General features: G+C 37.0%; 120 protein-coding genes and 1 riboswitch (2 of these 121 cut by a window edge). Of the genes, 100 read left to right on the top strand and 20 right to left on the bottom strand.

Going from position 1 to position 115,343, the window contains the following annotated elements; genetic code table 11:
* The 5 genes from AAG068_RS26650 to pyrG all read left to right on the top strand — a co-directional run.
* Positions 1-42, top strand: the end of a protein-coding gene (locus AAG068_RS26650) for an acyl-CoA dehydrogenase (RefSeq protein ID WP_342716447.1). It extends 1,089 nt beyond the left edge of the window; 42 of the gene's 1,131 nt are visible here — the last part of the coding sequence; the start codon falls outside the window, past its left edge; it ends in the stop codon at positions 40-42.
* A 21-nt stretch (positions 43-63) separates the two neighbouring features.
* The gene (gene acdA / locus AAG068_RS26645; RefSeq protein WP_342716446.1) at positions 64-1,203 is read left to right on the top strand and encodes an acyl-CoA dehydrogenase AcdA; all 1,140 of its coding nucleotides are present in this window, start codon (positions 64-66) and stop codon (positions 1,201-1,203) included.
* Between the two features lie 64 nt (positions 1,204-1,267).
* The gene (locus AAG068_RS26640) at positions 1,268-1,897 is read left to right on the top strand and encodes a TetR/AcrR family transcriptional regulator (RefSeq protein ID WP_000238605.1); all 630 of its coding nucleotides are present in this window, start codon (positions 1,268-1,270) and stop codon (positions 1,895-1,897) included.
* A gap of 153 nt (positions 1,898-2,050) precedes the next feature.
* The gene (gene rpoE / locus AAG068_RS26635; RefSeq protein WP_342716445.1) at positions 2,051-2,578 is read left to right on the top strand and encodes a DNA-directed RNA polymerase subunit delta; all 528 of its coding nucleotides are present in this window, start codon (positions 2,051-2,053) and stop codon (positions 2,576-2,578) included.
* A gap of 257 nt (positions 2,579-2,835) precedes the next feature.
* Complete coding sequence (gene pyrG, locus AAG068_RS26630) at positions 2,836-4,443, top strand: CTP synthase (RefSeq protein WP_098254505.1); 1,608 nt, start codon at positions 2,836-2,838, stop codon at positions 4,441-4,443.
* A 31-nt stretch (positions 4,444-4,474) separates the two neighbouring features.
* On the opposite strand, the gene AAG068_RS26625 is transcribed toward pyrG, so the two are convergent.
* Entirely contained in the window at positions 4,475-4,999 is a 525-nt protein-coding gene (locus tag AAG068_RS26625; protein WP_342716444.1) for a DUF2529 domain-containing protein, read from the bottom strand.
* 202 nt (positions 5,000-5,201) lie between these two features.
* Between AAG068_RS26625 and spo0F the strand changes: the two genes are divergently transcribed.
* The 15 genes from spo0F (at position 5,202) to AAG068_RS26550 (ending at position 18,063) form a co-directional block, all read left to right on the top strand.
* The gene (spo0F, locus tag AAG068_RS26620) at positions 5,202-5,570 is read left to right on the top strand and encodes a sporulation initiation phosphotransferase Spo0F (RefSeq protein WP_000398594.1); all 369 of its coding nucleotides are present in this window, start codon (positions 5,202-5,204) and stop codon (positions 5,568-5,570) included.
* A gap of 210 nt (positions 5,571-5,780) precedes the next feature.
* Positions 5,781-6,638: a class II fructose-bisphosphate aldolase gene (locus AAG068_RS26615; RefSeq protein WP_342716443.1), complete on the top strand. Its 858-nt coding sequence runs from the start codon at positions 5,781-5,783 to the stop codon at positions 6,636-6,638.
* A 328-nt stretch (positions 6,639-6,966) separates the two neighbouring features.
* Positions 6,967-8,256, top strand: a complete 1,290-nt coding sequence (gene murA / locus AAG068_RS26610; RefSeq protein WP_342716442.1) for a UDP-N-acetylglucosamine 1-carboxyvinyltransferase — start codon at positions 6,967-6,969, stop codon at positions 8,254-8,256.
* 116 nt (positions 8,257-8,372) lie between these two features.
* Complete coding sequence (gene glpX / locus AAG068_RS26605) at positions 8,373-9,338, top strand: class II fructose-bisphosphatase (protein WP_000442336.1); 966 nt, start codon at positions 8,373-8,375, stop codon at positions 9,336-9,338.
* Positions 9,339-9,630: 292 nt separating this feature from the next.
* Positions 9,631-10,902: a transcription termination factor Rho gene (rho, locus tag AAG068_RS26600; protein WP_001053898.1), complete on the top strand. Its 1,272-nt coding sequence runs from the start codon at positions 9,631-9,633 to the stop codon at positions 10,900-10,902.
* Between the two features lie 388 nt (positions 10,903-11,290).
* Complete coding sequence (locus tag AAG068_RS26595; RefSeq protein WP_000643433.1) at positions 11,291-11,536, top strand: type B 50S ribosomal protein L31; 246 nt, start codon at positions 11,291-11,293, stop codon at positions 11,534-11,536.
* 108 nt (positions 11,537-11,644) lie between these two features.
* Entirely contained in the window at positions 11,645-12,232 is a 588-nt protein-coding gene (locus AAG068_RS26590) for a thymidine kinase (RefSeq protein ID WP_000280862.1), read from the top strand.
* A gap of 143 nt (positions 12,233-12,375) precedes the next feature.
* On the top strand, positions 12,376-13,443 hold the full coding sequence (gene prfA / locus AAG068_RS26585) for a peptide chain release factor 1 (RefSeq protein WP_029441082.1): 1,068 nt from the start codon (positions 12,376-12,378) through the stop codon (positions 13,441-13,443).
* Complete coding sequence (gene prmC / locus AAG068_RS26580; protein ID WP_342716440.1) at positions 13,443-14,294, top strand: peptide chain release factor N(5)-glutamine methyltransferase; 852 nt, start codon at positions 13,443-13,445, stop codon at positions 14,292-14,294. Before prfA ends, prmC begins: the two co-directional genes overlap by 1 nt.
* Positions 14,295-14,405: 111 nt before the next feature.
* Positions 14,406-15,269: a stage II sporulation protein R gene (gene spoIIR, locus AAG068_RS26575; RefSeq protein WP_342716439.1), complete on the top strand. Its 864-nt coding sequence runs from the start codon at positions 14,406-14,408 to the stop codon at positions 15,267-15,269.
* Between the two features lie 49 nt (positions 15,270-15,318).
* A complete protein-coding gene (locus AAG068_RS26570) occupies positions 15,319-15,777 on the top strand; it encodes a mechanosensitive ion channel protein (protein WP_000758435.1) in 459 nt (152 codons plus the stop codon).
* 108 nt (positions 15,778-15,885) lie between these two features.
* On the top strand, positions 15,886-16,926 hold the full coding sequence (locus tag AAG068_RS26565; RefSeq protein WP_098670889.1) for an L-threonylcarbamoyladenylate synthase: 1,041 nt from the start codon (positions 15,886-15,888) through the stop codon (positions 16,924-16,926).
* A gap of 77 nt (positions 16,927-17,003) precedes the next feature.
* Positions 17,004-17,552, top strand: coding sequence for a manganese efflux pump MntP family protein (locus AAG068_RS26560; protein ID WP_342716438.1), 549 nt, complete (start codon positions 17,004-17,006; stop codon positions 17,550-17,552).
* 19 nt (positions 17,553-17,571) lie between these two features.
* A complete protein-coding gene (locus AAG068_RS26555) occupies positions 17,572-17,700 on the top strand; it encodes a hypothetical protein (protein WP_342716437.1) in 129 nt (42 codons plus the stop codon).
* An 84-nt stretch (positions 17,701-17,784) separates the two neighbouring features.
* Positions 17,785-18,063 carry a DUF3935 domain-containing protein gene (locus AAG068_RS26550; protein ID WP_087959172.1) on the top strand — a complete coding sequence of 93 codons (279 nt, stop codon included), beginning with the start codon at positions 17,785-17,787 and terminating at the stop codon, positions 18,061-18,063.
* 187 nt (positions 18,064-18,250) lie between these two features.
* On the opposite strand, the gene AAG068_RS26545 is transcribed toward AAG068_RS26550, so the two are convergent.
* Complete coding sequence (locus tag AAG068_RS26545) at positions 18,251-18,862, bottom strand: flavin reductase family protein (RefSeq protein ID WP_048528044.1); 612 nt, start codon at positions 18,860-18,862, stop codon at positions 18,251-18,253.
* A 311-nt stretch (positions 18,863-19,173) separates the two neighbouring features.
* On the bottom strand, positions 19,174-19,560 hold the full coding sequence (locus tag AAG068_RS26540; RefSeq protein WP_342716435.1) for a DoxX family protein: 387 nt from the start codon (positions 19,558-19,560) through the stop codon (positions 19,174-19,176).
* A 537-nt stretch (positions 19,561-20,097) separates the two neighbouring features.
* Between AAG068_RS26540 and AAG068_RS26535 the strand changes: the two genes are divergently transcribed.
* The 19 genes from AAG068_RS26535 to AAG068_RS26445 all read left to right on the top strand — a co-directional run bounded on the left by AAG068_RS26535 (position 20,098) and on the right by AAG068_RS26445 (position 34,459).
* Positions 20,098-20,595, top strand: a complete 498-nt coding sequence (locus AAG068_RS26535; RefSeq protein ID WP_000473666.1) for a PTS sugar transporter subunit IIA — start codon at positions 20,098-20,100, stop codon at positions 20,593-20,595.
* 249 nt (positions 20,596-20,844) lie between these two features.
* Entirely contained in the window at positions 20,845-21,285 is a 441-nt protein-coding gene (locus AAG068_RS26530) for a low molecular weight protein arginine phosphatase (RefSeq protein WP_098670013.1), read from the top strand.
* 96 nt (positions 21,286-21,381) lie between these two features.
* Positions 21,382-21,825, top strand: coding sequence for a ribose 5-phosphate isomerase B (rpiB, locus tag AAG068_RS26525; RefSeq protein ID WP_000869919.1), 444 nt, complete (start codon positions 21,382-21,384; stop codon positions 21,823-21,825).
* A gap of 66 nt (positions 21,826-21,891) precedes the next feature.
* The gene (locus tag AAG068_RS26520; protein WP_342716433.1) at positions 21,892-22,464 is read left to right on the top strand and encodes a TIGR01440 family protein; all 573 of its coding nucleotides are present in this window, start codon (positions 21,892-21,894) and stop codon (positions 22,462-22,464) included.
* 216 nt (positions 22,465-22,680) lie between these two features.
* Positions 22,681-23,922 carry a serine hydroxymethyltransferase gene (gene glyA, locus AAG068_RS26515; RefSeq protein WP_000349817.1) on the top strand — a complete coding sequence of 414 codons (1,242 nt, stop codon included), beginning with the start codon at positions 22,681-22,683 and terminating at the stop codon, positions 23,920-23,922.
* 272 nt (positions 23,923-24,194) lie between these two features.
* Positions 24,195-24,824, top strand: a complete 630-nt coding sequence (upp, locus tag AAG068_RS26510; protein WP_000517539.1) for a uracil phosphoribosyltransferase — start codon at positions 24,195-24,197, stop codon at positions 24,822-24,824.
* 371 nt (positions 24,825-25,195) lie between these two features.
* On the top strand, positions 25,196-25,309 hold the full coding sequence (locus AAG068_RS26505) for a DUF4024 domain-containing protein (RefSeq protein WP_000232962.1): 114 nt from the start codon (positions 25,196-25,198) through the stop codon (positions 25,307-25,309).
* Between the two features lie 26 nt (positions 25,310-25,335).
* Entirely contained in the window at positions 25,336-25,560 is a 225-nt protein-coding gene (locus tag AAG068_RS26500; protein ID WP_001171223.1) for an AtpZ/AtpI family protein, read from the top strand.
* Positions 25,560-25,952, top strand: a complete 393-nt coding sequence (locus tag AAG068_RS26495) for an ATP synthase subunit I (RefSeq protein ID WP_342716432.1) — start codon at positions 25,560-25,562, stop codon at positions 25,950-25,952. The genes AAG068_RS26500 and AAG068_RS26495 overlap by 1 nt, the downstream gene beginning before the upstream one ends.
* Positions 25,953-25,959: 7 nt before the next feature.
* Positions 25,960-26,679 (top strand): F0F1 ATP synthase subunit A, encoded by a 720-nt coding sequence (atpB, locus tag AAG068_RS26490; RefSeq protein WP_086392762.1) that lies wholly within the window; start codon positions 25,960-25,962, stop codon positions 26,677-26,679.
* Positions 26,680-26,735: 56 nt separating this feature from the next.
* Positions 26,736-26,954 carry a F0F1 ATP synthase subunit C gene (atpE, locus tag AAG068_RS26485; protein ID WP_000052064.1) on the top strand — a complete coding sequence of 73 codons (219 nt, stop codon included), beginning with the start codon at positions 26,736-26,738 and terminating at the stop codon, positions 26,952-26,954.
* 129 nt (positions 26,955-27,083) lie between these two features.
* Positions 27,084-27,590 (top strand): F0F1 ATP synthase subunit B, encoded by a 507-nt coding sequence (atpF, locus tag AAG068_RS26480; RefSeq protein WP_001142618.1) that lies wholly within the window; start codon positions 27,084-27,086, stop codon positions 27,588-27,590.
* A complete protein-coding gene (gene atpH / locus AAG068_RS26475; RefSeq protein ID WP_000064683.1) occupies positions 27,587-28,129 on the top strand; it encodes a F0F1 ATP synthase subunit delta in 543 nt (180 codons plus the stop codon). The genes atpF and atpH overlap by 4 nt, the downstream gene beginning before the upstream one ends.
* A gap of 11 nt (positions 28,130-28,140) precedes the next feature.
* Complete coding sequence (gene atpA, locus AAG068_RS26470; RefSeq protein WP_000027521.1) at positions 28,141-29,649, top strand: F0F1 ATP synthase subunit alpha; 1,509 nt, start codon at positions 28,141-28,143, stop codon at positions 29,647-29,649.
* Between the two features lie 264 nt (positions 29,650-29,913).
* Positions 29,914-30,774 (top strand): F0F1 ATP synthase subunit gamma, encoded by an 861-nt coding sequence (gene atpG / locus AAG068_RS26465; protein ID WP_000157696.1) that lies wholly within the window; start codon positions 29,914-29,916, stop codon positions 30,772-30,774.
* Positions 30,775-31,015: 241 nt separating this feature from the next.
* A complete protein-coding gene (atpD, locus tag AAG068_RS26460; RefSeq protein ID WP_001032593.1) occupies positions 31,016-32,422 on the top strand; it encodes a F0F1 ATP synthase subunit beta in 1,407 nt (468 codons plus the stop codon).
* Between the two features lie 20 nt (positions 32,423-32,442).
* The gene (gene atpC, locus AAG068_RS26455; protein ID WP_000847211.1) at positions 32,443-32,844 is read left to right on the top strand and encodes a F0F1 ATP synthase subunit epsilon; all 402 of its coding nucleotides are present in this window, start codon (positions 32,443-32,445) and stop codon (positions 32,842-32,844) included.
* 131 nt (positions 32,845-32,975) lie between these two features.
* Complete coding sequence (locus AAG068_RS26450) at positions 32,976-33,758, top strand: DUF975 family protein (protein WP_342716427.1); 783 nt, start codon at positions 32,976-32,978, stop codon at positions 33,756-33,758.
* Between the two features lie 47 nt (positions 33,759-33,805).
* Positions 33,806-34,459 (top strand): DUF975 family protein, encoded by a 654-nt coding sequence (locus AAG068_RS26445; protein ID WP_342716426.1) that lies wholly within the window; start codon positions 33,806-33,808, stop codon positions 34,457-34,459.
* Between the two features lie 51 nt (positions 34,460-34,510).
* Here the strand turns inward: AAG068_RS26445 and AAG068_RS26440 are convergent, their stop codons facing one another.
* Entirely contained in the window at positions 34,511-37,240 is a 2,730-nt protein-coding gene (locus AAG068_RS26440; protein WP_342716425.1) for a putative bifunctional diguanylate cyclase/phosphodiesterase, read from the bottom strand.
* Positions 37,241-37,529: 289 nt separating this feature from the next.
* Here AAG068_RS26440 and nuoA point away from each other — a divergent pair, with 289 nt between their 5' ends.
* From nuoA to AAG068_RS26215, 45 genes are all read left to right on the top strand, one after another.
* Positions 37,530-37,898 carry an NADH-quinone oxidoreductase subunit NuoA gene (nuoA, locus tag AAG068_RS26435; protein WP_000179273.1) on the top strand — a complete coding sequence of 123 codons (369 nt, stop codon included), beginning with the start codon at positions 37,530-37,532 and terminating at the stop codon, positions 37,896-37,898.
* Positions 37,889-38,407, top strand: a complete 519-nt coding sequence (nuoB, locus tag AAG068_RS26430) for an NADH-quinone oxidoreductase subunit NuoB (RefSeq protein WP_342716423.1) — start codon at positions 37,889-37,891, stop codon at positions 38,405-38,407. Before nuoA ends, nuoB begins: the two co-directional genes overlap by 10 nt.
* Positions 38,404-39,771, top strand: coding sequence for an NADH-quinone oxidoreductase subunit C (locus tag AAG068_RS26425; protein WP_342716422.1), 1,368 nt, complete (start codon positions 38,404-38,406; stop codon positions 39,769-39,771). The genes nuoB and AAG068_RS26425 overlap by 4 nt, the downstream gene beginning before the upstream one ends.
* A gap of 4 nt (positions 39,772-39,775) precedes the next feature.
* A complete protein-coding gene (nuoD, locus tag AAG068_RS26420) occupies positions 39,776-40,876 on the top strand; it encodes an NADH-quinone oxidoreductase subunit NuoD (protein WP_342716421.1) in 1,101 nt (366 codons plus the stop codon).
* The gene (gene nuoH / locus AAG068_RS26415; RefSeq protein WP_342716420.1) at positions 40,876-41,877 is read left to right on the top strand and encodes an NADH-quinone oxidoreductase subunit NuoH; all 1,002 of its coding nucleotides are present in this window, start codon (positions 40,876-40,878) and stop codon (positions 41,875-41,877) included. Before nuoD ends, nuoH begins: the two co-directional genes overlap by 1 nt.
* A 25-nt stretch (positions 41,878-41,902) precedes the next feature.
* On the top strand, positions 41,903-42,322 hold the full coding sequence (gene nuoI / locus AAG068_RS26410; protein WP_000677191.1) for an NADH-quinone oxidoreductase subunit NuoI: 420 nt from the start codon (positions 41,903-41,905) through the stop codon (positions 42,320-42,322).
* Positions 42,319-42,843 carry an NADH-quinone oxidoreductase subunit J gene (locus AAG068_RS26405; RefSeq protein WP_042876099.1) on the top strand — a complete coding sequence of 175 codons (525 nt, stop codon included), beginning with the start codon at positions 42,319-42,321 and terminating at the stop codon, positions 42,841-42,843. The genes nuoI and AAG068_RS26405 overlap by 4 nt, the downstream gene beginning before the upstream one ends.
* Positions 42,836-43,150 carry an NADH-quinone oxidoreductase subunit NuoK gene (nuoK, locus tag AAG068_RS26400; protein WP_000100078.1) on the top strand — a complete coding sequence of 105 codons (315 nt, stop codon included), beginning with the start codon at positions 42,836-42,838 and terminating at the stop codon, positions 43,148-43,150. Before AAG068_RS26405 ends, nuoK begins: the two co-directional genes overlap by 8 nt.
* A 29-nt stretch (positions 43,151-43,179) precedes the next feature.
* A complete protein-coding gene (gene nuoL / locus AAG068_RS26395) occupies positions 43,180-45,042 on the top strand; it encodes an NADH-quinone oxidoreductase subunit L (RefSeq protein WP_342716419.1) in 1,863 nt (620 codons plus the stop codon).
* Positions 45,039-46,541, top strand: a complete 1,503-nt coding sequence (locus AAG068_RS26390; RefSeq protein WP_342716418.1) for an NADH-quinone oxidoreductase subunit M — start codon at positions 45,039-45,041, stop codon at positions 46,539-46,541. The genes nuoL and AAG068_RS26390 overlap by 4 nt, the downstream gene beginning before the upstream one ends.
* A gap of 7 nt (positions 46,542-46,548) precedes the next feature.
* Positions 46,549-48,063: an NADH-quinone oxidoreductase subunit NuoN gene (gene nuoN, locus AAG068_RS26385; protein WP_342719821.1), complete on the top strand. Its 1,515-nt coding sequence runs from the start codon at positions 46,549-46,551 to the stop codon at positions 48,061-48,063.
* A 212-nt stretch (positions 48,064-48,275) separates the two neighbouring features.
* Positions 48,276-48,512: a DUF1146 family protein gene (locus AAG068_RS26380; RefSeq protein ID WP_229134070.1), complete on the top strand. Its 237-nt coding sequence runs from the start codon at positions 48,276-48,278 to the stop codon at positions 48,510-48,512.
* A gap of 51 nt (positions 48,513-48,563) precedes the next feature.
* Positions 48,564-49,268: a YwmB family TATA-box binding protein gene (locus AAG068_RS26375; RefSeq protein ID WP_428845979.1), complete on the top strand. Its 705-nt coding sequence runs from the start codon at positions 48,564-48,566 to the stop codon at positions 49,266-49,268.
* A gap of 39 nt (positions 49,269-49,307) precedes the next feature.
* Positions 49,308-50,612, top strand: a complete 1,305-nt coding sequence (gene murA, locus AAG068_RS26370) for a UDP-N-acetylglucosamine 1-carboxyvinyltransferase (RefSeq protein ID WP_000411264.1) — start codon at positions 49,308-49,310, stop codon at positions 50,610-50,612.
* A 359-nt stretch (positions 50,613-50,971) separates the two neighbouring features.
* Positions 50,972-51,991, top strand: a complete 1,020-nt coding sequence (gene spoIID, locus AAG068_RS26365) for a stage II sporulation protein D (protein WP_342716416.1) — start codon at positions 50,972-50,974, stop codon at positions 51,989-51,991.
* 279 nt (positions 51,992-52,270) lie between these two features.
* Complete coding sequence (locus AAG068_RS26360) at positions 52,271-53,278, top strand: LytTR family transcriptional regulator DNA-binding domain-containing protein (protein ID WP_342716415.1); 1,008 nt, start codon at positions 52,271-52,273, stop codon at positions 53,276-53,278.
* A gap of 180 nt (positions 53,279-53,458) precedes the next feature.
* Entirely contained in the window at positions 53,459-54,301 is an 843-nt protein-coding gene (locus tag AAG068_RS26355) for an ABC transporter ATP-binding protein (protein ID WP_342716414.1), read from the top strand.
* Positions 54,301-55,005, top strand: coding sequence for an ABC transporter permease (locus tag AAG068_RS26350; protein WP_061680835.1), 705 nt, complete (start codon positions 54,301-54,303; stop codon positions 55,003-55,005). The genes AAG068_RS26355 and AAG068_RS26350 overlap by 1 nt, the downstream gene beginning before the upstream one ends.
* A 161-nt stretch (positions 55,006-55,166) precedes the next feature.
* Positions 55,167-56,072, top strand: coding sequence for a M23 family metallopeptidase (locus AAG068_RS26345; RefSeq protein ID WP_342716413.1), 906 nt, complete (start codon positions 55,167-55,169; stop codon positions 56,070-56,072).
* 141 nt (positions 56,073-56,213) lie between these two features.
* Complete coding sequence (locus AAG068_RS26340; RefSeq protein WP_000008905.1) at positions 56,214-56,348, top strand: hypothetical protein; 135 nt, start codon at positions 56,214-56,216, stop codon at positions 56,346-56,348.
* A gap of 306 nt (positions 56,349-56,654) precedes the next feature.
* On the top strand, positions 56,655-56,927 hold the full coding sequence (gene spoIIID / locus AAG068_RS26335) for a sporulation transcriptional regulator SpoIIID (RefSeq protein WP_000544012.1): 273 nt from the start codon (positions 56,655-56,657) through the stop codon (positions 56,925-56,927).
* A 161-nt stretch (positions 56,928-57,088) separates the two neighbouring features.
* Entirely contained in the window at positions 57,089-58,090 is a 1,002-nt protein-coding gene (locus AAG068_RS26330) for a rod shape-determining protein (RefSeq protein ID WP_000457984.1), read from the top strand.
* 422 nt (positions 58,091-58,512) lie between these two features.
* Complete coding sequence (fabZ, locus tag AAG068_RS26325; protein WP_000931959.1) at positions 58,513-58,947, top strand: 3-hydroxyacyl-ACP dehydratase FabZ; 435 nt, start codon at positions 58,513-58,515, stop codon at positions 58,945-58,947.
* A gap of 336 nt (positions 58,948-59,283) precedes the next feature.
* A complete protein-coding gene (locus AAG068_RS26320) occupies positions 59,284-59,991 on the top strand; it encodes a CpsD/CapB family tyrosine-protein kinase (RefSeq protein WP_428846009.1) in 708 nt (235 codons plus the stop codon).
* Between the two features lie 273 nt (positions 59,992-60,264).
* Positions 60,265-61,008 carry a YveK family protein gene (locus AAG068_RS26315; RefSeq protein ID WP_342716406.1) on the top strand — a complete coding sequence of 248 codons (744 nt, stop codon included), beginning with the start codon at positions 60,265-60,267 and terminating at the stop codon, positions 61,006-61,008.
* Complete coding sequence (locus AAG068_RS26310) at positions 60,998-61,699, top strand: CpsD/CapB family tyrosine-protein kinase (protein WP_342716405.1); 702 nt, start codon at positions 60,998-61,000, stop codon at positions 61,697-61,699. The genes AAG068_RS26315 and AAG068_RS26310 overlap by 11 nt, the downstream gene beginning before the upstream one ends.
* 107 nt (positions 61,700-61,806) lie before the next feature.
* Positions 61,807-62,574, top strand: a complete 768-nt coding sequence (locus tag AAG068_RS26305) for a tyrosine-protein phosphatase (protein ID WP_342716404.1) — start codon at positions 61,807-61,809, stop codon at positions 62,572-62,574.
* Between the two features lie 241 nt (positions 62,575-62,815).
* Positions 62,816-63,697, top strand: a complete 882-nt coding sequence (bpsC, locus tag AAG068_RS26300; protein ID WP_342716403.1) for a UTP--glucose-1-phosphate uridylyltransferase BpsC — start codon at positions 62,816-62,818, stop codon at positions 63,695-63,697.
* 61 nt (positions 63,698-63,758) lie between these two features.
* Entirely contained in the window at positions 63,759-64,394 is a 636-nt protein-coding gene (locus AAG068_RS26295) for a sugar transferase (protein ID WP_428846008.1), read from the top strand.
* A gap of 34 nt (positions 64,395-64,428) precedes the next feature.
* The gene (locus tag AAG068_RS26290) at positions 64,429-65,166 is read left to right on the top strand and encodes a PHP domain-containing protein (protein ID WP_342716401.1); all 738 of its coding nucleotides are present in this window, start codon (positions 64,429-64,431) and stop codon (positions 65,164-65,166) included.
* On the top strand, positions 65,105-65,713 hold the full coding sequence (locus AAG068_RS26285) for a phosphoribosyltransferase (protein ID WP_342716400.1): 609 nt from the start codon (positions 65,105-65,107) through the stop codon (positions 65,711-65,713). Before AAG068_RS26290 ends, AAG068_RS26285 begins: the two co-directional genes overlap by 62 nt.
* Positions 65,700-66,650 (top strand): glycosyltransferase family 2 protein, encoded by a 951-nt coding sequence (locus AAG068_RS26280; protein ID WP_342716399.1) that lies wholly within the window; start codon positions 65,700-65,702, stop codon positions 66,648-66,650. The genes AAG068_RS26285 and AAG068_RS26280 overlap by 14 nt, the downstream gene beginning before the upstream one ends.
* Position 66,651: 1 nt before the next feature.
* The gene (locus AAG068_RS26275) at positions 66,652-67,692 is read left to right on the top strand and encodes an EpsG family protein (RefSeq protein WP_342716398.1); all 1,041 of its coding nucleotides are present in this window, start codon (positions 66,652-66,654) and stop codon (positions 67,690-67,692) included.
* Between the two features lie 99 nt (positions 67,693-67,791).
* Positions 67,792-68,535 (top strand): glycosyltransferase family 32 protein, encoded by a 744-nt coding sequence (locus tag AAG068_RS26270; protein WP_342716397.1) that lies wholly within the window; start codon positions 67,792-67,794, stop codon positions 68,533-68,535.
* Between the two features lie 58 nt (positions 68,536-68,593).
* A complete protein-coding gene (locus AAG068_RS26265) occupies positions 68,594-69,721 on the top strand; it encodes a CDP-glycerol glycerophosphotransferase family protein (RefSeq protein ID WP_342716396.1) in 1,128 nt (375 codons plus the stop codon).
* A 33-nt stretch (positions 69,722-69,754) separates the two neighbouring features.
* Positions 69,755-71,182 (top strand): oligosaccharide flippase family protein, encoded by a 1,428-nt coding sequence (locus AAG068_RS26260; protein WP_342716395.1) that lies wholly within the window; start codon positions 69,755-69,757, stop codon positions 71,180-71,182.
* Positions 71,183-71,209: 27 nt separating this feature from the next.
* Entirely contained in the window at positions 71,210-71,602 is a 393-nt protein-coding gene (gene tagD / locus AAG068_RS26255; protein ID WP_000821945.1) for a glycerol-3-phosphate cytidylyltransferase, read from the top strand.
* Between the two features lie 99 nt (positions 71,603-71,701).
* Entirely contained in the window at positions 71,702-72,616 is a 915-nt protein-coding gene (locus tag AAG068_RS26250) for a LytR family transcriptional regulator (RefSeq protein WP_342716394.1), read from the top strand.
* A 98-nt stretch (positions 72,617-72,714) separates the two neighbouring features.
* On the top strand, positions 72,715-73,533 hold the full coding sequence (locus AAG068_RS26245) for an SGNH/GDSL hydrolase family protein (protein ID WP_342716393.1): 819 nt from the start codon (positions 72,715-72,717) through the stop codon (positions 73,531-73,533).
* Positions 73,534-73,620: 87 nt separating this feature from the next.
* A complete protein-coding gene (gene galE / locus AAG068_RS26240) occupies positions 73,621-74,613 on the top strand; it encodes a UDP-glucose 4-epimerase GalE (protein WP_342716392.1) in 993 nt (330 codons plus the stop codon).
* A gap of 122 nt (positions 74,614-74,735) precedes the next feature.
* The gene (locus AAG068_RS26235; RefSeq protein ID WP_342716391.1) at positions 74,736-75,407 is read left to right on the top strand and encodes a response regulator transcription factor; all 672 of its coding nucleotides are present in this window, start codon (positions 74,736-74,738) and stop codon (positions 75,405-75,407) included.
* An 11-nt stretch (positions 75,408-75,418) separates the two neighbouring features.
* Positions 75,419-76,849, top strand: coding sequence for a HAMP domain-containing sensor histidine kinase (locus tag AAG068_RS26230; RefSeq protein WP_342716390.1), 1,431 nt, complete (start codon positions 75,419-75,421; stop codon positions 76,847-76,849).
* 66 nt (positions 76,850-76,915) lie between these two features.
* A complete protein-coding gene (locus AAG068_RS26225) occupies positions 76,916-77,698 on the top strand; it encodes a DUF3919 family protein (RefSeq protein ID WP_342716389.1) in 783 nt (260 codons plus the stop codon).
* Positions 77,695-78,729 carry an ABC transporter substrate-binding protein gene (locus AAG068_RS26220; RefSeq protein ID WP_342716388.1) on the top strand — a complete coding sequence of 345 codons (1,035 nt, stop codon included), beginning with the start codon at positions 77,695-77,697 and terminating at the stop codon, positions 78,727-78,729. The genes AAG068_RS26225 and AAG068_RS26220 overlap by 4 nt, the downstream gene beginning before the upstream one ends.
* 19 nt (positions 78,730-78,748) lie before the next feature.
* Positions 78,749-80,083, top strand: a complete 1,335-nt coding sequence (locus tag AAG068_RS26215; RefSeq protein WP_342716387.1) for an MFS transporter — start codon at positions 78,749-78,751, stop codon at positions 80,081-80,083.
* A 128-nt stretch (positions 80,084-80,211) separates the two neighbouring features.
* Here the strand turns inward: AAG068_RS26215 and AAG068_RS26210 are convergent, their stop codons facing one another.
* Both AAG068_RS26210 and AAG068_RS26205 read right to left on the bottom strand, forming a co-directional pair.
* Positions 80,212-80,724: a DUF3278 domain-containing protein gene (locus AAG068_RS26210; protein WP_342716386.1), complete on the bottom strand. Its 513-nt coding sequence runs from the start codon at positions 80,722-80,724 to the stop codon at positions 80,212-80,214.
* The gene (locus AAG068_RS26205; protein WP_048560328.1) at positions 80,725-80,916 is read right to left on the bottom strand and encodes a helix-turn-helix transcriptional regulator; all 192 of its coding nucleotides are present in this window, start codon (positions 80,914-80,916) and stop codon (positions 80,725-80,727) included.
* Between the two features lie 374 nt (positions 80,917-81,290).
* Here AAG068_RS26205 and AAG068_RS26200 point away from each other — a divergent pair, with 374 nt between their 5' ends.
* From AAG068_RS26200 to AAG068_RS26180, 5 genes are all read left to right on the top strand, one after another.
* Positions 81,291-82,484: an efflux RND transporter periplasmic adaptor subunit gene (locus AAG068_RS26200; protein WP_342716385.1), complete on the top strand. Its 1,194-nt coding sequence runs from the start codon at positions 81,291-81,293 to the stop codon at positions 82,482-82,484.
* Positions 82,481-83,161: an ABC transporter ATP-binding protein gene (locus AAG068_RS26195; protein WP_342716384.1), complete on the top strand. Its 681-nt coding sequence runs from the start codon at positions 82,481-82,483 to the stop codon at positions 83,159-83,161. Before AAG068_RS26200 ends, AAG068_RS26195 begins: the two co-directional genes overlap by 4 nt.
* The gene (locus AAG068_RS26190; RefSeq protein ID WP_342716383.1) at positions 83,158-84,360 is read left to right on the top strand and encodes an ABC transporter permease; all 1,203 of its coding nucleotides are present in this window, start codon (positions 83,158-83,160) and stop codon (positions 84,358-84,360) included. The genes AAG068_RS26195 and AAG068_RS26190 overlap by 4 nt, the downstream gene beginning before the upstream one ends.
* A 127-nt stretch (positions 84,361-84,487) precedes the next feature.
* Positions 84,488-85,168 carry a Yip1 family protein gene (locus tag AAG068_RS26185; protein WP_342716382.1) on the top strand — a complete coding sequence of 227 codons (681 nt, stop codon included), beginning with the start codon at positions 84,488-84,490 and terminating at the stop codon, positions 85,166-85,168.
* 216 nt (positions 85,169-85,384) lie between these two features.
* Complete coding sequence (locus tag AAG068_RS26180; RefSeq protein ID WP_342716381.1) at positions 85,385-85,855, top strand: sigma-70 family RNA polymerase sigma factor; 471 nt, start codon at positions 85,385-85,387, stop codon at positions 85,853-85,855.
* Positions 85,856-85,909: 54 nt separating this feature from the next.
* Here the strand turns inward: AAG068_RS26180 and AAG068_RS26175 are convergent, their stop codons facing one another.
* Positions 85,910-86,416 carry a competence protein ComK gene (locus AAG068_RS26175; RefSeq protein WP_342716380.1) on the bottom strand — a complete coding sequence of 169 codons (507 nt, stop codon included), beginning with the start codon at positions 86,414-86,416 and terminating at the stop codon, positions 85,910-85,912.
* Positions 86,417-86,607: 191 nt separating this feature from the next.
* Here AAG068_RS26175 and AAG068_RS26170 point away from each other — a divergent pair, with 191 nt between their 5' ends.
* Positions 86,608-87,006, top strand: a complete 399-nt coding sequence (locus AAG068_RS26170) for a DUF4359 domain-containing protein (protein WP_029441035.1) — start codon at positions 86,608-86,610, stop codon at positions 87,004-87,006.
* Between the two features lie 95 nt (positions 87,007-87,101).
* Here the strand turns inward: AAG068_RS26170 and AAG068_RS26165 are convergent, their stop codons facing one another.
* Together AAG068_RS26165 and AAG068_RS26160 are read right to left on the bottom strand one after the other, a co-directional pair.
* Positions 87,102-87,317 carry a DUF2922 domain-containing protein gene (locus AAG068_RS26165; protein ID WP_306186479.1) on the bottom strand — a complete coding sequence of 72 codons (216 nt, stop codon included), beginning with the start codon at positions 87,315-87,317 and terminating at the stop codon, positions 87,102-87,104.
* 67 nt (positions 87,318-87,384) lie between these two features.
* Complete coding sequence (locus tag AAG068_RS26160) at positions 87,385-87,609, bottom strand: DUF1659 domain-containing protein (protein ID WP_306186480.1); 225 nt, start codon at positions 87,607-87,609, stop codon at positions 87,385-87,387.
* A 110-nt stretch (positions 87,610-87,719) separates the two neighbouring features.
* On the opposite strand from AAG068_RS26160, the gene AAG068_RS26155 reads away from it, so the two are divergent.
* Positions 87,720-88,205, top strand: coding sequence for a VanZ family protein (locus AAG068_RS26155; RefSeq protein WP_342716379.1), 486 nt, complete (start codon positions 87,720-87,722; stop codon positions 88,203-88,205).
* 133 nt (positions 88,206-88,338) lie between these two features.
* On the opposite strand, the gene AAG068_RS26150 is transcribed toward AAG068_RS26155, so the two are convergent.
* Positions 88,339-91,095, bottom strand: coding sequence for a DEAD/DEAH box helicase (locus AAG068_RS26150; RefSeq protein ID WP_342716378.1), 2,757 nt, complete (start codon positions 91,093-91,095; stop codon positions 88,339-88,341).
* Positions 91,079-92,698, bottom strand: a complete 1,620-nt coding sequence (locus AAG068_RS26145) for an SWIM zinc finger family protein (RefSeq protein ID WP_342716377.1) — start codon at positions 92,696-92,698, stop codon at positions 91,079-91,081. Before AAG068_RS26145 ends, AAG068_RS26150 begins: the two co-directional genes overlap by 17 nt.
* 171 nt (positions 92,699-92,869) lie before the next feature.
* On the opposite strand from AAG068_RS26145, the gene AAG068_RS26140 reads away from it, so the two are divergent.
* From AAG068_RS26140 to AAG068_RS26130, 3 genes are read left to right on the top strand one after another with little or no spacing between them, the layout of a single operon-like run.
* Positions 92,870-93,358 (top strand): zinc ribbon domain-containing protein, encoded by a 489-nt coding sequence (locus tag AAG068_RS26140; RefSeq protein ID WP_342716376.1) that lies wholly within the window; start codon positions 92,870-92,872, stop codon positions 93,356-93,358.
* Positions 93,359-93,363: 5 nt separating this feature from the next.
* On the top strand, positions 93,364-94,917 hold the full coding sequence (locus AAG068_RS26135) for a hypothetical protein (RefSeq protein ID WP_342716374.1): 1,554 nt from the start codon (positions 93,364-93,366) through the stop codon (positions 94,915-94,917).
* Positions 94,918-94,930: 13 nt separating this feature from the next.
* On the top strand, positions 94,931-96,310 hold the full coding sequence (locus AAG068_RS26130; RefSeq protein ID WP_342716373.1) for a zinc ribbon domain-containing protein: 1,380 nt from the start codon (positions 94,931-94,933) through the stop codon (positions 96,308-96,310).
* 131 nt (positions 96,311-96,441) lie between these two features.
* Here the strand turns inward: AAG068_RS26130 and AAG068_RS26125 are convergent, their stop codons facing one another.
* Positions 96,442-96,744: a DUF3910 family protein gene (locus tag AAG068_RS26125; protein WP_342716372.1), complete on the bottom strand. Its 303-nt coding sequence runs from the start codon at positions 96,742-96,744 to the stop codon at positions 96,442-96,444.
* Positions 96,745-96,824: 80 nt separating this feature from the next.
* Positions 96,825-97,697 (bottom strand): cell wall-binding protein EntA, encoded by an 873-nt coding sequence (locus tag AAG068_RS26120; protein ID WP_342716371.1) that lies wholly within the window; start codon positions 97,695-97,697, stop codon positions 96,825-96,827.
* 664 nt (positions 97,698-98,361) lie between these two features.
* Between AAG068_RS26120 and opuD the strand changes: the two genes are divergently transcribed.
* Together opuD and AAG068_RS26110 are read left to right on the top strand one after the other, a co-directional pair.
* Entirely contained in the window at positions 98,362-99,879 is a 1,518-nt protein-coding gene (opuD, locus tag AAG068_RS26115; RefSeq protein WP_342716370.1) for a glycine betaine transporter OpuD, read from the top strand.
* Between the two features lie 402 nt (positions 99,880-100,281).
* Positions 100,282-100,416, top strand: a complete 135-nt coding sequence (locus AAG068_RS26110; protein WP_000833067.1) for a hypothetical protein — start codon at positions 100,282-100,284, stop codon at positions 100,414-100,416.
* A gap of 144 nt (positions 100,417-100,560) precedes the next feature.
* Here AAG068_RS26110 and AAG068_RS26105 read toward each other — a convergent pair whose 3' ends face one another.
* The 6 genes from AAG068_RS26105 to AAG068_RS26080 all read right to left on the bottom strand — a co-directional run bounded on the left by AAG068_RS26105 (position 100,561) and on the right by AAG068_RS26080 (position 109,722).
* Positions 100,561-101,862, bottom strand: coding sequence for a glycosyltransferase family 2 protein (locus tag AAG068_RS26105; RefSeq protein WP_342716367.1), 1,302 nt, complete (start codon positions 101,860-101,862; stop codon positions 100,561-100,563).
* The gene (locus AAG068_RS26100) at positions 101,859-102,614 is read right to left on the bottom strand and encodes a GGDEF domain-containing protein (protein ID WP_342716366.1); all 756 of its coding nucleotides are present in this window, start codon (positions 102,612-102,614) and stop codon (positions 101,859-101,861) included. The genes AAG068_RS26105 and AAG068_RS26100 overlap by 4 nt, the downstream gene beginning before the upstream one ends.
* Positions 102,615-102,887: 273 nt before the next feature.
* Entirely contained in the window at positions 102,888-104,099 is a 1,212-nt protein-coding gene (locus AAG068_RS26095; protein WP_342716365.1) for a NupC/NupG family nucleoside CNT transporter, read from the bottom strand.
* A gap of 346 nt (positions 104,100-104,445) precedes the next feature.
* The gene (locus AAG068_RS26090; RefSeq protein ID WP_342716364.1) at positions 104,446-106,188 is read right to left on the bottom strand and encodes an SH3 domain-containing protein; all 1,743 of its coding nucleotides are present in this window, start codon (positions 106,186-106,188) and stop codon (positions 104,446-104,448) included.
* Between the two features lie 209 nt (positions 106,189-106,397).
* Positions 106,398-107,282 carry a D-amino-acid transaminase gene (locus tag AAG068_RS26085; RefSeq protein WP_342716363.1) on the bottom strand — a complete coding sequence of 295 codons (885 nt, stop codon included), beginning with the start codon at positions 107,280-107,282 and terminating at the stop codon, positions 106,398-106,400.
* A gap of 511 nt (positions 107,283-107,793) precedes the next feature.
* Positions 107,794-109,722 (bottom strand): LTA synthase family protein, encoded by a 1,929-nt coding sequence (locus AAG068_RS26080; RefSeq protein WP_342716362.1) that lies wholly within the window; start codon positions 109,720-109,722, stop codon positions 107,794-107,796.
* 545 nt (positions 109,723-110,267) lie between these two features.
* On the opposite strand from AAG068_RS26080, the gene AAG068_RS26075 reads away from it, so the two are divergent.
* Positions 110,268-110,633: a YkvA family protein gene (locus AAG068_RS26075; protein ID WP_000435504.1), complete on the top strand. Its 366-nt coding sequence runs from the start codon at positions 110,268-110,270 to the stop codon at positions 110,631-110,633.
* A 50-nt stretch (positions 110,634-110,683) separates the two neighbouring features.
* Positions 110,684-111,175 (top strand): metal-binding protein, encoded by a 492-nt coding sequence (locus AAG068_RS26070; RefSeq protein WP_098669959.1) that lies wholly within the window; start codon positions 110,684-110,686, stop codon positions 111,173-111,175.
* Positions 111,176-111,266: 91 nt separating this feature from the next.
* Here AAG068_RS26070 and AAG068_RS26065 read toward each other — a convergent pair whose 3' ends face one another.
* The gene (locus tag AAG068_RS26065) at positions 111,267-111,584 is read right to left on the bottom strand and encodes a DUF4870 domain-containing protein (protein WP_098669958.1); all 318 of its coding nucleotides are present in this window, start codon (positions 111,582-111,584) and stop codon (positions 111,267-111,269) included.
* Positions 111,585-111,867: 283 nt separating this feature from the next.
* On the opposite strand from AAG068_RS26065, the gene lldP reads away from it, so the two are divergent.
* A complete protein-coding gene (gene lldP / locus AAG068_RS26060; RefSeq protein ID WP_342716361.1) occupies positions 111,868-113,529 on the top strand; it encodes an L-lactate permease in 1,662 nt (553 codons plus the stop codon).
* A gap of 71 nt (positions 113,530-113,600) precedes the next feature.
* Positions 113,601-113,716: riboswitch (TPP riboswitch) on the top strand.
* Between the two features lie 112 nt (positions 113,717-113,828).
* On the top strand, positions 113,829-115,343 hold the 5' portion of the coding sequence (gene thiC / locus AAG068_RS26055) for a phosphomethylpyrimidine synthase ThiC (protein WP_306186511.1). The gene runs 246 nt beyond the window's last position; only the first 1,515 of its 1,761 coding nucleotides appear in the window; it begins with the start codon at positions 113,829-113,831; the stop codon falls past the right edge of the window.

Raw genomic sequence — 115,343 nt, 5'->3', positions numbered from 1 at the left:
ACGAGCGAAATACAGAAACTTGTTATTAGCCGAGCTTTATAAAAGCACAAGGGGGAGACGGGCATGCATTTTAAACTATCAGAAGAACATGAAATGATAAGAAAAATGGTTCGAGACTTTGCTAAAAACGAAGTAGCACCGACGGCAGCTGAGCGTGATGAAGAAGAGAGATTTGATCGTGCAATATTTGATCAAATGGCCGAGCTTGGTTTAACTGGTATTCCGTGGCCTGAAGAATACGGCGGAATTGGAAGCGATTACTTGGCATATGTAATTGCCATTGAAGAATTATCGCGCGTATGTGCTTCTACAGGTGTAACATTGTCTGCACATACTTCGCTTGCTGGTTGGCCAATTTTTAAATTTGGAACAGAAGAGCAAAAGCAAACGTTTTTGCGACCGATGGCTGAAGGGAAGAAAATTGGCGCGTACGGCTTAACAGAGCCGGGATCTGGATCGGATGCTGGTGGAATGAAGACGATTGCTAAAAGAGATGGAGACCATTATGTATTAAATGGATCAAAAATCTTTATCACAAATGGTGGTATTGCTGATATTTACGTTGTCTTTGCGTTAACTGATCCCGAATCGAAGCAGCGTGGCACGAGTGCATTTATAGTGGAAAGTGATACACCAGGATTTTCAGTTGGGAAGAAGGAGAGTAAGTTAGGGATTCGTTCTTCACCAACAACTGAAATTATGTTTGAAGATTGCCGTATTCCTGTAGAGAATTTAATAGGGGAAGAAGGACAAGGGTTTAAGATAGCGATGCAAACATTAGATGGTGGCCGTAATGGTATTGCGGCGCAAGCGGTTGGTATTGCACAAGGGGCTTTAGATGCTTCCGTAGAATATGCGAGAGAGCGTCATCAGTTTGGAAAGCCGATTGCGGCGCAGCAGGGGATTGGCTTTAAACTTGCAGATATGGCAACGGATGTGGAGGCGGCGCGCCTTCTAACATACCAGGCGGCTTGGCTTGAATCGGAAGGGCTTCCGTATGGGAAAGAGTCAGCGATGTCAAAAGTATTTGCAGGTGATGCAGCGATGAAGGTGACGACTGAAGCGGTACAAGTATTTGGTGGTTACGGTTATACGAAAGATTATCCAGTAGAGCGTTACATGCGAGATGCAAAAATTACACAGATATATGAAGGAACACAAGAGATTCAAAGGCTTGTAATTTCTCGTATGTTAACGAAGTAGGATCAAAGGCGTAGGTATTTTCCTACGCTTTTTCCTTCCAAAAAATAATAGAGAGGTGAAGGGGATGGTTAAACATAATGTGCATGCATCAGTGAAAGATGAAAAATTAGTCGCGTTAAGGCGTGAGCAAATGATTAAAGGTGCAGTGCAATTGTTTAAACAAAAAGGATTTCCGCGTACAACAACGAGAGAGATCGCAAAGGCAGCTGGATTTAGTATTGGAACACTTTATGAATACATTCGTACAAAAGACGATGTTTTGTATTTAGTTTGTGATAGTATTTATGAACATGTAAAAGAAAGATTAGAGGAAGTAGTTTGTACAGAAAAAGGAAGTGTAGAAAGTTTAAAGATAGCAATAACGAATTATTTTAAAGTGATGGACGAATTGCAGGAAGAAGTATTAATAATGTATCAAGAGGTACGCTTTTTACCCAAAGAATCACTCCCGTACGTATTAGAAAAGGAGTTTCAAATGGTAGGAATGTTTGAGAATATTTTAGAACAGTGTACGGAAAATGGAACATTTACATTAAACAAAAAAGAAATACAGCTTCTTGCGCATAATATTTTTATACAAGGACAGATGTGGGGATTTAGACGTTGGGCGCTACAAAAACTATATACGCTCGAAGAATATACAGAAATGCAAATTAGGTACGTACTGCAAGGAGCCCATATGCTCCCGAAATAAGGAATGGACAAATTATAATTTTATTGCTATATAAAGTTTCCCGTTTTTTTTGTAGCATATTTGTGCGACTTTTGTTTATAATGAATAGTATGGATTTTTTTAAGCAGGCCGTTATATATAAGGTTATATTTGATGAAAGGAAGTGCCGCATAAGTGGATTTTAAGCAATATTCACCAGAAGAGCTAAAAGAATGTTCAATGATTGAAGTTGTACATAGCGTTTTAGGGGATAAAAGACAAGCAACGACATTCAATGAGTTGGTTCAAGAAATCGCTCAAGTGCTGGGACTATCTCAAGAGCAAGTTAATGCGAAACTCGCACAATTTTATACAGACTTAAACATCGATGGACGTTTCATTAATTTAGGAGAAAATCGTTGGGGGCTACGCAGCTGGTACCCATACGAGCAAATTGATGAAGAAATCTTGCCTCAACCAAAACCGAAGAAAAAACGTAAAGTTGAAGAAGACGGTTTTGACGACTACATTGAAGAAGATGAAGACTTCGACGATGCAGACGTAACTGAAGACGAAGATGATGATGTAGAAGATTTGGACAAGGTTCTTGAAGATGAAGACGGAGATGACGATGATCTTGATGATTTAGATGAAGATGAAGACGACTTCGCCGAAGAAGAACTTGAGTATGATGAAACTGAAGAAGAAGAGGAAGAACTGTAGTTCTTGACTTTTCATTATCGTCCATGTAGAATCATTTTTGGGCTCTTTAAAAAAGGACGATAATACTTTTAAAGTGTAAATATAAAAGAAAATTGCTCCCTACTTGTTACTTTTTGTGATGAGGGGAGCAATTTTCTTTTTTGTTTTTTGTTTAGAAAATAAAAAGAGTCTAACAATAAGATGGATACAGTGTTATCTACATACGTTGCGCTTTGCAACGGTGATTATATAACAGCAAAGTAGAAGGGAGCTTTTTCATGACTAAGTATATTTTTGTAACAGGCGGTGTAGTATCGTCTTTAGGAAAAGGTATTACAGCAGCATCTCTAGGAAGACTTTTAAAAAATCGTGGTTTAAACGTAACGATTCAAAAGTTTGATCCATACATTAACGTAGACCCAGGGACTATGAGCCCATACCAACATGGTGAGGTATTCGTAACAGATGATGGTGCAGAAACTGACTTAGACCTTGGTCACTATGAGCGTTTCATCGACATCAACTTAAACAAATACAGCAACGTAACAACAGGTAAAATTTACTCTTCAGTTCTTCAAAAAGAGCGTCGTGGTGAATACCTAGGAGGAACAGTTCAAGTTATTCCTCACATTACTAACGAAATTAAAGAGCGCGTATACCGTTCTGGTCGCGAAACAAACGCGGATGTTGTTATTACAGAAATTGGTGGAACTGTTGGTGACATCGAGTCTCTACCATTCTTAGAAGCAATCCGTCAAATTAAGAGCGACATCGGTCGTGACAATGTAATGTACATTCACTGTACGTTAATCCCGTACTTAAAAGCAGCGGGTGAAATGAAAACAAAACCAACGCAACATAGCGTTAAAGAGCTTCGCAGCTTAGGTATTCAACCAAATATTATCGTTGTTCGTACAGAAATGCCTGTTTCTCAAGATATGAAAGACAAGCTTGCATTATTCTGTGACATCGATACAAAAGCAGTTATCGAAGCACGCGATGCAGATACTTTATATGCAGTTCCATTATCTCTTCAAGAGCAAAATATGGACCAGATCGTTTGCGATCACTTAAAATTAGACAATCCGGCTGCAGATATGACAGAGTGGACTGCGCTAGTTGAAAAAGTACGTAACCTTTCTAAGAAAACAAAAATCGCTCTTGTTGGTAAATACGTAGAGCTTCAAGATGCATACATTTCTGTTGTAGAAGCACTTCGTCATGCAGGTTACTCTTTCGATACAGATGTAGAAGTGAAATGGGTAAATGCTGAGCACGTAACACCAGAGAACGTACAAGAATTAGTAGGAGACACAGATGGTATCCTTGTACCAGGTGGCTTCGGCGATCGTGGTGTAGAAGGTAAAATCGTTGCAATTCAATATGCTCGTGAAAACAAAGTTCCATTCTTAGGAATTTGCTTAGGTATGCAACTTGCATCAATCGAATTTGCACGTAACGTATTAGGATTAGAAGGAGCTAACTCTTCTGAAATTAATCCTGACACACCTTACGCAATCATCGACCTATTACCAGAACAAAAAGATGTAGAAGACTTAGGGGGTACACTTCGTCTTGGTCTATACCCATGTAAGCTTGCTGAAGAAACAAATGCATACAATGCTTACAATGAGCCGGTTGTATATGAGCGTCATCGTCATCGTTATGAGTTCAACAATCAATTCCGTCCGGATATGGAAAAAGAAGGATTTGTGTTCTCTGGTACAAGCCCAGATGGCCGTCTAGTTGAAATCATTGAATTAAAAGATCACCCTTGGTTCGTGGCAGCACAGTTCCACCCAGAACTAGTTTCTCGTCCAAACCGTCCACAACCATTGTTCCATGACTTCGTAAGAGCTTCTATTACGAATAAAGAGAGCAAGTAATAAAAAAAGCGCCTGAAATAGGGCGCTTTTTTTAATATTCATTTAACATTTCATCGATTGTAAATTTGATTCCGTGATACGCAAATAAAGCTACAATTAAGCTTGGGAATCCGTAGCGATTACCTTCATCGTCTGGAATAAGCCCTTTTAACAGCTTTGTATCAATATGTACATCTGTATATTGTTCTAGTGATTCAGTACCTTCTTGAATAGCAGAGATGCCGACAATAGAATGTCCATCTGCTTGCAGTTTTTTTGCTATTGCTACAACTTCTTCATCTGTTGAAAAACGGCTAATAAGAAGTACACGATCTGCAGAAGTTACTTCTACTTCTTTACCATTTTCAACTAATCGTTTTGCTTGTTTCATCGGTTCAGCACCAAATAGTGCTTCAGCAACAACACCCTCCATTTCATTTGTACCATGTAAATAAATGAAACCTTCACCAACTAATGCTTGAGCAAGTAGGCGGGCGCTATCTTCTATATTCATTTCCTCTTTTTGAGAAACCCTGGAAAAATAACCACTTAATTGAGTTGAAAAAATCTTTAACATAATATAACTCCTTTCGTACGTGTTTGCCGGCTTTCATTATAGTTTATTTTAGTGGAAAGGTGAAATCATAGGGTAGCATAACAAAATAGGAAACGGTAAAATAAGAAAGAAATAGGAAGGAATTTGGTAAAGAATAGCGAAAATTAATCGTTAAGATATAAGAAGCTTTAAATCTTGTACTTACACAGAAAGGTTGGGAGTTATGGAAGGGAAAATTTTAATTGTTGATGATCAATATGGAATTCGTGTGTTATTACATGAAGTGTTCCAAAAAGAAGGTTATCAGACATTCCAAGCAGCGAATGGATTTCAAGCTTTAGATATCGTGAAAAAAGATAATCCAGATTTAGTTGTGTTAGATATGAAAATTCCAGGTATGGATGGTATAGAGATTTTAAAGCATGTAAAAGAAATTGATGAGAGTATTAAAGTAATTTTAATGACTGCTTATGGGGAGCTTGATATGATCCAAGAAGCAAAAGATTTAGGAGCTTTAATGCACTTTGCTAAACCATTTGACATTGATGAAATTCGTCAAGCTGTGAGAAATGAGCTCGCTGTAGAGGCGTAAAAATGAATTTTTTATAAAAAATATGGAAAAAAGCGTTTACATGGACTAATGTGCAGGTGAATACGGTTGAGTTTTTGAGTACAAGTTGTTATCCTATTGAGTGTAGAAAAAAGTCCGGTATGTAGATATACATATTTTACCTTATTCTGGTCATACTACCAGCGATAAGAACTTATCGGATACAAAAAACGTTTTTTAGGAGGATTCACCATGCCTTTAGTTTCTATGAAAGAAATGCTAAACAAAGCACTAGAAGGAAAATACGCAGTTGGTCAATTCAACATGAACAACTTAGAGTGGACTCAAGCTATCTTAGCTGCTGCGGAAGAAGAAAAATCTCCTGTAATCCTAGGTGTATCTGAGGGTGCAGCTCGTCATATGACTGGTTTCAAAACAGTTGTAGCTATGGTTAAAGCTTTAATCGAAGAAATGAACATCACTGTTCCTGTAGCGATTCACCTTGACCATGGTTCAAGCTTCGAAAAATGTAAAGAAGCAATCGATGCAGGTTTCACATCTGTAATGATCGACGCTTCTCACCACCCATTCGAAGAAAACGTAGAAACTACTAAAAAAGTAGTAGAATACGCACACGCTCGTAACGTATCTGTTGAAGCTGAGCTTGGAACAGTTGGCGGACAAGAAGACGACGTAATCGCTGAAGGCGTAATTTACGCTGACCCAGCAGAGTGTAAGCAACTTGTTGAAGCAACAGGTATTGATTGCCTAGCTCCAGCTTTAGGTTCTGTACACGGTCCTTACAAAGGTGAGCCTAACTTAGGATTCGCTGAAATGGAACAAGTTCGTGACTTCACTGGCGTACCTTTAGTATTACACGGTGGTACTGGTATCCCAACTGCTGATATCGAAAAAGCTATCTCTTTAGGTACTTCAAAAATCAACGTAAACACTGAGAACCAAATTGAGTTTACAAAAGCTGTTCGTGAAGTATTAAACAAAGACCAAGAAGTTTACGATCCTCGTAAATTTATCGGACCTGGCCGCGACGCTATCAAAGCAACTGTTATTGGTAAAATGCGCGAATTCGGTTCTAACGGTAAAGCGTAAGAATAAAATTCCGTTTTGGAAACCGTCTACTCTTTTAGACGGTTTCCTTTCGTTGTATAATGAAAGCGTGAACAAGTCTAAAGATTTTATCATTTTTTTGAAATAGAAAATAATGTGCATAGTCCTATTAATAAATGTGATAACGTATCTAAGTTGATAAAGTAAATTCGATGAATAGTTAATCTTTATCTTTTTGTATTACAGGAGAAATGAAGATAATGGTTTCCTATTTATTGAGTGTTAGGGTGGAAAGAGTGATTGAGATTCTTAAGGGGAGCTTTCTATAAAAATATAGAAAGTAAATACATTCACAAGAAGGGAGCTCAATATGGAAAAATTGCTAATTGAAGGCGGAAGAGCTTTAAATGGAACAATTCGCGTGAGTGGTGCAAAGAACAGCGCCGTTGCACTAATTCCAGCGACAATTTTAGCTGATACTCCAGTAACTATTGGTGGTGTCCCTAATATTTCGGACGTGAAAATGTTAGGAGACTTACTAGAGGAAATTGGAGGAAGGGTAACTTATGGACAGGAGGAAGAAATGGTAGTTGATCCTTCTAACATGGTTGCAATGCCTTTACCAAATGGAAAAGTGAAAAAATTGCGTGCTTCTTATTATTTAATGGGTGCGATGCTTGGCCGTTTTAAAAAAGCTGTTATTGGGCTTCCAGGTGGATGTCATTTAGGACCGAGGCCGATTGATCAACATATTAAAGGGTTTGAAGCGTTAGGTGCACATGTTACGAATGAGCAAGGTGCTATCTATTTAAGAGCAGATGAATTACGCGGGGCTCGTATATATTTAGATGTTGTTAGTGTAGGAGCTACGATTAATATTATGCTAGCAGCTGTGCGAGCGAAAGGTAGAACTGTTATTGAAAACGCAGCGAAAGAACCAGAGATTATTGATGTAGCTACATTGTTAACTAGCATGGGAGCACGTATTAAAGGTGCTGGTACAGATGTAATCCGAATTGATGGTGTGGATTCTCTGCATGGTTGTCATCATACAATTATTCCAGATCGTATTGAGGCGGGTACGTATATGATTTTAGGTGCTGCGTCAGGAGGAGAAGTGACAGTTGATAATGTTATTCCTCAGCATTTAGAGTCAGTTACGGCGAAGCTCAGAGAAGCTGGTGTCCAAGTTGGAACGAATGATGACCAAATTACAGTGAATGGTAATAGAAGATTAAAAGTAGTTGATATAAAAACACTTGTATATCCAGGATTCCCAACAGACTTACAACAGCCGTTTACAACACTTTTAACAAAGGCGCATGGAACGGGTGTTGTAACGGATACAATTTATGGTGCGCGTTTTAAACATATTGATGAATTACGTCGTATGAATGCACAAATTAAAGTAGAAGGTCGTTCAGCAATTGTAACTGGTCCTGTTTTATTGCAAGGTGCAAAAGTGAAAGCAAGTGATTTGCGAGCTGGAGCAGCCCTTGTTATTGCAGGATTAATGGCGGACGGAATTACAGAAGTAACCGGACTTGAGCATATCGATCGAGGTTATGAAAATATAGTAGACAAGCTTAAAGGGCTTGGCGCGAACATTTGGCGCGAACAAATGACAAAGCAAGAAATTGAAGAGATGAAGAACGCATAAGTGATACTTCCGCGAGGGGGAAGCGAAGCATCACTACTTGCGGAAGTACACTTTATAGAAAAACAAGGTTCACAAAATACGGCAGAAATATAAAGGCTTAAAGGAGAGGGATTATCGTGGAAAGAAGTTTATCTATGGAGTTAGTACGTGTAACAGAGGCTGCAGCTTTATCATCAGCGCGTTGGATGGGACGCGGGAAAAAGGATGAGGCAGACGGTGCAGCAACATCAGCTATGCGTGATGTATTTGATACAATTCCGATGAAAGGGACAGTTGTAATTGGTGAAGGTGAAATGGATGAAGCACCAATGCTATATATCGGAGAAAAATTAGGTACAGGATATGGTCCACGTGTAGACGTTGCAGTTGATCCTTTAGAAGGAACAAACATCGTGGCAGCTGGTGGATGGAATGCTCTTGCTGTTATTGCAATTGCAGATCACGGCAATTTGTTACATGCTCCTGACATGTACATGGATAAAATCGCGGTTGGCCCAGAAGCAGTTGGGGCGGTCGATATTGATGCGCCTATCATCGATAACTTACGTGCAGTTGCGAAAGCGAAAAATAAAGATATTGAAGATGTTGTAGCGACAGTTTTAAACCGTCCACGTCATCAAGCAATTATCGAAGAAATTCGTAAAGCTGGTGCGCGTATTAAATTGATTAATGATGGAGACGTAGCTGGCGCAATTAACACTGCATTTGATCGTACAGGTGTAGATATTTTATTCGGCTCTGGTGGTGCGCCTGAGGGTGTATTAGCAGCGGTTGCATTAAAATGTTTAGGCGGCGAGATTCACGGGAAACTATTACCGCAAAACGAAGCTGAATTGGCGCGTTGCAAAAAGATGGGCATAGAAGACATCAACCGCATCCTTCGCATGGAGGACTTAGTAAAAGGTGACGATGCAATCTTCGCAGCAACAGGTGTAACAGATGGAGAACTATTACGCGGCGTTCAATTTAAAGGTAGCGTAGGAACAACACAATCTCTTGTTATGCGTGCGAAATCAGGCACAGTACGCTTCGTAGACGGACGTCACAGCTTGAATAAAAAACCGAACTTGGTTATTAAGTAAAAAGCGGAGCTGGATTGAGTAAAAAGCGTAAGCAGCTCGTTCGGAATGGGAAAATCGAAGCTCTCGACTATCCTAGCTGCTGAAACTAGATTAAATAAAAAGCGAAGACAAATTTTCTTGTCTTCGCTTCTTGTATTTGTGTTCCAACGTATTGATTAAAACTAGATAAAAGGGTTACAATAGTGAATATTACCCTACTTGAACTTATTGCCTTTCATTATTAATTATTTGCCTTCCGTATTTTTCCCTTTACCCATGTGAAAAGAGAATAATGTTAAAGTGTGGTGTCTGAATGAATTTGTCAATTGCAGCATTAGAAAACATGAAATTAAAAGAGTTATACGAGCTTGCGAAGGAATTTAAGATTTCGTATTATAGCAAATTAACGAAAAAAGAGTTAATCTTCGCCATTTTAAAAGCTCGAGCAGAAAAAGAAGGCTTCTTCTTCATGGAAGGCGTATTAGAAATTATTCAATCAGAAGGATTTGGATTCCTACGTCCTATCAACTACTCTCCAAGCTCAGAAGATATTTATATCTCAGCTTCGCAAATTCGTCGTTTCGATTTACGTAATGGAGACAAGGTTTCTGGTAAAGTACGACCTCCGAAAGAAAATGAACGCTATTTTGGATTATTACAAGTTGAAGCTGTAAACGGAGATGATCCAGAGTCAGCAAAAGAGCGTGTGCATTTCCCTGCATTAACACCATTATACCCAGATCGCCAAATGAAATTGGAAACGGAACCGAAAAAGTTACCGACACGCATCATGGATTTAATCGCACCAGTTGGATTTGGACAACGTGGTTTAATTGTCGCGCCTCCAAAGGCTGGTAAAACGAGTCTATTAAAAGAAATCGCACACAGTGTTACAACAAATCATCCGGAAGCTGAATTAATTGTACTTTTAATTGATGAGCGTCCAGAGGAAGTAACAGACATTGAACGTTCTGTTAAAGGAGATGTTGTAAGCTCTACTTTTGATGAAGTACCAGAAAATCATATTAAAGTAGCGGAACTTGTGTTAGAACGTGCAATGCGTCTTGTAGAGCACAAGAAAGATGTTATCATTTTAATGGATAGTATTACCCGTTTAGCGCGAGCTTACAACCTTGTTATTCCACCAAGTGGTAGAACATTATCGGGTGGTATCGACCCAGCTGCCTTCCATAGACCGAAGCGTTTCTTTGGAGCTGCTCGTAATATTGAAGAAGGCGGTAGCTTAACGATTTTAGCAACAGCGCTTGTGGATACAGGATCTCGTATGGACGATGTAATTTACGAAGAATTTAAAGGAACTGGAAATATGGAACTTCACTTAGATCGTTCATTAGCTGAGCGTCGTATCTTCCCGGCAATTGATATTCGTCGTTCTGGTACACGTAAAGAAGATCTATTAATTCCGAAAGAACATTTAGACAAGCTATGGGGTATTCGTAAAACAATGCGCGATACACCAGACTTTGTTGAAGGTTTCTTACGTAAACTTCGTCAAACAAAGACAAATGAAGAATTTTTACAAAACATTGTTGCAGATTCGAAAAGATATGTAACAACGAAGTAAAGGGAAAAGATTGGGACTCGCTTATTTTATGGTAAGCGAGTTTTTTATATTTTTTAGGTGATGTTAAAGAGAAATGAGTAGAAGGGCATTAGTTGGTTCTAGTCGGATGAGTTGGCTCTGATTTAAGTTGATGGCGGCTAAAATCTCCGGTCATTTCACTCTCTCGCTCGAAGCAAAGAGCGCTTCAAGGTCGAGAGCTCCAATGCCCTGCGATTTTGAACGAGCCACTTGCGCTTTTAAAATTAAAAAGACAAAAACAGGTAGTTGCAAAATGAAGTTAGCCTTGTTATAATTTCATCATATGTGTTTCATCAATATAGTTGTGTATGCAGCTGAAGATGAAAAACTCTGTTTCGAAAATGATTCAGGGCGGAAGGAGATGAAAAGAATGAAAGCAGGAATTCACCCAGATTACAAGAAAGTTGTATTCATGGACACAAACACAGGCTTCAAATTCTTAAGCGGATCTACTAAAGGATCTAACGAAACTGTTGAGTGGGAAGATGGTAACACTTATCCATTACTAAAAGTTGAGATCAGTTCTGATTCTCACCCATTCTACACTGGACGTCAGAAGTTTGCTACTGCAGACGGACGCGTTGACCGCTTCAATAAGAAATACGGTCTTAAGTAATAAAAACATAAAACAGGCAAGTGTATCTATTCGCTTGTCTGTTTTTTTTGCGAAAATATTATACCTTTACCCTACTTTTAACGAAAAAGTAGATGAAAGGAGAGCTTCATGTACTTAATAAATCAGAACGGTTGGATTGAAGTGATTTGCGGTAGTATGTTTTCTGGTAAATCAGAAGAGCTTATCCGCCGTGTGCGTCGTACGCAATTTGCGAAACAACATGCAATTGTATTTAAACCATGTATTGATAATCGCTATAGTGAAGAAGACGTTGTATCACATAACGGACTAAAGGTTAAAGCAGTTCCTGTTTCAGCTTCAAAAGATATATTTGAACATATCACTGAAGAAATGGATGTAATTGCAATCGATGAGGTGCAATTCTTTGATGGGGACATTGTGGAAGTGGTGCAAGTATTGGCAAATCGTGGCTATCGTGTCATTGTAGCTGGTTTAGACCAAGATTTCCGTGGTCTACCATTTGGACAAGTTCCTCAGCTGATGGCGATTGCTGAACATGTAACAAAACTACAAGCAGTATGTTCTGCATGTGGATCTCCAGCGAGTCGTACACAACGATTAATTGATGGAGAACCAGCAGCATTTGATGATCCGATTATTTTAGTTGGGGCTTCAGAATCGTATGAACCACGCTGTCGTCATTGTCATGCAGTGCCTACAAACAAAGATAAGTAAAACTCGCTGCGCAAGGCGGGTTTTTTTCAGAATAGAGAGTTTGAGCGGTGTAAGCCGCTTGTGCTTTTAAATATAATTTGCGTTTTTTTGAGTAAGTACCATATACTATTTGTATTAGATACTAGGATGTAGAGGTGAATGATGTGTTAGATCGTTTGCAAGCTGTAGAAAATCGTTATGAGAAGTTAAATGAATTGTTAAGTGACCCAGAGGTTATTAGCGATACAAATAAACTTCGTGAATATTCAAAGGAACAGTCTGATATACAGGAAACGGTAGAGGTGTATCGTGAGTATAAGGATGTTCGTGAGCAATTAAAAGATGCGAAAGCGATGTTAGAAGATAAGTTAGACGCAGAAATGCGTGAAATGGTAAAAGAAGAGGTTTCTGAGTTAGAATCACAAGAAAAAACATTATCAGAGCGTCTGAAAATTTTACTTGTACCAAAAGACCCTAACGATGATAAGAACGTTATCGTTGAGGTTCGTGGAGCTGCTGGTGGCGACGAGGCCGCTTTATTTGCTGGTGACTTATACCGTATGTATAGCCGTTATGCTGAGGTACAAGGTTGGAAAACGGAGATTATTGAGGCTAGCTATACAGAGTTAGGTGGATATAAAGAGATTATCTTTATGATTAACGGTAAAGGTGCTTTCGCGAAGCTGAAATTCGAGAACGGCGCTCACCGTGTACAACGTGTTCCTGAAACGGAATCTGGTGGACGTATCCATACATCTACAGCAACTGTTGCTGTATTACCAGAGGCAGAAGAAGTAGAAATTGATATTCATGAGAAAGATGTTCGTGTTGATACATTCGCTTCTAGTGGACCTGGTGGACAGAGCGTTAATACAACGATGTCAGCGGTACGTTTAACGCATTTACCGACTGGTGTAGTTGTATCATGTCAGGATGAGAAATCACAAATTAAGAATAAAGAAAAAGCGATGAAAGTATTACGCGCACGTGTTTATGATAAGTTTAGACAAGAAGCACAAGCTGAATATGATCAAAACCGTAAACAAGCTGTTGGTACGGGCGATCGTTCAGAGCGTATTCGTACGTATAACTTCCCGCAAAACCGTGTTACAGACCATCGAATCGGTTTAACGATTCAAAAGCTAGATCAAATCTTACAAGGTAAGTTAGATGATTTCATCAATGCCTTAGTGATGGAAGATCAGGCTCAAAGGATGGAGGCAGCTGAGTAATGCGTGTCTATGAAGCCCTGAAATGGGCTTCTTCTTTTTTACAGGAGAATGGACGAGATGAAAATGCGGGAGAAATTGTCCTTTGTCATGTATTAAAGACGAATAGAACAGGATTATTGATGAATATGCGTGAAGAAATAACTGCGGAACAAGAAACAAGTTTTACAGAGTTTATCCACAAGCATGTAGAAGGTATTCCTATTCAATATATGATTGGTCATGAAATGTTTTATGGAAGATCGTTCTTTGTGAATGAAGAAGTATTAATACCAAGACCGGAAACGGAAGAGCTTATAGTGGGAGTGTTAGAAAGAATCGAGCGCCATTTTGGTGATGAGAAACTACATGTAGCAGATATCGGTACAGGTAGTGGAGCGATTTCGATTACGCTTGCTTTAGAAAATAAAAATCTTCATGTGTATACGGTAGATATTGCGCAGGAGTCGATTGAAGTTGCAAAAGAAAATGCAAAAACTTTGGGCGCAGAAGTAACGTTCTATCACGGTGATTTATTATCGCCATTTTATGAAATGGGTCAAAAGTTAGATGTTGTTGTTTCAAATCCTCCATATATACCAGAAGAGGATTGGCGTGGTCTTTCTCCTGTGGTGAAAGAGCATGAGCCAAAGAGAGCACTTGTTGGTGGTGAAGACGGATTAGATTTCTATCGCCGTTTTATGGAAGAGTTGCCGAATGTGTTACAGAAGAAAGCAATTGTAGCATTTGAAATTGGAGTAGGGCAAGGTGAGGACGTGAAAGAGCTGTTACAACAAGCTTTTCCATATGCTCATGTTGAGGTTGTTTTTGATATTAACGGAAAAGATCGTATGGTATTTGCAGAGATGGAGTAAGGTTCACGCCTTACTCTATTTTTTATGGAGAAAATTATATAGATTTTAAATTTAATAGTTTAGAAACATGAAAGTCTGTCCACACTGTTTGTAGAAGGGACGGTGGAGGAAATGAAAAAACAAGTTATTGCTTATCTTCTTCTATTATTAATTGGTGCACAGTTACTTGTGCAGTTTGGATATATGAAAGCTGATGCGAAAGGGTCTTCAGTTATTCCGAAAGAGGCCGTTCGATTACGAATTTTAGCAAATAGCGATTCAGATAAAGATCAGGCGTTAAAGCGTAAAGTACGTGATGAAGTAAAAGCACAGATTGATGGATGGGTAGCGGATTTAACTTCATTTGAAGAGGCGCGTAAAGTTATTCAAAGTCATATTCCAGAAATCGAAAAAACAGTGGCAAATACGTTAAAGAAAGAAGGAAGTAAAGATTCATTTCAAGTGAAATTCAGTAAAAATGTAAAGTTTCCTACAAAGGTATATGGGAATTTTATTTATCCGGCAGGGGAATATGAAGCAGTTTTAATTACAATTGGGGAAGGTGAAGGGGCAAACTGGTGGTGTGTACTATTTCCACCGATGTGTTTCTTAGATTTTTCAAGTGGTACAGCTGTAAGGAAAGAAGAACATGTTGTGAAGGCTGAATCTCCTGAAGAGGAGGAAGTAAAACAAATAGATGATGAAGAAGTAAATGCAGAAGAGAAAAAAGAGGATGAGGTGAAAGAAAAGAAAGCTGTAAAGCAGGAAGTCGCAAAAAAAGTAACAGCTTCTGAAAAGAAAGTAGTAAAAAATGAAACAAAAGTAGAAGAACAACCTGTAAGTAAAGAGGAAACAAAAACTGTGGAAAAAGTGGAGAAACCTGTGGAACAAAAACAAGAAAAACAAAATGAGTACGTAAAAGTAGAGGAGGAAGAAGAAAAGCCAGAAGTTAAGTTATTTATTGTAGAAGCTTTTACATCTTTATTCTCTAAATAGTACTATTCGTAAATCCCTTCTCATATATAAAAAAGAGGAGGGATTTATTATGAAGAAGGTATATTTTGCGACGAAAGCAGATGTGGAAAGATTGCATTCTTTTTTCGGACAAGCTAATAAAAAAGATGATAAAATAAATGAGTTGTACGCGCAATTTATGATTTTGGAAGAGGCGGAAGAAATACGGGCTGTCATCGGATATGAACAAAGTGAAGAAAACGCACTTATTCGTTCTTGTTTATTCACACCTAATGTGGATAAACAGACTTTCTTATATTTTTTCGAAATGTTTTTGCAGTATATGAAAGAAAAAAATATTCGACAATTGTACTTATTAACAAATCATCCACAATCTATAACAATCTTTCAGTTTTTTGACTTTGTTACTATAGAGAAAGAAAACGTACCAGAGGGAATTCGACAGTTAGAACACTTTTGTAAAAATATAAAAGAGCCAAATGCAATAATACTAAATTGTCAGCTATTCACAAAGTTATCCACGGATTAATTAGGTTTATCCACATTTTGTGGATAAACCTTGTTTGTCTTTTGGATAAATCTCATAGTAAACTAAAAATAGACAAGTATTTCAGGGTAGAAAAGGACGTGGGAAAAAATGCATACAAATATGTGGGTTGTGGATAATGTTGTGGAAAGAAAAAAATATTATCCACAGTTACAAGAAGCAGCGAAATTATTAAGGGAAAACGAGGCGATTGCCTTCCCTACCGAAACAGTTTATGGACTAGGTGCAAACGCAATGAATGATGAAGCGATCGCGAAAATCTTTGAGGCGAAAGGAAGACCAAGTGATAATCCACTGATTGTCCACATCGGTACAAAATCGCAGTTAGATGGGATTGTGAAGGAAATTCCGCCAGTTGCAGAGAAGTTGATGGAGCACTTTTGGCCAGGACCGTTAACAATTATTTTACCTAGAAAAGAAGGAATTTCAGAGAAGGTGACGGCAGGACTTAATACGGTTGGAGTAAGAATGCCTGATCATCCAGTAGCGCTTGCTCTTATTGAAGAAGCAAATGTACCTGTTGCAGCACCGAGTGCGAATCGTTCTGGGCGTCCAAGTCCGACGTTAGCGTCTCACGTATATGAAGATTTAAATGAGAAAATCGCAGGTATTGTAGATGGTGGTGCAACAGGAGTGGGTGTTGAATCGACTGTAATTGATTGTACGAGCGCTGTTCCAACGATATTACGCCCAGGTGGGATTACGAAAGAACAATTAGAATCGGTAATCGGCACGGTTTCTTTAGATCCGGCTTTAAAGGATGAAAAGGAAAAACCAAAATCACCCGGAATGAAATATACACATTATGCACCGAAAGCGCCGCTAAGTATTGTTGAAGGTTCACGTGAATTTATTCAACGTCTTGTGGATGAGAAGAAGGAAGAAGGATTTAAAGTAGGTGTATTAACGACAGAAGAGTATCAGCACGTATATAGCGCGGATGTTGTATTGTCTTGTGGTGTTCGAAGCGATTTAGCTAGCGTTGCGACTAAATTATATGATGTACTTAGAACTTTTGATGCAAGTGAAGTGGATGTTATTTTTAGTGAATCATTCCCGAATGAAGGAATAGGGAATGCCATTATGAATCGATTAACAAAAGCGGCAGGACATCAAATTATTACTGAATGATAAGGTACGATTAGCAAACAGAATATTTCTCCTTGGATAAGCATATTTTGAAGTAGCACGTCCGAGGAGGGACATGAATGACGTTTGAACAGCTAATACCTTTAATAATTATGGCATTCGCCTTAGGGATGGATGCGTTCTCGGTAAGTCTTGGTATGGGAATGATGACCTTAAAGGTAAGACAAATCCTGTATATTGGTGTGACGATAGGGATATTTCATATTATCATGCCATTTATAGGGATGATATTAGGTCGTTTTTTATCAGAACAGTATGGAGACATTGCACATTTTGCAGGTGCTATTTTATTAATCGGATTAGGATTTTATATTGTATATTCATCTATCTTGGAGAATGAAGAGACTAGAACGGCCCCTATTGGAATTAGTTTATTCGTATTTGCATTTGGCGTTAGTATAGACAGTTTTTCAGTAGGTCTTAGTCTTGGTATTTATGGAGCGCAGACAATTATTACGATATTACTTTTTGGATTTGTTAGTATGTTATTAGCGTGGATTGGTTTATTCATTGGGAGACATGCGAAAGATATGCTTGGTACATATGGCGAGATAGTAGGTGGTATCATTTTGGTTGGATTTGGATTATATCTCCTTTTTCCTATATAATTTTAAGGAGGAGGGCGTTATGAACAAGTTATTGGAATGGTATATTCGATTTGTAACTTTCTTTCCGAGGTGGTTACGACTGCTTGTTATTTGGGGTATTATTTTGCAAATTTCAATTTTAGGTTGGATTAAGTTGGTTCGCGAATAGTAGGATAGCTCCTTTCTGTGCATAGTTTTATTTATACTATACTGATTACGCTAAAAAATTACACATATAGAAAGGATGAGATGAATGACGAGATTGAAGCAAGTTTTTGGTATTATTATTAGTTTTTTTGTGTTTTGGTTTAGTATGCTCGGCGTACAAATGTTTGCTGAGTTTTTGGATATTGAGTCATTGAAGTTTGTTGCGGGAAAAACGGAGGCAGCGCGTGCTTTTTATTCTCCATACCCGTTTTTGATTGTTTTTCTAATTACATTGCTTTCCCTTTACTTCTTCGTAATTAAGCTTGGGAAACCGAAAAAAGAGAAAGTACCTACTTTAGAGGAAAAGAAGGAAGAATTACAATAATAAAATCCCCTGCTATTTAGCAGGGGATTTTATGTTTGATGGAAGTAATTGATTTCATCCTGTATTTAGATATATCCAGCTCCAGCGGCTAGAATGGTCGGTGGCTTCGCGTCTTCCTACGAGGCAAAAAGCGCCTCTACGTCAGAAGCTCCATCCGTCTCCCATTCTGAACAAGCCGCATCCGCTTTTAAACAGGCCTTACCAACTCAAATTGTTCTCCTAGTTTTGCGTAGTTGTGTCCTGCTAGGCGGCTTACTGGTTTGAGTCCTTCTGCGTGAATACGACCTTTTTCGTATAGGTGTTCTGCGACGTGGAAACGAACGACACGTCCAATTAGTAAATCACATGCTGGTGAGTCTTCTGTTCCACCAAGAGGAATTGCGCGTTCTAGTACGCATTCCATTCGAATATTTGCTTCTTTTACACCTGGAACGGAGATGACATCACTTTCAATTGGTGTTAGTTTTGCCAGTTCAATTTCACTTTCATTTGGCGGGAGGTTAGCTGCTGTTTCGTTAATTGCTTCTACGTAAGATTCATCAGAAATATGTACGACAAACTCACCTTTTTCAATTGCATTTCGAGAAGTGTCCTTTCTTTCTCCTGCTTTCCGTTGCACAGAAACTGAAATAAGTGGTGGATTTGCAGCAACGATGTTGAAGTAACTGTATGGTGCGCCGTTTAATACGCCGTCTTTTGTTACAGAAGTAACGAATGCGACAGGGCGTGGAATGATACTTCCTGTTAATAATTTGTAATTCTCTTTTTCCGTTTGTTCATTTGGATTAATGGATAACATGATTGAAATCCCCTTTCTAAATATGACGACTTATTGTTTGTTTACAAGATGTTAGTGGAAAACTCCTGCTGAAAATAATATTTTTATTACATAAAAAGAACTTACTTCAATTGTAATGAAGTAAGTTCCGTGTAAAAAATCTCGAAACTGAGATAAAGTGAAACTTTAATCAGTGGGGGTTTTCTTCATCCCCTACTGATTATTAGTTGAACCAATCGGACTTTTATGGGCAGTTAATCCCCCGCCTAAATTCTTTGCTTTCGCTGAATTTTGAGTTGGGGGTCTTACTGCCCATTAAAGCGGGATAAATATTACAGTAAAACGTATGCGCCAGGTCCGATTAAAGCTACACCAATCGCAACAGCGATTAAAATTAAATTGTATTCATATCCGTTTTGTGTCACCCAGTAACCATTTTTTCCGTGAACAGTGAAGATTGCCATTAACATTGTTCCAACGATAAACAATGAACCAACTGCAATGAAAATACCTGATGCAAATAAGAAACCACCTAGTAATTCAGTTGCACCAGCCATAAATGCCATAAATACACCAGGGCGTAAACCGATTGATTCCATCCAGCCACCTGTTCCTTTTAAACCGTAACCGCCGAACCAACCAAATAATTTTTGAGCACCATGACCCATGAATGTAATACCTATAATAAGACGAATAATAAGAAGACCGAAATCCATCATTTTTAAAAAACCTCCTAAAAGTTATTAACTTACCTTATGTAAGTAATAATAAAATAGTTACTTACTTTAGTCAAGTTGTTTTCGAAAAAAGTTTGAAATAAAATGAAACTTTAATCAGTAGGGGGGTTCATCCCCCGCTGATTATCAGCCCTCACCAATCGGACGTTTACGGGCAGTTGATTGCCTACCTGAATTTTTGCTCCAGCTGCGCTTTGATTTGGAGATCTTACTGCCCGTTAACGCGGGGTTAATTTTACAAATTAGTGACAAAAAATAAAATGTAGTAAAGACCTCTAGACAAGTTGAATAAAAAAAGAGAAAATATAAGTAGAAGTTAACTTCTTATTGTTATTCAGACAATCAGAATTGACTGGAATTTTGTGAGACGCTACAATAAGAGTCTAGTAGTAATAACGTAATTTATTTCGAAAGCGTTTTTACAGTATAATATTCGAAGTATGAGGTCTTACGTTTATTCAGATCTTTAATAGAGATTGCCCTATAAACTTTTAGGTAAATTATAAGGAGGACTATCCTATGTTTAAAAAATTATTCGGTCTTGGTTCAAAAACAAATGAAGAAACAATCGTAGCTCCATTAACTGGAGCAGTAAAAAATATTGAAGAAGTACCAGATCCAGTATTCGCTGGTCGTATGATGGGTGACGGTGTTGCAATCGATCCTACTGAAGGTGTAGTTGTATCTCCAGTTGATGGCGAAATCGTACAATTATTCCACACGAAACATGCGATTGGAATTAAAGCGAAAAACGGTACAGAAATCTTAATCCACGTTGGATTAGAAACTGTAAAAATGGAAGGTGAAGGTTTCGAAGCTCACGTTTCTGAAGGACAAGCTGTAAAAGCTGGAGATAAATTAATCTCATTCGACTTAGAATTAATTCGTGAAAAAGCGAAAAGCACAATTACTCCAATCGTTATTACAAACACAGATGCAGCTGAGTCTATTAAGACAACTGTAGGTGTAACTGCTACAAAAGGTTCAACAGAGGTAATGAAAGTTACAATGAAATAATAATTATTAAATGAAAGGAATCCGTTTCTTATGAAATGGATTCCTTATTTTGTTTTGTAGTCTGTTCCTTATGTATGGTAAAATACTTTGGGCACTTGGAAATAGGGTTTCACATATATGTGAATAAGGCGCATTTTTCTTAGAAAAAATATAAGAGAAATGCGCCTTTCGTATATTCACATTTCTTTTGTTCTATTTTAATTTACGCTATGATAAAAGGTAGGAAATAGAGAAAAGGGGTGGGTTTAAATGAAACGAGTATTATTTGTTTGCACTGGAAATACATGCCGTAGTCCGATGGCTGAGGCGTTACTGCGCCATCATGGAGAAGGTAAGTTTGAAGTGCAATCTGCTGGTGTTTTCGCCTATCCTGGAAGTGATGCGTCGGTACATGCAAAAGAAGCATTAGCTGAAAAGGGAATTGCAATCGATCATGCTTCGCAGCAGGTAAACGAAGCCTTAATTGATTGGGCAGATATTGTAGTAACAATGACGGAAAACCATAAGCAAATTATCCTTGGGCATTATCCGAGTGTTGAAGGGAAAGTAGATACATTATATGGAGTAACTGAGGGGATGAGTAAGGATATTTCAGATCCATTCGGCGGATCTCTCTCTATTTATAAAGAAACGTTAGAAGAGATGGAAAAACTTGTACAAACTTTACTGAAAAAACATTCAGAAGGTTGAGGTTTCGTGTATAATACGATATTGGAGATCACTTCGTCCCATTAAAGGATCAAGTGAGAAATGAAGATAATGGATTGAAACCTTGGAGGGGTAAAAATGAAAGTAGTAGTAGCATCTGATCACGGCGGTATGAATATCCGTAAAGAACTTGTAAGTTTATTAGAAGAGTTAAATATTGAATATATTGATTTAGGTTGTGAATGTGAAGCTGGTTCTGTTGATTACCCTGATTTTGCGTTTCCAGCAGCAGAAATGGTAGCGAATGGCGAAGTAGACCGTGGTATTTTAGTTTGTGGGACAGGCATCGGTATGTCAATTGCTGCAAACAAAGTAAATGGTATTCGTTGTGCATTAGTTCATGATACTTTCAGCGCGAGAGCAACGAGAGAGCATAACGATACAAACATGTTAGCAATGGGCGAGCGTGTAATTGGTGCTGGTCTAGCACGTGACATCGCAAAAATTTGGTTAACAACTGAATTTGAAGGTGGCCGTCACGAAAACCGCGTAGGAAAAATTAAAACTTACGAAGCAAAGTAATAGATTCTAACTAGAGGCAGTGGGAAATATAATTTGGTGATCCAACCTGTGAAAGGAAGAGGCGTAATGACAGAAATCGTAAAGGTAAGAGAACAGCTACAAAGTTCGCTTTCTGACTTCCAAGAACAAGCTTTATTACAAAGTGGTCAAATTTTTGTAGTGGGGTGTAGTACGAGCGAAGTGCTAGGAGAAAGAATTGGAACATCAGGAACGATGGAAGTAGCAGAGGCGATTTTTTCTGAGTTAAAACAATTTCAAGAGCAAACAGGTATTGAGTTGGCGTTTCAATGTTGTGAGCATTTAAACCGTGCTTTAGTAGTTGAAAGAGAGTTGGCAATGAAATATCAATTTGAAATTGTAACAGTTACGCCTGTTAGATCAGCAGGTGGTGCATTAGCAACATATGCTTATCACAATTTGAAAGATCCGGTAGTAATTGAGTTTATTAAAGCAGATGCGGGGATGGATATTGGTGATACATTTATCGGTATGCATTTAAAGCACGTAGCTGTTCCAGTTCGTACTAGTGTGAAGGAAATTGGAAGTGCACATGTAACGATGGCAACAACACGTGGAAAACTAATTGGTGGAGCACGTGCTGTTTATGCGGCGAAGGAAGAGACTAACGCGTGCCGTTAAAATTGCGAATAAGGTATGTTGTCTGACTTTATCATAGAAGAAAGAAAAGACCGATTTTCGGTCTTTTTTTTCTTTTATGATATAGAAAGTCATGTTAGAATGTAGTTGAAAACATGAATGTTCGAAAGAATTACAACTTGAATTTTCGTTTTTTCTGAATAAATAAGAAAAAACTGTTGGGAATTGATGTAATTCGTTCAGAAAAGGGGGATTTTGGTGGATCATTTAAAACGTCAAGATGAAAAGGTATTTGCTGCAATTGAGGCAGAACTAGGAAGACAGCGTTCGAAGATTGAGCTAATTGCTTCGGAAAACTTCGTAAGTGAAGCAGTAATGGAGGCGCAAGGTTCTGTTTTAACAAATAAGTATGCTGAAGGATATCCTGGGAAACGTTACTATGGTGGTTGTGAACACGTAGACGTAGTAGAAGATATCGCACGTGACCGCGTAAAAGAAATTTTTGGCGCAGAGCACGTAAATGTTCAACCGCATTCTGGTGCACAAGCGAACATGGCAGTATACTTCACAATTTTAGAGCAAGGCGATACAGTACTTGGTATGAATTTATCTCATGGTGGTCACTTAACACACGGAAGCCCTGTTAACTTCAGTGGAGTACAATATAATTTCGTAGAATATGGCGTGGATGCTGAATCTCACCGTATTAATTACGATGATGTGTTAGCAAAAGCGAAAGAACATAAACCAAAATTAATCGTTGCAGGTGCAAGTGCATACCCTCGTGTTATCGATTTCAAACGATTCCGTGAGATTGCAGATGAAGTGGGCGCATACTTAATGGTTGATATGGCACATATCGCTGGTTTAGTAGCCGCTGGTTTACATCCAAATCCAGTGCCACATGCACATTTCGTTACAACGACAACACATAAAACGTTACGTGGTCCACGTGGTGGTATGATTTTATGTGAAGAACAATTTGCAAAACAAATTGATAAATCAATCTTCCCTGGTATTCAAGGTGGCCCACTTATGCACGTAATCGCTGCAAAAGCTGTTGCGTTTGGTGAGGCACTTCAAGATGATTTCAAAACATATGCACAAAATATCATTAACAATGCGAATCGCTTAGCTGAAGGTCTTCAAAAAGAAGGACTTACACTTGTTTCTGGCGGAACAGACAATCACTTAATCCTAATTGATGTTCGTAACTTAGAAATCACAGGTAAAGTAGCAGAGCACGTATTAGATGAAGTTGGTATTACAGTGAACAAAAATACAATTCCATTTGAAACAGCAAGCCCATTTGTAACAAGCGGTGTACGTATCGGTACAGCAGCTGTAACATCGCGTGGTTTCGGTTTAGAAGAAATGGATGAAATTGCGTCACTTATTGCTTATACATTAAAAAATCATGAAAATGAAGCTGCATTAGAAGAAGCACGTAAACGTGTAGAAGCGTTAACGAGCAAATTCCCAATGTATCCAAACCTATAATAGATAGAAGAAGACTGCTGAGACGTAATTGTTTTGGCAGTCTTTTTTGTGGACATATATTGTTCTTTAAGTATGTATACAAATGATGAATAAATTTTGGCGATATAATGAAGGATACAGCTCCCATAATTGGTAAAGATACTAGATAGATTCATCGTAAAATCATGATTTTGCCAAATTTGCCCTTGAATATTAGTAACGTTTTCTTTACAATCGTAAATAGTGTAAAAAAGCGTGCAAACGCATGAATATCATCTAAAGGAGAGATTCACATGGGAAAACTGTATGTATTTGATCACCCGTTAATTCAACATAAGATTACATATATTCGCGATAAGAATACAGGTACGAAAGATTTTCGTGAATTAGTGGACGAAGTAGCAAGCTTAATGGCTTTCGAAATTACTCGCGATCTTCCACTTAAAGATATTGAAATTGAAACACCTGTAAGCAAAGCGACAACAAAAGTGATCGCTGGTAAAAAACTTGGTTTAATTCCGATTTTACGTGCAGGTTTAGGAATGGTTGATGGAATTCTGAAATTAATTCCAGCAGCAAAAGTAGGACACGTTGGTTTATACCGCGACCCTAAAACATTGCAACCGGTAGAATACTATGTGAAACTTCCAACGGATGTAGAAGAGCGTGACTTTATCGTACTAGATCCGATGCTAGCAACAGGTGGTTCTGCAGCTGAAGCAATTAACTCTCTGAAAAAGCGCGGTGCAAAGCAAATTAAATTAATGTGTATCGTTGCAGCTCCAGAAGGAGTAAAAGTAGTACAAGAAGAACATCCTGATGTTGATATTTATGTAGCAGCATTAGATGAGAAATTAAATGACCACGGATATGTAGTACCAGGTCTTGGTGATGCTGGTGACCGTTTATTTGGAACGAAGTAAGACAACTGACGAGAGGGGATTCCCCTCTCGTTTTTTTGTGCCTTAATGAGGTAGGGGAGGGGGATAAATATACATAGTATATACAACATAAGTTGCATACACATCTCATATAATATAGAAGTCTTACGTCTAATGAGCACTATATTATGGAAGGAAAGCGTTATATCGTAAAAATATAATAGTGACAAACTTGTGAACATTTCCTTCTATTATAATGAGAAAACTGTTAGAAATTGCATATCTCTAACCAGTATTTAGAAGGGGAACGTTTTCATTTTTGGGAGGAAATGACTAATACTCAAATTTTTTGATTTTTTACGATTTCTCGTTGACACTGTTAATACCCTATTGTATGCTAACAACGGGGATAGATGGTAGGGCTTTCAGTGACGAAATTACATCTATTCCGTGACGAAAATGTAAACTTTTTGTTTTGTATAGGATTTATGCAAAAAAATGAGTTATTATTAACACATCGTGAATGAGGGTTACATATTGGAGGGATGAATCCTTGCAAAAAAACGATCGCAGCCATATAAAAGCTTATGCTTTAATGTCAGGTATTCTTGCTCAGTTAGTCGGTTCTATTCTTGTTGGGATCTTTGGTGGGCAGTGGATTGATAATAAGGTTGGAACGTTTCCATTGTTTCTTATTATAGGGTTATTACTCGGATTAGGAACAGGGGTATACGCAATGATTCGACTCATTCGACATTACTATTCGGGAGAGCAATGATGATAGACGTACATGGACTTGTCCAAAGACAAAAGAAATATATGTACTACTTGCTTGCGCTTCTAGTGCTAGGATGGGGATTCACCTCTTACAAGGATGTATTTCTTGGGCTGATTATCGGGACGATTTTCAGTTTTCTTAGTTTGCGCATCATTGCACGTAGAACAGACAAGCTGCTGGATCGCGTAACAAGTGGAGAAAACGTGAAGTTTAAGGCAACAGCGGTAAGTACATATTCAAGATTCGCCACGATTGGGTTATTAATTTTATTTGCAGCCAAATATCAAGAGTTAATTGCGATGTGGGGCTTAGGTGTAGGATTGCTGACAGGATACCTTGTCATGATCATAGATTTTCTTTATTTAGAGTATAAGAGCAGGGAAGAGAGGTGAATTACTAGTGGAACACGGTAGATTAGTTGAATTTCTAGGTTTAACGTTCGATTTGTCGTCAGTTATGATGGTTACTGTAGCAGCAGTTATTGTTTTCTTAATCGCTGTTATCGGAACTCGCAGCTTAGCTCTTCGCCCAACAGGAATGCAAAACTTCATGGAATGGGTGTTTGACTTCGTGAAAGGGATTATCAATAGTACGATGGACTGGAAAACAGGTGGACGTTTCTTAACGCTTGGCGTTACGCTTATCATGTTTATCATCGTATCGAACTTCCTTGGTTTACCATTCATGTATTCAGCAACTGAAGCTGGCGAACATATTGCATGGTGGAGATCACCAACGTCTGATCCAGCAGTTACATTAACATTAGCCGTGATGGTAGTTACCCTCACCCATTATTATGGAATTAAGATGAAGGGTACGAAAGAATATGTAAAAGGTTATTTCCAACCTATGAAATTCTTATTCCCATTAAAGGTTATTGAGGAGTTTGCTAACACATTAACGTTAGGTCTTCGTTTATTCGGTAACATTTATGCAGGTGAGATCTTATTAGGATTACTTGCTAAGTTGGGCGGAGCATCATTCCTTGGCGCATTAGGTGCACTTGTACCTATGTTAGCGTGGATGGGATTCAGTGTATTCGTTGGTTCAATCCAGGCATTTATTTTCGTAATGTTAACGATGGTTTATATGGCTCATAAAGTAAGCCATGACCATTAATATAATTTAAGTAAGAAAAAATTTATTTTTTTATAATACAAAGGAGGACAAATTAAATGAGTTTAGGTGTAATCGCAGCTGCAATTGCAATTGGTTTATCAGCATTAGGTGCAGGTATTGGTAACGGTCTTATCGTATCACGTACAATCGAAGGTGTTGCTCGTCAACCAGAACTAAAAGGCGCACTTCAAACAATTATGTTCATCGGGGTTGCTTTAGTTGAGGCACTTCCAATCATCGGTGTAGTTATTGCTTTCATCGTAATGAACAAATAAGGGAGACTCCCCTTACATAGATGGCGAAGAGTGTTTTTCCGAACTTTCTTCGCCATTGCTTTATGAATGAAACGTATGTCTTTTTTTTTCATATGATCAATTTAGATATTTTGAAGGGAGTGAATCCTTGTGCCAACTTTATTATTAGGTGCTGCCATTCCATTTGGAACGATTGCTTATACATTGTTCATTTTCTTACTTCTATTAGTAATGCTACGCAAATTTGCGTGGGGTCCTTTAATGGGAATTATGAAAGAACGTGAAGAGCATGTTACTAATGAAATCGACGCTGCAGAAAGAAGTAATGCTGAGGCGAAGAAGTTAGTAGAAGAACAACGTGAAATGTTAAAACAATCACGTGTTGAAGCACAAGAGTTAATCGAAAGAGCGAAAAAGCAAGCTGTAGATCAAAAAGATGTTATTGTTGCTGCTGCGAAAGAAGAAGCAGAATCAATTAAAGCATCTGCTGTACAAGAAATTCAACGCGAAAAAGAGCAAGCAATTGCTGCTTTACAAGAACAAGTTGCTTCTTTATCTGTTCAAATTGCTTCTAAAGTAATTGAAAAAGAATTAAAAGAAGAAGATCAAGTGAAGTTAATTCGCGATTATATTAAAGAAGTAGGAGAAGCGCGATGAGCAATGGGATTGTAGCAAAACGTTATGCTGTCGCTCTTTTTAAAATTGCTAAAGAAAAACACGTATTAGAAATGTTTGAAGAGGAATTACGCCTTGTACAAAACGTTTATGTAAAGAACGGAGAACTACATAGCTTTTTAACGCAACCGAACATTTCGAAGGAACAAAAGAAAACGTTTCTTGCAAACGTATTCGGATCTGTTTCTGAATCTATTTTAAATACGTTATATATTTTAATTGATAACAAACGCATTGATATCTTACCTGAAATTGCAGATGAATATGTTGTTCTTGCTAATGAAGAACGTAACGTAGCGGACGCAACTGTATATTCTACTCGTCTTCTATCAGAAGAAGAGAAGCTTAACATTGCAGAAGCATTTGCAAAGAGAACAGGAAAAGATGCAATTCGCGTAAAAAATGTTGTAGATGAAGATTTACTAGGCGGCATTAAAGTACGTATTGGAAATCGCATTTATGATGGAAGTTTACAAGGAAAATTAGCACGTATTCAGCGTGAATTAATGAAGAATAGATAGGGGTGAAGCACATGAGCATCAGAGCTGAAGAAATTAGCGCACTGATAAAGCAACAAATCGAGAACTATCAGTCTGAAATCGAAGTTAGTGATGTTGGTACAGTTATCCAAGTTGGTGACGGTATCGCGCGTGCTCATGGTCTTGATAACGTTATGGCTGGTGAACTTGTAGAGTTCTCTAACGGCGTTATGGGACTAGCACAAAACTTAGAGGAAAATAACGTAGGTATTATCATTTTAGGACCTTACACGGAAATCCGTGAAGGTGACGAAGTTCGTCGTACTGGTCGCATCATGCAAGTACCAGTAGGAAAAGAACTAATTGGTCGTGTTGTAAACCCATTAGGTCAACCAGTTGATGGTTTAGGCCCAATCAATACAACAAACACTCGTCCAATCGAAAGTCCAGCACCAGGTGTAATGGATCGTAAATCTGTTCATGAACCACTTCAAACAGGTATTAAAGCGATCGATGCTCTTGTACCAATTGGCCGTGGTCAACGTGAGTTAATCATCGGTGACCGTCAAACTGGTAAAACAGCAGTTGCACTTGATACAATCATTAACCAAAAAGATGAAGATATGATTTGTATCTACGTAGCGATCGGACAAAAAGAATCAACTGTACGTAACGTAGTAGAAACACTACGTAAGCACGGTGCATTAGAGTACACAATCGTTGTAACTGCATCTGCTTCTCAACCAGCTCCATTATTATACCTAGCTCCTTACGCTGGTGTAACAATGGGTGAAGAGTTCATGTACAATGGTAAACACGTATTAGTAGTATATGATGACTTATCAAAACAAGCAGCAGCTTACCGTGAGCTGTCATTACTATTACGTCGTCCTCCAGGTCGTGAAGCTTACCCAGGGGATGTATTCTACTTACATTCTCGCTTATTAGAGCGTGCAGCAAAATTAAGTGATGCAAGAGGTGGCGGTTCTTTAACTGCACTACCTTTCATCGAAACACAAGCAGGGGACGTATCAGCATACATCCCAACAAACGTAATTTCTATTACGGATGGACAAATCTTCTTACAATCTGACCTATTCTTCTCTGGCGTACGTCCAGCGATCGATGCGGGTACTTCTGTATCTCGTGTTGGTGGATCTGCTCAGATTAAAGCAATGAGTAAAGTATCTGGTACACTTCGTCTTGACCTTGCATCTTACCGTGAGTTAGAAGCGTTCGCTCAGTTCGGTTCTGACCTTGATAAAGCAACTCAAGCGAAACTAAACCGTGGTGCTCGTACTGTTGAGGTATTAAAACAAGGATTACACAAACCGTTACGTGTAGAGAAACAAGTTATCATTCTTTACGCTTTAACACGTGGATTCCTAGATGATATCCCAGTAGTAGATATCACTCGTTTCGAAGAAGAATTCCATGCTTGGTTAGATTCTAATGCGACTGACTTATTAGAAGAAATCCGCACAACTAAGAAACTTGCGGATGACGACAAATTTGCAGCAGCAATTAACGGATTTAAAAAAGTATTCGTAGCTTCTGAATAATAAAAAGTGAAGCCGACTGTTTAGCCCCATCGGCTAAGAGGCGGAACTAGATTAATAAAAGCGGAAGCGGCTCGTACAAGCCGCCGAAGCTAGATAATATATAAGGCATCTCAGGCTTTGAGATTGCTGACGGTTATGTAAAGGAAAAGAGTAGGTGCACCTATTCTTTTCCTTCAATCATGAGCAAGAATATCTTGCAACGTAGATTAGGAAGAGAATTCTTACTAATCGTGCCAACTTCCGGAAAAAAGGTGGTGAAAACCTGTGGCATCTTTACGCGATATAAAAGCGAAGATTAACTCGACAAAGAAAACGAGTCAAATTACGAAAGCGATGGAGATGGTATCTGCATCTAAGTTAAACCGTGCAGAGCAAAATGCTAAATCTTTCGTTCCGTATATGGAAAAGATTCAAGAAGTAGTAGCGAGCATTGCGCAAGGAAGTAAAGGAATTAATCATCCGATGCTAAATGCGCGTCCTGTAAAGCGTACAGGATACATCGTTATTACATCTGATCGCGGACTAGCAGGTGGTTATAACAGTAACGTATTACGTACAGTAAGTAACGTAATTCGTGAACGTCATAATATGGATTCAAACCAATATTCAATTATTGTGCTTGGACGACTAGGACGTGATTATTTAAAACGTCGCGGCTTTAACATCATTGATGAAGTAGTTGGATTATCTGACCACCCATCATTTACTGATATTAAAGACCTTGCTTCTCGAGCAATTGCGATGTTCGCAGATGGTGCTTATGATGAGCTGTATATTTACTACAACCATTACGTAAGTAAAATTTCACAAGAAGTAACGGAAAATAAAATTTTACCGCTTACTGATGTGGCGTCTGATAAACCGACGACAGCTTATGAATTCGAACCTTCTGAAGAAGAAATTTTAAAAGTACTATTGCCACAATACGCAGAAAGCTTAGTGTACGGTGCATTACTAGACGGTAAAGCAAGTGAACACGCAGCGCGTATGACAGCAATGAAGAGTGCTACAGACAACGCAATGGAAGTTATCGATTCACTTACACTTTCATTCAACCGTGCGCGTCAGGCAGCGATTACGCAAGAAATTACGGAAATCGTTGGTGGAGCAGCAGCGTTAGAATAGTATTAAAAGGCGGAAGCGGTTCGTTCAGAATGAGAGGGGGATGGAGCTTTTGACGTAGAGGCGATTTGTGCCTCGTAGGAAAAAGCGAAGCCACCGAACATTCTAACCGCTGGAGCTAGATTCAATAAAAGGCGGAAGCGACTCTTTCAAAAGAGTCGCGTAAGCTATAAACCAATAAAAAATTAAAAGCTAGCTGCTCGTAGAAAGTTGGCTAATTAAAAGAAAGCTAGGAGGGAACCCGATGAATAAAGGGCGCGTTACGCAAATCATGGGTCCGGTTGTAGACGTTAAGTTTGATGGCGGAAAGCTACCAGAAATCTACAACGCCCTTACGGTAAAACAAAGCAACGAAAACGGAAGTATTAACTTAACATTTGAAGTTGCACTTCATTTAGGTGATGATACAGTTCGTACAGTTGCGATGTCTTCCACAGATGGACTTGTTCGTGGCACAGAAGTAGAAGATACTGGTAAACCAATCTCTGTACCAGTTGGTGATGTAACACTTGGTCGCGTATTTAACGTATTAGGTGATGCAATTGACTTAGATGGTGAGGTTCCTGCGGATGTACATCGTGATCCAATTCACCGTCAAGCACCTGCATTCGAAGAATTATCTACTAAAGTAGAAATTCTTGAAACTGGTATTAAAGTAGTAGACTTACTTGCTCCTTACATTAAGGGTGGTAAAATCGGTCTATTCGGTGGTGCCGGTGTAGGTAAAACGGTATTAATTCAGGAATTAATCAACAACATCGCACAAGAACATGGTGGTATCTCTGTATTCGCTGGTGTAGGTGAGCGTACTCGTGAGGGTAATGACTTATACCACGAAATGAGCGATTCTGGCGTAATTAAGAAAACTGCGATGGTATTCGGACAAATGAACGAGCCACCTGGAGCACGTCAACGTGTTGCATTAACAGGATTAACAATGGCTGAGCATTTCCGTGATGAGCAAGGACAAGACGTACTTCTGTTCATCGATAACATTTTCCGTTTCACGCAAGCAGGTTCTGAAGTATCTGCCCTTCTTGGTCGTATGCCATCTGCGGTAGGTTACCAACCAACACTTGCAACAGAAATGGGTCAATTACAAGAGCGTATCACATCTACAAATAAAGGATCTATCACGTCTATCCAAGCGGTATATGTACCAGCCGATGACTATACGGATCCAGCACCAGCTACAACGTTCGCTCACTTAGATGCAACAACAAACTTAGAGCGTCGTTTAACACAAATGGGTATTTACCCAGCCGTAGATCCATTAGCATCTACATCTCGTGCACTTTCTCCAGAAATCGTAGGAGAAGAGCATTATGAAGTAGCTCGTCAAGTACAGCAAACTTTACAGCGTTATAAAGAGCTTCAAGATATCATCGCTATCTTAGGTATGGATGAGTTATCTGAAGAAGATAAGTTAGTTGTACATCGTGCTCGTCGTATTCAATTCTTCTTATCTCAAAACTTCCACGTAGCTGAGCAGTTTACAGGTCAAAAAGGTTCTTACGTACCTGTAAAAAATACAGTTAGCGGATTTAAAGAAATTCTAGAAGGAAAATATGATGACCTTCCAGAAGATGCGTTCCGTTTAGTTGGTGGCATTGAAGAAGTTATTGAAAACGCGAAGAAAATGATGGCGTAAGGCCTTAGGAGGGACGAAGTATGAAGACATTTCCAGTCAGTATTGTAACTCCTGATGGACCGGTTTACGAAAAAGAAGTAGAAATGGTAAGCGTAAAAGCAGAGAGTGGGGAAATGGGGATCTTACCGGGTCACATTCCAACTGTTGCACCATTAAAAATTAGTGCAGTTCGTCTGAAAAATGGTGGACACACTGATTATGTAGCGGTAAGCGGTGGCTTTATCGAAGTTCGTCCAGATAAAGTAACTGTATTATCATCATCTGCTGAAGAAGCAAACCATATCGATATCCATCGTGCAAATGAAGCGAAGCGTCGCGCTGAGCAACGTCTGCAAGATAAACAAGCACATGTTGACTTTAAACGTGCAGAAATGGCATTACAACGTGCTGTGAACCGTTTAAACGTTTCCGATATGAAATAAAAAATCCGTAAGGGCTCTTGCCTTTACGGATTTTTTTGTGTAGATCATGGATAATTTTACAAAAATGGTATAATTATATTGATGCTTGTATAAGTAGAGAATGTACAACAATTTATAAAGGAGATGAAGAAATGATTGGTGAAATGAAACGAGAAGCGTTGCACTCCTTAAAGGGAAATTGGGGACTAGGTGTTGGATCAACGATTTTATATTTTATTTTAAGTTATGTTGTTTCAATGGCTGCAATGCTTATACTTTTAATTCCAGGAATTATTATATTTTTCTTATTTGCTGGTTTAACAGGTTCACTTGAAGAGGAAACAATGTCAATTGGAGCAGGTGTTACATTCGGGATTTTTTATTGCATTATGATAATTTTGAGTAACGCATCGTATGGGATTACATCATACGGTTATACAAATGTATTTTTACAGATTAGTAAACGAGAAGGTGCTAAAGTAGATCACTTATTCGAAGGGTTTCGTGGCTTTAAAAGAATGATGAAAACAATGTGGGCAATGCTTGCAATTTTATTATATACAGGTACATGGATTCCAATGTTGCTAGTAGCCTTATTTGCATTTTTGGGTGAAGAAGGAAATACGTCGTTTGCTATTGCTTTCTTTGTATTATTAGCTATTTCAATCGTTGGTATGATTGTGATGTACTTTTCTTATGCGCTGACGTACTATGTTATGGTTGAAAATCCAGAGTATAGTGTGTCACAGGCGATGAAAGAAAGTAAGCATCTTATGAAGGGACACAAATTGGATTTGTTTCTGTTGTGGCTGAGTTTTATAGGTTGGGCCATTTTAGCGATTTTTACACTTGGAATAGGCTTTCTTTGGCTTAGCCCGTATATGAGTACAACGACAGCGCATTTTTATCGCCACCTTTCAAAAGATCAATTGTAGTAGGAACATGCTATACTAATAGAGTTATTACGTATAGGAGGCAAATTATGATTAGTGATTTAAAAGGAGAAGCGCTAGATTCATTAGAAGGGAAATGGGGATTAGCTGTCGGGGCAACATTACTAATTTCGATTCTTATTTCAGCTTTTAGTTTTAGTATTGATTTCATTTTCTCCCAGGTTTGGGATTGGAAAGAAGTAAATAACTCACTTTCAGTAGACGTTATTTCAATATTGATGGTAGGTCCATTAACGTTAGGTGGCTATTGTTTAGCGCTGCATATCATTCGTGAAAAAGAAGCGCGTATCGGGCATATATTCAGATGGTTTACAGAAGGAAGTAAGTTTATAAAGTCATTTTTATTATATATAGTAGTGAATATCTATATTTTCTTATGGTTTTTACTATTTATTATTCCAGGCATTATTAAATCATTTTCTTATGCGATGACGTACTTTATTATAAATGATCACCCTGAGTATTCTATAAATCAAGCTATTACAGAAAGCCGTCGTATGATGGATGGGCATAAGATGGAGTATTTCATTTTATGTTTAAGCTTTATTGGTTGGTTTATATTAAGTTGTATTACACTCGGGATTGGATTCCTATGGCTAATTCCATATTTTTATACGACGTCAGCAGCTTTTTATGAAGAGATTGCAGAGGAATATTACGAGAAAACAATTCCGACACTATAAAAGTGGGGCATCCCACATTGATGATTCGTTTTATAAAACCCCCAGTATGAGCTATTGGTTCATACTGGGGGTTTTTTGTAGGAATTTTATAAATTGATGACTCGTAAGTGGTTTACTGAAATAGTAACCTTGCATATACTTACAGTTGTTTTTTTGTAGAAATTTAAGTTGTTTTTCTGTTTCAATTCCTTCAGCAACGACAGAAAGATTTAACGTATTTGCAAGGGAAAGAATAGTGGAGACGATAGCCCTTTCTTCAGGACGGTGATCAGCGAGTTGTGTAAATTCTCTCGGTACTTTTAATGTATCGATAGGGAAAATTGATAAATAAGCGAGAGAAGAATAGCCGGTACCGAAGTCATCAATGGATGTTTGAATACCATATTCCTTTAATTGTTTTAGTCTTGATAACGTTTCTTTTTCATCGATCATCGCAATTCGTTCTGTTAACTCAAGTGTTACATATTTGGGATCGACGTTAAGGTCTGTTAGTATTTGTGAAATGTGTTCGATTAAATTATCTTGCTGGAACTCCTTTGCTGATAAGTTCACACTTATTTTTAAATCTGTATAGCCAAAAGTATGCCATATTTTTAACTGGCGACAAGATTCTTTTAATACCCAATGACCGAGTGGAATGACCTGCGGAGTCTCCTCTACAATTGGAATGAACTCACATGGCGGAATGTCACCTAGGAGTGGGTGTTTCCAGCGTATTAATGCTTCAGCACCAATAATTTTTTTCGTTGTAATATCAATTTGTGGTTGATAAACGACATAAAATTCTTCGTTTACTAAAGCGAGTGGTAAATCTTTTTCAATTCGAGCTTTTCGTTCCATTTTTTTATACAATTCTTTCGTGTACAGAGAGCTACCGTTTTTTCCTTTGTTTTTTGCTTCATACATGGCCATATCGGCATGCTGCAAGATTGATAATGGATCTTCACCTGCTTCAGGATATATTGCAATCCCGATGCTTGGTGAGATTTTTAAATGTTGATTTTCAATTTCGAATGGTTCGTTCATGTCTGCTACAATCGCATCAGCTATTTTTTTTACATCTGGACTTTTTTGATAATTCTCAATAAGGATTGTGAATTCATCCCCAGCTAATCGGGCAAGTTTCATATTTGGTGTTGCTATTCTTTCGAGTCTTTTTGCTACTGCAATTAATAGCAGGTCTCCTACCCTATGACCGAGAGTGTCGTTAATAACTTTAAAGCGGTCTAGGTCGAGGAACATAACAGCAAAAGGCCTTTTTGATATTTTGGATCGAGCAATTGCTTGTTCTACATATTGATGAAATGCACGGCGATTTGCAAGTTCTGTTAATGTATCATGGTAGGCTAGAAAGTTAATTTGTTCTTGTTGTTGTTTGCTCTCCGTAATATCTTTAATCATTAAATAAACGCCAGAAATATGATTTTTTAAAAAGATAGGAACAGCTGTAACATGCAAGTAGTAAATATCTCTATTTTTATGATACGCCCGTACTTCTAAAGAAATAGATTTTCCTTTTTTTACAAGGCGAAAGGCATTAATGATTTCTTCCAAATCTTCTTCGTACGTAAGTGAATAGTATGGTTGATTTAATAATTCATTCGTTTGATAACCGAGTAAAGTCGTACCAGCGTTGTTTACATTGAGAAAATTACCGTACAAGTCTAATGTGAAAATAGGATCTGGGTGATGCTCGTATAATGATTTGAACATTTGTTGGTTATGATATAGTTCATTTTTTTGTTCTACTAAATCTTCTGTACGTAGTTCAATTTGTTTTTCGAGTTCTGAGTTGAATTGCATTTGTGCTAGTAATAATATTTTATTTTGTCTTCGAACTAAACTATGGCGTATGAGAACGAAGGAGAAAGTAATCATAAGCCCGATTACTACAATAGGTGCAAAAACATATTCAACTAGTATAAAAACAATAAGCATTACTACAGAAATATAAGGTAAGGATAATCTGATCGATTCACCAAGTTTAGGTGTTAATAGTACTTGCTCTTGCTTTTCAGGTTCTTTCGTATGCAGAATACAGGCGATTGCTACTAGTACTAAAGTTACTTGATAGAGAGGAGTAACTGTAAACATAGAATACTCGGGTGTGAAGTATTTAATATAAGCATAAATCGCATCTGTAGTAGCATATAAAATTAAAGCACTGCCAAGAAGCGCACCAACTTTTTTGGATAATAAGGATAATGGCTTGAATAACAGATTGATTCCTATAAGGAAAAAGAGTAAATCGGTCATTGGATAGGTAAGTTGAACAAATATGTCGATATTGGATGTTGAAGAAACGTGAATAGTGCGTTCGATAAGTAAGTAGTAACTTAAAGTGAATTGTGCTGTAACAATAATACAAATATCACATATCATAAAAAGCTTTTCTAATAAATCGCGGTTATAGATGATTTCATATAGAAAGGCAAATGCAAAGCTAATTAAAAAAAGTAGATAGAAAAAATCGGACAAATCAACGAATGTATAGTAGTCCTTTAAAATTAAACGTTGATAGGCAACGATGATATCTCCAATGAAATAAGAGAGGGTTCCAATACATAAAATGGTCCAAAATAAACGAGGTAACCCTTCTTTCCCGTTTGAAAAATAAAGTATATAACTACAAACGATAATATCAATGAATAAGGTACTCATTCCAATTAATATTTGAAAAGGAAATGAGTATTCATATAGAAAAGGCATTGCCACATAATGAATCGCTACAGATAACAATATGATGCTTATAAGAATACTTACATGTGTTTGTTTTTTCATTTATCTCACCCACGGTATATACATATAACTTCCTCTTTTTATTTTTTATTGTTTCTTGAAAAGTATATATAATTTTTATACTTATTTTACACAGGTATAGTGAGTTCTAAAAATAGATTTTAATAATTCTCGTTTCTGTCCCCAACATATCGACATAGGAATTTGAAGTTTGCTATAATGATTAAAATAGTTGCATTATTTAGAAAAATTTAAAAATAATAATTACTGCAACTAGGACATATTGTTTACTAAGTGAACTTGTTCTTAATTCAGGGGGGAGGGTTTCACAATGGCAAGTGTATATGAAAATAGTTATATGATCGTTTTGATTTTCTTGCTATTAGGCATATTGCTGCCGGTAGTGGCTCTTACATTAGGAAGGATGCTGCGCCCAAACAAACCAAGTGCAGCGAAAGCGACGACGTATGAGAGTGGGATTGAGCCTTTTCATGATGCAAATATTCGGTTTCATGCTCGTTATTATATTTTTGCTTTATTGTTTGTCATTTTTGATGTAGAAACTTTATTTTTATATCCATGGGCTGTTGCATATGACAAGCTCGGTTTATTTGCACTGATTGAAATGCTCATCTTTGTTGTAATGTTGCTAGTTGGATTAGCGTATGCTTGGAAAAAGAAGGTGTTACAATGGTTATAAATTTTGAGGAGTTACATCCAAATGAGCGAGCGGAATTAGAACGAAATATCTTTCTTTCTACGTTGGAACAGTTGAAAGGATGGGCACGGAGTAATTCTTTATGGCCGATGACATTCGGACTGGCATGCTGTGCAATTGAAATGATGGGAGTAGGTTCATCGCATTACGATTTAGATCGGTTTGGGTCATTTTTTCGGACTTCACCAAGGCAATCGGACGTTATGATTGTGTCGGGAACGGTAACGAAGAAGATGGCTCCTATTGTTCGGCGTTTATATGATCAAATGCCTGAACCAAAATGGGTTATTGCAATGGGATCTTGTGCGACAGCAGGTGGCCCGTATGTAAATTCATATGCTGTTGTGAAAGGTGTAGATCAAATTGTACCAGTTGATGTGTATATTCCTGGTTGTCCACCAAATCCTGCTGCCTTAATTTATGGAATTAATAAATTGAAAGAAAAAATTCGTTACGAGGCAAAGACGGGAAAGCAGGTGACGAATAAATGAGTGATCCAAACAAAGAATTAGAGGATTTGAAAAGAGAAGCGGCTAGGCGTGCGAAAGAAGAGGCGAGAAAGCGTCTCGTTGCGAAACATGATGCAGAAATAAGTAAACTTGAGGAAGAAGATCAGGAAAAAGAGAAAGCGCTACCAAAAAATGACGAAATGACTGTGGAAGAAGCAAAACGACGCGCAGCAGCTGCAGCGAAAGCAAAAGCAGCGGCGTTAGCGAAGCAAAAAAGAGAAGGAACAGAAGAGGTAACGGAAGAGGAAAGGGCCAAAGCGAAGGCGAAGGCAGCCGCCGCGGCGAAAGCGAAAGCGGCAGCGTTAGCGAAGCAAAAAAGAGAAGGAACAGAAGAGGTAACGGAAGAGGAAAGGGCCAAAGCGAAGGCGAAGGCAGCAGCTGCGGCGAAAGCAAAAGCGGCAGCGTTAGCGAAGCAAAAAAGGGAAGGAACAGAAGAGGTAACGGAAGAGGAAAAGGCCAAAGCGAAGGCGAAGGCAGCAGCTGCAGCGAAAGCAAAAGCAGCGGCGTTAGCGAAGCAAAAAAGGGAAGGGACAGAAGAGATAACAGAAGAAGAAAAGGCCAAAGCGAAGGCGAAGGCAGCAGCTGCGGCGAAAGCAAAAGCGGCAGCGTTAGCGAAGCAAAAAAGGGAAGGAACAGAAGAGGTAACGGAAGAGGAAAAGGCCAAAGCAAAAGCGAAATCCGTGGCGGCAGCAAAGGCAAAAGCAGCGGCGCTAGCAAAGCAGAAGGCCTTAAAAGGTGATGGGGATTCAGGAGATGAAAAGGCGAAGGCAATTGCAGCAGCGAAGGCAAAAGCGGCTGCGGCTGCAAGAGCGAAGACAAAGAGCGCTGAAGGTAAGAAGGAAGAGGAGACGAAGCCGGAAGAACCATCTATGAATCAACCGTATTTAAATCAGTATGTTGAAGTTATTAAGGGGAAAGTAGGAGAGGATACATTAGTAGATTCCTACATTAATAAACTTTCAAAAGATGTGCCAACTCTTGTGGTTGAGGCCTCCAAATATTATGAAGTAATGGAGTTACTGCGATTCCATGAGGGACTTGCATTTGATTATATGTCAGAGCTACATGCGACGGATTTTGTGACACATATGGAAGTGTATGTTCATTTATTTTCATATGGAAAGAAACAGTCAGTAGCGGTAAAGGTGAAGCTGGATAGGGAAGCGCCGCAAGTAGAGTCGGTGACAGCGCTTTGGAAAGGAGCGGACTGGCCAGAGCGGGAAGCCTATGATTTGCTTGGCATTGTATTTAAGGGACACCCGAATTTATCGCGTATTTTAATGCCTGATGATTGGATAGGGCATCCGCTTAGGAAAGATTATGAACCGTATGATGTGGAGGTGTAGCTAAATGATTCGTACGGAAGAAATGCTTTTGAATGTAGGTCCTCAGCATCCGAGTACGCATGGTGTGTTCAGGCTTGTTATTAAGATTGACGGGGAAATTATTAAAGAAGCTACACCGGTTATTGGATATTTGCATCGCGGGACCGAAAAGATTGCAGAGAGCTTACAGTATACGCAAATTATCCCTTATACAGATCGAATGGACTATTTATCGGCCATGACGAATAATTACGTCATTTGCCACGCTGTAGAGACGATGATGGGGCTTGAAATTCCGGAGCGGGCTGAATACTTGCGAGTGCTTGCAATGGAGCTTGGAAGGATTGCGAGCCATCTCGTTTGGTGGGGGACAAATCTTCTTGATATAGGGGCAGTTAGCCCGTTTTTGTACGCGTTTCGTGAGCGAGAGATGATCATTAATTTATTAAATGAATTATGCGGTGCCCGGCTTACTTTTAACTATATGAGGGTCGGCGGTGTAAAGTGGGATGCGCCGGACGGTTGGATTGAAAAAGTGGAAGAGTTTGTTCCGTATATGAGAGAGCAATTGGCAGGTTACCATGATCTCGTTAGTGGGAATGAGATTTTCTTAAATCGTGTAAAAGGCGTTGGTATATATAGCGAGGAAGAGGCGATTTCGTATTCTTTAAGCGGAGCGAATTTGCGATGCACAGGAGTAAACTGGGATCTTCGCAAAGATGAGCCGTATTCGATTTACGACCGTTTTGATTTCGATATTCCTGTTGGGAGCGTGGGGGATGCTTGGGATCGCTATGTTTGCCGCATGAAAGAAATTGAGGAGTCGTTAAAAATTGTTGAGCAAGCTGTCCAGCAGTTCCCGAAAGACGGAGCTGTATTGGCGAAAGTGCCGAAAATTATTAAGGCGCCTAAAGGGGAAGCCTTCGTTCGTATAGAGTCGCCGCGCGGAGAGATTGGTTGCTATATTGCTAGTGACGGAAAGAAAGAGCCGTATCGTTTGAAGTTTCGCAGGCCGTCTTTTTACAATTTACAAATTTTACCGAAGTTATTAAAAGGTGAAAACATCGCCAATTTAATTACGATTTTAGGTGGAGTTGATATTGTACTTGGGGAGGTTGATGGCTGATGATTGAAACGCTCTTACAATCACCTTCAAGCTGGACGAATTTCTTCATTTTTTTCGGGTTAGCGGTGCTTCTACTATTTGCAGTCCTTGGCTTCGTTACATATGGTATTTTGGCAGAGCGGAAAGTGATGGGTTTTATGCAAGGGCGGATTGGACCAAACCAAGTTGGGGGCCGGTTTGGTCTGTTGCAAACAGTAGCCGATGTTTTGAAACTTCTATTGAAGGAAGATAGCATTCCGAAGGCGGCAGATAAACCGTTGTTTATATTAGCACCTGTCATTGCATTCGCACCAGCATTTATGGTGCTTGCAGTCATCCCATTTACTGATAAATTTCAGTTCGCGGATATTGGTGTAGGCTTACTGTATTACATTGCTGTTTCTGGCATTACGACGATTGGGGTTGTGACCGGAGGATGGGCATCAAATAATAAATATTCCCTTTTAGGAGGGATGCGTGCAGCGGCGCAAATGATTTCTTATGAAATTCCGCTCGTAATGAGTGTAATTGGGATTGTTTTGTTAGCGGGTAGCCTAAATTTAAATGAAATCGTAGCTGCACAGGAGAATGTTTGGTACATTTTCGTGCAGCCAACCGGTTTCGTCGTGTTTTTAATCGCAGCGGTAGCAGAGTTAAATAGGACGCCGTTTGATTTACCAGAAGCCGAGTCGGAGCTTGTTTCTGGATATCATACGGAATACTCAGGGTTTCGCTGGGCGTTTTTCATGCTTTCAGAGTACGTATATTTCTTCGGGATGGCATCTTTAATTACTGTGCTCTTTTTAGGCGGATGGAATCCAATAATGTTTCTTGGATTTATTCCAGGTGCCGTATGGTTTGCTTTAAAGTTTAGCAGTGTAGTCTTTCTATTAATTTGGTTCCGCGTTACGTTTCCGCGTATAAGAGGTGATCAGTTAATGGAGTTTGGCTGGAAAGTATTATTGCCAATTGCACTTGCAAATATTTTCTTAACGGCATTGATTAAGGAGTTATTCTTCTAATCTATGAGGGGGGTGCCAGTAAGAGATGAAAGGACTATTTAAAGGATTAAAATATACATTAAGCAATTTGAGCAAGAAGAAGGTGACTTATGATTATCCGAACCAACCGTTGCCATTGCCAGACCGGTTTCGAGGGATTCAAAAGTTCTATCCAGAAAAGTGTATTGTTTGTAATCAGTGCTCCAACATTTGTCCGACAGACTGTATTCAATTAACGGGGAAAAAACATCCCGATCCTACGAAAAAAGGGAAAATTATCGACACGTACGATATTAATTTTGAAATTTGTATTCTTTGTGATTTATGCACAGAAGTTTGTCCGACAGAGGCGATTGTTATGACAAATAACTTTGAACTGGCGGAATATTCACGGGATGACTTATTTAAAAATTTGCAGTGGCTTGACGAAAATGACGAAAACGTCAGGAAGGAGAATAAAGCATGAATGGCGAGTTTATAGCATTCTTTATACTATCCTTGTCTGCAATTATTGGCGGCGTTCTTATGTTGAACTTAACGAAAGTCATGCATATGATGCTAGCGCTCGTTCTAACATTTCTCAGCATTGCAGGTTTGTACTTTCTTTTATCAGCTGAATTTATCGGAGTTGCACAAATTTTACTTTACTCGGGTGCGATCACAATTATTATGATTTTTGGCATTATGTTAACGAAACATAACGCAGAAAACGAATCGCGTCTTACTCTTCGAAAATGGATTATCTTCTTTGCGGTTGTAGCATTTGGGGCAGTTATGTATTTCGCTGTTAACAATATTGATTTTGCAAATGAAAGCACACAAGGAAGTTTACCTCTCCATGAAAAAAACACACTTCAAATCGGTACACTTCTCTATTCAGAATATATTATTCCATTTGAGTTAACCTCAGTTATTTTACTTGTAGCACTTGTTGGCGCAATTATTCTTGCGAAGAAGGATGAGAAAGAGGAGGATTCCAATGAGTAGCGTGCCTGCTTCTGCGTATTTAACGCTTGCGATTATTTTGTTTTGCATCGGTTTGTTTGGAGCTTTAACGAAGCGAAATACAGTGATTGTATTAGTTTGTATTGAATTAATGCTGAACGCAGCTAATTTAAATTTAGTAGCGTTTAGTAAATTAGGTTTGTTCCCAAATTTAACTGGGCAAATTTTCTCTCTGTTTACGATGGCCGTAGCAGCAGCGGAGGCGGCGGTAGGACTCGCCATTTTAATTGCTTTGTATCGTAATCGTACGACAGTTCATGTAGATGAAATGGATACGCTTAAAGGATAACATTGTGACCGAAAAGGGGGAAGGAAACAATGATCGATTATGCATGGCTCATACCGCTTTTCCCGCTTGTTTCGTTTTTGTTATTAATTATATTCGGGAAGAAAATTAGAGAAGGAAGCAGTGTACTTAGTATTTTCTTCGTCTTTCTCTCCTTTATATTTGCGGTACTTGTATTAATAGAACGGTTTTCGACAGTACCAATGAAGTATAAGTGGGTATGGCTTAGAGCTGGAGATATTGATATATCATTCGGCTTTGAAGTGACTGCATTAGGAGCTTTAATGCTGTTTATCGTTACGCTTGTGAGTTTACTTGTACATGTGTATTCGAAAGGTTATATGAAAGGTGAGGAAAGATTACTAACCTTTTACGCCTATTTAGGGCTCTTTACATTTGCGATGCTCGGGCTCGTTATATCACCGAATTTATTACAGCTTTATATATTTTGGGAGTTAGTAGGCCTCGGTTCATTTTTACTCATCGGTTTTTATTTCTTTAAAGAAGAAGCGAAGGCTGCTGCGAAAAAAGCTTTTATTATGACTCGTATTGGCGATGTCGGTTTATTTATTGGGATGATCTTAATTTTCTGGCATGCAGGTAGTTTTGAATATGATGCAATTTTTAGAGCGATTCATACTGGGGATCTTACTCCTACGATGATTACAATAACAGCGATATTAATTTTTATTGGTGCAATGGGGAAATCAGGTCAGTTCCCGCTTCATACGTGGTTACCAGATGCAATGGAAGGTCCGACGCCTGTTTCGGCACTTATTCATGCGGCGACAATGGTCGCAGCTGGCGTATATTTAGTGGCGACGATGTTTCCGCTATTTTCAGCAAGTGCGGTGGCGATGCAGACGGTGGCAATCGTTGGCGCCTTTACTGCAATCTTTGCGGCTTCCATCGGTCTTGTACAAACGGATATAAAGAGAGTGCTCGCTTATTCTACAGTTAGCCAGCTCGGGTATATGATGCTTGCGCTAGGGTCTGCTGGTTATGTAGCAGGTGTTTTCCATTTAACGACACATGCCTTTTTTAAAGCGCTACTATTTTTGGCAGCAGGAAGTGTCATTCATGCAGTGCATACGCAAAATATTAATAAAATGGGTGGGTTACAGAAGAAGATGAAAGTAACGGGTGCCTTATTTTTAATCGGTACTCTTGCAATTAGTGGTGTGCCACTCCTTTCCGGCTTCTTTAGTAAAGATGAAATTTTAGCGGCGACTTGGATGAACGGCAATTATGTTTTATTCACCCTAGCAGTAATTGCAGCATTCCTAACAGCATTCTACATGTTCCGGCTATATTTCCTTGTCTTTACTGGGGAAGCGAAGACGAAGGAAGATGTGCATGAATCGCCCCGCATTATGACATATCCGATGATCGTTCTCGGGGTCCTTGCAGTAGTGGCAGGTTATATAAATACACCGTGGTTTGGGACATTTCTCGGGGATTGGCTTACGAAAGATGTAGCATTTAAAGCGCGAGAAGCACACGGACCGTTTTGGATTATGATTGTTGCGACGCTCGTTTCATTTGCAGGAATGGCACTCGCATATTTCATATATGGCAAGAAATCTATTTCTAGAGATTGGGCTGGGAGCGAAGAAGCACCTCTTTATAACCTTTTGAAAGAAAAATATTATGTGGATGAACTATACAATATGACGGTGCTTCCTGTTACGAAAGGAATCGCTCATGTGCTTCGCTTATTTGAGGTGTATGTAGTCGAAGGAATTGCCGTTTTAATAGGGAGTTTAGTTAAAGGGTTAAGTGGAATCGGGTCTAGACTCCAAAGCGGAAATGTACAAGTGTACGGGACTGTAACAGCTGTTTCACTTGCGGTACTCGTCATTATTTTGCTCTATACGGGAGGGGATTTACGATGAATGATTTGTTATTAACGTTCTTCATTTTTTCCCCGCTTTTAGGAATTCTCTTACTTGCATTAACGCCGAAAAAAGAATCGCGTACAGTGCGAGCGCTCGGTTTATTTGGAACGGCGCTTCCATTTGGAATCGCTATTGTCCTCGCTTGTACATACGCTTCTGGAAAGAGTTTGTCACTATTTGATGAAAAAGTGAAATGGATTAAATTTGGGGATTTTTCAGCGATGGATAAAAGGTGGTTTTCCATTTATTACGAGCTTGGTATTGATGGTTTATCACTCGTTATGATGGTGCTGACTGCCCTATTAGCGATGCTTGCAGCAATTGCGGCATTTACGATTAAAAGGAATTTGAAAGCATTTTATATGCTGTTACTTATATTAGAAATAGGGATGCTCGGCGTCTTCGCAGCTCAAAATTTAATGTTGTTCTTTATCTTCTTTGAAATTACATTGCCGCCAATGTTTTTATTAATTGGGAAGTGGGGGAAATTGTCGAGTGAAAAGGCAGCTTATAGTTATTTAATATATAACGGTATTGGCTCCGCTATTTTGCTCATCGTTTTCTCGGTTTTATTTGCGAAAACAGGTACGACGAATATGACAGAGCTTAAAGAAATATTAACGAGTGTAGGTGCTGGCGGAGGGATGGCTGTCTCAAGTAGCTTACAGTTCAGCTTGTTTCTTAGCATAATAATCGCTTTTGCGATTAAACTACCCGTTTTCCCGTTACATCGCTGGATGGTCAATGTACATATTGAAGCACATCCGGCTGTGGTTATGCTTCATGCGGGTGTTTTACTGAAGATTGGAGCATACGGTATGATTCGCTTCGGACAGGGGTTATTCCCAGAGTACTTTCGAGAGTTTGCAACGCTCATTGCGATTTTAGGGGTCATTAATTTATTGTACGGAGCCTTCTTAGCGCTCATCCAAACGGACTTTCGGAAGGTACTGGCTTACTCTAGTATTTCGCATATGGGCATTGTATTAATGGGGCTTGCGGCGTTAAATGCACCGGGTACACAAGGGGCACTATTTCAAGTTGTGTCGCACGGTTTAATTGCAGCCTTACTCTTCTTCTTACTCGGCGTTATAGAACAGCGTTTTGGAACGTCGGATATTACAGCGCTTGGCGGACTCGCAAAAAGTGTACCAATACTTAGCGGATTCTTCTTAGCGGGAGGAATGGCATCGCTTGGATTGCCAGGAATGTCTGGATTTGTTAGCGAGTTTCTCGCCTTTCTCGGTTTATTCCAAGGGGAGCCGGTCATTGCTGCAGTCGGTGTACTTGGCATCATTTTAACCGCTGTATATGTATTAAGAGCAACACTGCAAGTAACATTCGGTAAGAAAGAGTGGGAAGCGAAAGCTGATATACACGGATGGGAGTATGTCCCGATTTTGCTGCTTATCTTCTGCATTATTGCAGTTGGAGTAATGCCAGAAATACTAGGGGATCCGCTTCAAAATACATTGAAAACATTGGGGGTGAAGTAGGATGGATATGAATACGTTACTTAGCTTATCTTGGCATCTCATGGTGCCAGAATTCATTATTCTCGGAGCTGCCATCCTTCTTTCCATATGTGATTTGTTTTTTAAGCTGAACCATAGATATGTAGCGCTGAGCGCAATCGCAGCTATCGTATTAGCAATCGTCTCATTAATTACGCTATACGGTGAACCAGCGGGAGATATTTTAAACGGATCGTTTGTGTTAGATGGGTTTTCAAAAGGGTTTAAAACGTTGTTATTAGGCGGAGCTGCTCTCATTTTATGCACCGCAATGAGCGATGATAAGAAGAATCCAATTGAAGATAAGGGAGAATATTATTACTTATTTTTAATGGCACTTCTTGGGGCTATGTTTATGTCTTCTAGCGTTGATTTCATTACACTTTTCGTCGGCTTAGAATTGCTTTCACTTTCTTCGTACATTTTAGTAGGAATACGAAAAAAGAACCGTGCATCAAATGAGGCGGCCATGAAATATGTCATTAATGGAGGAATCGGAACGGCCATTACGCTCTTTGGAATGAGTTATTTGTACGGTATTACAGGGTCAACCAATATCGTGGATATGCAAAAAGTATTCGCAGGGGAGCTTGCAGGTGGTATTCAGTTATTGTTAGCTCTCGCATTTCTACTATTACTCGTTGGACTCTCGTTTAAAATTGCAACAGTACCGTTTCACATGTGGGCACCAGATGTGTATGAGGGAGCGGCTACACCTGTTACCGCCTTTCTAGGGACGATTTCTAAAATTGCAGGGTTCCTACTCATTATTCGTCTGTTCCTCATGGTTTTTGCAAGTGTATCAGTGCAAGGAGACGTGCAATCTTTATACGGACGTATGAGCATATACATTGCTGCATTGGCGAGTATTACGATGATTATCGGAAACGTAGTCGCATTAAAGCAATATAACGTAAAACGCCTATTTGCCTATTCGGGAATCGCACATGCGGGGTATTTACTCGTTCCGCTTGTCGCATTATCGCCATTTACGATGGATAGCATGTGGTTTTACATGCTTGCGTATATGCTGATGAATATAGGCTCATTTGCGATTATCCACGGCTTAATCTTACAAAGCGACAAAGAAAATATCACCATTTTCACTGGATTATATAAAAGGTCGCCATTCACAGCGATTGTAATGACGATTTTTATTTTATCGTTGGCCGGGATACCAGGAACAGCTGGTTTCATCGGGAAAATTAACATCTTTTTAGGTGCACTTCATGTAGAGCCAGCTCATTACGTACTAGCTTCTATTATGATGGGAACGACAGTCATTTCATTCGTATATTATTTCCGTATTTTACAGCAAATGTTTTTCAGAACGGGAGAAGTAGAAGAGAAGATTCATTTGCCATTTAATATAAAGATTGTAATGAGTCTTTGTGCAATTTCTATTGTAATACTAGGGATTATGCCGATGATTGGATACAATTTCTTTTATGAATATTTTCCATTAATGAAAGATTTCTTCTTTCTAGGGAACATGGTACAATAGTGAAAATAAAAGGTGTGGAGTCGTTACTCTGCGCTTTTTATTTTGTGTGAACTACAAATGAAAATGCATATAGGTATACGTTTTTTTAGAGAAAATTATGATGTGAAATGTAAGATGCTTATTTGTATTTGAAAAAGTGTGGCTCCTACTTATTATGGTATCGTTTTTATAGTATTCTATAGGTAGTAGCTAGGTAAAAAGGGGTCGATTTTTTGGCACATCTTTTAGGGCAACAAGCACTGATTGCCATTGTTTCGCATTTATTGTTTATTACCATTACGTGGTGGGCCTTACAAGGTATCCACATTGAGCGTTTAATGAAGCCTGGAAAGGTAATTCAGACGAGAGTATTACTCATCCTAATTACAATTGCAATTGGGACATCTGTAAGTAACTTTTTCCTTGATTATTTAGGCTATTCAAAGAGTTTAACGTATTTAGTAAAGTAAGTGTATAGAACCTCATATCTCCGTTAACAATGGGGATAGGAGGGGATGAAATTGAAGCTTAAAGCCATTCTTATTGTTGCATTGAGTGTTGTTTTATTTTTGGTTGGATATAGAGAGATGAAACCGATCAGCGATGAACAGAAAATAGAGAGCATGATTGCATCCTTAGAGAAAAATGATGCTAAAGTAGAGAAATGGTCATGGTTAGCGCGAGAAACAAAAACAATTTCTAATATACATACGTTTCAAAAGTTGTTAAACGATGTGAAGGACAAGGCAAATATTCAAAAATGGGAATTAGAGCAATCTCCAGATGGATATAAAGCTACATCTTATAAAAAGTTCTCTTCTCATGAAGAACGAGTAGTAGTAACTTGGAGTAAGAAAAATACTAAAGAAAACACTTTCATTATTTTTGAAGTGAGCGGGGCGAAATGGGACCCAAAGTACATTCAGAAAACAAATAAAATTTTTAGTGAAAAACCTATAATTTACACTTGTGTTCAAGGTGTACTGAATGATAAGATTGAAGGTGTTTTGCAAAATAAAACCAATCAGGTTTTGAAAGATCTTTCAGCAAGAGCGATCGAACAGATAGAAGAAAGAGCATTTGTGTCAGTCTCCGCATACAATAAAAAGTGGGATGACGCTCTTTCAACAAATAGAGAGAAAATAAATGTGCAAATAGCAATGCGTTCTACAGACAACAAAGATACAATTGTGGTTGGCACACCGATCATAACTTCTGAGTATTGAGTGAATAGATACTGAAAAAAGGACACGGAGGGGAATAATTTGGAAAAGATCATCGTCCGTGGCGGAAAGCGGTTAAACGGCACAGTGCGTGTTGAGGGCGCAAAAAATGCTGTATTACCTATAATCGCTGCAGCCCTATTAGCGAGTGATGGAAAGAATGTACTATCTGAAGTACCAGTTTTGTCTGATGTATACACAATTAATGAGGTATTACGTCATTTAAATGCTGAAGTCGTATTTGAAAATAACCAAGTAACAATCGATGCTTCTAAAGAGCTAAACATTGAGGCACCATTTGAATATGTACGTAAAATGCGTGCATCTGTTCAAGTAATGGGACCATTACTTGCGCGTAATGGTCGTGCTCGTATTGCACTTCCTGGTGGATGTGCAATTGGTTCACGTCCAATTGACCAACATTTAAAAGGCTTCGAAGCAATGGGAGCAAAAGTACAGGTTGGTAACGGTTTTGTTGAGGCATACGTTGAGGGAGAACTAAAAGGAGCTAAAATTTATTTAGACTTCCCAAGCGTGGGCGCGACAGAAAACATTATGTCTGCAGCTACATTAGCAAAAGGGACAACAATCCTTGAAAACGCAGCGAAAGAACCAGAAATCGTTGACTTAGCTAACTTCTTAAATGCGATGGGAGCGAAAGTACGCGGAGCTGGAACTGGAACGATTCGTATCGAAGGCGTTGATAAATTATATGGTGCGAACCACTCTATTATTCCTGACCGTATTGAAGCGGGAACATTCATGGTTGCAGCAGCAATTACTGGTGGAGACATCTTAATTGAAAATGCTGTACCTGAACATTTACGCTCAATTACAGCGAAGATGGAAGAAATGGGTGTTAAAATTATTGAGGAAAACGAAGGTGTACGTGTTATCGGCCCAGATAAGTTAAAAGCGGTTGATATTAAAACTATGCCTCATCCAGGTTTCCCAACAGACATGCAATCACAAATGATGGCATTATTACTACAAGCTGATGGAACAAGTATGATTACAGAAACGGTATTCGAAAACCGCTTTATGCACGTTGAAGAATTCCGTCGTATGAATGCTGATATTAAAATCGAAGGTCGTTCTGTTATTATGAACGGTCCAAACAGCTTGCAAGGTGCTGAAGTAGGCGCAACTGACTTACGTGCTGCAGCTGCATTAATCTTAGCTGGTTTAGTATCAGAAGGTTACACTCGTGTAACTGAGTTAAAGCATCTTGACCGTGGTTATGTAGATTTCCATAAGAAATTAGCTGCATTAGGTGCAACTATTGAACGTGTAAACGAAAAAGTAGAAGAAGTGAAAGAACAAGAAGTTTCTGATCTTCACGCTTAATTGAAATAGTCTCTACGTCTGTTGACGTAGGGGCTATTTTTTTGGGTTATTACTGTTATAGTCAAGAAATTCTATACTTATGCACGTACCAGTGAAAAAATTTAGAAAATTTTCATTTTATCCCACTTTAATGGGCAGTAAGACCCCCACCTCAAAATTCAGCGAAAGCAAAGAAGTTAGGTGGGGGATCAACTGCCCATAAAAGTCCGATTGGTTCAACTAATAATCAGTGGGGATGAAGAAAACCCCCCACTGATTAAAGTTTCACTTTATACAGGTCCCCTTAAGTATGTTCTAAAAGAAAGAGTTGTTCCATAAGAATGAATGGAGTAAAGCTTTTTTATATTGGGGGAAATAAGATGAAATTTTCAAAGCCACTTTTTATTACAGTAGCGCTTCTTATAGCGCTCGTTATCATTGTACCTGCTGCTCTTGTTATTCCGTTTGCGAAAGCAAAAATAGGGGAAGAAGCAGCTTCTAAAACTCCTCCAGCGATAGAAAGTATACCAGCTCCAGGGAAAGTGGATACAGCGGTTCAAGTGGCTGTATATCGCGAGAAACAGAAGAAGGTAGAAACATTACCTATGGAGGAGTATGTGACCGGTGTAGTAGCTTCTGAGATGAATGCCAGTTTTGAAATAGAGGCGCTAAAGGCGCAGGCATTAGCAGCGAGAACATTTGTAGTCCAGCGTATGCTAAGCGGAGGTAAGAAAAACAATGCGGACGTGACAGATACGGTGAAAGATCAAGTGTACAAAAGTAAAGAAGAATTGAAGAAACAATGGGGCAATAACTACGAAAATAACTTGAAAAAAATTGAAGAAGCTGTTTCGAAAACCGCAGGACAAGTTTTAACGTATGATGGAAAACCAATCTCAGCATCCTTCTTCTCAACGAGTAATGGCCGGACAGAAAATGCGGCTGATTACTGGGGAAATGATTATCCGTACTTAAAGAGCGTAGATAGTCCGTGGGATCAAACTTCTCCGAAATTTACGAGCGAGCAAACCTTTACCGTAGCTGACTTTCAAAAACGTCTCGGTGTGAAAGTGCTAGCAGACGGAAAAGTTGGTGATATTAAAGGGCGTACAGAAGGAAAACGTGTAAAAGACGTAGCATTTCAAGGGAAAACATTAACCGGAAGAGATGTGCGTGACAAATTAGAGTTACGCTCTTCTGACTTCACTTGGAAGCAAGAGGGAGATAAAATCGTCGTTACAACGAAAGGCTTCGGCCACGGCGTCGGTATGAGCCAATACGGAGCGAACGGCATGGCAGCGGAAGGTAAGAAATATACAGATATCGTCGCTCATTACTATAAAGGCGTTGAAATAAAGACGATGAATGATTATGAAGGAAAGTTAATGGTGAAGAAGTAGTGTGCAGAATAGACCGTCCCAAGAGGTATATTGGGACGGTTTTTCTTTTTTTGGTAGATAAGTTATTTTTGTCGAATCGTAGATATACTTTAAAGTGTGATAAGTATATTTGAAAACCCTCAATGTTCGGCGGTGAGAAGACATAGAGGAGCTTTTACCTCGTTTTCACTCTTTTTATGTTTTCATAGTTTTATAATACGTTAAAATGCTGTATTAAATATCATAATTTTCCATTAATTGTTTGGTATAATAGGATAAAAAGCATTTGGGGGAGACAAAATGGCGTTATTGGAGTTGAGACAATTAGGGAAGACGAACCAGTTACCAGCAGTTGAACTGAAGGTGGAACAAGGACAATGTGTTGTTTTGCAATGTAATAACCATACAGCTAAAGTGTTGCATCGCATTATTATTGGTGAGGAAGAAGCTTCAACTGGCAACGTGCTATTTGAGGGAGAATCGATCGGAAAGAGAAATTATTCTCGCATCGGCTTTTGTTTTTTGAAAGATGAGGCATATGATCGTTTGAAGGTAAAGGAATATTTTAAGTTTTTAATAGGGCTTTATGAATCGAATATGAGTACGGAAGAAGTTATACAATATGTCGGCCTTTTAGATAAGTTAAACGTTAAAATAGAAAAATTATCATTTTCAGAGAAACGTCGCCTTCATATTGGGCGTGTTATGATTCATAATCCAGACTTAGTTATTTTGGAAGAGCCGGAGCAAAATGTAGATACAGAGAGTACGATTATTATTCGAAAAGCAATTATGAAAATGAAAGAGCAAGGAAAAGCGATTTTCATTACGTCATCGTTTCTATCGGACGCCCTTTCGTTAACAGAAGATGTATACATATTAAACAATGATGGTGTGAAAAAAATAGAAATCGAACAAGAAGAAATTGAAGAGGTGGATGAAGAAAAGGTTGTTCAAATGATTCCGCAAATGAAACTTGAAAGAATTCCAGCGAAAGTAAACGATAAAATCATTTTACTTGATCCGATGGAAATTCATTTCATTGAAACGCAAAACGGAGTGACACATATTCATGTGCGCGAAGGTGATTTCGTATGTGCATTAACATTAAGTGAACTAGAAGCGAGATTAACAGGTTTCGGGTTCTTTAGATGTCATCGCTCGTACCTTGTGAATTTACAAAGAGTACGAGAAGTGATTACGTGGACTCGTAATAGTTTTAGTTTAATTTTGGATGACGAAAGAAAAAGTTCAATCCCGCTTTCAAAAGGGCGAATGGATGAATTAAAAGGTGTGATTGGGCTATAAAAATTGTTCTAATAAGCTCAAAAAACGATTCATTCACCGGTAAAAATACTCCTTTTACCGGTATTTTACTGCGTAAACTCTTTGTTTTTCATATGATTGAGTCAAGAAAAGCGAAACAAACAAACGAAAAGCGCTAAAGCGACTTTCATCTATAAAAGAAAAAACAAAGGGGATGACGAGATGACATTGGCAATTGAAATGAAAGATGTAATGAAAAGTTTCAACGAAAAAACGGCACTTCGAAATGTAAATATTGAAGTGAAGCAAGGAGAGATTTTTGGGTTCCTCGGACCGAGTGGATCTGGTAAAACAACAACAGTAAAGATTTTAACTTCTCAACTACTTCATAGTGTTGGAACGGTAAGGGTACTAGGCAGAGATATTACAGGACCAAACAGCATCGATTACAAACGAATTGGTATTTTAACAGACAACAGCGGTTTATATGAGAGACTTAGCATTTATGATAACTTACTACTATTTTGTGACTTATACGATTGTAAAAAAGAACGAATCGATGAAGTGTTAGCACAAGTGAATCTATTAGATGATAAAAAAACATTGGTAAAGAAACTATCAAAAGGAATGAAGCAACGCGTTACACTAGCAAGAGCAATTCTTCATAAACCAGATATCCTCTTTTTAGACGAACCAACATCGGCACTCGACCCAGTTAACGTACAAAACATTCATAAAATCTTAAAAGACTTAAATATAGAAGGAACGACGATTTTCTTAACGACGCACAACATGGACGAAGCAGAAACGCTTTGTAACCGCATTGCCTTTCTGTGTGGCGGAGAAATTGTAGCGCTTGATACACCGGAGAACCTTCGCTTACAATACGCGAAAGATCAAATACAAGTCGTTTTAAAGGATAAGAAGAAAGAAACGGTACAAAAAGATGAATTAGGTGCAAAACGCATTTCAGAGTGGATGAAAAAAGGAGAACTATTATCCATTCATTCTTATGAGCCAACGTTAGGTGATATCTTTATTGAAGTTACTGGGAGGGGATTATAATGACATTTTCAATGAGACGTGTATCAGCTATTTTTAGAAAAGAAGTACAGGATTTTAAGACAAATTCACAAGTTTTGTTAATGGCATCTTTACCAATTATATTTGCATTTATATTTAGTCGATTTGGAGAAGGACAGGCAGGAGTTGGCATCATTACTTTAATGTCCTTTCTATTTGTTGCAGGGTTTGTTCAATCAATGGTAATTGCAGAAGAGAAAGAAAAACATACGTTACGTGTGTTAATGCTATCACCGGCTTCTTCTGTTGAAGTCCTTCTTGGTAAAAGTATATTAACAGCATGTTTAACATTAGGTATTTCCATTGTAAACTTATTCATTCTAGATCAATTAAGTGGAAATCTCTTATTGCTAGCACTTATTTTCTTATGTGGAACAATTCTATTTATCTTAATTGGAACAGTGATTGGATTACTAGCTGAGTCTGTCCCGCAAACATCACTAATTGGAATGCCGATATTAATGACGATGTATTTAGCTGTACAATTTGAACCAATGGTTGAAAATAAAATGATTAAGACAATGATTAGTTATCTTCCAACATCTCATCTTGAAAAAGCAATTAAAAGCTTAGTGGAGGGTGCTGGGTTTAGTAGTATTAGTGGACATATGCTAAATGTTGGAGTGTGGCTTATTATTTCACTTATTGCATGTTTAATCGTATATAAAAAGAAACAATTGGACTAAAAACTGAGCTGAAACGCTCAGTTTTTTCTTTTTTCAATCATTTCCTCGGAAATTTTACAATTACTATACATATTTTTACAGATTTTGTCGAAAAGTAATTAGTTATAGGTTGTATAGGATACGTGAATATTGTTCAAAATGATTGCTGAGGTGATGATGGAATGCGAGGAAGAAATAATAAAAAGTCGCAAAAGGTAGTACATTTATTTCAAAAAAGATGGGTGTTTCCGGCACTATACATTGCTTGTGCAGCAGTAATCTTAATGGTTGCGTTATGGTTCCAAGGAGCTAATCCGAAGAAGACTCCGAACCAAGATCAAGCAACACCGTATACACAATCGGAAGATCCAGCAGTACCAGTAACGAAATCTTCAGAAGTAGTGAAAATGCCAGCTGCCGCGAGTGTGGAAGTAGTCGTACAGAAGAAATTCTATGAAGATGCAGCAACTGAGGCGGAACAAGAAAAAGCACTTGTCTTTTATAACAACACATATTCCCCAAACAAAGGAATTGACATTGCTGCGAAGAATGGAAAAGAATTCAATGTTACAGCTGCTTTAAGTGGTACAGTAACGAAAGCTGAAAAAGATTCACTTCTTGGTTATGTTGTAACAGTTGATAGCGGAAATGGTGTAGCAGCTTCTTATCAAAGCTTAGGCAGTGTAAAAGTAGAAAAAGGTGCACGAGTTGTACAAGGTGAAGTATTAGGAAAATCCGGTCTAAGTGCAATGAATAAAGAAGCAGGTTCTCATGTTCACTTTGAAGTACGTAAAGACAATGTGGCTGTGAACCCTGAGCGCTACTTAAATAAGTCAGTAGCAGAAATTAAAGCTGATGCAGGTGTTGCAAAGGCAACGAACGCTTCTGGTAAAAAAGCTGAAGACAAATCTCAAAAAGAAGAGAAGTCAACGAGCACGACACCAGAAAGTAAAACAGAAGACAAGTCTCAAAAAGAAGAGAAATCAACAAGCGGTTCGACTAGTGACAAAAAAGAAGAACCGAAGAAAGAAGAAAAATCAACAAATGGTTCTACAGAATCATCTAACAGTTCTTCTTCACAAGAATAAGAAAGTGAAAAAATCAGTTCCCACTAGGAGAGCTGATTTTTTTATTTTTATATGAAAATACTCAATTTCGAGAAAAAAGTTGCAATAACAAGGAAAAATGACGAGATTCTCGAATATATATTACAAAAGGGAGGGGATACTGTGTCATTTTTGTTTGTTCTGTCGACTGCTATTATTTTATTGTTTGTTTTATTCACTTTATATTATTACATTGCCAGTAAGAAAGAGGTTCCCCACCATCAATTATTAGAAGAAGAGTTTGAACGAGAAGAATGACACCTTATATATAAGGTGTCATTTTTTTCGCCAAAATAGTCACTGTTAACGTATTTCTCACAAAAAATGTAATTTTTCTTAACTTAGTCCGCAAAAATAGTGAACATGTAGCATATATCAGTAGTGCGGGCAATACAATGGTATAAACCAAAGCAAAGAGAGTGTTTGAGGTGAGAAATCGTGAATCATTTCATTATAAATCCAAGAATGTTTAACGCTTACAAACAGCACTCACACTTACTTCTTAGTCGTATGCAGCGAGGCTCATTTCACCCTTCTCACATCCAAATTAGGGAGGCGAGTGGTGTGCACGATTACATCAAAGAGAGAACTATCAAGATTGGTAAGTATATCGTGGAGACAAGAAAGACAGTGCGTGTCATTGCAAAGGAATTTGGGGTATCAAAGAGTACAGTCCATAAAGATTTAACGGAACGTCTACCAGAGATTAATCCAGAGCTCGCAAATGAAGTGAAAGAAATTCTTGATTATCATAAGTCTATTCGTCATTTAAGAGGCGGAGAAGCAACAAAGCAAAAGTATAGAAAAGAAGATGTAGAAAAGCCGGTACGTCAATAAATATGCGATCGTAAACATCCCGTTTCAATTCGGTAATATTTTTCAGAAGAATTCTTTTTGTGAATATTACGTTTCTGTTAAATTTATGATAAAATCAGAAATTAGGTGTAAAAGAATTCGGGTGTAACCTGATTTTGAATATCGAGGAGGAAAAAACGGGAATGTTTGCGCGAGATATCGGAATTGACCTAGGTACGGCTAACGTATTAATCCATGTTAAAGGTAAAGGTATTGTATTAAATGAGCCATCTGTTGTTGCTATTGATCGTAACACAGGTAAAGTATTAGCAGTAGGTGAAGAAGCAAGAAGTATGGTGGGACGTACGCCTGGTAATATTGTAGCAATTCGTCCACTTAAAGATGGTGTAATCGCAGATTTCGAAATTACAGAAGCAATGTTAAAGTATTTCATTAACAAATTGGACGTAAAGAGCTTCTTTTCAAAACCTCGCATTTTAATTTGTTGTCCAACAAATATCACATCAGTAGAACAAAAAGCAATTCGTGAGGCTGCTGAACGTTCAGGTGGTAAAACAGTATTCTTAGAAGAAGAACCAAAAGTAGCCGCAGTTGGTGCTGGTATGGAAATCTTCCAACCAAGCGGTAACATGGTTGTTGATATTGGTGGAGGTACAACAGATATCGCTGTACTATCTATGGGTGATATTGTTACCTCTTCCTCTATCAAAATGGCTGGCGATAAGTTTGATATGGAGATCTTAAACTACATTAAACGTAAGTATAAGCTATTAATCGGAGAACGTACTTCAGAAGATATTAAAATTAAAGTTGGTACAGTATTCCCAGGTGCACGTAGCGAAGAGCTTGAAATTCGTGGACGTGACATGGTAACAGGCTTACCACGCACAATTACAGTATGCTCTGAAGAAATTACAGAAGCATTAAAAGAAAATGCAGCTGTTATTGTACAAGCTGCAAAAGGCGTACTAGAGCGCACACCACCAGAATTATCTGCGGACATCATCGACCGCGGTGTTATTCTAACAGGCGGTGGAGCTTTACTACACGGTATCGACATGCTTCTAGCAGAAGAACTAAAAGTACCAGTATTAATTGCTGAAAACCCAATGCACTGCGTTGCGGTTGGTACAGGCATTATGTTAGAGAATATTGATAAATTACCAAAGCGTGCTTTGCGATAAAGTGAGAGGAACTAAGGTGTAAACCTTAGTTCTTTTTTTGTATTTTTATTTTTTTATTTCGATTTATTGAGAAAATAGAAGAAAAATAAAGAAAAACGAAGAATATAGGTAAAATATTCATATATATGGTTAAATTTAATATTTCCTTATTTGAAAACGTTTATAATATAATGAGTCGAATACGACATTAAGGCAAATAATGTTTTAATACATATTGCCTTTCCCTAATCTGGGCATACACTCTTTTCTACCTCCGTGTCAGTTGCAAGTATATGCAACTATTTTAAGGGAATAGAGTGTGTGCATTTTTTTATAAATAGGAAGTAAAGTTTCACTTTATAATGACAAACAATAAACAAAATGGGATAATAAACAATATGTCCAAGTGGTAAGACCAATATTACAAAAGGGGCGATTGTTACATGCTAAATATAGAACAAATTAAAGAAATCATTCCTCACCGCTATCCATTTCTACTTGTTGATAAAATATTAGAAGTAGATGAAGGAAAAAGAGCAGTTGGAATTAAAAATGTATCCGCAAACGAAGAATTCTTTAACGGGCACTTCCCTGACTATGCAGTTATGCCCGGTGTACTTATTGTAGAAGCATTGGCACAAGTTGGTGCTGTTGCTGTATTAAAGAAAGAAGAAAACCGCGGAAGACTTGCTTTCTTCGCTGGTATCGACAATTGTCGTTTCAAAAAACAAGTACGTCCAGGTGATCAACTTCGTCTAGAAGTAGAAATGACACGTGTACGTGGTCCAATCGGAAAAGGAAAAGCAATTGCAACAGTAGATGGTGAAGTTGCATGTGAAGCGGAAATTACATTTGCGATTGGTGATAAAAAAGAATAGATGTGAATTAAAAAAATTCTTCTGCAATAGGCAGAAGAATTTTTTTAATTCATGTATTTTTTGTTCGAAATATTAAAATGCAGAGTAATCAGAATTCTTATTGTAAATGAATGGAAGTTCGTATATAATGACGCTATAAATATCTTGGAATTAAGATAAATGATAGCGCGATAAAAATAGAGAAGTCGTTGTCACATTATAGAAGGTGTAAGGTAGGACAAAGGTTATTCTGATTCGTTAAGATAAATTGTAGAGGAAAGTAATGGAGAAATTTAACGGTAGAAGTAAATGAAAAATTGGCGTAGCATATCGAGCATAAAAGAGAAAAAGGGGAAAATGACGTATTCTGAAAAAGGAGACTATAACATGTTCGGGAGAAAGAAAAGAAAGCCATTAAGACAATTAATTACAAATAAAGAGCCTAAATCACGCATTGCGGAACAATACCGTAATATCCGTACAAATATTGAATTTACATCTGTAGATAACCATATTCGTTCTATCATTGTCACTTCAGCAGATCCAGGTGATGGGAAAACAACGACCATTTCTAATCTAGCAGTTGTTTTTGGACAGCAAGGAAAAAAAGTATTGTTAATTGGAGCTGACTTACGTAAACCTACATTGCAAAATTTATTCGCTGCACACAATCCAAATGGATTAACGAATCTATTATCAGGACAAGCATCGTTTGTGCAATGTATTCAAAAAACAGACATAGAGAATGTATATGTTATGTCAGCAGGTCCAATTCCACCAAATCCAGCGGAGCTACTAGGATATCGTAAAATGGACGAGTTGCTTCTAGAGGCATATAAGGTGTTTGACATCGTTCTGATTGATACACCACCTGTATTGGCCGTTACAGATGCGCAAATACTAGCAAATAAATGTGATGGAGTTGTATTAGTAGCGCGCAGTGAAAAAACAGAAAAAGATAAACTAATAAAGGCAAAACAAATATTAGATAAAGCATCAGGAAAGCTACTTGGTGTTATATTAAATGATAAAAAAGAAGAACAAGAGCAATATGGATATTATTAGAAAATAATGTATGGAATAGTAATTTTTAAAGCTGGTAATTTTTTACTAGCTTTTTTGAATTGTTTTAAAATTCATTATCGCATTATACAAAAAAAATGATATAATGGAATTTTTGGCAAATTGATGGAATGTGTTGTCATATTTAAGATTATTTTGTAAGATTATATATGTTTTTAAATAACAATCGTACATACATATTACTAAAATAAAAAAATGTAAGATTATATGTTATAATTTTTCTTATGTGCAAATTTTAGAAAGTTGGAGGAACTTATGGAAGAAACAATTAGTTTGAAAGAGTTATTTCATATTTTAAAAAAACGTTTAGCAATGATCCTCGTAATCGCCTTTGGTGCAGCTATTGTAAGTGCTATCATTAGCTTCTTCTTTATGACACCAATCTATCAATCTTCTACGCAAATTCTTGTTAACCAGAAGAAACAAGAGGGTGCAATGTTTCAAGCTGGAGAGGTTCAAACGAATATTCAATTAACGAATACATATAAGGTTATTATTAAAAGTCCAGTAATCTTAGATCAAGTGAATGAAAAATTAAATTTAAATATGACACCGCAAGCGTTAACAGGAAAGGTTAATGTTGCAAATGAAAAAGATTCACAAGTCATTTCTGTAACAGCTGAGGATAAAGATCCAAAATTAGCTCGTGATATCGCAAATGCTACTGCGGATGTATTTAAAGGTGAAGTTGCAAAAATTATGAACGTGGATAACGTAACAGTGCTCTCTAAAGCAGAAGTTGCAGAAAATCAATCTCCGATTAAACCACGTCCAATGTTAAATGTAGCAATTGCCTTCGTTGTTGGCTTAATGGCTGCAGTTGGTCTTGCCTTCTTACTAGAATACTTAGATAACACAGTGAAAAAAGAAGAAGATGTAGAAAACTTACTTGGTTTACCAGTGTTAGGTATTGTAGCTCGTATGGATGAAGAAACAATGAACGTGAAATCGCACGCTCCATCATCAAGAAAAGTGAGGGGACAAACAATTGGCTCTTAATTTATTTAAAAAGAAAAAAAATCACCGTCAACGTCGTCAATTAATTGCTCATCAACAACCGAAATCACCAATTTCAGAACAGTATCGTAATATTCGAACGAATATCGAATTTGCAGCTGTTGATACGAATTTACATTCATTAATGGTTACGTCTGCAAACCCAAGTGAAGGTAAAACTACAACAACAGCGAATATGGCGGTAGTCTTCGCTCAGCAAGGAAAGAAAGTATTATTAATTGATGCAGATATGCGTAAACCAGCGATGCATCAAATGTTCCAAGTCGATAACATTGTTGGATTAACAAATGTGTTAACGCATAGTGAGCGTTTAGAAAAGTGTGTACAAACAACATCAGTTGATAATTTACACTTTTTAGCTTGCGGTCCAATTCCGCCAAATCCAGCAGAATTATTAGGATCAAAATCGATGCAAGAGCTTCTTGCACAAGCATACAGTATGTACGATTTAGTCATTTTTGATTTACCGCCAATTTTAGCTGTAACTGACGCACAAATTATGGCGAATGTATGTGATGCTTCTATTCTTGTTGTTCGTAGTGAATCGACAGAGAAAGAAACAGCAGTAAAAGCAAAAGGTTTGTTAGAATCAGCAAAAGGTAAACTGCTAGGCGTTGTCCTGAATGATCGTGAACGTGAACAGGGCTTATATTATTACTACGGTGCAAATTAATTAAAAGAGTGAGATATGGAAGAACATATCTCCTTTTTTCCCTTGAATATGAGATTTCTCATATTCAAGGGAAAAAAGATTTATATGAGAGAGGGAGGATGAAACAAATGATAGATTTACATTGTCACATTTTACCTGGTATCGATGACGGTGCACAGACAGTAACAGATAGTTTAGTGATGGCACAAAAGGCAATAGAGGAAGGTATTCATACAATTGTCGCAACACCACACCATCAAAATGGAAAATATATAAATGAGCGTACCTCAATTATTCATCAAGTAAAACAGCTAAATGATGAACTGCAACAACATAATATTCCACTTACCATTTTACCGGGGCAAGAGGTCAGGTTATATGGTGACATATTAGAAGACTATGAAGCGGGTAAAATCGTTACTTTAAATGAAACAAACAAATACATATTCATTGAATTTCCATCTAATCATGTACCTCGTTATGCAGAACAACTATTTTATGAAATACGTGTAAAAGGAATGATTCCAATTATCGTTCATCCGGAACGTAATGCCGAGTTAATCGAGCGGCCAGATAAGTTATATAATCTCGTCAATAAAGGTGCATTAACACAAGTGACGGCAGGGAGTATCTTGGGGGAATTTGGAAAAAAGATTAAAAAATTCTCACTACAACTTGTAGAACATAATTTAACCCATATGGTCGCATCAGATGCACATAATACAACATCAAGAGGATTTCATTTAGCAGAAAGCTATGAACTAATAGAGAAAGAATTTGGTGCAAGTGTTATGAATGATTTAAGAGAGAATCCGTATTTAATGATTAGCGGGAAAGCAATTTATAAAGAAGATCCAGAACAAATTCGTCGTAAAAAGTTGTTTGGCATCTTTTAAATAAAGAACAGGTGATGTCTCCTAACCGTTATCAACGGAGGCACTCGGTCGTGCTGTGGGTAGAAATTTTTATTTCGAACCTACCTTAGACGCTTGTCGTCGGGAGTATGGCGTGAGGATGGGTTAGATGCCCATAATTTATTTGTAATAGAAACTCTACCTATGGAGTTATAAGCATGACTTTATAGGTAGGGTTTTTGTTATTGTTACATATGAATAAAAGGATGTAGGGGGACTAAAATTGAAAAAAGTAAGAAAAGCAATTATTCCAGCAGCTGGTCTTGGGACGAGATTTTTACCAGCGACGAAAGCGATGCCGAAAGAAATGTTACCTATTGTTGATAAACCAACAATTCAATACATAATAGAAGAAGCAATAGAATCAGGAATTGAAGATATTATTATTGTTACTGGAAAAGGAAAGCGCGCGATTGAAGATCATTTTGATCATTCATTCGAACTAGAACAAAACCTTTTAGAAAAAGGAAAGTATGAAATGCTTGAAAAGGTACAAGCTTCTTCAAGAATTAATATTCATTACATAAGACAAAAAGAACCAAAAGGGCTTGGTCATGCAGTGTGGTGTGCACGCAAGTTTATTGGAAATGAGCCATTTGCGGTATTACTTGGTGATGATATTGTCCAAGCGAATACACCATGTTTACGCCAATTAATGGATCAATATGAAGGTACACAGTCGTCAGTTATTGGTGTGCAAACAGTACCTGAAAATGAAACACATCGCTACGGTATTATCGATCCAGTTGAACAAAACGATCGTCGTTATCAAGTACGTCAATTTGTTGAAAAACCAGAAGAAGGTACAGCACCATCCAATTTAGCAATTATGGGTCGTTACGTATTAACGCCAGAAATTTTTACATTCCTTGAGAATCAACAAACGGGTGCTGGTGGAGAGATTCAGTTGACAGATGCAATTCAACGTTTAAATGAAATTCAACGTGTATTTGCTTATGATTTTGAAGGAACTCGTTATGATGTTGGGGAGAAGTTTGGTTTTATTAAGACAACCATTGAGATGGCACTTCAGCATGAAAATTTAAATGAAGAATTAATAAATTACATGAATGAAGTTATAAAAAGAGAAAAGGTAACTGTATAAAGGAAAGGTGATATATTTGGGTAATCGTGAAATAGTAAGTGAGTCATTAGAACAAAGTACGTTGGAAATAAGGAAACCTAGTGGTATATATTTATGTTTAAAAAGAGTAATGGACCTAAGTGGAGCAATAGTTGGATTGATAATCTTTTCTCCAATTTTTCTTTTAATCTCAATTTTATATATGACAGGGGATAATAAAGGTCCTGTCTTTTTTAAACAGATTCGTATGGGGAAGAATGGAAAAGAATTCTACATTTACAAATTCAGATCAATGATTGTAAATGCGGAAGAGAAATTAAGAAGTAATGAAGTATTATATAAAAAATATATAGATAATAATTATAAATTAGAACCGAGCGAAGATCCACGCATAACAAAAGTAGGCCAATTTTTAAGAAAGACTAGCTTAGACGAACTTCCACAATTTTTAAATGTTTTAAAAGGTGATATGAGCCTTGTTGGCCCAAGACCGGTGGTACAAGAAGAGTTGGTAGAGTATGGAGAAAGAAAAGATGAGTTTTTATCTGTAAAGCCAGGTCTTACAGGTTATTGGCAAGTAAGTGGGAGAAGTGATGTAGGATATCCAGAGAGGGTAGATTTAGAGTTATATTATACTTATAATGCATCATTATGGTTGGATATTAAGATTTTGTTATTAACTGTCAAGGATGTTGTATTGGGCAAAGGGGCATATTAAATTTTTTGAGTTGTTTAGAAAGTAGGAGAAGTATATGGGAATAAATGTCGAATTACACACCCATACTTGCCATTCGCATGATAGTACTTTAGGCAAGTGGTTCTATTTGCTCATGTTAAAATTAAGAAGAATAAATGTGGTAGCGATTACGGATCATGATGAAATTGAGGGTGCGTTAAAATTCAAACCTTTTCTTGAGAAACATTCCATTAGGGTAATTATTGGAGAAGAAATATTTTCTAGTAAGGGTGAAATAATAGGATTATTTATAAATGAAAAGATAAGCCCGGGAAAATCCCCAAGGGATACAATGTTAGAGATAAAAAAACAAGGAGGAATAGTATATATTCCTCATCCGTATGATGAAAAAAGATATAAAACAGTTTTGGTGGAAGAAGAGATTCAAAAAAACCTAGATTTAATTGATATCATTGAAGTTCACAATGGTAGAAATATAAAGAGGTATTTTTCAGAAATTCAATTAGAAATTGCGAACAGATATAATACAACTAAGGCTATAGGTAGTGATGCGCATACATTTATAGAATTAGGTAGAAATTACAACGTTATGGAAGAGTTTAATGGTGATCCACAGAAATTCAAAGAAAATTTAAAAAGGGCAAAATATGTTCAAAAAGAATGCCTACAGGTGGCCCATCATATAACCAAGTTTGCTAGGGTTTTTAAATTAATAAAAAGAGGTAAATACAGTGAATTGTGTAGAATTATCAATAAGAAACTTGGAAATAGAAAGCAAAAAATTAGCAACTAAAATTGAACAGGATTTCCGGCCAGATGTAGTTATATTTATAGCTAAGGGGTCATTTTTAATAGGACAAACAATAAGTGAGTACTTAAGGGTGCCGTTATTAGAAATTCAAGCAGTACGTAAGGGAAATAAGTTAAAGGAATTTATAAAACCTGTAATAAAAATTATTCCTAAATCCCTTAAAGAATATTTAAGACGTAAAGAAATTCAATCTGGAGTTCATAATCAAAATGTAGATAGAGAAATTTATTTTGATATGAATAAACAAGAGATGAAGAATATAAATAAAATTTTGGTTGTAGATGATTCAGTAGACACGGGGCACACAGCTAGTCAAGTGGTAAAATACTTAGGGAATATCTATACTGAAACGGAAATAAAATTTGCAAGTTTAAATTCTTTTAAAGATAGTGCAAATATTTTTCAGGTGGATTACTCTTTATATGAAAATCATATTTTAATGGGGCCTTGGTCCAATGATTCCAAATATAATAAAGAATTTATTGAATTATATAATCAATGGAAGGAGGTAAACTATGGGGAAGCCTAAAATTAGCATAGTAGTAGCAGCGTATAATGTTGAGAATTATATTGAAAAGTGTTTGGAAAGTCTTGTTGGACAGAGTATTAAAGAAATTGAAATATTAGTCATAGATGATGGTTCACGTGATAATACAGTAAATATTGCTAATGAGTTTACAAAGTATGATAAACGTGTAAGAATAATTTCTCAAGAAAATGGTGGTTTAAGTGCTGCAAGAAATACGGGGATTGATCATGCTAGTGGAGAGTTTATAGCATTTGTAGATGGTGATGATTATTTAGATAAATCTATGTATGAGAATTTATATAAAAAAATCATTCCGGGTAATATTGACCTGGTAGTTTGTGGATTTAAAAAAGTCTGGTTAGATGAGGATGCAAGTAAACTACGTGAGAAAGAATATTATTTTAACAAAGATCTATTGAATGGTGATGTCCTAGAGAATTTTCTTTGTAAACATGATGAGCCTTTTGTTGTAGCTTGGAACAAGTTATATAGAACAGAAATAATTAAAGAAAATGGACTATATTTTGAAAATCGTGCTTTTTTTGAAGATGTAGGTTTTATGCCGAGATATTTATATTTTTGTAATAGTATAGAAGTAGTAAATGAAGCTTTGTATTATTATGTCCAGAGGGAAGGATCGATAACTCGAAGTTATAATCCGATTATTGATGAATCTATAATAAATACAATGAATGTATTAAAAACATTTTTTAAAGAAAGTTCCTACGAGAAATTTTGTGGAGTGGTTGAAGCAAGATTGTGGATATACTTAATAAACTACTCATTAGAAAATAAGAAATCTATAAAAGAGAAAAAAAGACAACTGAATAGTCTTTCGGATTCTTACAACCTATTACCTTTTAAGCATAGGGTAGGTGCTGTTTTATTAAAGATAGGTTTGTATGAAGTTTTATTTAGACGTTTAAGGAGTTCATAAAATGTTTGCATATATTTTTATGCTAATACTATCGTTATTAACCTTATTGAAGGGGAAATATGCTCAAGTATTCTATTGGTTGGCCAGTACGTATGTTCTTTTATTAGCCGGATTTAGATATGGAGTAGGGACAGATTATTATTCTTATGAAAGAATGTATACTGAGGGAAGAGTTTGGTTTTCGGAACCTGGGCTAGTATATATAATGGACTTCATGAAATTTTTAGGCATACCAGTCCAAATCTTTTTCTTAGTTATAGCATTTCTTATACAGTATTTAATTTATAAGGCAATAAAGCGTTACAGCGACACAAGAGAAGTATATTACATGGCTGTATTCTTTTATATTAGTTTATATTATTTTAATACCTCTTTAAATACAATAAGGCAATTTATAGCAATGGGTCTGTTTTTAATTAATATAAATAATATAATCAATAAAAAGTTCATCAAATATAATTTAATGTTTATTGTAACAATTATGTTTCATAAGAGTGCGATATTTTTCTATCCAATTTATTTTTTGCATAATTTAGTAACGAGATATATTAATACAAATACTAAAAGAGTTACCTTATTAGTTATTTCTTTTTCTTTGATGTTTGTTAGATTTGACGAATTAATTATTAAAATAATATCTAAAGTTTTTGGTAATCAATATGCTTATTATACAGAATGGGCTTCAAGTCAATATTTAGAATACTCATTATCATGGAAAATGGCAGTGCTATTAATTGTTAAATTGTTATTAAGCATATGGTTAGTAAGTAATAAAGAGAAATTTATTCATTTAAAGAAGCATGAAGCTATATTCGGTATATACTATATAAGCTTAATATTAACATTCCCTTTGTATCCAATGCTAATATTTAGACGTTTACTTTTCTATATTAGTATTACAGAGATCATTATTTTTGCGTTATTTATACAAAAAAACCAAAAAGCAAAGATTGTATTTATTGTTTTTGCACTAATTTATTATTTTGCCAACCTAATATTGGGATATAGTACGCCACTTCCCTATGAAATCAGGTTATGGTAGTGTTTTTGTAAGTTCATATATTAAAAATAGACATAATGAATTTAGATTCATTATGTCTATTTTTAAATAAGAAAACAAATTATTAAATTATTTTATAGAATGGAGCATAGTGAAATGAATAAAATTCCTAAGGTAATTCATTACTGTTGGTTTGGAAAAAATAAGAAATCGGAATTTATAGAAAAATGCATAGAGTCTTGGGGAAAACATTTAACAGATTATGAATTTATAGAATGGAATGAGGAGAATTTTGATATTAATTGCAATCAATTTGTAAAAGAAGCTTATGAGGAGAAAAAATGGGCATTTGTTTCTGATTATGTACGGCTATGGGCACTGTATAATTATGGTGGTATTTATCTTGATACAGATGTGGAGGTTTTAAAGGGGTTTGATGTATTTTTAGAGCATGACAGCTTTAGTGGGTTTGAAGATGATATTACTATCCCAACAGGGATTATAGGGGCTATGAAAAATAGTCAGGCAATTAATATGTTTTTGAAATACTATGATAATAGAAGTTTTTATTTAGAAAACGGAGATCTTGATACAACTACGAATGTAGAAATTATCACTGAAATTTGCTCTGATCAAGGATTTGAGCCTAATGGAAATTATCAAGTGTTAAATAATGGGATGCATATTTACCCTAAAGAGTACTTTTGTCCTAAAGAATATAAAACGGGGATCTTAAGAGTAACTAAAAATACTTATTGTATTCATCATTTTAATGGGTCGTGGATTACTAAGGATAAAAGATTTAAAAAGAACATTAGATTATTTATGTTTAGGGTCCTGGGAGAAAGAACGACTAATTTTCTTTTGAATATCGTGAAAAGATAAATGAGGAAGAAGTTTTTATTGCTGTTACACTGAAAAATAGTAATCTAGGAGAGGAAATATGAGGAATAGAATTACATTTTTAATTGCTAGAATTATTTTCTGTTTTTTAAGAATGAACCCCAAAAAATTAATTTTTATAGATTATGCACCAGGTTCAGGTTCCAATGTGAAGGTGCTATATGATTTTATGACTAAAGAATATAATGATCTAGATTTAATATATATAAACTTTCAAAAAATACTGGAAAAACCGATAGGAAATGCTATGCATTTAGGGACGGGGGCTATTGTCATCACATCGCATGGCCCTATAAAAAAAATGAAAAAGAAACAAAAATTCATTGAATTATGGCATGGAATACCCTTAAAAAAAATGGGATTATTAGAAAATGAAACTACCATGAATAAAAAGAAAATCGATACATTAGATCGAGTAATCTCTAGTTCAGAAACGTACACTACGTTATTAAATGCCTGTATAGGAATAAATAATAAATATGTTATCACTGGATTTCCACGAAATGATCTTTTAAATTTGAGTGGAGGAGAAACGAGAGACATCATATTGAAGTACTTTTCTGTTAGTGAAAATGATAAATTAATGGTATTTATGCCGACATTCAGAAAAGGATATATCAGGGAAGAATCGGATTTAAACAGGGAATATAATATATTCGGTTTAGGTGATATGAATATTGATGAATTTAATGCTTATTTAGTAAAAAACAGAATTACAGTTATTGTGAAATTACACCCTAAAGAGGAGGTGTATTATAAAAAAGCATTGGAGGGATTTTCTAATATCAAGTTATGTACATCGGAATTTTTAGCAAAATATAATTTAGATATATACCAAATACTATCTGAAACAGATTTGTTAATAACAGATTATTCAAGTGTATATTTTGATTATCTTTTATTAGATAAACCGATATTATTTTTGAATACAGATTTAGATCAATATCGTAATAATAGGGGATTCCTATTAAATCCATTTGAATTTTGGACACCTGGTCCAAAGGTGAACGTATACAATCATTTTATCTGTGAATTAGAGAAGTTGCTTACTGATGAAAAATATTATAAAACTGAGAGGGAAAATATAAAAAAGATAGTTCATGAATATACTGATTTTAAGTATTCAGAAAGGGTAGCTAAATATATATATAGTAATTATTTAAATTAAAATAATTATAAGTAAATTAGCTGAAATTATAATATGAAAAAAGTATTACGTGATTTTTTATATAATGCTTTATATCAATTGTTTATTATAATAACTCCAATTCTTACTATGCCATTTCTCTCTAGGGTCTTAGGGGTAAAGGCATTAGGAATAAACAGTTATACTTTTTCAGTTGTCCAAATTTTAAGTGTATTGGCTTTTTTAGGAATTGGTCAACTGGGTATTAGAAGTATAGCAAAAAATAGAGATTCTCAAAATAAAGTAAATGAAACATTTTGGGGATTATGGTTAATTCAATTTTTAGCAGGGATTGTAGTTATAGGGTTATATATATTCTATATTACAAATGTAAATAAAGAATATAGAATGTATTTTTTATTGCAACTGCCATTTCTTTTTGGGGTTATTTTTGATATTTCATGGTTTTATATTGGTATTGAAAGAATTAAACAAGTAGTTTTAAGAAATATGCTAATTAAATCTGTATCAATTATATTAATTTTTATTTTAATTCGTGATGAAAATGACTTGTGGAAGTATATGCTTATAATGTCCTTAGGGGCTTGGCTAGGAAATGTAGTATTTTGGATGGGGTTATCTAAATATGTAACTAAATTCTCATTTAATATACAGTACCTAAAGGATAACTTTAGGGCTGCCTTACTACTATTAATTCCACAACTAGCTATTCAAGTATATATTACATTTGATAAAACAATCTTAGGAATGATAGCTGGGCCTGTCGAATTATCCTATTATGATCAATCGCAAAAAATATCTAGAATTATTTTGGCGGTCATTACTTCGCTAAGTATGGTGTTATTACCTAGACTCGCTAATATGGTTGTTAATAATCAAAATGAAGTTCTTCATAAATACTTGAAAAAGTCTTTAGATTATACGATAGTGCTAGCGCTATTATTCTGTAATATCGTAATGCTTAATTCTTATGAATTTGTTCCTTGGTTCTTTGGAGAAAGCTTTATTCCTATGTCACCTTTAATGTTCTGGGTAAGTTTCATTATCATTTTTATTCCAATAGGTGGTGTCTTTGCAAATCAATATGCACTCGCTTTTGAAAAGGATAAACAATACGTATTACCATTAGTACTAGGTGCAATAATTAGCCTGATACTTAATATAATATTTATACCGCGATATGGTGCATTAGGTGCAACATTTGTTATAGTATTTGTTGAATTTATGGTGTGCTTTTTTAGGATATATCTAATTCGAAAATATCTAGATTTAAAGTTTATGTTTCAAGGAGTATATACTTATTTTCTAGCTGCGTTGATAACTTTTATTTTCGTATATTTCATCCCAAAAATGTTTGTAAATGATTTTATAAATATGACGATTAAATCTTTAGTCATTGGCATGGTATATATAATAATTATTTTGGTTTTACCTAATATGATTTCTCGGGATTTAAAAAGGATAATCTTAAAAAGTAAATAAGTAGATTTTAGGAGTGTATTTTAAAATATGAAGCGAATTTTAACTTATGGAACATTTGATTTACTACATTATGGTCATATAAATTTAGTAAGGCGAGCAAAAGATCTAGGTGATTATTTAATAGTTGGATTATCAACAGATGAATTTAATGCATTAAAAGGAAAAGAATCTTATTTTAAATTTGAAGAGAGAAAAATGCTACTGGAAAGCATTAGGTATGTGGACTTAGTAATATCGGAAAATACTTGGGAACAAAAGATTGAAGATATCATAAAGTATGAAATTGATGTATTTGTTATGGGTGATGATTGGGAAGGGAAATTTGATTTTTTAAAAGAATATTGCGAAGTGGTTTATTTGCCAAGAACTGAAGATATATCAACTACTCAAATAAAAAGTGAACTTTCATTACAATCATAAGAAATAAAAAAGCTTTTATTTGTAAATGTATTTGTTGTAATATGTGAATAGCGACAATGCATAATTAGTTATAAATAAAAATTAAAGAAGGTATAAATTATGAAAAAGAAAATTTTATTTTGGGTTTTAGGTATAATAGGTTTTCTAGTGATTGCAGGGGGAGCATATGCATACTATGTTTATTCTAATGTATCAAATACATTAGATGCAGTACATAAGCCATTAGATCGTGACAAGTCTGAAAAACGTGATAAGAAAGTAGATGTCGCTGATAATAAACCAATATCTATTTTGTTAATGGGCGTGGATCAAAGAGCGAATGAGACAGGACGTTCAGATTCAATGATGTTATTTACGTTAAATCCACAAAAAAAGTCTATGAAAATTACTAGTATCCCACGTGATTCTTATACAGAAATTATAGGTAAAGGTAAGAAGGATAAGATTAATCATGCGTATGCTTTTGGTGGAATTGATATGTCTGTAAAAACGGTAGAGAATTTCCTTGATATACCAGTTGATCATTATATTGAGGTGAATATGGCTGGCTTTAAAGATGTTGTTGATGCAGTTGGTGGAGTAGATGTTAATAATGATTTAGAATTTAAATATGAAGGATCACAATTTGCTAAAGGAAATATACATCTTAATGGTACGGAAGCATTAAGATATTCCCGTATGCGCTACGAAGACCCACGTGGTGACTTCGGCCGTCAAATGCGCCAACGTCAAGTTATCCAAGCGGTAATTAAAAAAGGCGCAAGTGTTTCTTCTCTAGCAAGTTACGGTGATGTATTAAAAGCAATTGAGAAAAACGTTAAAACAAGTTTAACACAAGATCAAATGTTTGATATTCAAAAGAACTATAAAGATTGCATGGAGAACAGTGAAGAAATCCAAATCCCAGGTGACGGCCATAAAGCCGCTGATGGTATTTGGTACTACTATGTTCCGGATGCAGCAAAACAAGATATTACGAATAAATTAAGAGCGCATCTTGAAGTGACTAAGTAATATGTAATAACCCAACTCCTTTGGTAGGAGTTGGGTTTATTTTTGCGTGAATTTATATTAGTATTATATGTTGTGAGAATAATAGATGAGGTGAATAGATGAATAAGAAAGCGGTACTTGTCCTAGTTATTTTTGTATTGTTTGTCGCTTCGATTGTGAGCGGTAAATTATACTGGAATAAGAAAATTGCGAATGCAACAGGGCAGACGAGTGAAGTAACGAAAACAAAAGCTGAAGTGAAAGATAGTGGAGCAAAGAAATCAGAGAAAAAACAAGATGCGAAATCATCTTTTAATGAAGCATATGCGAAGAATTTACCAAATGAATTGAAAGAGAAGCTAAAGAAAGCTGCTGAAGATAAAAAGTCAGTAAAACTTGTTATTGTTGGCGATGAAGCTTCTTCATCTGAAAAAGGTGCTTGGGCAGCTAAGTTAACAGCTAATTTAGAAACTGCTTACGGTAAAGGCTTATGGAATGTGACTGTAAAGGAATATAAGGGTGAAAGTACAGACGAATTAATTACGAATAAACGTGATAAAGAGATTGCGAAAGAGAATCCAGATGTGATTTTATTTGAACCACCATTTATTACCGATAACGGTAAAACTGGTAATGGAAACTCTGTTGCAAGTACACAGAAGTTTGTGCAAGCACTTTCTACTAGTGCAAAGGGTGCTACAATTATGATTCAACCATCAAACCCAGTGTACGGTGCGAAGAATTATCCGAAGGCAATTGAGGCGTTAAAGCAATTTGCGACGCAAAATGGTTATACATATGTAGATCATTGGGGAGCATGGCCTGATGCAACAACAAAGGCTATCCTACCATATTTAAAAGAAGAATTTGGTTTCCCAAGTGATAAGGGGCATGAAGTTTGGGCGCAATACGTAACTGATTATTTTGTAGCTAAGTAATGAAGGAGAGATAAAAGGTGTACGAGTTCCCGTATACCTTTTCTTTTTATAATTAAGAGATCTGAAAATAGTTAGGAGGAAAAAACAATGAATTCAATCCTAATCTGCGGTGGAGCCGGCTACATCGGTTCTCACGCTGTGAAAAAATTAGTAGACGAAGGTTTATCTGTTGTAGTAGTAGATAATTTACAAACTGGTCATGAGGATGCAATTACAGAAGGTGCGAAGTTTTATAATGGCGACCTTCGTGATAAGGCATTTTTAAGAGATGTTTTTACACAAGAAAATATTGAGGCGGTTATGCATTTCGCAGCTGATTCTTTAGTTGGAGTTAGTATGGAGAAACCTCTTCAATATTATAATAACAATGTGTATGGCGCACTTTGTTTATTAGAGGTAATGGATGAGTTTAAGGTAGATAAGTTTATTTTCTCCTCTACTGCGGCAACGTATGGTGAGGTAGATGTAGACCTTATTACTGAGGAAACGATGACAAATCCAACGAATACGTATGGAGAGACGAAGTTAGCAATCGAGAAGATGCTTCATTGGTATAGTCAAGCTTCTAATTTACGTTATAAGATTTTCAGATACTTTAACGTGGCTGGTGCAACTCCAAATGGTATTATTGGGGAAGATCACCGTCCAGAGACGCATTTAATTCCTCTTGTACTGCAAGTGGCTCTAGGTCAACGTGAGAAGATTATGATGTTTGGTGATGACTATAATACACCAGATGGTACTTGTATCCGTGATTATATTCATGTTGAAGATTTAGTAGCGGCTCATTTCTTAGGGCTTAAAGACTTGCAGAACGGCGGAGAAAGTGATTTCTATAACTTAGGAAATGGTAATGGTTTCAGTGTAAAAGAAATCGTTGATGCAGTTCGTGAAGTTACGAATCATGAAATCTCAGCTGAGGTAGCACCGCGCCGTGCGGGAGATCCAGCACGTTTAGTTGCTTCTTCTCAGAAAGCGAAAGAGAAGTTAGGATGGGATCCTCAGTATGTAAATGTGAAGACAATCATTGAGCATGCTTGGAATTGGCATCAGAAGAAACCTAATGGGTATGATAAATAGATATAATAAGTGAAAGAGAGGGTATTGTCGTTCAACATATGTTCGACAATACCCCCTCTTTTTTTATAAGATTTTTGCTATACTAAAATGTACTTATAATACGGGGTGGAAGGAGGAAAATGATGAAAATACTTGTAGTTGATGATGAATCGAGTATTCGTAATTTGATTCGGATGCAGCTTGAGATGGAAGGATATGAAGTACTTACGGCGGCTGATGGAAGAGAAGCTTTAGAGAAATGGAATGAAGGGCCGGATGTACTAATTTTGGATGTTATGCTTCCAGATACAGATGGGTATGAGCTGCTTCGTTTGTTCCGTGAGAAGGATCGAGATATTCCAGTACTCATGTTAACTGCGAAGAGTCAGATGAATGATAAATTGCTTGGGTTGCAGCTTGGGGCAGATGATTATGTGACGAAGCCATTTAATTATGCGGAACTTATTCTTCGAGTTAAGAATATGACGCGGCGCGTGAAGAAGAAAGAGGTAACGGTAAGTCATGAAGTAATCGGGGCGGGAGAGATAACGATTTGTCCTAAGGAAAGAAAGGTGCATATTAGTGGGAAAGAAATTCAGCTAACGTACCGAGAGTTTAATTTATGTCAGTTGTTTGTTTCAAATCCGCAGCGTGTATTTATGCGAGATGAGTTACTTGAGAAAGTATGGGGGTTTGAGTATATCGGAAATACGAGAGCGGTTGATATTATGGTGCAAAGACTGCGGAAGAAGTTAGGGAATAGCGGAGAATATATTAAGACAATTTATGGCGTCGGCTATAAACTGGATTGTTAAGTGGTGATGGTATGTCTTTAAAACGAAATATGGTGTTTGGGATAGTTGGACTGTTAATCCCGATTTTTGTTCTTTTGTATGCAGTTGTTTATATTACGTTAGAAAAGAATATGTATCATAACGCAGCAAATTCTTTGGAAAAGTTAAGTGTAGAAGCACAAATTTATACAATGAATTATTTAGAGAAGGAAGCAGAGATCGAGACGCTCGGTCCGAATTCACTTTTAATTGCTTCGTATTTAGCGAAGCGTATGGATGTCCGTGTACAGATGATTGGGAAGAATGGAGATGTTGTTGCGGATACGCAAAAGGGAGCACTTCTTCACCGGAATATTGATATTGAGAGTTCTTTGAAGGGGAAGAAATCTTATGTTTTTGAAGAGGGAGACCCAGCTCCAATTCTTTTATTTTCAAGCCCGGTGTATTATGGAAACGATGTCATTGGAAGTGTTCGTTTTATAAATGAGTTAACAGGTGAGAAGGAAGTTTTAACAAATGTCGGTTGGACGTTCTTAATGACGTCTCTTTGTCTAGTAGCTGCGGGTATTTTCTTTGCAATTCGTTTGGCAAAGTCTCTTCATAAGCCGATTGATCAGTTAAGGCAAATGGCGCACCGGCTTGCGAATGGTGATTATAAAAGTAAGATTGAGCTAAATGAATATGTGGAAATTGCTCAGCTTTCAGCGTCTTTTAATGCGATGGCTGATGGAATTGAACTGCATATTAAGCAATTGAAGGAGGAGAAAGAGAAGCAGAAAGATTTTTTAGACCGCATTACACATGAGCTGAAAACACCGCTAACGGCGATTATTGGCTATGTGGATTTAATTCCGAAGTTAAAGGCGAAGGAAGATGTACAGGAGAGCCTGCGTTATGTAGCTGTAGAAAGTGAGCGTTTATTATCACTTGTAGAGGAATTACTTAAGTCCTCAAAGTATGGGACGAGTACGTTTGAAGTGTCACCTACAGTTGTGAATATAAAGGAATTAGCTGAAGAAGCAGTTTCAATTGTGAAACCTCGCCTGCAGAAATTTGAGATTGAAGTGATCAATGAGTTAACAGATGTACACGTTGTTGCGGATTTCGATAAGACGAAACAGATCTTCTTAAACGTGCTGGATAATGCGATAAAATATAGCGATGCTACGCAAATTCGGATGAATGTAATCGTAAATGAACGTGAAGCGAAGGTTTTTGTTCATGATGATGGCATTGGTATAGATGAAGGTGTGCTTGCAGAGTGGAATGAATCACCAGAAGGGAAGGTACTTCCTTCTAGTTACGGGAATGGTTACGGTTTGTATATTTGTCAGGAGATTATGAATAAGCAGGGCGGAAGTATGCGAATTGAGAGTAGTGAAGAGGTTGGTACTACAATATTTATTACATTCTTGCTTCCGAGACGGATGGAAGACATAAAACACTTGAAAGCGGTTAAATGATACATTTATGAAACAATTATGCGGTATTTTCGAAACAACGTTTTTTTATCTTGGAGGTAGGCAGAAATGAAAAGGCTATCATTTCAAATTCTTATGTTTGTTCTTTGTATAATCTTTTCTCTTATTTTGTTTTATGTGATGGAGAAGCAAATATACAATCGAATCACAATCGTGGATGACAAACAAACTGTTTTACAAAGAGTGAATGAATCCCTGCCTACCGAAATGAAGGTTAGGCATGAAAAGTGGGGAGAAATTGTTATAACGGATGAAGTTCGTTTGCATACGATTGTTTCATTCTTTGACCGAATTCAAATAGAACCAAGAGAATCTAAGAGTCAAGAACAAGTATTTACTGGAGAAGTAACGTACTTGAATGGACAGAAACGTACTTTTGCAGTAGGTGACTTGTTCCAGTACGGGGCTGATATGTACGGAAAGAATGGTACGGATCCAATGATTTCAGCATTTCAAACGTATTTGTTAAGCCTGTATTACACGCCAGAACGTATTCATGACTTTTTTGCATCAGCACAGGATGTCATAGTACGTCAAGGTGATGTAGAACGTACGATGAATCTTACGCACATACTTGATTCGATTCGGTACGCAAAGCAAATTACAGATTACGGAGAAATACAGAAATTATTACAATCACAGAATGAACCGATTGCTTATATTACCGCTTATAAAACAGGGAAGCGTATAAAGAATGAGCGAGAAGACGTTCTTACTATTTCTGTATATCCATCGTATTTTGTTGTGCAATATCTCGGTGATAACAATGGGAATGTCATGTATATGAAAAGCTCCCTCGCAAATGTATTTGTAAAGGAGAATGTGTCATGAGAAAGATAGCCTTTTTCTTCTTTTTGCTAGTAATTGGAGGAGCGATGTCTAGTTGCTCTCGAGATACAACCTCTATTAAATATAATAAAAGTGGTCTCCCTATTTTGGATGATCGTCATCTTGTTGCGTATGTAGCAGCTCGCGAGGAAGTTGGTGAAGCTTTGCTTTCGTCATTTTGTAAGCCACGCGGCTGTACGTATGAGTTTATTCGTCTTTCGACAGAGGAGCTTCTTCGGAGGGTAGAAGAGGAAGCTGGAAATCCGAAAGCGGATATTATTATTGGCGGTACGGTAGATGCGCATCAAATGATGAAACAAAAAAATCTATCTATTCCTGTTACGAGTCAGCATGCGAACCGTATTTCAAAAACTGTTAAAGATAAAGACGGTTATTGGTACGGTTATGAAGTGGAGAAGCTAGCAATTGCGATCAATAAAGAGCGGTGGAATGAAGAAATAGCACCGCTTGGACTTCCTTATCCATCAAGGTGGCAAGATTTATTAAATCCAGTGTATAAGGGAAAGATTGTGATGCCAGATCCAAATGTATCAGGAACAGCATATACGTTTTTTCAATCACTTATTGATACTGTAGGTGAAGAGGAAGCGAAGGAATATGTTAAGAAACTCGCAGGACAAGTTGGTGAAGTAACGGTGAATGGTTACATACCAGTAGAGCTTGTTGCGAGTGGTGAGTATATGATAGGCATCAATTTCATGGGAGACCAGAGAATGCTTCAAAAACAAGGCTTTCCAATTGTAAGTATTGTACCTGAGCAAACAGGGTTATCTGTTAATGCGATTTCGAAATTAAAACGTGCACCGAATGGTATTATTGCGGATTTATTTATTGATTATTGTTTATCGGAAGAAGCGGGTCACATTTTAGAAAAAGTTTCGTTTGGCGTACCAACAATGTTTGCAAAGAATGAGAAAGAAATAGAAGGACAGCCAGTTAGAAGAACAAATCAAAATATATCAAATAGCGGAATAATCGAGATATGGAATGGACAGCGTCTCTCTCAGAAGTGAGAAAAGGAGACGAAAGAATATGTTTAAATGGCTCAAGCCAGCACCTGCAATTGAAAGATTGCCAGCGGATATGATCGACCGTGTATATCGATTACTACGCATTCGTGTGTTAATCGGGATTTCAGTTGGATATGCTGCTTATTATTTAGTTCGTAGTAACTTTACGTTATCAAGTACGTATTTAGTAGAAGAATTTGGATTTAGCACAGCTGAAATTGGTCTACTAGGTTCAGTAATGGCAATTGTTTATGGATTTAGTAAGTTCTTTATGGGGAATTTATCAGATAAAGCTTTCGCCCAGCGCTTTATCGCAGTCGGTTTATTCTTATCAGGGCTTGTAAATATTTGTTTCGGTTTTGCATCGTCATTTGGAATGATTGTTACATTACTTGTCTTAAATGGTATTGTACAAGGTATGGGGGCACCCCCTTGTAGTATCGTTATGACGAAATGGTTCTCGAAGAAAGAACGTGGTACGAAAACAGGTCTTTGGAATATTTCACATAACGTTGGCGGAATGCTTGTACCACCACTTGTCGGAATTGGTGTAGGTATTTTCGGTGAAAACCACTGGCAAGGCGGCGTGTTTATTTTCCCAGCTATTATCGCAATGGTAATTGCAGTTCTTGTTTGGATTAATGCGAAGGATACACCAGAATCAGAAGGTCTTCCTCCAATTGATGAGTATCGTAATGACTATGAAAATCTTGAAAAAGCAGATAATGCTAACAAGATGTCACCAAAAGAAATTTTAATGAAGTATGTAGTGAAAAATAAATTTGTATGGTTCTTATGTATTGCGAATGCATTTGTTTATTTAATTCGCTTCGGTGTTATTAACTGGGTTCCACTTTATTTAACGACAGTTAAAGGGTTCTCAAAAAATGAAGCACACGCGGCGTACGCAATCTTTGAAGGTATGGCAATTCCAAGTTCATTAATCGTTGGTTTTTTAAGTGATAAACTATTTAAAGGAAAACGTATGCCATTATGTATCATTAGTATGGTCGGAGTTGTTATTGGTACGTTTGTATATTGGCAAGCAACTAGCATACTTGTTGTAAGTATTGCTGTTTCTATTATTGGTTGTTTAATTTACGTACCACAGTTCTTAATCGGTTTAAGTGCGATGGAATTAGTACCGAAATTTGCAGTAGGTACAACAGTTGGTATGTGTGGTCTGTTCGGTTACGTAGGCGGAAGTCTTGTAGCAAACGCAGCAATCGGTGTTATTGTTGATCGTTCTGGCTGGGACGGTTGCTTCATCTTACTATTAACAGGTGCTATTTTATCAACAATCTTCTTGTTCATCGTTCAACGTGGACATGAGAGAAAAGCTCCTAAAGCAGCTTAATATTTTGTTCGAAAAGCTATCCAATTATTATTTTGGATAGCTTTTATATTTTTATATGGGAAAAATAGTTTGTAAAATTGCGTTTTAATTTGTAAATGATTTATTTAAGAAGTAATGAGTTTTGTTATTTAATATAATTTTTTTAGGTTCCATAAACCGAATATATACATAGTTAGACCGAAAAATCCGCCGCCACAGATGAAAATTATAACCTTAAATAAAGAAATGGATATTTCTTCTGAACCTACGTAAGGAAGGATATAATTCATAAAAACAAACATTTGAAAGCCCCAAAGTACACCTGCTTTTAAGCCAGCTTTTCTTAATTTTTTCTTGTGTTGTAAATATTCTTCTTTTGTTGCACATTCAGTATCACTTAAACCCTTTTTCTTGAATTTAAAGGCTAAATAATTAGCGTAAATCATATTAGATAGAAAAACTAATATAGTTCCTATAGATATTGTGTGGTTCATAGTATCAACAAGTAACATAATAAGCATGACCAACATATTTAGCCACCATAAACCAATTCCAGCCACAGATAATTCTTTATTGATTTCTTGTTTTTGATATTCATCGCGCTCACTCATTGTTCCGACAAAACTATTATAAACTCTTTCTTTCCATTCAATTTTCATCATTTAATCTCCCTCCCAAAATAGACTGTTTAAATCTGTTTTTAGTGCTTTTGCTAATTCGATACATAAGGCTAAAGAGGGATTATATTTATTGTTTTCAATTAAGTTTATTGTCTGTCTCGCCACGTTAACTCTTTTAGCTAATTCTAGCTGCGATAGACCTTCAGATTTTCGATATTGTTTAACGTTATTCAAATATAAACCTCCTATTAATAGTTGTAGACCTTGTGTACCGGAATGTCATGTATATGTGACATTTTATAATTGAATAAATGAAATGTCAAATATATATGACAAAAATGACAGTGGTGCAATTAGGAAAATGACTTTAATAATTTATCTTTGTGAGGAGTTTATTAATAAAGGATAGGTTTTCTTATATTACTATAATCTTTCCTTAAATCTATCTTAAAAGACAATATGTCATATTTCTAATCATTGGAATTTTTGTTACAATATAAATGGATGTGTAAAACTTTGTAAAAAGAATGTAATAATATGCATTTTGTTTTCAGAAAGTTTTATACAATTTTTATATTAAACTATTAAGTTATAAAAGGAGAGAGAATATGGTACCAAATACGGTTCGTACTCCAAACAAGAAGAAGAAGTGGATTATTATCGGGGTTATTGCACTAATTGTTATTGTAGCAGCAATTAATATTTTCGTAATGCAAGGTAAGAAGAAAGGCGCAGCAACAACGGCTGACGCTGTAAGCTTTGAGAAGGTAACGGAGCGAAAGCTTAATAATACGAAGCTGATTTCTGGTCAGGTGAAGCCTGGGAATATTGAAAGTTTCTATGCGGATCCAACTAAAGGAAAAGTGAAAGATATTGAAGTGAAAGAAGGACAAGAGGTAGAGAAAGGCGCGAAGTTATTCTCTTATGATAATGAAGAGATTAATTTGCAAATGAAGCAAGCTGAGCTTGATCAGAAGATGGCTGATATGCGTTATGATCAAGGGAAGAAGAAGATTGATTCGCTGAAGAAAGAAATTAAGAAAGCGAAAGATAGCGGAGCTGGGAAAGAAGTAACAGATCCGATGGAAGAGCAAGTAAGTGAGCTGGAGATAGCTCAAAAGACAACTGATCTTGAGAAAGAAAAAGGGAAGTTACAAAAAGAAGAGTTAAGTAAAAAGCAGAAAGAACTTACGATTTATAGTAATTTTGCTGGTGTCGTTCAACAGTTAGATAAGGATGCGGCGCAAAGTTCATCTCAAGCGTTAGGTGGTCAAGGGAAAGCATTTTTACAAGTAGCTTCTAAAGATCCGTTCCAAATTCAAGGGACGTTAACTGAGCTTCAAAAGTCACAAATTCAAAAGGATCAAACATTCACTGTAACTGCGAAAGCAAATAATAAGAAAAAGTGGACAGGTAAGATTACAGAGGTAAGTGAATTCCCAACGAGTGCAGAGATGGCGCAAGCTGGTGGTATGGGTGAAGCGACTCAAAACATGTCCCAATATACATATAAGGCAAGCCTTGATAGTCAAGATGGTTTATCTCCAGGTTATCACGTTTCTCTGCAAGTAAATTTAGAGAATAAGAAGATGATTGCTGTTCCGACTAAGAGTATTGTAGAAAAAGACGATGATGCATTTGTTTATGTTGAGGATAAAGGAAAGCTTCGTAAACAAAATGTGAAAAAAGGTTCTACTGATGGAGACTGGACAGAGGTTGTAGAAGGCGTAACAGTGGGGCAAAAGGTGGTTAAAAATCCTTCCGACGATGTGTATGACGGAATGGAAGTGAAAGAGAAATGATTACGTTAAATCATATTGCTAAAACGTATTATCAAGGAAAATTGGCAGTGCCGATTTTGCACGGTATTAGTTTAACGATTCAGGGCGGTGAATTCGTTTCAATTATGGGACCGTCTGGTTCTGGTAAATCAACGCTTATGAATATTATCGGTTGTTTAGATCGTCCAACAGAAGGCGAATATATGCTGAATGATGTGAATATCTTAACAGCAGATGAGTCAAAGCTTGCTTTAATTCGTAATAAATATATTGGCTTTGTGTTTCAGCACTTTAATTTGCTGCCGCGTCTTTCAGCAGTGGAAAATGTTGAGCTTCCGCTCGTTTATGGTGGCATAAAGAAGGCAGAGCGTCGTAAGCGTGCTTTAGAGGCGCTAGGTAAAGTTGGATTAGCGGATCGCGTGCATCATTTACCGAATGAATTATCAGGTGGACAGAAGCAGCGTGTAGCAATTGCAAGGGCGATTGCGAATAATCCAACGTTCATTATGGCCGATGAGCCGACTGGTGCGCTTGATACGAAGTCTGGTGAGCAAGTTATGGATATTTTCACGAAGCTTAATGCAGAAGGTACAACGATTGTTATGGTTACACATGAAGAGGAAGTAGCAGCGTATTCTTCCCGCCGCATTGTATTGCGAGATGGGAAAATTACAGAAGATAGAAGGTGTGCGGTATGAGTTTACTAGATAGTATAAAAATTGCCCTATCTTCTATTTTAGCTCATAAACTGCGTTCAGCTCTTACGATGCTCGGTATTATTATCGGGGTAGGTTCTATTATTACTGTCGTTGCAATTGGGCAAGGCGGGGAAGCGATGCTGAAGTCGAAATTCGCAGGTTCTGGTGGTAATAACCTAATGCCAATTCAATTTAAAGCAGATATTAATGATGAGTTTAATATGGGCGGGCATGAAATACCGAAGTTAACGGAAGAAGATATTATGGAAGTAAAACAAGTGAAGGATGTATCCCATGTTATTACAACAAATCAAGGGATGGAGATACTTGATGTAAATGATAAAAAGGCAAATCTGAATGTTATTGGTCTTGATAATGAATATTTTGCAGTTAATAAAGTAAAGGTCGTAAAGGGACGTACTTTAAGTGAATCAGATATTACTCATGCAAATAATGTTATGATGATTAGTACAAAAACAGAAGAAACGTTATTTAAGGACGTAAACCCAGTTGGACAAATTATTGAGATGAAGGGGCAGCCAATGCAAATTGTTGGTGTGTATACATCTGATAATGAGTTTATGGGATTTGAAATGGAAGAAGGGTTAATCCCCCTTACGTTATGGCCTGTTTTATTCGGAACAGATGATATTCAAAATATCGCAATTCAAGCTAAAAATGTAGATGATTTAGAAAAGGCTGGGAAACAAGCTGTTGATGTATTAAATAGTCGTAAGCCAAGTGAAATTCCAGGTAAATATGAACTGGTGAACTTAAAAGAATTCCAAGAAAATGTTTCTAAAGTAACTAACATCATGACAATGATTATCGGCGGTATCGCTGGTATTTCATTAGTCGTTGGTGGTATTGGTGTTATGAACATTATGCTCGTATCTGTAACAGAACGTACGCGCGAAATTGGAATACGTAAAGCACTTGGAGCAACACGTAGTAAAATTTTATTACAGTTTTTAATTGAGGCAGTTATGTTAACACTTCTAGGTGGTTTAATTGGGATTGGTCTTGGATATGGCGGGGCCTATATCGTTTCCACATTTGCGAAATGGCCACCACTCGTTTCATGGGAAGTTGTCGTTGGAGGCGTACTGTTCTCTATGACACTTGGTATTATTTTCGGATTAATTCCAGCAAACAAAGCGGCGAAATTAGATCCAATTGAAGCATTACGTTATGAGTAAGTTAGTAGTGTAGTAGAGAGGAGGCTCTCTACTACATATCACCGTTCTAGTGGGCGGTTCGTAGCCTCCATGTGAGGAAGTGAACCGCCCGTTAGAACGGGTTATATACATAGAAGGAGGCGTTATAATGGAAACAAATATTAATACGCAAGATGTAGGTTCGAAAAAGCCGTCATTGTTTGGGATGATTACTTCTCCAGGTGAACAGTTTGAGAGAATGAAGACGAAAAGTCCTGTATGGGGAGGGTTTTTCTTATTTCTTCTAATGGGGACAATCTTGGCAGCAGCGGTATCTTATTTAGGATTACTTAATACCCCGGAATTGGCGAAGCTGGTTAAGGATGATACGACAGGTATAATGAAATGGACTACACTTGGGTTTGGAGCTATTGGAGGTCTAGTTGGAACTGCTTTTGGTCTTTTTGTAGTAGCCGGATTTTATAAAATTATTATGATGTTTATGAGCAATGATACTCCATATATGAAGATACTATCTATTTATATATATGCTAATGTTGTCTTTTATGTTGGTAGTCTTCTTAATGTAGCTTTAGGATATATTTTAGGTGGGAATGGCGCTGATAAATATACAAGTTTAGGACCTTTATTTGAACAAGGAACAATTGCATATGGCATTGGTTCTGCATTTGAAGTCTTTAACATTTGGAGTTTAATTTTAACTGGCTTAGGCTTGCATATTGTTGCTGGTTTAAGTAAAAAACAAGCAATAATTTTAATTTCTATATTCTTTATCTTTACAATTGGGTTTAGTGTGTTAGGCGGCATGTTCTCTGATTTTGGTGCATAACATATTATTTTAAAAAGGTGGCTCTTCGGAGTCACCTTTTTTATTTTTCCCCCTACTTCAAATACTACCAGCAGAATTTCAAATACGGTTTAGTGTAATTTCAAATTTCGGCGGTCGTATTTGAAATTACTTGTAGTGAATTATATTCTTTATTTTTATATTGTGGAGGTACCGGCAGAATAACAAAGAGGTATACCTTTTAGAAGTGGGTACTGTGTGAAACCAGCAACTTTTAAAGAGGCAGTTGTTTTGTATGAAGGTATGATTGTGAATCAAATAAAGAAGTTAGGTATTTATCAAGATCATGAAGAGTATTATCAATGTGGTTTAATTGGTCTTTGGTATGCATATGAAAGATATGATGCGGAGAAAGGAAGTTTTCCTGCATATGCAGTTATAACGGTGCGTGGTTATATATTAGAAAGATTGAAGAAAGAGTTTGCAGTGCAAGAAAAGTGTGTATATGTAGGAGAGTATGAGGATATCTTTCATTTTGAAGATATTGAAATGAGAGCGAAGGATTTTATGAGTGTGTTAGATGAGAAGGAGAAGTATATTATTTTTGAACGCTTTTTTGTAGGGAAGACGATGGGAGAGATCGCTAGTGAGATGGAAATGACTTATTATCAAGTGAGATGGGTGTATCGGCAAGCACTTGATAAAATGCGAGATAACTTAAGAGGATAAATAGTATCATAAGAATGGAAGGCAAGGATATTGCTTTCCATTCTACTTATTTTGTTAAGGTAGTAAATGTAATAAGAGGTTTTTGAACTGTAGTGAATCTTGCATGTTCATACGTGCTAATACGTATCCAGACTTTAATAATTGTTGTTTTAACTTATGAGGACTGATATGTATGGTTGTAGTTGTGCCATTTGAAAAATAAATGGTAGCTTTTTTACTCTTTTTGAAAAACTCTATGTCATTTATATGATTATAAAACAGCCATATACAGTTTGGAGAAGAAGGAGATTCTGTCGGAAAAGCACAAATATATTCTCGATGATTAATTGGAATTGGGACATTTTGTTTGAAATGAAAGTTTGTTTGAACTGCTTTACGCCTGCCTTGATAAGTAGAGTGAACATTGGCTAGACAAGCTTGTTTGATGAGCTGGAGAGCAGTTTGACGAGAGTAAAGATGGTTCCCACTACTTTCTATTATTTTTGTTTGGTAATAAGGGTGCTTGTAAGGCTCTAACATCATTGTTGCATTAGAAATAAAAATATCATTTTCATTGTTCATAACTTCGAGTCCTCCCCTTTAAAATAATATTATTAATATTATTATATACGAATTAAGTAAATTAACTGTTAATATTCCGTTTCATATTGTAAATTTTGTCTATTCGTTTACAATCAATAGATGTTAGTCTTTCTAATTTGCATCGCTTGTACATATATATGAAAATAGAAAAGAGTAGGCGGTGAGATAGTATGAAAAAAAAGTATATTATTATGGCTCTAGTTGTTGTTCTTCTAGTATATTTAGCAAATAGCAATCCGAGTAAAGGTGAATATACGGACTGGGCAGCGAAGCAGTTTATGAAACGTAACGATGTAAGTAAGAAGCTAGACGAAGTTCAAAAAGAGAATGAAGAGGGTCTCCTTGGCGATTTAGCATCGGCTGGTAAGAAATTGGCGAAAAAATATGTTGAGCCACAAGTTGGATTATTAATCGATCATTATACGAAGCGAGATGATTATATATTCTTCTCAACATATAAGACTGAGTTCGATATAGGCGGAGAACACTATAAATATGTATGCGTCGGTTTTTCCAAAATCTTTATTCCGATTGAAATGCCGAAGAAAAAAGACGAATCTGCAAAATGATGCAGATTCGTCTTTTTGTTTATCCCGCGTTAACGTCCGGTTCAACTAATAATCAGTGGGGGATGAACAAAACCCCCACTGATTAAAGTTTCACTTTATAAGGTAATGGAAACTTCAGATACATTCCTTTCTACGAGACGGGCTCCTTTTTTTCGGGTATTATCATTGATTGATGAAAATACAGATGAGGCAAGGATGGTATCCATTACTTGATTTACGACTTGTGCATCGACGGGTGTGATCGGTTTCTCGATAGAAAAGACGACTGTTTTTCCATCTTCTTTCGCGAAAATTAATTCTAGTACTTGCATACGTTGTTTCCTCCTTTTTATTTATCGTATAATCAGCGGGGGATGCCCCACTGATTACAGTTCTACCTTATAGGTTAGAAAGATCTGATGTGCTAACAAGTTGTATAGCGTGAAGTGGTGATGCTTGTAAGGAAGCAAGAGCACGTGCTACGTTTTGTACTTGTTCTAAGTTTGCGTTTGTCTTAACGCGCTTAAATTGTTTGTTCTTGAAAACTGTTTTTCCGTTTTTATCTAATCCATTGTTTAAGACAAGACGTAAAGTTAAGTCCATTACGATTGTTTCGACTGCCATGTTTATCACCCCCTTTCACTATATAAATAGGGTTCAAATGTCATGTTTTGGCGTGAAATTTATTCTTTTTTTTGGTACTCTTAAAAGACTAAGAGAGGGGTTTCGGAAGAATGAATCGTAAATGGTTATTTTGGATTCCTGTTTTACTATGGATGGGGTTGATTTTCTATTCCTCAGCACAACCATATAAAAAGCAGGATATGCGCTCAGATATTGAACAATATGTAAATGTGGAGTTTGTAAAAGAGCATTTCTCGTGGGTATCTATCGATTACGGCGGTGGTACACCTGTTAGCATTGCAAATAAAGGTGTAGGCGGATTTATTGAGTTTTTCCTTCGTAAAGGTGCTCATTTTATGGTGTTCTTTATGCTCGGGTCATTGACGTATTATGCTTTTCATCGATCGGGTTGTTCGAGAAAAAGGTGTTTCCTATACGCTCTTCTTTTCGTTGCAGGATATGCAACATTTGATGAAATTCATCAATGGACTACGGGAGATCGTACACCGATGTGGCAAGATTCATTACTGGATACGTGCGGCGGATTAACAGGAATTATAATAAGTAATTGGTTTTGGAATAGAAAAAGGAGCTAATCTTTTGAGATTAGCTCCTTTTGTTTATCCCGCTATTCGCCGGGCAGTAAGACCCCCACCTCAAAATTCAGCGAAAGCACAGAAGTGAGGTGGGGGACAACTGCCAGTAAAAGCCCGATTGGTGAGGGCTGATTTATACACCAAGTAATTCTTTTAGCTCGTCTGTGGATAGTTCGGTCATCCAACTATCGCTTGTAATGACGGCGTTGTTTAATGATTGTTTTCTTTCTAACATTTCATCAATTTTTTCTTCGAGTGTCCCCGTTGTAATAAGTTTATGAACATGAACGAAGCGTTTTTGACCAATACGATATGCTCGGTCTGTTGCTTGGTTTTCTACAGCTGGATTCCACCAACGGTCGTAGTGAATGACATGGTTGGCAGCGGTTAAGTTCAAACCAGTTCCACCTGCTTTTAACGATAAGATGAAAATGTCATACGTTCCGTTTTGGAACTGCTCGATCATTTTGTCACGTTCTTTCTTCGGTACACTACCATTTAAGAAGAGGACGCGCTGACCGAAATGTTCTTCTAACACACTTTTTAGCATGTTCCCCATACCGATGTATTGCGTGAAGATTAAACAACTTTCATTTTGATCTTTTATATTTTCAATGAGTTCCATTAACGTGCTCGTTTTCATGGAACGTTCGATGATATCTTTTGGTTCTGTTTCTTTTAAATAAAGAGCAGGGTGATTACAAATTTGTTTAAGTTTGTTCAGCATGAGTAATATAAATCCGCGTCTTTCAATCCCGCTTAATCCTTCTACATTTTGCAACGTATCTTGAACAAGTTGTTCATATAAGGAAGCCTGTTCTCCAGTAAGTGGACAGTAAGCTTTCTGTTCTTGTTTATCTGGTAAGTTTAATGCGACTGTTTGATCTTTTTTCGTACGACGCAGTAAAAACGGCGAGATAAATCGTTGAACTTGTTGGATTTTTCCTTCGTCACGGTCCTTTTCAATTGGTGAGACGAAGCGGCGCTGGAATTGTCCTAAGCTGCCAAGATATCCGTGATTAATGAAGTCGAAAATAGACCAAAGCTCGGCAAGTCGGTTTTCCATCGGTGTGCCGGTTAAAGCAATTTTGTGATTTGCTTGCAAGTTTCGGACTGCTTTTGACTGTTTCGTATGTGGGTTTTTAATATTTTGGGCTTCATCCAAAATAACAGCATCCCAGCATAACGTACTAAGTTCTTCCTCATCAAGCTGAGCTAATGCATAAGATGTTAATACAACATCTGCTGATTGAAGGAAGTCTTTAAATGATTCACCTTTCGCCCTATTACTTCCATAATGTAACTGAACACGTAAATTTGGTGCGAAACGTTCAAATTCTTTTTGCCAATTTCCAAGAACAGATGTCGGTGCCACGATTAAGGCAGGACCTGTTTGGAGATTGTTCTCTTTTATATATAGTAAGTAAGTGATCGTTTGAATGCTTTTTCCAAGTCCCATGTCGTCAGCTAACAATGCGCCGAATCCAAGTTTTCTTAAATATAATAACCACTCAATGCCATGTTGTTGATACGGGCGGAGTGTAGCATGTAGTGAAGAAGGGACGTCTACTTTCGGAATATCTCCAATGTGCAATAGTTTTTGGAATAGCTCTTCATAATATCCATCTAGTTCAATTTCAATATCGTTAAATGGACTATCTTCTTCTACAATTTCTGTTTCAGCCATGTTTGATAAATGTTGCTGAAGGACATCTTTCATTTCGAGTCCATATTTATCAGCACGGTTCATGAGCTTTCGTACTTCTTCAATAAAGGCTGGGTCCAGTCTCATCCATTGACCATTTATATTGAATAATCGTTTGTTTTGTTCAACGAGTTCGAAAAATTCGCTTTCTGATAAATCAATGCCGTTCGTTGAAATGCGCCAGTCAAAATTAACGAGCGTATTCATACCGAAGAAAGATTGCGTTTGCGTCGCATTTTGCTTCAGTTGCACACGTAATTTTGGTTTTGTCGCTTTTAAATTTTGCCACCATGATGGTAGTAAAATCGTAATACCTGCAGCGAGTAATTCGTTACTTGCTTCTGTTAAGAAGTTCCACGCTTCTGTTTCAAAGAGCTCGCTTCGGAATGTATCTCCATCTTTTAACCATGGAACGAGCTTACTGAAACCTTCTTGTGTTTCCAGAATACGCTCTTCATAATCGTGCCAGCGTTTTGGTAAAGAATCGATGTTTTCATATACATATATGCGATGTGCACCACGCTTTGGTGTAACAATTGTTTCAAGCTTCCACATTTCAAATTCTTCTTGTGGCTCTTGTAGCCGTAGTCCGATTGTAAAGGGAAGGTCATCTTCAATGTAACCAATTTTTCGAAGCCAATCTTCTTCATGTAGTGCTGCATCCAATTGTCTTTTCGTAAAGTCGTAATGTTCATAAAGTCTCTTTGCATCTTCCCATCCGTCATTTGAACGGTTATCTTGTAATATGCTTTCATTTACTGCAGCTGAGAAAAGAGATGCCAATGTGTCATCTTCGATTGGAGTATTTTGAACTTTCCAAGATGGTTGTTTAGGCCAACGCTCCATATCAGGTACGAAGCTACCGCTGATGAAGGCATCCCATAATTCGTTCGCATCTTCCTTAAGTGCTGTAATAGGGCCGTTCATTTGAATATGGGCAAAGGAATTCATCGGTTTATTAGCGATGTATTCAAATGCTTGTGCGTTTGTTAGCATAACACCTTGTTTTCCTTCAAAGGTTGCTTCTTTTAGAAACGTGCCGTAGAAGGAAGTGGAATGCCATGTAAATGCATTTCGTTTCCAACTGGTTACGGATAATGGAGTACCGCTATCATCTTCTCCCCAAAGGAACCAACCTTGACTAACATGCTGGAGCCTAATTGTTACTTCAGTTTGATTGATCATCGATTAATTTTCCTTTCCGTAATTCCTCTTGTAGTGCACGTAGACGTGAATGTAAGTTTGCGATGTGAATAATGAAGGTATCCCATTCATCGGTACGCTTTAATCGTTTATATAATGTACGTAATTTCTTTAAGTAACGAACTGCACGTCTATATGATTTGCGATTTCGTTCTTCAATGGCCTCTACGGCAGCAAGGTGATAAAGAGGAAGTGCCGCTTCTGGTGCTTCCTTTTCAATATCTTTCAGCGGTTCTTTCAAAAGTTCAATTGCTTCAAATCCATGTAAGAGCTGAAGTTCTGCCCATGTTTGATACTGCTTTTTTGCGAGTACGTATTGCTCATAGTTTGCGAAACTATATGGTAATAGCTCTTGCAAAATCATTTCAAATCCAGCTTGTTCATTTGCATGAGTTGCATACGTTTCATACATGATGACGAATAAGCGAACGATATCTTTTATGAAAATTGTATTTTCGTGCTCATGTATCGTTTTTTTCACTTGTTTATACGTAAAGGAAAGCCAGTTTTTCGCACGATCCCATTTCATTGCATTTAACAACTCTTCTAACCAATAGAAGTACAGACTTACAACAGAAGCAGGTTGTTTCTTTAGTAAGTCCATCGCTAATAGGTCTTCATCATTTAAAAACAGTAGATGAGAAGATGCTAACGCTTTGGAAAGTGGATTGATTTTTGTATCGATTCGTTTTTCTTCTTCATGCAGCTGCTCTTTATTGTGTAACAGTTCACTCCATATGTGACGATAAATAAAGAACCTCTCTTGCGTATAGGCATCCGTGGAGAAGAATACTTCGTGAACGAGACGAGCTGTTTCTTGTAAAATTGCTTTAGACTCTGAAGGAATCGCTTCTGATTGTAAGTCCCGAACGATGGATTCCACTTTATCTACAAATAGGCGAACGACGTTAACAGGCTGATGATAAGAATACGTTTTATTTGCTTCGAAGTCCTGAATTTCTTCTAATAATTTTTGAAAGCAATAAAGCGCTGCATGTAACCTGAACAATTCATGTATCACAACGATACGCGGAGCCTTCCGCTCAAGTTTCGTATAGAAGTCCGTAAAAATACTCATAAGAAAATACATTTGTTTATAAGTAAGCCGAGCTTGTTCTTTTTTAAATGATTCATATTCATTATCAAAATATGATTGCCAACTTTTATAATCGGTTTCTTCAAAAGCTGATGATTGCAATACTTGTCTTGCAGTTCGAATAGGAGGAAGAGAAGGTTTCGTATTATTTTTAAATAAATTTAATACATCTCCTACTTGCCCGAAACTAGACGCTGCAGATAGTAATACAGCGAGCATATGCTCACATTGCGTTGGTGCGAAGCAATCGCAATAGCTTTCAGCTACGTTACGAATCGGGATATGGACACTATATACGCTGCCTTCAGCATCTACAGTTCCTGATAGCGTATAACCATCAAAGTCAACGTTGTAGACAACACCACTACGATATAGGTGCCGAGCTGTAGCGACATGTTCCTGATCAGCTGTTTGCTGTGGATCTAGTCCTTGAACGAACTCATTCGCAATCATCATAATTTCATCTTTCGTAATTGAGTGTTGCAGCATAATATTCCTCCGTACACATATTTCTTTCCTTTACCATTATAAACAAAAAATGCTCAAAACAGAAAAAATGAAATTTTGATTACAAAATTTGGATTACATAACTTGAAAATCATGGTAATATATAAAATGTTAATTTCGTATATTACTATATTCTTTATAGGAGGGAAAAAATTGTCAGATTTACAGGCGAAGTTTGGTAACGGTATGAACAAATTGCAAGAGGGAATTGAGCAAGGAAAGATGAAGTTGCAAGTAGCTCAGGAGGTTGCGCAATTAAAGAAAATTACGCAAGAGAAATTACAAGCGAAAACTGAAATTTTGCTTGAACTGGGCCAAACGGCATATATGCAACTCCGCAATGATGAAGTTCGAATAGATGTGTTGAAAAATATGATAGAACCAGTACAAGAGCTGGATGTTGCTATTTATAACACGCGTAAGCAAATTGCTAATTTACAGAAACAAGGACAGAAAGGGCAGTGTAGCTGTGGAGGCCCATTATCATTAAATGATAAATTTTGTGGACAGTGCGGGAAAGAAAACGAGTTACTCCTTCAATCAAAAAATGTTGAAAATGGATCATGTACTTCATGTGGTGAACAAATTGCAACAGAGGCTACATTCTGTCCAGTTTGTGGTATGAAGCAAAGTAAGGAGTGAGGAACATGTATTGTAAAACTTGTGGTTTAGAACAATCGGATGTAGCGAATTATTGTACACACGATGGATCTAGTACAGGTAGTGTAGAGAGTGAAGTTACGTTAGCGCCGAAAGACTCCAAGTATTGTCGAACTTGTGGAGTGGAAAGTAAAGGGATTGCTACGTATTGTGAGAAATGCGGGGATTCTTTATTAGGTATTATGAAAAAAGAAATGAAAACAAGATTACAAGACGAAGGTTTACAATTACATGTAAGTCCATCTGGAAGCACTTTGAAAAAAGGTTTACTTGGTGGTGGACTTGCAATCATATGTATGTTTATAGCCGGTTGGATTGGTAGCTTAGTTGTTGATGCGGCGATTAATGACCTAGTGAGAACGATGCTTACAAATATGAATGGTGTGCTGAATATGGCTACTATTAATCAATCTTTCATTGGCATAGCACCATTAATCTTAATGTATCATTTAATAGGCCTTGAAGTTAGTGGGAGCGAGGAATATGCGATGTCATTTATCCTTCATTTCCCATTGTTCATCTTGTTAACTATTCCAGCACTTATATTAGGTGGAATTGGATTCTTTGTAGAAAGAAGCAATCCTTCTACTGTTTGGCGTGAGAAGTTACTAACATCAAGTGTTATTGGTATTGTATATGGGATTTTCTTGTGTATCGTAAGCTTTATTGCAAGTTCTTCTACGACAATTTCTCAATTCTATAAAACGATGACAATTAACATTGGTTATTCTCATATTGTTAGTTTATTGTACGGCATTCTATTTGCTGTATTATTTACGTTTGTTGGCATGTGTATTCAAGCAGGGCCATACCGTCTATTATCTTCTATGAGTCGAAGCGTTCCATACGTAACGTCTATTTATTATAGTGTAGTAACTGTATTAAAAGGATTGCTTATTACATTTGGTATTATACTTATTACAATTTTATTTAGCAGTTCAAAGTCAGTGGGACCAATTGATTTTCCGGAGAAAACATATAAAACATTAATTTCATTAGAAGCAACACCATATATGTGGAATATGGCTCACTTCGCCCCAACGGCAATTGAATGGGGAGATATGGATAAAGAAATGAGAAGATATTCAGTGGAAAAAGGTCCATTGCATTTATCTTATACGTCAGGAATATCAATAAATGGTACGTCATTAAAAGATCTGGAAATCGCTAACGGAGCTAATTTAAAACGAGTAAAAGAAATTGAGGATTTCAATTCCTATATGCACTGGTGGGGATTATTAATTTTATTACCATGTATTTTACTATTTAGAGCTGGAATGAAATTGGCTCAATATCCGATGAAAAATATGTACGTAACTATCGCGGTATTTAGTGCGGTGTATACTGTGATGATGCTTTGTGTAAATGGGTTGGCGAAAATTCATATTGAAGCTTCAGGAAGTAGAGAAGTTATGAAGGAGTTTGTTGATATTTCCGGACCATTATTCTCTATTCAAAGTAGCACAGTGTATTTAATAGTAGGTAGTTTTCTTCTTTCTTACGCATTAACGTTTGCTGGTATGAAGTTAGTAAAAAAATAAGGAGGAGAGCCATTTGAAGTTTTGCGGGAAATGTAATAAACAAGTTGCGGATCATTTGAATTTTTGTCCGGAGTGTGGAACTAAGGTAGAGGTAGTTGCTGACCAAACAGCTTCTTCTCGTTCAGACATACAACGAGAAATAAAGCCAGTGAAAAGTAAGAGAAATATAGTGTTACTTATAGGATTTGTTATTATCTTTGCTATATTGTTTGGTGCCTATAAATTTGGTGCAAGCAAGTTTTCAAAAGAAAAACAGGTCAATGTTATGATTGAAGCATTCCAAAAGAAAGATGTGAATGCAATTGATGAGTTTGTAAAAGTAGATGATCCAAGCTTGAAAATTAAAGCTGAAGATATTAAGGGGTACATCCGTTATTTAAAAGAAAATCCTTCTTATAATAAAGAACTGCTATCTTATTTACAGAGAGAGACAGTTGATCAAAAACTAGCAAGTGATAAAGCATCATTTAAAGATGGTCAAATTATAGAGGACGGAAAAGAATGGTTCTTATATCCGAAGTATAAACTTAACATGAAATCTTATTATATGAATGTAAGCACAACTGCCAAAAGTGCTGAAATATATGTGAATGATAAAAAAGAGACAGAGTTATCAAATGATAAAACTTCAAAAGAAATTGGTCCATATTTCTCTGGTTCTTACGTTGTAAAGGCAAAAGCGAAGACGGAACTAACTGAGTTAGAAACAGAAAAAGAAGTGGACTTGGCAGATGAAAAAGAGTCGAAGGTGGATGTTAAATTATCATTAGAAGGAAACTATGTAACCATTTCTTCTGATGAAAATGATGCAACTGTATTTGTCAATGGTAAGAAGCGCGGGAAGTTGAGCCGTGGAAGTTATAAACTTGGTCCTGTACCGGCAGATGAAACAGTAGAGGTACATTTAGAGAAAAACGCTGAATATGGTGTCATTAAATCTGAAAGCATCAAAGTGGGAGACCAAAGTACATACTACTTAAAATTCCCGAAAGAAACATCAAGCTCAGCGGTGGGTGATTTTGTACGAAATCATATTTATGATAATGTACGTGCGATAGCATTAAATGATTTTAGTCTAATTGAAAATAATTATGATAAGAGCGGGAAATCGTATAAGGAAGACCGTGATTATATACAATATTTACACAAAAAAGGAATTACTGAAGATTTATTAACAATGGAAATTCGTAATGTAGAGCGTCAAAGTGCTACGAAATATAAAGTAACGACATATGAAGAGTATCATATTCGTTACGGTGATGGATCTGTGAAGTTCAAAAGTTTTAATAATGACCATATCGTTACTGTTAATGGAAATGGAAAGATATTGTACCATTCTCTTGGAGCGAATAATACGCTTAAGTCAGAGGAAGTATCTGGTCCGACTCGCTAATAAAGGAGAGAAGTTGTTCAATATTGTTGAACAACCTCTTTTTTGTAGTGTATATCTCGTGTTCAAGAAGGAAAAACGAAAAGGATATCACTTAGCCAAAAAATATGGCGAGGTGATATCCTTTTTTACAATTATAAGCGCGTTTCCTTTACTATCGCTTGTACATATGGATCATGTAATATTTGTTCTATAATAGGTAAAATGTTTTTTTTAAATGGAATATCGATAGGGAATGGCTTTTGTGAGCCTGGTTTGATTCCATATTGGACAAGTTTGTAATGTGTATTTTCTTCAGAACTGAGCACAATTAATTTATAACGATTGTCATCACCAGCGAGTGAAAAGTCAATGGAAGTAGCGTCATATGTTACTTCATCTTTATATATATACGGTTTTGGTGTACCGATCCAGTCTACTTTTGCTTGTACATTCATGGGCATAGCCTCCTTTATAGCTATTATAAAAAAATAAAAGCCAGCTCTCAACAAAGAGAACTGGCTTTAGCAGTCATTGGTTATTTTAAAATTTTCACTTTAACAGTTTTGCGGCCCCATTTTTGAGCAGCACTATCTGATCCAAGTAGGATGTCGATACGGTTACCTTTAATTGCACCGCCAGTATCTCCAGCGATAGCTTCTCCGTAACCTTCTACCCATACTTTAGATCCTAATGGGATTACTTTCGGGTCAACAGCGATCATTTTCATGTTCGGGTTCGCTGTTAAGTCATGACCCATTGCAGTTAATACACGGCCACCGTATGTGCCACCGTTTTCGCTCGGATGAGCTGTATATGCTGTAGCTACAACTGTTAACTCACGACCACCAGAAGGTGTGTTAGTTTCAGCAGCTTTCACAGCAGGCTTAGCAGCTTGTTTTGCTTGTGCTGCAGGTGCTTTAGCTGGTGCTACAGCTTTAGCAGGAGCAGGTTGTTCTTGTTTCTCAATAACAGGTGCTGTACCTGTTAAGAAAGGAACGTGAACATAAGCTGTTTTCCCGTTATATTCGAATTGTAACCACTCATTTTGTACTTGGTTCGTTGTTTCGATCATATCGTCTTTTTTAAGCGTCCCAAGAATTTCTGAGTTTGTGTTTGCTTCAGCGCGTACGTTTAATACGTTAGCTGTTACGTAGTAGATGCTTTTTGTGAACTCTGCACTTACGAATGCGTCTTTACCATCTAAAGTGATTTTTGACCATCCGTTTTCTGTATTTTGTACATCTATTTTATTACCGTTTAGTAATTTACCGACAACTTTTGATTCAGTAGTAGGGTTTTCGCGTACATTTAGTACGTCTGTTGTTACAACAGTTTCTGCATTAGCAGATGATGTGAAAATCCCAAGACCAAAAACTGCTGCTGTTGCTATTCCAATTAATTTTTTCATGATAGCCTCCATTGCGTTTGTTTTCGTGTCCTCATTATAGCAACAGATTTTTTCGGATTTGGGGAAAACACACAATTACAAACCATTCGTAATAAGTCGTTAACATCCTGTAATATAACAAAAAATGTAGGAAAGCGTTTTTCATTCTAGATGATTAGTAGGTTTCTACTTATATTCAAAATATTTAATACAACATATTGTTTTCGGCGTAAATAAAAACGTTACAGTAGTGTTACATAATGTTTACTAAACGATTACATTCCTTGAGTATTTTACCGTTTTATGGGTAATATAGTTATATAAACATAAACATTTCGTTTGTGAAACTATAAACACGTGCTATATACTAGCAAAAAAACCGCATAATTGTTACAAAAAGAAAGGGTTGCAAGGAAGAAAAATGCCCTTTTTTACATCTGTAACACATCCTTTTTTGGGAAAACACATTCCCATCCGCATTTTTCTCGCACAATTTGACAGCAGTATTTCAATCTTATAGCTCTTGCAGAGTGAAAAGGTTATACGGAAGGTAAGGCTGTCCATAAGAATTCTAGTTGGTGAAGGTGAAAGTAAGAAAATCACCGTGAAATTATAGTTTTCTATCCGATTTTACATATCGGAATTTATGTTATTTACAAAAGTGAAACCTACGAAGGGGGATTTGATGAGGAAACTGACAAAAACATTCATCGTTTCATTAACATTATGTATTGCATTTACAATTTGGGGGATTATTCCCGAATCTATTATCGGAAAAGGTAGCTTAGGAAATGTAACAACCGCAATTCAAACTACATTAGTTAGTAAGTTTGGATGGTTCTATATTATTTCCGTGTCTATTATTTTAGGTGTGTCTATCTTTTTAATTGTTTCGAAATACGGTTCTATTCGTTTAGGGAAAGATGATGACGAGCCTGATTATAGTTATATGACATGGTTTGCTATGTTATTTAGTGCTGGTATGGGTATCGGTTTAGTTTTCTGGGGCGTTGCCGAACCATTAAACCATTTATACGCACCTCCGTTTGGGGAAGGTGCAACTGAGGAAAGTGCGCGTCTTGCACTACGCTTTTCATTTTTCCATTGGGGATTACATCCGTGGGGACTATATGCATTTGTAGCGCTTTGTATTGCTTACTTTACTTTTAGAAAAGGAAAAGCTAGTACGATTAGTGCGACAGTAGGACCGTTATTTAAAGGCGGGGACCATGGGCGTATTGCTCACTTATTTGATGTGTTAGCTGTTTTCGCGACTGTATTTGGTGTTGCGACATCATTAGGTCTTGGTGCGAAACAAATTGCCGGTGGTGTTAGTTATTTAACATCTATCCCGAACTCATTAACGACTCAGTTAGTTATTATTGCAATCGTAACAGTATTATTTATGTTATCTGCGCAAACAGGTCTTGATAAAGGAATTAAATATTTAAGTAACACGAATATTATTTTTGCATTTGCACTTATGATCATTGTATTATTTGTGGGTCCAACAAACTTTATTATGAATTACTTCACTTCGACAATCGGTTCTTATATTCAGGAATTGCCAAGCATGAGCTTCCGTTTAAGTCCATTAGATGAAGGCGGAAATCAATGGATTCAATCGTGGACAATTTTCTACTGGGCATGGTGGATCGCATGGTCACCATTCGTAGGTACATTTATTGCTCGTGTTTCACGAGGGCGTACCATTCGTGAGTTTGTTATCGGTGTGCTACTCGTACCGACAATAATTGGCGCCCTTTGGTTCTCTGTTTTCGGCGGTACTGGTATTCATATGGAACTGTTTGGTGATGCACATATCTTTGAAAAAATTAAAGAGATGGGAACAGAAGTAGGATTATTCGCTATGTTTGATCAGATGGGAAGCTTTGGATCGGCTTTATCTGTTCTAGCTATTCTTCTTATTTCTACATTCTTTATTACATCTGCAGATTCTGCGACATTCGTTTTAGGAATGTTAACGACACATGGTAGTTTAAATCCACCAAACCGCATTAAAATGATCTGGGGTATCGTTTTAGCAGCGTTAGCTTCTATCTTATTATATGTAGGTGGATTAGAAGCCTTACAAACGGCAGCTATCATAGCGGCATTCCCATTCGTCTTCGTTATTTTCTTTATGATGGCAGCATTGTTTAAAGAGCTACAAAAAGAAGGGCGTATGAAGCGTCATAAATAATAGAAGGAAAAAGAGCTGATTTTGTATCAGCTCTTTTTTATCCCGCTTTAATGGGCAGTAAGACCCCCACCTCAAAATTCAGCGAAAGCAAAGAATTTAGGTGGGGGTCGGGCTGCCCATTAAAGTCCGATTGGTGATGGCTGATTAAAGTTTCACTTTATATAGAAGGAATTCTAATTGCAAGTCAGGGAAATAAAATACTTTACTATGTGAGTAGTATGCCTTTTATACGAAGAAAAATCGATACATTTCGACAATGTTCGATATCTTACGAATTCTATTTGTATTTTTGACAAAAAATTGTCGGAAATGTGTTGTCACTTTTATGTATATGTGCTATATTATTTCCTGTAAGCGATTTCAAATAGTTTTAAAGCGCATTCAAGGGGGACATCTAGAATAATGAAACGTTACGAAAGAAAGTGGAAGCATATTTGTTTGAAACGTGTGGCACATCGTAGTGTCCAAGAAAGCACGGAACCTAAGACTGAAACGCGCAAAGAACAGCAAGAGAAGCAATTGGTTCTACAAAAATAGCAATCACTTTTTCGTATATAAATGAAGGTCGATCGTTCGTTGGGGGATGGACGTGAAATTACTTTCAGCTAAGGGGTATTGTCTGATATATAATTTATACGGCAATAAATAAGCACAGAGCATACGGCGCTCTGTGCTTATTTTTTATTTATCTTTTTTGAATCGAACTGTTTTATCCCAGCCAATGACTTGTTTCTTGCTCTTTGCACGTAAGTATAAAATTAAGCTACGAATGAATAAGTACGTAAAGAGCTGTGCGTACGTAAAATACATGATTACACTAATAAAAATATTAGTTGGTGTAAAGGTTCGTTCCACACTCTGGGCACTAAATAATTGAGAAACATATGTAACATATGCGACATACCACATAAATAGTAGCGGAATGCTATATTGAATTTGGAATATCCCGAGTAACCCAATTACAAACCAAACGTTCGAAATGATTAAGAATAGCCAAAATACAACATATACTAAAACTTGTTGTAAGGAATGGACGAGAAGTTTTCCTTTAAAGAAACTTAATGAAGAAAACATTTTTTCTAAAATGTACAAGTTTCCTTGGAGCCAACGTGTACGCTGCTTAATTAGGATTTTTAAATGTTCAGGTTCTTGTTCCCATGTAATCGATTCCGGTACGATTGGTAAGAGATAGCCCTTTTGTGTAATACGTAATGTTAATTCAGCGTCTTCTGCAATTGCATAAGGATCATAGCCACCAAGTTCTTCTAATGCAGAGCGACGAAGAAGCATGTTTGTTCCTGTTAGTGAACCTGTTTGGAAGAGTAACCAGCGTCCGGATTGCATAAGGAGCTGGAAGATTTGAAATTCCAATGAAATCATTCGTGTTAACCAGTTTCTGTTTTCATTTACAGTACGAACGTGACCAACAGCCCCAACAGCATCTTCGGTTGTTTCAGCATGTTCTACAAGCATTCGCAGTGCATGTGGTGCAGGTTGGTTATCTGCATCATACACACAGAAGTATTCACCATCTGAAATACTAAGACCATAGTTTAATACACGTGATTTCCCTTTTGGTTCACCAGGCGGAACACGAATATGGCGAATATGAGCATAAGCTTTGTCAAAATCGTCACCAATTTCAGGTGTTTCATCTTGAGAGTTATCGTTTAATAAATAAACAGTTAGTTTACCTGGATATTCAATCTTCGCCATCGCCTCTAAAGTATCTTTAATAACGACCCCTTCATTGTGGGCAGGTATTAAAATGTCGACGCTCGGATAATGTTCTAGCGTACGATCTTTTCGTTTACTATTTCGGTGAACTAAACCTGCGAGTGTTAAGAAAGAATAGTAAACGAGTAAGCCAGAGAATAGAAAGGCCGTAAAAATAAGTACATATTTAATCGAAAATGTAATGCTGATCCAAAACACGAGTACACAAAATAAAAGGAATAAAAGAAGTATAACGAGTGTCATCATAATAACGTCTGTCCTTTGTTCCCAATTTGCTCGCGTGAGATTGTTATATCTTGGATTGCTTCAGCGGCAAGCCATTGCTCCATTTTTGGTTTTAGGCGGTTCATTACAATGTCAGCACCGGCTTCATTTGTGTTTTGTAATAAAATAACGAGCGTATTATTATCATATTTAGCAGCAAGGTCAAAGTCAGCTCTTACCGTTCCAACTAATAATGAAGCTACGCGATCCATAACACTTTCTTTCGTATATTTACTAAAGGAAGTGAAGTCAAAATAAATCATAACGCCTGTTTCATTACGACGATTCATTGCCTTGATTAATAATGCTTGTCGTCTTTCGAATTCTTGTCTTGTTAATAATTTCGATTCTCCAATGTATTGTTCTAACGTTCTCACACGTTCGGTTAATTCTTTATTTTCATGAATAACCTTCTTTAATAGGTGAGTGGAGATATATACGATAAAGAAGTTTGCTGCCATTAGGAAGTGAGTAATAATATATTCCCATTGTTCTGATGTGCTCCATAAGTAAAGCCATGCTTGGTAGAATAGGTAGAATACCGAAATAATGGTTCCTAATATGAAGAGAACAAATGCAGTTTTATCAGGCAAAAATAGAAATAGTACATTAACAATTACATATATGATTGTAAAAATGAGAGCATGCTCATATTGCGTTACATGTACGGTTGTAAAATAAAATAAAATTTGTAAAATCCACATAGAGAGGACTTTATAGAAGTTATCTTTCACAAAACTTTCCTCCTTAAAGATAATTCATACAAGGATACTTGTAGTATGCGCAATTATTAAGAAATAGATCGGATGACTAGCTTCTTTTTGAGAGGCAATAACAAGTAGTATCCCTCTTTTGCAAGAAAAAATAAACAGACTTGATAATTATTGTATCATAATGTTTTTATATTTCGGCATAAGTATTTAATATATATTGAAAAAATAAAGAACCTAATAAAAAGCCTAATAAAAAGCCCTCCTCTTTAGAAAGAGGAGGGCTTTGCGTTATTTTTATAGGAACATCATACCTGCAACTGCTGCATTTAAGAAGTTAGCTAATGTACCAGCGATAACTGCTTTAATCCCTAATTGTGCAATTTGTTTGCGGCGAGTAGGAGCTAATGTTCCTGTTACACCTAACTGAATTGCGATAGAAGAGAAGTTTGCGAATCCACAGATTGCGAATGTTAAGATTAAGTTTGTTTTTGCAGAGAACTCTGCCATGTGTGGTCCTAAGTTTGCATACGCAACGAATTCGTTGATTGCAAGTTTTTGACCAATAAAGCTTGCTGCTTGTATAGCTTCACCAGGAGAAACCCCGATTAAGATTGCAAATGGTGATAGTAAGTAACCGAAGATTAAATCAAGGCTAAGTTTAATATCGAACCAAGAACCAACCCATCCTAATAATCCGTTTAATAAAGCGATTAATGCGATGAAAGCCATTAGCATTGCTGCTACGTTAATAACAAGTTGCATACCTTCAGAGGCACCACGTGCTGCGGCATCAATAACGTTTGCATCTTCACGTTCTGTAGAAAGTTCAACGTTATTATCTACTTTTTCTGTTTCTGGCATAATTAGTTTCGCAATTAATAGACTTGATGGAGCTGCCATAATCGCTGCTGCCAATAAGTGTTCTAACGGAATACCCATTGCTGCATAGCCGACAAGAACTGATCCGGCAACAGCTGTCATACCGCTTACCATAATAGTGAAAAATTCACTATTTGTTAAACGTGCTAAGTAAGGTTTGATTAAGATTGGAGCTTCAGTTTGTCCTAAAAATACAGTCGTTACTGAGTTTAAACTTTCTGCTTTAGAAGTTCCAAGAAGTTTACTTAATGCGCCACCAACGACACTAACAAATTTTTGCATAATACCGAAATGATATAAGATTGCTACTAATGAACTAATAAATACGATTGGAAGTAGTGCTTGAATGAAGAAAACAAATCCCCAAGGGCCTTTTGCGTTGACTAAATCCCCAGCAACGAATTTAATTCCCTCGTAAGAAAAATTAATTAATCCTTGAACGCCATCTGCAGCGTGTTTTAAACCTGCTTTTCCGGCATCCCAGCGTAATACGATAAATGAAAATGACATTTGTAATGCTAGCGCGATTAAAATTGTGCGCCAATTAATAGCTTTGCGGTTGGAAGATAGTAAGAAAGCGATTGCTAATACTCCAATCACGCCGCCAATTCCCCATAAAAGATTCATGCAGTGTATGCTCCTTCCTCATAGTAAAAAAAGTGTATAAACCAGTTGTCTATACGTTTACGAATATAACATCTTAAGTAACTTATCATAATGGACATCAGAGGTCAAACGTCTAATGAAAAGTTTAAATAAAAAGAAAATTCTTTAAAAAAACACATATAAAATAAATAGACATGAAATAGGTTATGTTTTTTATGTGAAAATATACATTATGATAACGTTATGGATCATTATTGTAGAATATGGTGTATGAAATAGAAAAATAGATACATTATTTTTTCGGAGAAATAGGTTATACACATTAAAAAGAGCCTTCTAGTAATCTAGAAGGCTCTAAAAATATAACTTAAGGTGCTTTCGTATAACCTAAGAAGTGCTTACTCCAATAAGAGTTACTTAGTGAAGCAATTGCTACACCTTTATCTCCAGCTTGGATAAATGATCCGCCCCCAAGATAAATACCCATATGAGAAGGACCTGCTTTATAAGTATTTTGGAAGTAAATTAAGTCACCTGGTTGTGGACTTGAAGTTTTTGGTAAGCTGCTCCAATATCCTGCAACACTTTGACGACTAATGTTATGACCAAATTTCTTAAATACGTGATAGATGTAACCACTGCAGTCAACACCAGTAGCAGAAGTACCGCCCCAAACGTACGGTACACCTTGCATTGATTTTGCATATGCAAGTATAGAAGAACTGTCACCGCTATTATTGCCAGTATTATTGTTGTTATTATTTTGATTGTTATTTTGGTTGTTGTTAGGCTTATTATCTACTGCGCCACCAACTGGTGTTTTAGAAAGGTAACGTGTTCCGATGTAACCAGTTTGACCGTTGTAGTTAATTTTACTCCATCCAGAGTTTTCAGAGATTACTTGAACCTTCTGTCCTTGTGGAAGTGCGCCTATGATTCTATAATTTGTACCTTCGCCGCTACGTACGTTTAATGCAGAAGCATTAATGTAGTAGTCACCAATTGCACCTTGATTAGGTTGTTCAGGTTGTTTTGGTTGCTCAGGAGTAGTAGTGCCACCTTTAACGAATTTCATGAACTCGCTACTAACGTAGCCTGTTTTTCCTTGATAGTTAACTTTAAACCAGCTACCTTCAGATCCAATTACGTTTAATGTCGTACCATTTAATACGCCACCAATTACGCTATGGTAAGTAGCAGGGCCTGTGCGAACGCGTAGAGATGTTGCGTTAACAACGTAAGTACCACCCGTTTGAACAGTTACATTATTGTTTTGATTATTATTTTGGTTGTTTCCTTGTGTAACGTTATCGCTAGAACCGCCTTTTGTTACGTAGTCTTTGCTTACGTAAGCTGTTTGGCCTGCATAATTGATTTTGAACCAATCTTGAACTTCGCCAACAACTTGTACAACTTGTCCTTTTGTAACAGAACCTACAGTTGTGTGAGAAGTGCTAGGACCTGTACGAACACGAAGGGAAGATACATTTACTGTATAGTTTCCGCTTGCTGGTTTTACAGATTCTTGGTTGTTATTATTCGTATTGTTGTTTGAAGAACCTGCATTAGAAGAAACACCAGATACGAATTCGCTACTTACATAGCCGACTTGTCCATTATGGTTGATTTTCACCCAACCATTTTCTTGGCCAATTACGTTTAATGTTTGTCCTTCATATACACGTCCTGAAACAGAACTAGAAGTGTTTGGAGCTGTACGTACACGTAATACATCAGCAGTAACTTTATTCTTTCCACCTGTTGTACTTACATTAGAATTGCTTGCTCCATTTTTTGATACAAATTCGCCACTAACAAAGCCTGTTTTACCATTAATGTTAATTTTGAACCAACCATTTTCTTCGCCAATCACGTTTAAAGATTGACCGTTATAAACGCGCGAGATGATGTCGTGAGAAGTACTTGATCCTGCACGAACATGTAATACGTCAGCGTTAACCTTATAAGATGAGCTGTTTGATGCAGAAGCTTGGACAGTTGTAGCAGCTTTTTGTGTATTTTGTTCAGGGGCAGCTTGAACACTGTCAAGTGTAGGTGCTGCTCCTCCTGCTACAGACACTGCCGCAAGACCGGCAAGGTATTTTTTCATAATTTGTCGATTCCTTTCTGTCTGTAATGTAGTGAAGAAATATTTACCAACTGTTAAAAATTCTAAAGAGCATGTCGATTACTGTCAAGACTTATGCGGGAATCTGAATATGACAAAAAGATTACAAAAAAAATCAAGGCATAAATCTTTACCTTGATTTCCATTTAAATACATATATTGAATGTAGAAAGGATAGAAATGATTCGTGTTTAAGAAGATGATATATTGGAGTGTAATAAACTTTGAGAAAAGGATCTTTGTAGCATTTTAGTGATAGGACCAACTTGTCCATCTTGGATTGCGGTTCCATCAAGATGAGTCATCGGCAAAATTTCAATTGTCGTTCCTGTAAAAAAGCATTCATCCGCTTGATAAACATCACGAACGCTGAAAAGCTCTTCTTGTACCGGAATGCGAAGGGTTTTCGCTAACGAAAGGACATATTGACGAATAATACCATTTAAAATAAGGTGATTAGCTGGATGTGTGTAAAGAGTTCCGTTTTTGATTAGAAAGAAGTTCGAACAGCTTCCCTCAGTTACAGTACCATTTCGTACGAAAAGAGCCTCTTTACAACCTTTTCGTTCCGCTTTCGTAGCAGCTAATACATTGGGTAATAAATTTAATGATTTAATATCACAGCGTAGCCAGCGCGTATCTGGTTCTGATATAGCACGTACACCATATTCAATCCATAACGCCGGTCTTTCTTTCTTTGTAATATAGGCGTAGATTGTCGGAGGGACGTCATATGAGAATGTATGGGTACGAGCTTGTACACCACGAGATACTTGTAAATAAATCGTTCCATCTTCGTGGAAATTATTATTTTCGATTAGTTTATAAAGTAGGATAATCAGTTCTGCTTTTGAGAAAGGAAGTGTTAATTCTATTTCTTCCATGGAGCGATACAATCTTGTGATATGCGGATCTAATAAGTGAAAGTTCCCTTTATATAGGCGAATAACCTCGTAGACACCATCTCCAAACTGTAAGCCTCTTTCTTCGAGTTCTATGTACGTTTTTTGTTTTGTTGTATCAATAACTGCATCATTCCAAAGTACAAATCTTTCATATGCCAATTTCCGTCCCATCCTTTCGTAAGTACATAAGTAAAGTGAAACCTTAATTCATTTGGAATAAAAATCACTATAGTAATTTTTATGTGAGTACTTCTTTACATATGACGTATATGTATTTGTAAATGGTAGAGAAGTAGTGGTGATTTAGAGCATTTTGTATATACAAATTCGAAAATAAGAAATAATAATCCTGCTTTTCAATAAAAAAAAGCAACATTCTTATGGAATGCTGCACAAGGAGGGTAGCTATCTTTCATAGGGACATCGTCTTATTGAATGTTTTGTGTATGGAAACAAAACATGTTGAAAGACAATTATAAGAAAGTAGAAATAAACGATTCACATATTTCTTTAAGGGATCTTATTACAGATGAGAGATAAGAAATATAGAGAACCTTGTTTACATATTTTATTATAGGGATGTTTCATTAATTCCATGTGAATATTTGGTAAAGGTTATGTAATGTTAAAGTTAATGAATATAAGTAATTGTATGGAGAAATATAAAAAAAAGAGGCTGAGATTACTCAGCGCTCTTCTTTTCTTCTTTAATAGCTGTCTTTACTTCACCAGTTTTGGTCTTGTTACTTTCAGAGAAGCGAAGTAAGTCACCTTCAATGATTTTGTCAGACATGTTCAACTCATTTTGGGCACGATCAATGAGTGGTTGAGATTCTTCTTTTGGCAGTTGTACAACTTCACCAGTAGTACGGTCGTAGAATGTACTGTTCGTGTACATGTACTTATCTGTAACGAAGCTACCGTCACGAAGAACAACGAATCCTTTATTTTCTGGTGAGAATACATCATGACCAAATTGAATTTGATTCGTAGAATCTACACCAAGTAAGTTTAGAATTGTTGGTTTAATATCAATTTCACCAGTTGGTTTTGAAATTGTTTTACCTTCTTTTTGACCTGGAACGTGAATAAACATCGGTGTTTTTTGTAAGTTCATATGGTCAAATGCAGTGATTTCTTCTTTTCCTAAGAACTGTGCCATTGCACGGTTATGGTTTTCAGAAATACCATAGTGATCACCGTAGAATACGATAACGGAGTTGTCGTAAATGCCTTCTGCCTTCAGACGCTCAATAAAGTGTTTCATTGCTTCGTCTAAATAACGAGCAGTTACCATGTAACGGTCAAACACGCCATCACCAGAATTGTATTCATCGATTAATTTCGTGCTGTCATCATAAGTGAATGGGTAATGGTTTGTTAAAGTAAGGAAGCGAGTGTAGAACGGTTGCTTCACTTCTTTTAACATATCGATAGATTGATCGAAGTATTCGATATCTTTTAATCCCCAATTTAATTTTGTTTCTGGCGTAATCTTGTAGTCAAGTTCGTTGTAGTAACGATCATAACCAAGTGCCGGATACATAATGTTACGGTTCCAGAATGTTGCGTTGTTCGCATGGAATACTGATGTGTGATATCCTTGCTCACGTAAAATTTCTGGAGTTGCTGTATATTCATTATTACCGTGTGTGAAGAATACAGCACCGCGGTCTAGCGGATACATTGAAGTATCTACTAAGAATTCAGCATCTGATGTTTTTCCTTGCCCAGTTTGATGGAAGAAGTTATCAAAGTAATAACTTTCTTTCGTAAATTGGTTTAAGAATGGTGTAACCTCTTGTCCGTTAACTGTCGCACCAATTAAGAATGTTTGTAATGACTCAAGAGAAACAACAATTACGTTTTTCCCTTTTGCAGTACCAAACATGTTTGGGTCTGGTTTGCTTTGCGTTGTTTTTACATAGTTCTCTGTTTCCTGTAATTTACTACCGTCAGCGAAGGCTTTTTGTGAACTTGATTTTGCTTGTAAGCCAAGATCATACACTTGGTGTACATATAAACCTAAGTTTTTAACAAGCATAACGCGGTCGAATGAACGTGTTAATAGTTCAGGACGCTCAGCTTCTGCCAGTCCTAAGTTTGCGAAGAAAATTGCAACTGTTGACACGAAGTATAGGGAGCGCATTGGGCGTGCTACACGTTCTGTCGGTGCAAAATTCTTCATCTTCTTCAATAAAATAAAGAATACGATAATATCAGCAAATGCAAGGATAATTTTGTAGTTAAACAATTCTTTCACACTAGAACCTAAACTTCCAAAGTTAGATGTTTGTCCTAGTACTGGTAAAGTAACGAAGTCATTGTAGAATCCGTAGAACATTACGTTACCAACAAGAACGATTGTTAAAACAAAACTAATTCCAAGTGCTATATAGTTACGTTTTTTCCCTTTTGCAAATAATGCAAGACCAACAAGCAGTAATGATGCTGCTAATGGGCTAAGGAATAAAATGAATTCTTGCATGAAAGATTCAAGTTTTAAATCAAAGCTTGTGCGTGTAATAAGGTACGTCTTCAGCCATAAAGCTAAAGCTACGAATACCGTGAAACGCACATTTTGAAATTGTGATTTCAAGGTTTCTTTCATTCATTTCCACCCTTTCTCTATCAGGCTTGGTCGATTTTGGAGCGAAAAATGCTAAAATAAAAAATACATAGTTTTCTTGGCCATAATTAGAGGTTCTATATTCACCCATATACGACTATAACTATGCATACCCTTTTAGTTTCTTGTGTTACTCATAAGCATAACGTCATTTCTGTATTATACAACAAAATTCATTTCTGAGAAACACTATAACATTTTACATTTTTTGTATAAGATTTGTCACTACCAGAGAAAACTTTAACATTCGTTTATATGTCCGTCAACTAGAAAATATAACAAAGGTAGAGCAGAATGTTAAGTGAAAGTGAAAATTTTCTTGTTGAGAAATAAGAAATGACAATGGGTAAGTGGTTATCTAGAAACCTATTATATGAAGGGAAGTATGTAAAAATTAACGAACACTTGTTCTTTTTTCGTTTGTTTGTTACAATGAAAGTTCATTGATAGATTATGTGTAATTTTGATGAACTTTTACTGATAACATATTGTAGCTTATTTCTTTTAAAAAATAGGGAGGCTTTTACATGGAACAAAAATTTTCAGTTGAAGCGTTTTGGAAAAAAGTGAAACATGTTGCAAAACAAGCAGGGCAATCGGTTATTTATGCAAGTTTATTATTGTTTTACGTTTTGCAGAAACCGGATGTTCCAAAACGAGTGAAAATTATTGTAATTGGAGCACTTGCTTATTTTATTGCACCGATTGATGCAATTCCAGATTTCGTTGCTGGAATTGGTTATACGGATGATTTAGGGGCGTTAATGGCTGCGCTATTACAAGCGTCGTTATACGTCAATGAAGATGTGAAAGATAAGGCACGAGTGAAGTTGGCAGAATGGTTTGGTTCGGATATAGACACATCCTTTATCGATCAGAAATTAGATCAATAGGTGAGAACTGTCATATGGTGACAGGGCAAACGTAAGCGAGGAAGTGCATTATGCCATCAGGAAGAACGCATACGAAAATAAACTTAATATCCCTTCCGGTTGTTTTGTTTATGCTCTTTTCGTATGGATTAACAAATTTTGATTTTTTATTAACTTTTGCAATTGGTTTTCTAGTAGGTACTACATTTTTAACACCGGATTTAGATACGTATAGTAATGCGTATAATAAATGGGGATTCCTGCGTATATTTTGGTATCCGTATAAGAAGGTTATGCCGCATCGCTCCTTCTTTACACATACAATTATACTTGGTGATGTAATTCGTATTGCATACATGTTAATTGTGTTTTCTCCGTTTTTATTTCTATTAAATGTAATCGCGTTTGATGGAAATTTAATAGAAATGGCGAAGGAACATGAGGTTGAAATTGTAACGTTCGTAATGGGAATTGTTGTAGCAAGTACGCTTCACATTATAGCGGATAAAGTGAATACGCGCCGCAAAAAAATGATGAGAAAAAAGAAAAAACGCAGAAGATAAAAAAACGTCCCAAAAGATATTTTGGGACGTTTTTTTCTTATTAAAAGTTTGTCGTATTAACGTGCTGTTTTAATCAAACGTTTGTTTAAACTTAAGCTGTCAGTATTTTAATACCTTTTACGATGTTCCAAATGAAGTAGTATAAGCTAATAATACCGCAAATACATAAGATGATCATTGATCCAATACCAAGTGTTACGTCTGGTTGATTTGATCCGATACCCATAATTCCTAGAATAATAAATCCGATAAATGCCGCGATACTTGGAATAATGTGTGTCCATAGAGCACGTTTTGCGTGTGGTTTCGTTTCAGAATCCCCCACGATCCACACAATGATTGGGAATAAGATAGGAGCAAATAATACACTAAAGTATGATAAAGCTGCTAATATTTTGTTTCCGTTCATATATATCACCTCATAAATAATATCCGTTGTTATATCTTTATTATGCAGGAAATGTAGCGAGCTTTCTATCGATGAACATTACAAGAACGTGACGTTTTTGTAAGATTTTCATATTAAATAATAAAATTTTCGAAAAAATCTTTTGCAATGGAATTTGTTGTGATAAAATTATTGAAAACGTTTTCTTAAACGTTTTTTATTTTAGACTTAAAGGTATGATGACCTGATAGTCTATTGATGAGATTATTCTATTTAAAAGGGGATTCTTTAGGGGGAGAGAACAATGAACACATGGACACAAGTTTATGATCCGTTCGGAAATATTTGGATTTCGGCAGCGGTCGCACTTATTCCGATTATCTTTTTTTTCTTAGCGTTAGCAGTTTTCCGCATGAAGGGGTATGTGGCAGGTTTTATTACAGTTGTACTTACAATTTTAGTGGCGTTATTCGCTTATAAGATGCCGTTCACAATGGCGATGGCAGCGACCGGATATGGTTTTTTATACGGATTATGGCCAATTGCTTGGATTATCATTATGTCGGTATTTTTATATAAAATATCTGTGAAAACAGGTCAATTTGATGTCATTCGTGCATCTGTATTATCCATTACGAATGACCATCGTTTACTCGTTATTTTAATCGGTTTTTCATTCGGAGCATTTTTAGAAGGAGCAGCAGGATTTGGTGCACCAGTAGCGATTACGGCAGCGCTTCTTGCAGGTCTTGGATTAAATCCTTTATATGCAGCGGGTCTTTGCTTAATCGCAAATACGGCACCAGTAGCGTTCGGGGCGATGGGAATTCCGATTACAGTTGCTGGACAAGTAACTGGTATTGATCCACATAAAATTGGACAAATGGCTGGACATCAATTACCGTTCTTATCATTATTTGTTCCGTTCTTTATCGTATTTTTAATGGATGGATTTAAAGGAGTAAGACAAACATGGCCTGCTCTATTTGTAGCGGGTAGTTCATTTGCAATTACGCAGTTCATTACAGCGACATTCTTAGGACCAGAACTTCCGGATATTACGTCAGCACTAGTAAGCTTAGTGAGTTTATCGCTATTCTTAAAAGTTTGGCAGCCGAAAGAAATTTATCAGTCTAAACAAGCAAATAGTGAAGTAGCTGCGACAACGACGGCAACATCTATGCCGGAATTAACAGTAGGGAAAGTTGTAAAAGCATGGTCTCCATTTATTATTTTAACTGTGATGGTAGTCATTTGGAGTCAAAGCTTCTTTAAAGCGTTATTTGCTCCAGGCGGCGCATTAGAAAGCCTCGTGTTTAAGTTTGAAATTCCAGGCTTACACAATTTAGTAATGAAAGCAGAGCCAATTGTAAATAAACCGACGCCTTACGAGGCGATTTTGAAGTTTGATGTATTATCAGCAACAGGAACAGCAATCTTAATTGCTTGTATCATTTCTATCTTTATTTTGAAAATGAGTGCAAAAGATGCAGTAGCGACATTTAAAGAAACGTTAAATGAGCTTAAAATGCCAATTCTATCTATCGGATTCGTATTAGGATTTGCATTTATTGCAAACTATTCTGGTTTATCTTCTACATTAGCGTTAGCGCTTGCAGGAACTGGAGCACTATTCCCGTTCTTCTCACCATTCTTAGGTTGGATTGGGGTATTCTTAACAGGATCTGATACGTCAGCAAATGCATTGTTCTCGAATTTACAAGCGATTACAGCGCAGCAAGTCGGTGTATCTGAAGTGCTTCTTGTTGCAGCAAATACAACGGGCGGTGTAACAGGAAAAATGATTTCTCCGCAATCGATTGCAATTGCTTGTGCAGCAGTTGGACTTGCTGGAAAAGAATCAGATTTATTCCGCTTTACAGTGAAGCATAGTTTATTCTTCGTAATTATTGTTGGTATTATGACGTATGTACAGGCATATTATTTAACGTGGATGATTCCATAAGTAACAAAAGAAATAAACTTTGCATTTTTCAGATTATCGTGTATGATGAGAAAGTATTGAAAATTAAATCAGTGATAAACTAGGGGTGCCTAACGTATGCGTAGGCTGAGAGAGAAGCGCGTGAACTTCTTAACCCTTTGGACCTGATCTGGCTCGTACCAGCGTAGGGAAGTTAACGGCTTTACATAATGATGTCTTTATGAGCCAGGTCCTTATTTTTTTATGGACCTGGCTCTTTTTATTTTGGCATACGCTGGCCATATCTCGTCCTTGTCACGTACAGGGGGGCAACAAAGGTTATGAAACAATCTGTTTCATCTGAGCAAATTGAATTGAAATCGAGTTTACCAGGAAGTAAGAAAGTATATGTGGATGGGCCACGCGCGGGTATGAAAGTACCGATGCGTGAGATTGAACAAAGTGAAACGAACGGCATTCCGAATCCACCAATTCGTGTATATGATACGAGCGGTCCTTATACAGATCCTGCGTATAAAGTGGAGCTGGAAAAAGGGTTGCAGGCGCCGCGCCACTCTTGGATCCTAGAGCGCGGGGATGTAGAAGCATACGAAGGACGCGAAGTGAAACCAGAGGATGACGGTGTGAAGGTAGCTTCGAAACATACACCTGTTTTCCCGCAAATGGGTCGCAAACCGCTTAGAGCGAAGCAAGGTGCAAATGTTACGCAAATGCACTATGCACGTAATGGCATTATTACATCTGAGATGGAATATGTTGCGATCCGTGAAGGAGTAGAGCCTGAGTTTGTTCGTAAGGAAATCGCGGAAGGTCGAGCTATTTTACCAGCAAATATTAACCATCCGGAAGCAGAACCGATGATTATTGGACGTAACTTCCATGTGAAGGTCAATGCAAATATCGGAAACTCTGCTGTATCTTCTTCTATCGCAGAAGAAGTAGAGAAGATGACGTGGGCAACGCGCTGGGGTGCAGATACGATTATGGATTTATCTACAGGTAAAAATATTCATACGACACGTGAGTGGATTATTCGTAACGCGCCTGTACCAGTTGGGACTGTACCGATCTATCAAGCGCTGGAGAAAGTAAATGGAATTGCAGAAGATTTAACGTGGGAAGTGTATCGTGATACGTTAATTGAGCAAGCGGAGCAAGGCGTTGATTACTTTACAATTCACGCGGGCGTATTACTTCGCTACATTCCGATTACTGCAAAGCGTACGACAGGTATCGTTTCACGCGGTGGTTCGATTATGGCACAGTGGTGTTTATTCCATCATAAAGAAAACTTCTTGTATACTCATTTTGAAGAAATTTGTGAAATTATGAAGCAGTACGACGTTTCGTTCTCTCTTGGAGATGGATTACGTCCAGGTTCGATTGCAGATGCAAATGACGAAGCGCAATTCTCTGAACTTGAAACACTTGGTGAATTAACGAAGATTGCTTGGAAACATGATGTGCAAGTGATGATCGAAGGACCTGGGCATGTACCGATGCACTTAATTAAAGAGAATATGGAGAAAGAACTTGATATTTGTCAGGGTGCGCCGTTTTACACACTTGGGCCATTAACGACAGATATTGCACCAGGTTATGACCATATTACATCCGCAATTGGAGCTGCGATGATTGGCTGGTTTGGAACGGCGATGCTTTGTTATGTAACGCCGAAAGAACATTTAGGTTTACCGAATAAAGATGATGTACGCACGGGTGTTATTACGTACAAAATTGCAGCGCATGCAGCTGATCTTGCGAAAGGGCATAAAACGGCTCATCAGCGTGATGATGCACTTTCAAAAGCTCGCTTTGAATTCCGTTGGCGCGAT

Source organism: Bacillus paramycoides (assembly GCF_038971285.1).
GTDB lineage: Bacteria > Bacillota > Bacilli > Bacillales > Bacillaceae_G > Bacillus_A.
Note: the sequence above shows the minus strand (reverse complement) of the source record. Positions and strands in the feature narration are given on the sequence as shown.

Excerpts from the sequence above, each read along its gene's own strand:
- AAG068_RS26085 (WP_342716363.1), bottom strand. The coding sequence starts at position 107,282 with ATGGGACGGAAATTGGCATATGAAAGATTTGTACTTTGGAATGATGCA.
- atpA (WP_000027521.1), top strand. The coding sequence starts at position 28,141 with ATGAGCATCAGAGCTGAAGAAATTAGCGCACTGATAAAGCAACAAATC.
- upp (WP_000517539.1), top strand. The coding sequence starts at position 24,195 with ATGGGAAAACTGTATGTATTTGATCACCCGTTAATTCAACATAAGATT.
- AAG068_RS26065 (WP_098669958.1), bottom strand. The coding sequence starts at position 111,584 with ATGAACGGAAACAAAATATTAGCAGCTTTATCATACTTTAGTGTATTA.
- spoIIR (WP_342716439.1), top strand. The coding sequence starts at position 14,406 with ATGAAAAAACAAGTTATTGCTTATCTTCTTCTATTATTAATTGGTGCA.
- nuoK (WP_000100078.1), top strand. The coding sequence starts at position 42,836 with ATGAGTAGCGTGCCTGCTTCTGCGTATTTAACGCTTGCGATTATTTTG.
- AAG068_RS26545 (WP_048528044.1), bottom strand. The coding sequence starts at position 18,862 with ATGTTATCCATTAATCCAAATGAACAAACGGAAAAAGAGAATTACAAA.
- AAG068_RS26540 (WP_342716435.1), bottom strand. The coding sequence starts at position 19,560 with ATGATGGATTTCGGTCTTCTTATTATTCGTCTTATTATAGGTATTACA.
- AAG068_RS26105 (WP_342716367.1), bottom strand. The coding sequence starts at position 101,862 with ATGATGACACTCGTTATACTTCTTTTATTCCTTTTATTTTGTGTACTC.
- murA (WP_342716442.1), top strand. The coding sequence starts at position 6,967 with ATGGAAAAATTGCTAATTGAAGGCGGAAGAGCTTTAAATGGAACAATT.
- nuoL (WP_342716419.1), top strand. The coding sequence starts at position 43,180 with ATGATCGATTATGCATGGCTCATACCGCTTTTCCCGCTTGTTTCGTTT.
- spo0F (WP_000398594.1), top strand. The coding sequence starts at position 5,202 with ATGGAAGGGAAAATTTTAATTGTTGATGATCAATATGGAATTCGTGTG.
- AAG068_RS26080 (WP_342716362.1), bottom strand. The coding sequence starts at position 109,722 with ATGAAAGAAACCTTGAAATCACAATTTCAAAATGTGCGTTTCACGGTA.
- rpiB (WP_000869919.1), top strand. The coding sequence starts at position 21,382 with ATGAAAGTAGTAGTAGCATCTGATCACGGCGGTATGAATATCCGTAAA.
- AAG068_RS26405 (WP_042876099.1), top strand. The coding sequence starts at position 42,319 with ATGAATGGCGAGTTTATAGCATTCTTTATACTATCCTTGTCTGCAATT.
- AAG068_RS26425 (WP_342716422.1), top strand. The coding sequence starts at position 38,404 with ATGAGTGATCCAAACAAAGAATTAGAGGATTTGAAAAGAGAAGCGGCT.
- AAG068_RS26190 (WP_342716383.1), top strand. The coding sequence starts at position 83,158 with ATGAGTTTACTAGATAGTATAAAAATTGCCCTATCTTCTATTTTAGCT.
- AAG068_RS26280 (WP_342716399.1), top strand. The coding sequence starts at position 65,700 with ATGGGGAAGCCTAAAATTAGCATAGTAGTAGCAGCGTATAATGTTGAG.
- nuoH (WP_342716420.1), top strand. The coding sequence starts at position 40,876 with ATGATTGAAACGCTCTTACAATCACCTTCAAGCTGGACGAATTTCTTC.
- AAG068_RS26290 (WP_342716401.1), top strand. The coding sequence starts at position 64,429 with ATGGGAATAAATGTCGAATTACACACCCATACTTGCCATTCGCATGAT.
- AAG068_RS26535 (WP_000473666.1), top strand. The coding sequence starts at position 20,098 with ATGTTTAAAAAATTATTCGGTCTTGGTTCAAAAACAAATGAAGAAACA.
- atpH (WP_000064683.1), top strand. The coding sequence starts at position 27,587 with ATGAGCAATGGGATTGTAGCAAAACGTTATGCTGTCGCTCTTTTTAAA.
- atpE (WP_000052064.1), top strand. The coding sequence starts at position 26,736 with ATGAGTTTAGGTGTAATCGCAGCTGCAATTGCAATTGGTTTATCAGCA.
- AAG068_RS26550 (WP_087959172.1), top strand. The coding sequence starts at position 17,785 with ATGACGAGATTGAAGCAAGTTTTTGGTATTATTATTAGTTTTTTTGTG.
- nuoD (WP_342716421.1), top strand. The coding sequence starts at position 39,776 with ATGATTCGTACGGAAGAAATGCTTTTGAATGTAGGTCCTCAGCATCCG.
- AAG068_RS26160 (WP_306186480.1), bottom strand. The coding sequence starts at position 87,609 with ATGGCAGTCGAAACAATCGTAATGGACTTAACTTTACGTCTTGTCTTA.
- AAG068_RS26200 (WP_342716385.1), top strand. The coding sequence starts at position 81,291 with ATGGTACCAAATACGGTTCGTACTCCAAACAAGAAGAAGAAGTGGATT.
- AAG068_RS26145 (WP_342716377.1), bottom strand. The coding sequence starts at position 92,698 with ATGCTGCAACACTCAATTACGAAAGATGAAATTATGATGATTGCGAAT.
- AAG068_RS26125 (WP_342716372.1), bottom strand. The coding sequence starts at position 96,744 with ATGAATGTACAAGCAAAAGTAGACTGGATCGGTACACCAAAACCGTAT.
- AAG068_RS26390 (WP_342716418.1), top strand. The coding sequence starts at position 45,039 with ATGAATGATTTGTTATTAACGTTCTTCATTTTTTCCCCGCTTTTAGGA.
- AAG068_RS26195 (WP_342716384.1), top strand. The coding sequence starts at position 82,481 with ATGATTACGTTAAATCATATTGCTAAAACGTATTATCAAGGAAAATTG.
- AAG068_RS26445 (WP_342716426.1), top strand. The coding sequence starts at position 33,806 with ATGATTAGTGATTTAAAAGGAGAAGCGCTAGATTCATTAGAAGGGAAA.
- AAG068_RS26590 (WP_000280862.1), top strand. The coding sequence starts at position 11,645 with ATGTACTTAATAAATCAGAACGGTTGGATTGAAGTGATTTGCGGTAGT.
- AAG068_RS26560 (WP_342716438.1), top strand. The coding sequence starts at position 17,004 with ATGACGTTTGAACAGCTAATACCTTTAATAATTATGGCATTCGCCTTA.
- AAG068_RS26625 (WP_342716444.1), bottom strand. The coding sequence starts at position 4,999 with ATGTTAAAGATTTTTTCAACTCAATTAAGTGGTTATTTTTCCAGGGTT.
- nuoI (WP_000677191.1), top strand. The coding sequence starts at position 41,903 with ATGAAAGGACTATTTAAAGGATTAAAATATACATTAAGCAATTTGAGC.
- AAG068_RS26555 (WP_342716437.1), top strand. The coding sequence starts at position 17,572 with ATGAACAAGTTATTGGAATGGTATATTCGATTTGTAACTTTCTTTCCG.
- AAG068_RS26595 (WP_000643433.1), top strand. The coding sequence starts at position 11,291 with ATGAAAGCAGGAATTCACCCAGATTACAAGAAAGTTGTATTCATGGAC.
- AAG068_RS26225 (WP_342716389.1), top strand. The coding sequence starts at position 76,916 with ATGAAAAGGCTATCATTTCAAATTCTTATGTTTGTTCTTTGTATAATC.
- AAG068_RS26245 (WP_342716393.1), top strand. The coding sequence starts at position 72,715 with ATGAATAAGAAAGCGGTACTTGTCCTAGTTATTTTTGTATTGTTTGTC.
- AAG068_RS26270 (WP_342716397.1), top strand. The coding sequence starts at position 67,792 with ATGGAGCATAGTGAAATGAATAAAATTCCTAAGGTAATTCATTACTGT.
- AAG068_RS26235 (WP_342716391.1), top strand. The coding sequence starts at position 74,736 with ATGAAAATACTTGTAGTTGATGATGAATCGAGTATTCGTAATTTGATT.
- lldP (WP_342716361.1), top strand. The coding sequence starts at position 111,868 with ATGAACACATGGACACAAGTTTATGATCCGTTCGGAAATATTTGGATT.
- AAG068_RS26220 (WP_342716388.1), top strand. The coding sequence starts at position 77,695 with ATGAGAAAGATAGCCTTTTTCTTCTTTTTGCTAGTAATTGGAGGAGCG.
- AAG068_RS26135 (WP_342716374.1), top strand. The coding sequence starts at position 93,364 with ATGTATTGTAAAACTTGTGGTTTAGAACAATCGGATGTAGCGAATTAT.
- nuoB (WP_342716423.1), top strand. The coding sequence starts at position 37,889 with ATGGTTATAAATTTTGAGGAGTTACATCCAAATGAGCGAGCGGAATTA.
- AAG068_RS26615 (WP_342716443.1), top strand. The coding sequence starts at position 5,781 with ATGCCTTTAGTTTCTATGAAAGAAATGCTAAACAAAGCACTAGAAGGA.
- AAG068_RS26210 (WP_342716386.1), bottom strand. The coding sequence starts at position 80,724 with ATGATGAAAATTGAATGGAAAGAAAGAGTTTATAATAGTTTTGTCGGA.
- AAG068_RS26320 (WP_428846009.1), top strand. The coding sequence starts at position 59,284 with ATGACGTATTCTGAAAAAGGAGACTATAACATGTTCGGGAGAAAGAAA.
- prmC (WP_342716440.1), top strand. The coding sequence starts at position 13,443 with ATGCGTGTCTATGAAGCCCTGAAATGGGCTTCTTCTTTTTTACAGGAG.
- atpD (WP_001032593.1), top strand. The coding sequence starts at position 31,016 with ATGAATAAAGGGCGCGTTACGCAAATCATGGGTCCGGTTGTAGACGTT.
- AAG068_RS26075 (WP_000435504.1), top strand. The coding sequence starts at position 110,268 with ATGGAACAAAAATTTTCAGTTGAAGCGTTTTGGAAAAAAGTGAAACAT.
- AAG068_RS26315 (WP_342716406.1), top strand. The coding sequence starts at position 60,265 with ATGGAAGAAACAATTAGTTTGAAAGAGTTATTTCATATTTTAAAAAAA.
- AAG068_RS26530 (WP_098670013.1), top strand. The coding sequence starts at position 20,845 with ATGAAACGAGTATTATTTGTTTGCACTGGAAATACATGCCGTAGTCCG.
- AAG068_RS26165 (WP_306186479.1), bottom strand. The coding sequence starts at position 87,317 with ATGCAAGTACTAGAATTAATTTTCGCGAAAGAAGATGGAAAAACAGTC.
- nuoN (WP_342719821.1), top strand. The coding sequence starts at position 46,549 with ATGAATACGTTACTTAGCTTATCTTGGCATCTCATGGTGCCAGAATTC.
- AAG068_RS26640 (WP_000238605.1), top strand. The coding sequence starts at position 1,268 with ATGGTTAAACATAATGTGCATGCATCAGTGAAAGATGAAAAATTAGTC.
- AAG068_RS26175 (WP_342716380.1), bottom strand. The coding sequence starts at position 86,416 with ATGAACAATGAAAATGATATTTTTATTTCTAATGCAACAATGATGTTA.
- opuD (WP_342716370.1), top strand. The coding sequence starts at position 98,362 with ATGAGGAAACTGACAAAAACATTCATCGTTTCATTAACATTATGTATT.
- nuoA (WP_000179273.1), top strand. The coding sequence starts at position 37,530 with ATGGCAAGTGTATATGAAAATAGTTATATGATCGTTTTGATTTTCTTG.
- AAG068_RS26150 (WP_342716378.1), bottom strand. The coding sequence starts at position 91,095 with ATGATCAATCAAACTGAAGTAACAATTAGGCTCCAGCATGTTAGTCAA.
- AAG068_RS26360 (WP_342716415.1), top strand. The coding sequence starts at position 52,271 with ATGGCGTTATTGGAGTTGAGACAATTAGGGAAGACGAACCAGTTACCA.
- AAG068_RS26570 (WP_000758435.1), top strand. The coding sequence starts at position 15,319 with ATGAAGAAGGTATATTTTGCGACGAAAGCAGATGTGGAAAGATTGCAT.
- acdA (WP_342716446.1), top strand. The coding sequence starts at position 64 with ATGCATTTTAAACTATCAGAAGAACATGAAATGATAAGAAAAATGGTT.
- AAG068_RS26110 (WP_000833067.1), top strand. The coding sequence starts at position 100,282 with ATGAAACGTTACGAAAGAAAGTGGAAGCATATTTGTTTGAAACGTGTG.
- atpC (WP_000847211.1), top strand. The coding sequence starts at position 32,443 with ATGAAGACATTTCCAGTCAGTATTGTAACTCCTGATGGACCGGTTTAC.
- AAG068_RS26265 (WP_342716396.1), top strand. The coding sequence starts at position 68,594 with ATGAGGAATAGAATTACATTTTTAATTGCTAGAATTATTTTCTGTTTT.
- AAG068_RS26305 (WP_342716404.1), top strand. The coding sequence starts at position 61,807 with ATGATAGATTTACATTGTCACATTTTACCTGGTATCGATGACGGTGCA.
- AAG068_RS26565 (WP_098670889.1), top strand. The coding sequence starts at position 15,886 with ATGCATACAAATATGTGGGTTGTGGATAATGTTGTGGAAAGAAAAAAA.
- AAG068_RS26185 (WP_342716382.1), top strand. The coding sequence starts at position 84,488 with ATGGAAACAAATATTAATACGCAAGATGTAGGTTCGAAAAAGCCGTCA.
- tagD (WP_000821945.1), top strand. The coding sequence starts at position 71,210 with ATGAAGCGAATTTTAACTTATGGAACATTTGATTTACTACATTATGGT.
- AAG068_RS26505 (WP_000232962.1), top strand. The coding sequence starts at position 25,196 with ATGGTAGGGCTTTCAGTGACGAAATTACATCTATTCCGTGACGAAAAT.
- spoIID (WP_342716416.1), top strand. The coding sequence starts at position 50,972 with ATGAAATTTTCAAAGCCACTTTTTATTACAGTAGCGCTTCTTATAGCG.
- AAG068_RS26345 (WP_342716413.1), top strand. The coding sequence starts at position 55,167 with ATGCGAGGAAGAAATAATAAAAAGTCGCAAAAGGTAGTACATTTATTT.
- AAG068_RS26170 (WP_029441035.1), top strand. The coding sequence starts at position 86,608 with ATGAAAAAAAAGTATATTATTATGGCTCTAGTTGTTGTTCTTCTAGTA.
- AAG068_RS26250 (WP_342716394.1), top strand. The coding sequence starts at position 71,702 with ATGAAAAAGAAAATTTTATTTTGGGTTTTAGGTATAATAGGTTTTCTA.
- AAG068_RS26230 (WP_342716390.1), top strand. The coding sequence starts at position 75,419 with ATGTCTTTAAAACGAAATATGGTGTTTGGGATAGTTGGACTGTTAATC.
- AAG068_RS26095 (WP_342716365.1), bottom strand. The coding sequence starts at position 104,099 with ATGAATCTTTTATGGGGAATTGGCGGCGTGATTGGAGTATTAGCAATC.
- AAG068_RS26275 (WP_342716398.1), top strand. The coding sequence starts at position 66,652 with ATGTTTGCATATATTTTTATGCTAATACTATCGTTATTAACCTTATTG.
- AAG068_RS26355 (WP_342716414.1), top strand. The coding sequence starts at position 53,459 with ATGACATTGGCAATTGAAATGAAAGATGTAATGAAAAGTTTCAACGAA.
- AAG068_RS26090 (WP_342716364.1), bottom strand. The coding sequence starts at position 106,188 with ATGAAAAAATACCTTGCCGGTCTTGCGGCAGTGTCTGTAGCAGGAGGA.
- AAG068_RS26260 (WP_342716395.1), top strand. The coding sequence starts at position 69,755 with ATGAAAAAAGTATTACGTGATTTTTTATATAATGCTTTATATCAATTG.
- AAG068_RS26070 (WP_098669959.1), top strand. The coding sequence starts at position 110,684 with ATGCCATCAGGAAGAACGCATACGAAAATAAACTTAATATCCCTTCCG.
- AAG068_RS26495 (WP_342716432.1), top strand. The coding sequence starts at position 25,560 with ATGATAGACGTACATGGACTTGTCCAAAGACAAAAGAAATATATGTAC.
- galE (WP_342716392.1), top strand. The coding sequence starts at position 73,621 with ATGAATTCAATCCTAATCTGCGGTGGAGCCGGCTACATCGGTTCTCAC.
- AAG068_RS26215 (WP_342716387.1), top strand. The coding sequence starts at position 78,749 with ATGTTTAAATGGCTCAAGCCAGCACCTGCAATTGAAAGATTGCCAGCG.
- AAG068_RS26120 (WP_342716371.1), bottom strand. The coding sequence starts at position 97,697 with ATGAAAAAATTAATTGGAATAGCAACAGCAGCAGTTTTTGGTCTTGGG.
- AAG068_RS26155 (WP_342716379.1), top strand. The coding sequence starts at position 87,720 with ATGAATCGTAAATGGTTATTTTGGATTCCTGTTTTACTATGGATGGGG.
- rho (WP_001053898.1), top strand. The coding sequence starts at position 9,631 with ATGAATTTGTCAATTGCAGCATTAGAAAACATGAAATTAAAAGAGTTA.
- AAG068_RS26350 (WP_061680835.1), top strand. The coding sequence starts at position 54,301 with ATGACATTTTCAATGAGACGTGTATCAGCTATTTTTAGAAAAGAAGTA.
- fabZ (WP_000931959.1), top strand. The coding sequence starts at position 58,513 with ATGCTAAATATAGAACAAATTAAAGAAATCATTCCTCACCGCTATCCA.
- AAG068_RS26520 (WP_342716433.1), top strand. The coding sequence starts at position 21,892 with ATGACAGAAATCGTAAAGGTAAGAGAACAGCTACAAAGTTCGCTTTCT.
- AAG068_RS26440 (WP_342716425.1), bottom strand. The coding sequence starts at position 37,240 with ATGAAAAAACAAACACATGTAAGTATTCTTATAAGCATCATATTGTTA.
- pyrG (WP_098254505.1), top strand. The coding sequence starts at position 2,836 with ATGACTAAGTATATTTTTGTAACAGGCGGTGTAGTATCGTCTTTAGGA.
- AAG068_RS26330 (WP_000457984.1), top strand. The coding sequence starts at position 57,089 with ATGTTTGCGCGAGATATCGGAATTGACCTAGGTACGGCTAACGTATTA.
- AAG068_RS26450 (WP_342716427.1), top strand. The coding sequence starts at position 32,976 with ATGATTGGTGAAATGAAACGAGAAGCGTTGCACTCCTTAAAGGGAAAT.